Raw genomic sequence first — 115,343 nt, 5'->3', positions numbered from 1 at the left:
AAGCGCGTGATTGGTCTTCCCGGCGACAAGGTCGTCAGCAAGAACGGCTACATTTACGTGAATAACCGCAAGATCAACCAATCGTTCATCAGTCCCACGGAACGCACTGCGGGCACTGGGAACTGGACTCTTAGTGAACTCGCCCAGGAACATCACTGGAAATACACCGGTAATGCGGTGCCTAAGGGCCACTACTTCGTCTTAGGCGACCACCGTAGCGTCTCCGAAGACAGTCGGGCCTGGGGCTACGTCGACGCCAATAAGGTCATGGGCGTGGTCAAGATCCCGTTCTGGCAAACCACGGCCACGTATCGCCATAACGTGAATCAACTTGCCCAATAAAACACCAGAAAAGCACATCTCTACGACCGTTTCCATAGATCGTAGACATGTGCTTTTTGGTTAAACAAGTTAACAGAGTTCCGAACCGACCGTCGCCTAAAGGCAACCCAGCTTTGATGCATCGGCCCGGAACCGCTGAACTTCACAGATTAACTAAACATCTTCTTGGTGGCCCGCAATAACGTCTTAGGGTCCTTGTCATACCGTGGTGTGTCGACCAGGTTATCCATCGAAACCCCGGCAAAGTGGTACGCCGCGATTTCACCGGAACGTACGGCACTCTGTTCGGTAAAGATCATCTGGTACGGTTGTTCGGCGAATTCACCCGTGAAGGCTAAGTTGGTCGAATGTTCCGGAATGACCTCTGGCCGATCGGTCTTGGCCCGGTTGTTGAACAACGCGGAAGCGTAAGGCATGTACACCGGAATGTTGTTGATGATGCTATCCATGATTTCGGCTTCCTTGTTCTTGATGTTGTTCGGTCCGGGATCGACCTTGGAGAGTTGCCCAATCAATTCTTGGGCCATTTCCTTCCCGGTCATCTTGATGTATGGTTTGTGGACGAACTCACCAGTCCGCCGTGGGTAGAGGAAGTACCCCCAAATCACCGATTCGTTCGGCTTCTGGGTAGTAAAGTGGGGTTGGTGGTGCACCACAATCGACATGTTGACGTCCTTGTGGCCCAACGGCGTGATTGGCGTGGTGGACAAGAAGGAGTTCAACGCGTTACCGGGAACCTGGGTGGTGATCCGGGTGATTTCGTTTAACAACAGGTGGTTCTTGGTGGTCAACGTAAAACTGACCCACTCGGAACTCTTGCGGTCGTTAAAGAACTTATCCGGCGTCCCTAAGTTGTAGAAACGCTCCGTGGCCTTCTTCCATAAGGCTGCGGAAATCCCGTATTCCATGTTTTCCGGTGCCGGGGTGTCGTAATCACCCATCGTAGCCGAGTCGGTGATGGACCCGTTGGTGAAGATCACGGCCGTGTCCTCGTCGATGGCGACCACTTCTTCTTCGCCACTGTCCACGTTTTTAACGTGAATGCCGGTGACCGTGATTTCGTCTTGGAGTTCGCTATCCGCGAAGTCCCAATCCGTCACGATGCGGTTATTAATAAAGGTAACCCCTTGATCTTTGAGGTACTTAATCAGCGGTAACATAATACTTTCGAATTGGTTGTAACGGGTTCGGTTAACCCCGACTAAGTGTTCAATTTGCGTAAATTCATAAATCATCTGGTGCATGTAGCGCCGGAGTTCTTGGGCGGAACTCTGGGTCCGAAAGGCAAACGTGGTCTCCCACATATACCAGAAGTTCGTCTGGAACATGTGCGGGTCGTCCTTGAAGTATTCGGCAATCGACACGTTGTCTAACTTGGTTTCGTCACCGTCGGGCATCATCACCAGCTTCGATAACAGAACCCGGTCCTTGTTGTTCAAGCCCAACTTACCGCCATCGATAATACCCTTGCCACCTTGCAGCAGGCGCGCCTTATCGTAGGTCCGGTGATGCGCATCGAAATCGTGCGTATCCTCGGCGGCAGTCATCCCCGGTTCCGTGGCTGACGGAATCCGGTCTAACAAGTCCATGAGATCAACATAGGTCCGATAATTAAGCATCCGACCACCCCGAGCGACGTAACCCGTCGTATTTTCCATGGGGTGGTTTTCGTTCCAATATTCACTGGTGAAATCCGTGGTGGGACCCCCGTCGTTGGCACCGTGCATATCGGCACCATAGAACGTGATCTGATCACCCCGCCAGTGACCTTCTTGAATCAGATAAACGGCCGCGGCCATATTTGCGAGCCCCGCACCGATCATTACTGCTTTTGTCTTAACCATCAAAAACACCTCCGTATAGATCGTAGCGCTTTCACACCTCCATTATGCGAGCCGAGTTTGGCTTTGTAAAGGCAAAACCCGATAACCTTAGCGCACCTTTAGAAATATTAGAATTCCATATACTTTAGGGCCTATCATATTTACAAAAAGTGTTCTGCATACCCGGTATATCAACGATTTAAGGGCACCCTATCGACGGATAATGGCCTGTCGGATTCTGAAAATTCAGCTTGAAAAATCCTGTTATGCGTTCCGAACTAGCGCCTCTTCCTCGACTCCTCCACAAAAAAATGGACTGCTAGGCAGTCCATTTTTCGGGTAAGCTTAAGATGAAATTAGTCAGCGGCCTTAAACGCCCCGGCAGTTAACTTGCTAGCTTGTACAAAGCCCTTAGTCTTACTGTTAGTGACGTAGAGGTACTTAACGTTCTTCTTATTCTGTTTTACCGTAATTTCTTTAGTCGCGTAGAACGTCTTGCTTGCAGGTAAAACGCCCTTCTTGGTTAACGTTACCTTAGCTTGGTCAGCCGCAAACTTCCCAGAGTAATAAGCGGGAGCAGCTGCCTTGTAGTGGTAAGCCTTCTTCTTCAGGTTCTTTGCCTTCAGCAACGTATAAGTCTTACCAGCTGCCTTGTCGGCCTTGACCGCTTTCTTAGTGGTGGTCTTCTTGGTAGCCTTCTTGACTACCGCTTTCTTCGTTGCCTTGCCGGCTGCTAAATCACCGAACGCAACCCAGCCCTTAACCTTGCCGTTGGCCGTCTTCACGTAAACGCAAGTCATGGTCTTGGCCTTAGCCTTCTTAGTGGCCTTGGTGGTCACCACAACCTTCTTAGTGGCGTAATACGTGGTGCCCGTCTTCAAGTTCCCCTTCTTAGCAAAGGTGACTTTCGCCCGGTCTGCCGCAAACGCCCCAGAGAATAACGTTGGTTTCCCCGCCTTAACGTGGTAAGCCGTCTTCTTCAAGGTTGTCGCAGATTTCAAATTATAGGTTGTCTTCTTGGCAGCCGTCTTGGTAGCCGCAAACGCGGTCGTGGTCCCCGCAGCCGGTGCAATCACACCTAAACCTAATGGTAAGACCATTGCCGCTGCAGCAGCAACCATTGCAACTTTTTTCATCATAACCATTACCCCCAATAAAAAATGAAATACTGAATTCATTACTGAATTCATGAGTCATTATAGCATCGCGCCAAGAAAACGGTTGCCTAAAGAACCGCTTTCGTCTAGCTTAGTTAAATTATCAGCAATTCTCATGGTTAAGCTGCCAAACTAACGGAAATTTGCTCACTAAAAAACCCGTCTCACCGAAGTTGCTCGGCGGGACGGGTTACTCGTTATTTGGTAAGTTGGTGACTAATGGTCTTGGCGATCAGGGACGTAAAGTACCGATTGCCGTGGTCGTTCGGGTGAACGTGATCACTCACAAACCAGGACGAATGGTCCTTCGCTGCGGCATACCAATCCACCACGTGCACGTTCGGATACTTCTTGGCTGTTTTGTGAATCATGCTGTTCACCTGATTCTGCCACTCACGCGTCGGAACGTGAGCGGTCACCCAGAAGATCTGGTGATCGCGGCCAATTCCTTGCACAATCTGGTCGGCCTGGTCCTGGCTAATGTTGCCGTTGGTTCCAACGTTGACCAGTACGTTTTTCGCCATCTGGCCGCGCTGGTTGATGCTGGCAATGACGCCCGGCATCGCGGCGGCCTGCCGCCCGACTTGACCATCGACCACGGCGCCCGGGAAGACCTTCTGAATGTCGCCCGCATCATCGAGCAACACCGAGTCTCCAATGGCCGTCAACGGCGTTTGCTTACTACTAGTCAGTTCGTCGGCCGTCAAGAAGTAGTACTTCGCCGTCTTCTGGTCAGCCTTAGACAGCTTGGAGAAGGCCACGGCCTTATCGTGCTTCTTCTTGGATTCCGCTTGGGCCTTAGCGAGGGCCTTTTGCTTCTTGGCCGCCGCGGCATTTTGCTTCTGCGCCTCGGCCTGGCGCTTGGTAATGGTCTTTTGCAAGGCCGTGGGTTTAGCGGCCGCGGGTTGTTGCACGAAGCCCACGGCGGTCAGGACGAAGCACAGGACTGCCACGCTACCCAGCACCGTGGTGACCCGGTGAGCGGCGGGCTGCTGAATCAGACGCCGAATATCGGTAAACATCTGCCCGTACTGGTAATGCCGTAAGGGACTTTCGATCAACCGGTAACTGGCCTCCGTGACCACCATAATCAACGTGACCTCAATCAACGCGTTCAATAGGGGATGATTCCCGATGTTTTGAACGCGGGATTCGTAAAAGATCATGACCGGAAACTGGTACAGGTAAATACCATAACTCCGCTGCCCCACATAGCTAAAGAGCTTGTTGGTCAAGAGTCGGTTCATGTCACTACCGGGATGGGCAACTGTCGCCACCAGCACCGCGGCTAACATGGTAAACCAGAACATCCCCCCACGATAGGTGCTGGCTGCTTGCCCGTTCATGGTGAAGAACAAGACCGCCGTTCCGACTAATGCCGCCACTCCCAGGCCATCCAGAATCAACCGATGGTTACGGGTAATGTTGCCGCTGAGTTTATATGCCGGCCAGATAAAGGCCATCGCGGCACCAATTAGAATGGCAAACATTCGCGTGTCGGTCCCATAATAGACCCGATTTAAGTTATTCGGATCATACAAGAGGGCCATGGCAATCGCCGAGGCAATCGCCGCAGCTAAGAGCACCACCGCGGCCTTAACCCGACTACGGAATAGCAGTAGCAGTCCTACCACCACTAAGGGCCAGACCAGGTAAAACTGGCCTTCGATCGACAAGGTCCAGAGGTGGGTGAACGGTGACTCACCACTAAACCGATCGAAGTAGGACTGCCCGTGGTGGATCTCAAACCAGTTGTAGACGTACACCAGATTGGTGAGGACCGTTCCCCGAATATTCACCAACAGGTTGCGTTGAAACAGGGTGATGTACGCCGTGGTCCCCAAAATCATGGTGACCAGTGCCGGGTACAAGCGCTTGACCCGGCGATTGTAGAAGCTTAGAAAGTTCACTTTCCCGTGAGTTTCCCATTCCTGAATCAACAGGTAGGTGACTAAATAACCCGAAATCAGGAAGAAGATGGGGACCCCCAGATACCCGCCCTGCATCGACGAAGGGGCCAGGTGATACACAATGACGCCAATCACCGCCAGGGTTCGTAACCCATCAAAGCCGGTGATATAGCGTTTCTTTCTGGTACGTTGACTGCGCCACAGCGACCGCGTCACCCGCGTATTCATTTGTTCCATAAATGTTCCCCCTCAACAGCAGCTAGACAAACTCCCCCATGAATCCATTGTTTAATCAGCATTCTAAATTAATCCTCTTAATATTATTGCCATATACTTAATTTTCAAAAAAGTGTGGCCAAATTACGCGTGCCACACCCCCGATAAAGCTAGTTCTTAGCGTCACTAAATAACACCTTTGATGACCACACTAATTCTATAATGTTTCGCGCCCCGAAACAACGGTTTTAACTTAAATTTTCAATTTGTAAAATTTGTCATCCCCGCTTAGTCGCCCAAGGGGTTTCCCCAGATTAATTCTCCTAAAAAACACTTATTGCGCAAAGCCGTTAACCTAACAAACCAATTTAACTTTACCCAATTAATCAACCGCCCCCCCTCAAGGAAAATGGTATACTAAAAGGAAGCGCTACCAATTCTTTAGAGACTGGCTAATTAAGCCTAATGATGGTTGGCCACCTCAGCGACCTAACGTCTACACCGCCTAAAGTTTTGGCCAGGATTAAGGAGGAATTCAGTATGTCTCAAGCTACGCCATTTACCGCAACTGCTGTTCGTCACTTTCCCAAGGTAGAACTTCATTGTCACCTTGACGGGTCGATCTCGTTGGCGGCTCTCCGCCAAATGACGGCCGTCACCGGCGCGTCGTTACCCGCAAGCGATGCGGAACTACGCGAACTCGTGACCGCGCCCATCGACACGGTGAGCCTGATTGATTATCTGAAACGGTTCCAGGTTGTGACCGATCTGATGCAGACACCCGAACAGCTTGAAATTGCGGGATACGATATGGTGCACACGGCGGCTAAGGACGGGCTGATCTACCTGGAAACTCGGTTTGCCCCCGCCATTTTCACGGAAAAGGGCCTTTCCATTAAAGAAGCGCTCAACCACGTCCTGATTGGTTTACATAAGGGAACCCAGAAATTCGGAATTCCCGTAAACGCCATCGTCTGTGCCATGCGCGATCGTCCGTTAGCCGAATGTATTGAGGTCTTCCAAACGGCCGCCGAATTCACCGATCAAGGCGTGGTGGGCTTAGACTTTGCCGGCGACGAATACCACCACCCGACCCACGACCTAACCGCTGCGATCACCGCCGGTCTAGCGACGGGCTTACCCTTCACTTTACATGCTGGGGAAGCTGGTCCCGCCAGTAACGTGGCCGAAGCACTAGACCTGGGAGCCAGTCGCATTGGCCACGGGGTTCACATGAGCGGTCACCCCAAGATCATCGCGCAGGCCAAAGCCGCCAACGCGCCGATCGAAATGTGCCTGACCAGTAACCTCCAAACCAAGGCGGTCACCGGCTATGCGGACTTCCCGCTGAGCGAATTTCTAAGCGCCGGACTGTGCGTCACCATTAACACCGACGATCGAACCGTTTCTAACGTCGATTTGACCGGGGAGTTCATGGCCTTACACGACCACTACGGGTTGGACTGGTCGCTAATGGAAAAGCTCACCCTGAACGCCATCGACGGGGCCTTCATCTCCGAGGAAGAAAAAACGACCCTGCGCAACCAAGTCCGGGCCGCGGAAAGCAGCCAAAATTAACTCGGCTCAGAATCGTCAGCTTTAAGCCGGTCCCGGTCCCCACATCTTCATCACTAACGTACCTGCTAAGCGGGACTTCACGAGAAATTCGTGAGGTGCCGCTTTTTAGCGCCAGTTCCCTTGGACTAGGACTTTGGGGGCGACTCGTGTTATCGTTAAAGTAATACTTGTCAGGAGGTCCTCTTATGAAAATTCGTTATCCGTATCAAGACGCGTTCGAGCGCAGTCTTGCCCAACGCGACATCGCTCAGGCGACCCGCGACGAGTACCTGACAACGCTTCAGGACTTCTTCCATTACCTGGAGAACTTTAACCCGACTTATCAAACCGAGCACCGCGTCAACCAATTACAAACCGCCGACGTGGAACAGTACCTGGCCATGTTGACCAATAACCGCCAAATTCAAAATCAAACCTACAATAAAGTGTTGTCCCACCTCAACGTCTATTTTAAGTTCCTCTTCTCCCACAACTGGACCCCCTACCTGCCCACGCTAGACCTCAAAAGCAAACCCAAGGAAGCTGCTCGACCGGTTAACTTTCGGTGGGTCGACGATCTGGACACCTGGCTAGCCGATGAACGCTTGCACGTCTACACCCGGACCGCGATGTTGCTAACCACTAAGGGTTACCCCGTGCAGGTCTACTTAAAACCCAACTTCACGGCCCAGCTGGTCACCACCACTTGGTCGGCTGCCGAACAACGCTTTTTGACCCAACTGCACGCCTTTCTCGCCCCACTCCAAACTCGGTTTCAGTGCGCCGACTGGTTTCTTAAACAACGCGCCGCGGCCGATCCGCACCTGACGCTCCCCGGGCTGCACAAGTATCTACGCCCCGATGAAGCCGTGACGAACTTTAAACTTAGCCCCACGGTACTCTATCAAGGTTATTTAGTGAACTATCTGCGCCGCCATCCCCAGTTGAACGATCGGGACGTCATCACGGCGTTACACCTCGATCCGGACTCGATCGACTACTACCGCCGATTGGCCCAACGCGCCGATTGAACTTTATTCTAGGTTAAACTGAACCCCCTGTACTATAATGAAACTAGGGCCGGTCCTGGCAGACATAGGCGCACATTGCGGCGCCAAGGCGGCGACTAGGCCCTAGTTAAGATTATTGGGGGAATCATCATGAAACGAAAAGGACTCCTTTGGGGGAGCTGTCTGTTATTGGTCGCGTTGATTTTCGGGGGCGTTGCTTGGGGGCAAAGCCGGTCGACGACCAAACCGACCACCGCACCGAAAGTGACGCGTCGCGCCCAGCAGAAAACGACGCCAAACAACCTAAGGCGCAGGCGGACGCCCAGCCTAAATGGCTCAAGCTCAAGCACCCATTACAGTTACCCATCCTGATGTACCACAGCATTTCCACGGGCAATCAGCTACGGGTGCCCCAGGCCCAGTTTGCCCAAGAGATGGCCTATCTCAAAGCCCATCATTACCGCACGCTGACCACGACCGAGGCCATTAAAGCTCTTAAGACCAATAGCGTCCCGCAGAAGAAGGTCGTCTGGATCACCCTAGACGATGCCTATAAAGACAACCTAACGCGGGCATTACCGGTGCTGCAAAAGTATAACCTACACGCCACCATCAACGTGATTACCGGCTTCACGCATAAGAGTAACCACCTTTCGTTAGCCCAGATGAAGACCATGCTAGCGACCGGCCACGTCGATTTCGCCAGCCACACGGTCCAGCACCTGAACCTCAACGAACTGACCGCGGCGCAACAAAAGACTGAACTGGTGGCTTCCAAGCACTGGTTGGATCAAAAACTCAACCAGAACACCCAAATGATCTGCTACCCGGCCGGGCGCGCCGACGCCACCACCCGTAAGTTAGCGCAGCAAGCCGGTTACCAGCTTGCGTTGACCACCCAAGAAGGCATCGCACAACTGAGTCAGGGCCGCTACAACCTCGCCCGACTGCGGGTGACCCCGGGCATGACCACGGCGACGTTCGCCACCATGCTGCAGGTCTCTAATTCTTAGATCAAAATCAACCAGCCAATAAAACTAGTGCCCCAACGGAAAGCGGCATCACGCCGTCCATTGGGGCACTAGTTTTATCTTCCGCTTCGCTTAATCGTCCTGCGGTACCGTAAAATGCGGTGAGATGATTTTTTGCTCGGCCGCTTGTAAGCCCTGCCGGGTAAACCAACCATCGCGGATCAGGTACCCAAACGCGCTGACGTTCGCCAACATCTGGGCCAATTCGCGATCGCTGATTTCCTGAATGGCCGCATCAATGTCGGCTAGACTGTCGATGGCGATCCCCAGGCCGTTGGTCACAATTAATTTGGCCACCGCGGCATCACGCCAAACAATCACCGGTAACCCGTGGGAAAGATACATTGACACCTTGTGGGGGTGGTTATAGCGCGTGTAATCATCATACCGGTAAATCGACGTATCACCGTCCCAGGCCAGACCAAAAGTTCGGGGCAAGCGTTGAATCAGCTCCCAGCGATAGAACTTGCCTTGGTAATCGACCTGGGGATTGGCTTCAAATTCTTCCTGAACCTCGGGACTAGCGTGACCAAACGCGGTAATGGGGGTTGCGTGATCCCAGTGAGCAATGTAACGGGACTTCATCAGATTCCCCGCCAACACCACCCCGCGCTTAAAGTTTTCCGGCGTTGCCACATAGCGGTCCGGCTTATGATTATCATCTAAGTAATCGAGTAGGTATTGATAAACCATGGGGGTGGTGACGCCCATTTCCCGGAGTTTTGCGGCCATCCGGTGATTATGCACAATCAAGACATCACACTTGTTGAAGTAAGCCACTTCGTCGATCCATTTAGGTGGGCGCTGGTCTCGCAAAGTTTCCACGTCGTGCACCAGGCACACGAACTTCACGTGGCGTTGGTGCATCCGCTCCACGAAGAAGTTTTCAAACCGGCCACTATTCAACGACGGATATTGATACACTAATAGATCCCCCGCCGTAATGGCCTCCGTGATGCCATCGATCCGTGAGCGAACCGCCTGATTAGACTCCTTAAGATCGCTATACCGAAAGAGGTTAACCACCTGATAGCCCATTGATTGGCCAATCGTCGCAATGTCAAACTTGGCCTGGCGCGTGGCATCGTAGGTCTGTTCCTGGACGATATCCGTAATCCATTTTTTCATCAGAAAACTCCCCCTACTTACTGAGTTAAGCGCAGTTGTACGCCGAACTACCATCCCCTGCGTAGCCGCGCTCAGATTGTCTTCACTATACCGACACCAATGTCACCTCACAACCAATCACCCTCGAAATTAGTCGGATGGATTAGTTACATATCATACCGAACTCGCGACTAAGTTTTATTTTTTGTAAGCGGTTCCTATTGCATTGTACCGGGAACGCGCTTAAACTAAAGGCAAAGCTAGTTATTATTTTCACGAGGAGGCCTTTCACATGGGAAGCACGTTGACCATCGTTTCTTGGACCGTCATGTTACTCCTGATTGGCGGGGAAATCGTCCGGGGAATCTTCATGTTTCGGCAGTAATTAGTCATTATGATGCATTGGGATCAAAACAGCGAACCCAAGCCCAACAGCAAGCTCAGGCCCCCAATCAGTGCCCCCAGGTACCCCAGTAACAGGCCGAGGAGAAAATTCACCCGCCGTTGCGCCAACCGGATCGCCCAATAATCGCCCACGAGGAGCATCCAAGCTCCCACGACACCGCTACTCAGCTCGGTACGCCGGCCTACCGCGAGCCCAATTCCAACAATCAACAGGCCAATTAGCAGGTAACGAACCCAGCGCATTTCGCGCTCATCCAGCTGCGTCGCAAATGCCCGTTGTCGTTCTCGCCACCACTTCATCTCATCATCCCCCACATTGCAAATGGAGCTTATTCTAACATGCACGCCAGCCGCCATCAATTGGCGGCGACCACCTTTAACCCAACAAAAAGGAGGACCGCGACAACGGTCCTCCTCTTCAACGCTATAACAGGTTTATCTCTATGTTGCTGTTAATTAGTGTACCAGGCGCACCCATCCGCGTCAAAGGCCGCTGGCAAAGACCGCCGTCTGGGCGGTCAACGCCTTTAGCAGCGTGGCCGGCTGACTCGTCGTCGTTTGGAAGGCCTGATGGCTGGTGAACAGCGTGGCGTTACTGCGCGCGTAGTAGGTCACGTGCTGGGTAATGCCCGTCTGCTGATCGGCCACGGTCAATTCCCCCACCGGTTCTCCCGTCTGAACCTGCCCGGTTTTCAACTGGGTAGCCGTCAGTTGGGGCTTAAAACTGGTGGTAATGGTATCGGTCTGATTCCCCTGGGTCCACGACCCGACCTGCGAGGTGTTCGGGGCCGCCATGACCTTAGCACCGTTGACCAGCGTAACGGTCCGACTATTCAGGGCCGTGGGCTGGAGCTGGTAGGTTTGTTTGACCTGCTTGATTAACTTGTTCATGGCGGAGAAGGTGGTATCACCACCCAAGATGGTCGCAATCATCCGTTCCCCGTTGACCCAAAAGGTCGCCGTATAACACAGTTTAGCGTTTTCCGTGTAGCCGGTCTTTAAGCCATCAATCTGGCTTTCTTTTTTATATTGGGACTTTCCCGGCAAGCAGCTATTCTCGTTATAGATCGTGGTCCCGTTGACCGTGGCTTCGGTCTTGCTGGCAATCTGCGTAATTGCCGGGTCGGCCGCTAACAGGTGCTGGGCCACAATGGAAATGGCCTTGGCCGAAACCAAGTTTTCCTCGGTGGCCCCGGTACCGGGAAGCCGGTACCCGTAACTCTTCAGGTCGGAATTATCCAACCCGGACGAGCTGATAAAGTGCGCGTTGATGCCCCAGTCCTGACATTGCTGGTTCATCGCTTCGATGAAGGCGGCGTTACTGCCCGCCACATAATCACCTAACGCCGAAGCCGCACTGTTGGACGAAGCCACCATGGCCGCCACCACCAATTCCTTGACCGTAAACTGGTCACTGTTCTTCATTCGGAGTGACGAAAATACGGAATTATGACTCAACCGAATCAGGTTATGATCCACGGGGACCTGATCCGTCCAATTAATCTTGCCACTATCAATGGCCTTGACCGTTAAATACACCGTTAAAAGCTTACTTAATGATGCAATGGGGTACCGTTTGTTGGCATTTTGTTGATACAGGACCTGCCCACTCTGGGCATCCATCACGTAAGCCGCCCGCGCTGGGACCTTCGAGACGCCACTGGCGGCGTGGGCCGGCAGCACAGGGGCTAATCCTGCCAAGACGGCTAGCCCGGCACTGACCCGAACTAACCAGCGTTTTAAACTTTTCACGCGTCAAACGCTCCTTTCGCTAAAAAACTCCTTCTCATTATACAGAGTGTACCTCAGGATAACGTAAATTCATTGAAACTTGCTGAAATTTTAACCTATTAGAAAAATATTTATCATTACTGTCATCGCCTAGCTTGACACCCCTGCCCAGGGGCTGTAAACTGTTGTCAGAAAGTAAGATTACATTTGTAGTCGATTAAAGGAGTGTGGGTTATGGCAACCACTGAAGTTACCGCTACGATTTCCGACGCCGAATGGCGGGTCATGCGGGTCGTTTGGACCTTAAAGCAGGCCGACAGTCGCACCATCATTTCACTATTGGAAAAACAACACGACTGGAAGGCCCCAACCATCAAAACGTTGATTGGTCGCCTGGTCAAGAAGGGCGCACTGGCCACTACCAAACAGGGGCGCCAGTATATTTATACGCCCCAGATTAAGGAGCAGGCCGCGATGGACGCCGCGTTGTTAACCGAACTGAATCAGATGTGCGCGATGCACCGCGGAACCGCCTTAGCCCACGTGATCGACCAACTCGACCTCAGTCGTGGTGACGTGGAAACGCTGATGGCCCATTTAGAACAAAAATTGCCAACCGCTCCGGCCAGTGTGCCGTGTGACTGCCTACCGGACGATTGTGAAGGGAGTTGTGATGTATGACGAAACACCAACATTCATCTAAACAAATGACCATGCCCGACCACGAGATGGCCGGCATGCCCATGGGTCAGACTCATTCGGACCACACCATGGGTGAGATGTCCATGGGCAACGGCCACATGATGCACATGGGTAACCTGAAGCGTAAGTTCTGGATCTCATTAATTCTGACCCTGCCGATCCTGGTGATGTCCCCGATGATGGGGATGCGGTTGCCCTTTCAGCTGACTTTTCCGGGCAGTGATTGGCTGGTCGCCGTCTTAGGGACGGTGCTCTTTCTCTATGGCGGGGGTCCGTTCTTCAGCGGGGCTCAAGGCGAACTAGCCACCCGTAAGCCAGCCATGATGACCCTGATTACCCTCGGAATCGGGGTCGCCTACCTCTACAGCATTTACGCGGTCGTGGCGAATAACCTCTTTCACGTGACGCCGGTGGTGACCGACTTCTTCTGGGAACTGGCCACGTTGATCGACATCATGTTACTGGGTCACTGGATTGAAATGAACACCGTCATGAATGCGGGCTCAGCCGTCGACGCGTTGGGGAAACTCTTACCCCAAGTTGCTCACGTCCAGGACGCCGCCGGGAACGTGACCGATGTTCGTTTGGTAAACGTCCAAACCGGACAAACGGTGGTTGTGCGCGCCGGAGAACAAATCCCGGCCGACGCGACCATTCTGACCGGGAGCAGCGCCGTTAACGAATCCCTGGTCACCGGGGAATCCGCCGCAGTCAAGAAGACCGTGGGTGATTCGGTCATCGGTGGCTCAGTCAACGGCACCGGAACCTTTACCGCTCAGGTGACCGGCACCGGAGAGACCGGCTACCTGGCTCAGGTCATGACCCTGATTCAAAACGCGCAAAACGCCAAGTCCGCCTCCGAAAATCTGGCGGACCGCGTCGCTGGCTACCTCTTTTACGCCGCCCTCTTCGTAGGGATTCTCGCCTTCATCGTTTGGCTCAACCTGACCAATCTGGCCGGCGCCCTCTCCGTCACCGTGGCGGTCTTCGTGATTGCCTGCCCTCACGCACTGGGACTCGCCGTTCCACTGGTGGTCGCCCGCAGTACCGCGTTAGCCGCTCAAAATGGGCTGTTAATCCGGAATCGCAACGCCGTCGAACAGGTTAAGGCGTTGAAGTTTGCCTTGATGGATAAGACCGGAACCCTGACGCAGGGTCAGTTCAAGGTCAACCATTTACTCAGCCTGACGCCCGCCCACGACGACCAGACCGTCTTACAACTCATGGCCGACCTGGAAGCCGGGTCGAGTCACCCCTTAGCGACTGGGATCCTGACCGCCGCTAAACACGCCGGGTTGACCGTTACCGCGGCGCAAGACCCGCATCAGGTCCCCGGGATGGGGCAATTCGGCACCATCGCCGGGACCACCTACGGGTTAGTCGCGGTGACCTACCTGGACCAACACCAATTAGCTTACGATCACGACCAGTTCAAGACCCTGGCCGCCGAGGGCAATTCCCTAAGTTACCTGATTGGCGACGATCAGGTCTTAGGCCTGGTAGCCCAGGGCGATCAGATCAAACCAACCGCCGCTAAGTTAATCACCTACCTGAAACAACACGACATCACCCCAGTCATGTTGACCGGCGATAACCAGGAAACGGCCACCAAAGTCGCCCAAGCCGTGGGGATCGACCAGGTGCAAGCGCGCCTATTGCCCGAAGATAAGGAACGCTTAGTCGGCCAGTACCAGAAACAAGGTCAGGTCCTCTTTATCGGTGACGGGGTCAACGACGCACCAAGCTTAGCCCGCGCCGACATCGGCATGGCGATTGGCTCCGGAACCGACGTGGCCCTGGAAGCCGCCGACATCATCCTGGTCGCCAGCGATCCCGCAGACGTGGTGGCCTTCTTGAAGCTGGCCCACGCCACCAACCGCAAGATGACCGAAAACCTCTGGTGGGGAGCCGGGTATAACCTGGTCGCCATCCCCCTGGCTGCCGGGATTCTGGCACCCTTGGGCTTCATGTTGGACCCCATGGTCGGGGCCATCGTGATGTCACTCAGTACCATCATCGTCGCCATCAACGCGATGACGCTGCGGTTGGAACGACCGCGTAACTAAATTTTCCCCTAACGAAAAGTGCCCATTATTCCTAACTCAGGAGTAATGGGCACTTTGCCGTTAATGCGCTGCCGGTTTGCGCCGCGCGTAGGTATCGTAATATTCGTTAAGAATCACCTGGCTGAACGCCCGGGTTGCCGGGGACATCGTCACGTTCGTAGCTACCAGTTGGGCCCGTAATTGGAGGGTCAAGCCCACCTTAAGGTAGGCCTCCCCCCGTTCCAGCGTCAGTTGGCCGGTCTGAACCGCCCGCAAGGTTCCCCGGACGGCCACTTGACTTTGAAACAATAAATAATCTGCCGGCACGTCGGCCACAACCAAGTGTTGGGCCTGGGCGGCCTGATAATACAGCAACAATTGCTGATGATAGGTGTCGGAGGCTTGCATAAAGAGCCGGTATTGTTGCGGATAGACCTCCTGCAATTCATGTTCAAATTGGGTCGTGGTCGAGCCCATCAACAATAGGGCATTGAGGATAGTCGGAATCAGGTTTGCGGCCGTGACCTGCGCCGGCACGGGATACTTTTCCAGAAAACGTAAGCGTCGTTCAACCACCGCCGCCACGATCTCGTCCTTATTCTTAAAGTAGATGTACAGTTTGGCCCGACTAACGCCGGCCTGTTTGGCCAGATCCACCATTGATAATTGGCGAAATCCTTGGCTTAAGATAATGTGATTCAACCGAACGGTTAAGGTTTCTTTGGGGTCCATAGGCCACCTCCTTAAAATTGATTATAACATTTCTTTTGACAGAATAGACAAAAAATAGTATAGTTTGTCTAAATTAAGAAATAGACAGATTTATATCTGATTTGTCTAATTAAATCGAATCGAGGAAATTAACCATGAAAAAAGTTGTTGTGACCGGGGGAACCGGTTTTGTTGCGGGGTGGGTCATCGTTGAATTCTTACAAGCGGGTTACCAAGTGGCCACCAGCGTGCGTTCATTAAACAAGGCTGCCGCGTTAACCGACGAGATTGCCGGGGCCGTCACTCCCGACCAGTTGGCCCAATTTAGTTGCTTTGAAGCCGACCTGACCAGCGACCGAAACTGGGTGGCCAACTTGACCGGTGCGGACGGCGTGATTCACGTGGCCTCCCCCATGGGTAACGGAACCGAGTCGGTCGACGAACTGGTCAACGTCGCTAAGAATGGTGCCCTCACCGTTTTGAAGGCCGCCAAGACCGCCGGCGTCACCCGGATCGTGATGACCAGTTCACAGGCCGTCTCCACGCCGTCTAGCGATAGCACCGCCACACTAGACGAAAGTTTCTGGACGGATATCAACAATCCCGAATTGGACCCGTACCGGATCTCCAAAGTCGCCGCCGAAACGGCCGCTTGGGATTACGCCAATGCCAACGACCTGCAACTGACCACGATTTTACCCGGCGCCATCTTTGGCCCAATTCTTTCCGCCAAGGCCGTCAGTTCCAACGGAATCCTCTTACAGTTGCTTAAGGGGCTCCCAATGGTCCCCCACGTGTCCTTAGAAGTCTCAGACGTTCGTGACTTAGCCCACCTCCACCGGCTGGCCTTCGAAAATTCTGTGGCTCAGGGAAAGCGCTACTTAGCCGCTTCACAATCCCTGACGATGCTCGCCGTGGAACGTCTCTTTCAGACCAACTTCCCCGAACACCGTATCAAGGTGCGCGCCCTGCCAAACTGGGGAACCCGCGTCGTGGCGCGCTTCGTTCCCAGTCTGCGGGCGTTAGTGCCAATGTTGAACCGTCAATACCACCACACCACGGCAGCGGCCGAACACGACCTGGGCTGGACCCAACATCGACCCCAAGACACCGTGGTCGATACCGCCAAAGCCCTGCAACGCTTCGGTCTCGACCAATAACTCTAAAATAAACGGGGAACCGGCAGAATTTGCCGGTTCCCCGTTTTCGGTTGTGCTTGACCAGCGCCAACCATCCCCGTTATGTAGTGATTACGCGTCTAACGCCAAAAACATGACGACCTGCACCACGGTGACCACCGCAGCTAACGATGCGGCTACCAATATAACCAACGATTCGTTGGGAATCGTGTCTAGGTGCCATCCCCGGCGGCCCCGTAAACGATGGTTAATCATGGTCCGCAAGGCCCGCAAATCGCGCGCCTTAGCGTGCCGATTGACGAACAATTGCGCCCCCCGTTTTGCATGGTCATAGTTGAGTTCGTGTGACTCCTCTGCCACGTCCATTCCCCCTCTCTCCTTAACATTACACCGAATTAACCATCGGCCGTCAATCCTAAATTTCACAAAGTCACTAATAATAAAAGGCCCCCGCATTGCCGCGAAGACCCGCTCAACCTTATGATCAAGGGAATCCCGAGCCTGATGGTAGCCGCTGAATTACCCGTATCATAAATTTGTTGATAATTAAAGATGGGAAAGAAAATCTCACATCTTGGCTACAGTTTACCCGCCAGCCGCCCAAATACCCCACCAGGTAGGTCAGTTACGTTAGTGACCAAATTTTGGGGATTAACGACTAAGACCACAAAAACAGGCAGAAAATTCTCAAAGAATTTTCTGCCTGTTTTTGTAGAATTGTATCATGTTCCCATACGCGATTCTGAAGTTAAAACGGCTAACTCCGGATTACAGGTTTTGCCCCTTCTCCCAGGCCGTCATGGACAGGTTCAACCCGTGCTTGACCAGCTGGTCGAACAGCGCGTGGGTCCGCTTGGAGATTTCCCCGGCGGTTTCGGCGTTGCTGCGGGTCAGAAAGTCGGTCACGTCCGTGGCATCGGCCACCGCGTTATCCGTAGCTTCTACCCGCCCGCGGGCGTAAGACTGGCACGCGTCACGGTAGGCGTTGATGGCCTCAACGTACTCGTGGAAGTGCGGTTCGATGATCACGGATAAGGTCTTTTCCAACCAGTAAACGTTGTCGGTCGAGACCGTGGTCGTGGTGTTCTTGTAGTCTTCCGGCGTGTCGTTGATGTTGGTGAAGAACGGCATGTACGGACTGTAGGCGAAGAACCCTAACGCCACCCACTGAATCGCGGCGTGCGCGTCGTCGACCCCATTACGAATCTGCAGGATGGATGAGGCTTGGTTGCGGTCCATGGCGATGGGCCGGTACTTGCGCTGTTGGTTTACCGTGCCCGAGGCGTAGGTGCCAAACGGGTCGTATTCGGTGCCGTTATAGTGCGACGACAGGAAGAATTGCACGTCTTCGATAGCAATCTTCTTGGCCGGCTTACGGGTAAACGGCATGTCTTGACTGGTTGGCACCTGATCAATTTCGGGATTGAACAGCTTCTGGCCGTACCAGGTCCGCGGCGTGTTGTAGTACGCGTCGGCTTCGCTGTGGGTCCCAAAGATTTCACGGAAGTTGAAGTGCCCCGGTTCGGGGTTCAAGTGGTGTTGCGCCACAAAGTCGGTCAAATCACTGGCCCCAAGGAAGTTGGCGCTATCGGTCAAATCGATCTCTTGCATCAGCGTCTGGTTCGGCGCGATGGCGTAGCAGTCATCCGGAATCCGCATGGCGGCCCAGTGGTGACCTCCGGCCGTTTCAAGGTACCAGATTTCGTTTTTATCGTTAAAGGAAATACTGTTGCTTTCGCCGGTACCGTATTTTTCCAGCAAGGCGCCCAAACGTTGGGCCCCTTCCTTGGCACTCTTGATGTACGGCAAGACCAGTGTGACCATGGCCTCTTCGTTGATGCCGTCATCGACAAGCGGGTCATACCCCAGGACACGAGCGTTGGTCGCCGTGGTTTCCGTGGCGCTCATGCCCACGTTAAATTCGTTAATCCCGGCTTCTTCGTACTGACCATCGCTCTGGTCGGCTTGCGGCGTGCCGGTATAACGGTACGCGTGATCCGGCAGCGGGACATGAACGCCCGTAGTGATCGACGTAAACGACGCATTCGGTTGGTCCGTCGCAGCGTGCACCACGACCTTAATCGGATTGATGGGACCGTAACCATCTTCGTTACGGGCAACAATCGTGGAACCGTCCATACTGGCGGCCTTACCTACTAAAATTTCGGTACAATCGGAACTCTTGTTATTCAAACTGTTCCGCCCCCTTTGGTTAATAGTATAGGAGTCGGAACCGGTCCTGACCAGCCACTTTCATCAAATTCGGCAAAAAGGTCGCTGGCCTATCAATAGTAACGAAAATCTCCCCGACGTTTATGGATGTGGTCCTCCACTACTAACGAGATCAACCAAATCAGGTTGAACCCCAAGCTGATTTCGACCACGATAGCTAACCAGCGCACGTTGGCAAAGACCATCACGATTAGTGACACCAGAAAAATCCACGAAACCGGTCGTTCCCACCAATCGAAAAAGCGAAACCACCGTGAGTAATGTTCACGGTTGACCCGACCCTTAGTTTGCACGTCCAAATCCTCCTTTAGCGGTACCGTAAGCCTCCCTTACGGTGGTGCCGCCAGTCTTCAATCATTAAACTCACGCCCCAAATCACATCGCCGCCAAATCCGATACCGATGATGACCACTAACCACCACGGATGGTAGATAGAGGCCACCAAAACGGCGATGAGTAACGGCCAGCTGGTGAGTCGTTCATACTGATTCCAAAAGTGAAACCACCGCGAATAGTGCGTGCGGTCCACGTGTGTGCGTAAATGCATGTTGTCCTTCCTCCCCGTCTCCCCAGACGTTTATTATCATTAACTAGTTTACCCACATCACAGCTTTGAGTGCAATCTAAAAACGACCGGTCCACCGAAAAAATGCGGTGAAGCGGTCGTTGCCATATACTCTCTTCGTAAACCCCTAAAGTCCCCTAAGAACCCCAAACATTCCCCATTACCCGTTGACCATCGGCGTGTTGGTACACCGTGATCTGTTCATTCTTGGCGGGGTTCCGGAATAGATAAACGTCTTTTTCGGCAGACGTCGCGAATAACTGCCATTTGCTAGCATCGCGGCCGCGACGCGTTAATTCTGTGGCAGTCCAAGTCTGGATATCTTCGATTTTAATGGGCGGTACTTCCTTTCAAGCGCGGGGTCAATCTGCATTGACCAGTTTTAAACTAAATAAGAATCGTTGATTGGACACAATTTATTTATTTAATAATAATTGGCATCCCAAATGATTGTAACCACATCATACTATACTTTTGTTTAAATTCAACTTAAAATTTAAAACTTATCAAATGATAAGAAGCCGTTTCGACTGCCGGAGTAGGCTAACCGGTGTTGAATTTTTTTACGAGAGTGGGACAAAAGGCGATTAGCTGGTGAGCATGACCGACGGTTCGTAAGGGGGATAATCCTGGATTGGGATTAGCTGACGATTTTACGGGGTTAGGCGGAATTAGCAACCTATTGGCACGCGTTTCGACACCATCTATTCGGACAGGACTTGCCCAACCATGCCGTACCTTCCTCATCTCAATTGCTCCTTAACCCGTTATCGCCGGCCACATTATCCAGAAACCTGTGACGACCATTTAGTGACGTGTTATACTCAAATTATTATTCCCATTAATTAACGATTCTCTCACAAATTAAATTAGTCAGTCACTAAGGAAGGGGTGCTACATGTCTCAACGCCACGTTACGTTACTTCTAGTTGGTTCTCTGTTCGTCGGGGGACTGCTAAGCACCACCACTGCGCACGCAAAAGCCTACTGGACCAAGCCCCGTTGGGTCACGCTGCGCCGCAGGGTCACCATCAAAAAGGTCCAACCGACCACCCACAAGGTACTCGCCAAAATCACCCTCAAGAAGGGCAGCAACGTTCAGCTCACCCGAGCAAGCCGTCATGCCCCGTGGGTGTTGCGTTCCGGTAAATACGCCCCGACGGCCAAGGTCCAATACACCATCACCCGTGCGAACAAACCACGCTGGTTCGATCTGGGCATCACCGTGCCGTTCGCGGTCGCGCCCAAGCACATCCAAAGTAGCGTCGGCAAGACGGTCTACCTGTCGTCCACGGTGGACGACCTAAGTCCCGCGGATTTCGCCAGCACCCAGACCAACCTACTTAAAGAACACTACAGCTTTCACCCGTACCCGTTTGGGGCCACCATGACCCTGACCCGCTACACGCATCACAAGGGCGGTTGGGGCGTCGGTCAGGTCCGCTACCACGGGAAAACCTACTTTGCTATTGCTGCAGACGATGAAGCCGATGTCGTCCCGTACAACACCTACACCATCGACGGTAATATGGTTGTCTCATCGGCCAATCCCAACAATGCCAAAAGCGTGGTGTTACGTCCTGATAGCCGGGTAACCACCAAGAGTTACTGGAGTCAAAGTCAATTTGGGGGCAAAGACGACCTCAACTACCGTTACAACGTCAAAACCAAACACTGGGACTTACAGCCACAAGACGACGAAGACTAACCTAATTCAATTGAAAAGCGCCCGACCAATTTCCCGTTTGGGAAAATCTTGGTCGAGCGCTTTTTGTGATTATTTTTTAAACGACCCCTGATTGACGACTAACTTAGTCCACCGTTCGGTCGGCCGTGACGCGTTGTTCCTTATCCTGAACCACGCGTTGCCAACGGTGCCGTAACGCCTTGGCAATTTCGGTGACTACCAGAACCACGATACCGGCCAGGATCGGAATCCCCCAGCCGTAAGTGAAGTTGGCACTGGTGGTGTGGAAGACGCCCTGCATGGCTGGCCAGTAGATGATCATGGCTTGGAGTGCCAACAGGATGCCCACAATCACGAAACTCATCTTATTTCTAAAGAAGTACTTCGAGAGTACCGGATGGTCGTTTTGCAGGTTGAACCGGTAGAAGATCTTCCCGAAGATGATCACGTTTAACGTCATGGTACTGCCGACCACGGCGCTAAGTCCCTGACTGGTCAACAGGTCGTAGGCAAACATCCCCAGCCCCGAAATCAGCAGCGACACGTAAACCACTTCGAAGATGTCGTACTTGCCCAGAATCCCCTTGGTCACGTCTCGCGGTCCACGCTTCATGATGCCGCTTTCGGCGGGCTCGAAGATGAAGGCAAACTGAATCGTCAGGGCCGAGACCATGTTGATCCACAGTAACTGCGTCGGGAACAACGGTAACGTCTGGTCCATCAGGATACTCAGCACCACGATTAGCCCTTCGGCAAAACTGGTCGGCAGCAGGAAGCGAATCGTCTTGCGAATGTTGTCGAAGACGTGTCGGCCTTCCCGCACGGCCCCCAGCAATGACGTGAAATCGTCGTCGGCTAAGACCATGTCGGCGGAGTCCTTGGCGACGTCGGTTCCCCGAATCCCCATGGCCACCCCGATATCGGCCTGTTTTAAGGCCGGCGCATCGTTCACGCCGTCCCCGGTCATCGAGACCACGTGGCCCCGCTTCTGTTGGGCCTGCACGATCCGCAGTTTATCGGCCGGCGTGGTTCGGGCAAACACCGTGTACTGGTCGATCTTATCGACCAATTCGGCGTCACTCAGCTGGTTCAATTCCGGTCCGGTAATCGCCTTAGGCTGTTCGGCCAGGGTCAGTTGCGCCGCAATCGCCGCGGCGGTCTCAGGGTCATCCCCGGTGATCATCTTGACCTTGATACCGGCGTAGCGCAGTTGCTTGACGTCGTCGGCCACCCCCGGACGCGGCGGGTCGATGATCCCGGTCATCCCGGCTAAATGCAGGTCCTTACCGATCGGCAAATCGTCGACCTCGTCCGCATCGGCGGGGACGGGTTGGTACCCTAAGGCCACCACCCGTTTACCTTGGCGGGTCAGTTGTGACAAGCGTTCCTGCCAGGCGGCCGCATCGACGGTCTGACCCTGTTCTTGCATCAGGCGCAGTAACGTTTGGGGCGCCCCTTTGACCAGTAACCAGCGCTGATTGCGGTGGTCGACTAGGCGGGCGGAGTAGCGAATCGCCGAGTCAAACGGCAACGAATCGATTTCTTGCGGCGCCGGGTCTTGACCGGTCAACTTGTGGTACAACGCGGTCAACGCCCCGTCGGTCGGTTCTCCGGTCAGGACCCATTGGCCGTCTTCCTCGTGGAATTCGGCGTCGGAGGTCTGCCCGGCGATTTGGACCAACCATTCCAAGTTGGCGTCATCTTGCCAAGCCACGGTCTGGCCCTGCTGGTCTTGAATCTGCCCGGCGGCATCGTAACCCACCCCGGTCACCGCATAGGAGGCCTGGGGGGTCAAGACGTCGGTCACGGTCATTTCGTTTTTGGTCAACGTCCCGGTCTTATCGGTGTTGATGATGTCCACGGCCCCCAACGTTTCGACGGCTGGCAAGGTCTTAACGATGACGTTTTGCTTAGTCATCTGTTGGGTCCCCATCGCTAGCACCACCGAGGTACTAGCGGGTAGGCCTTCGGGCATCGACCCGACCACCATGGTGATCACGGCGATCAGTAAGGTTGGCAGGCTGTAGACGTGGGTCACCATCCCTAAGATAAACAGCAAGACCGCCACCACTAAGATGGCCAGTGACAAGCCCAGGCCTAAGCGATTTAAGTTGCGCATCAACGGCGTGGGTTGGGTCTTCACCTTAGCGACGTGTTGCTGAATGGTCCCAATTTCGGTTTGTGCCCCGGTCACCGTCACGATCCCGCGGCCGGACCCGTTCGTCACGGCCGTCGAGGCAAACGCTTGGTTCGACCGGTCGGCCAACGCCAGATCACTCGCAGCTAACGGGTCTTCTCCCTTTAACACGGAGTCGGTCTCCCCGGTCAGCGCGGATTCCTGAATCTTCAGGTTATCGGCGGCAATCAGTCGCAGGTCGGCGGGAACGGTATCCCCAGCTTCCAGTTGGACGATATCGCCAACCACCACGTCGCGTGACGGCAGCGTGAGTTTCTGCCCGTCGCGGATTACCACGGCTTCGGACACCAGTAACGCCTTGATTCTCGCCAGCGCGTTATCGGCGGAACGTTCCTGGAAAAAACCGATGAAGGCGTTAGCGACAATCACTAACCCGATAACGGTCGAGTCGGAGTAGTGGTGCATAAAGAAGGTCATAATGGCCGCGGCCGCTAAGATGTAGATAATACTGTTGTTGAATTGTTTTAAAAACCGCAACAGGTTGGACTGGGGCTTAGCGGTCAGTTCGTTGGGCCCATTCTTGGCCAAGCGAGCTTGGGCCTCCGCCGCACTCAGACCGGTGGTGCCATCGGTGGCGTAATCGATCTGGAGCTGCGCGGTGCTACGTTGCCACAGCGGCGTGGCCGGTCCAGGGTCGGTCGTTTCGGCAACTGGGGTACTACTTTGATTCGGCTGTTCTGCCATAGAAAAAAATCATCCTTTCAAATTTAAAACGGTGCATTAGCGATCTGGTATGCGGAGAGTCTCGTAACCGTGGTACAAGACGGCCACCCCCTTACTTAGTTTGCGTAAGACTATTTTATCAGGTTTGTTTACTCTCTGCACAATCTGACCCTGAAAGTCTTGAAAACTTCACAATTACTTATGGGGTTTTCCATTGATGAAACTGGTCGCCTTCCGGTGATCAGGGGCTGGAACGCCTGCGGGCACGATTTGAAGCCCCGCAAAATCCGCGGGTCTTCAAACTCGGCCTTAGTCTAGGCCAGCAAAATACGCTGACCAAGACTAATTTCGCTGGCTGAGCCCCTGCTCACCTCCAGGCTGAACACTAGCGGTTCGAACTGACAATCGTTTTAATGGCAGTCCAATAATCATTCGTTCATAAGTTACAAAATCATCAATTCATACAATGTAATAAACACTTTTTAAACCTAACTAGGCCCTGACTTAAAACTCAATGACCGATTTAAATAATTATTTATTATCTTTTGTTAAAAAGAGTTCAGTTTAATTACTGTTATAACTCGTGTGACCCGGAGGCGCTGAATCCTCTAAGTTAGTCTTTTAAGACAAATTCTAGCTATGTCTAATCCATCAGAATAGTGCTGGCAACACAATTCATCTCAACCAAACAAGGTTACCTCCAGGTGCCTAGCGCACTTTAAAGTGCCGTCTTGTGAGCGACACGCCAGGCCCGTATACTAAGCAACATCAATTAGTTAATTAAAGGAGGTCACGCCATATGCAGCGTACCATTTCATCAGGTTGGATCCTATTTTCCTTAGCCATTAGTGCTTTTGCCATCGGGTCCACCGAATTCATCAGTGTTGGCTTATTGCCATTGTTAACTCAGAGTTTCAACATTTCCCTCGCCCAGGGTGGCGCGACCGTGTCGCTTTACGCCGCCGGCATTACGGTGGGGACACCGATTCTGGCGCTGGTCACCAACCGCTGGAACCGTAAGCACCTCTTAATCGCCATCATGGTGACCTTCTTATTAGGTAACCTCTTGGCGGCCGCCGCCCCGACCTTCGGCATCTTGTTAGCCGGCCGGGTCCTGGCCGCTCTGGCCCACGGCATCTTCATGGCGATTGCGTCGTTGATTGCCGCGGACGTCGTGGCCCCCGAGAAGCGGGCTTCCGCCATTGCCGTAATGTTTACCGGCCTGACGTTGGCAACGGTGACCGGCGTGCCACTGGGAACCTTTATCGGGCAAACGTTCGGTTGGCGTGCCTCGTTCGTCTTCCTGATTCTGCTGGGGCTGATCGGATTAGTCACCAACCTCTTGGTCGTGCCTAACGACTTACCGTTACCCAACCCCACCAGCATCAAGGGCATTTGGCGGATCTTAAAGCAACCCCAACTCCTGTTGATCCTCATCATCACGGCCTTGGGTTACGGGGCAACGTTCCCGGTCTACACTTACCTGACGCCCATTCTGAACCAGCAAATGGGCTGGTCGACTAGCGCCATTGTCGTGATTCTGATTTTCTACGGGGTCGCCGTTGCCATTGGTAACACCCTGGGCGGCCGGTTTGCCAACCGGCACCCACTACCGGCCATCATGAAGATGTTTGCGGGCCTAGCCATCGCACTGTTACTGGTACGGTTGACCGTCAACCTGCACTTCTGGGACTTACTGGCCGTGGTCATCATGGGGCTCTTCGCCTTCATGAACGTGCCGGGGCTACAGCTCTACATCGTTCAGTTAGCGGAAACCTACACGCCGAACGAGGTTTCACTGGCCTCCGCGCTGAACATCTCGGCCTTCAACATTGGCATCATGTTGGGATCCGGGTTGGGTGGCCAAGCCGTGGCCCAGGGACAACTGACCAACACCCCCTGGTTGGGAATTGGGATGTTAGTCCTAGGAATCGGGGTAGGCGTCATTCTCCAACGGTTAGAACAACGCCAAGGACAGCGGGATCTAACCACCAAACACGTTAAATAAACTGTCACCAGGGGCCAGTCGTACGCTCAACAGCCGCTAGCTTCGCTTAACGCCAAAAATGACCATTATTCCCAATTCAGGAATAATGGTCATTTTGTCGTTAATTCACATCATTTAAAACCACTTTAATTTAGGTCGCTTGTAAGGAAATCCGCGCGTACTTTTGGTTTATCCGCTGGATGCGTTGCCCATCCCACGACGCTTTCGCCGCGGCCTGGTGGGGTTCGCGTAATAACGTGGCCACTAACTGGTCGAAGTACCCCCGAATAATCATGGGTAATTGTGCCCGACTCTTGAACCGAAACTCCCGGGTCACCATCGCCGGTATTAATCTTTGATTCTGCAACAAGACTAAGTCGGGCAGGAGTTCCGCTCGAAAGACCCCTGCCGCCTGACCGGCCTGAATGTAGGCCCGTTCCTGTTGTTCTCGCGTTTGCAGGCGTTCATTCAGTGCTAAAAACAACTCCGGATATTCGGCCCGTAACCCGCTTAATAACTGCGGTGTGGTGGTTCCTAGGTAGGCCATGTCTTCGAAAAAGAAGTCGAAGAACCGCTGGCTGAACGCCGTCGGTGCCGCCCCCGTCGCGGGTAACTCTAGCTGATCGATAAAATCGGTGTAGTACGCCACCACGGCCTGAATGACCCCCGTTTTAGAACCAAAATACTGGTACAGCTTGGCCCGACTGACCCCCATGGCCTGCGCCAACACGTCGATCTTCAATCCCCGTAAGCCGTGAATGATGATGTATTCTTGCGCCGCCATGACCATGGCGATGCGCCGCTCGTCCTTATCTACCATTTCGCCACATCCTTAATGCCTAAATTGTACTGAAAAAGCGTCTCAATTGCAATTTTTAGACGTTTTATAACTTTTACGTCTTTTTTTATTGATTTATTTTATAAAATCAGTTACACTAATGCCGATATCAAAGTTCGACGCGTCTGACGATGGTCGCTCCGAGTGGGGGCCCGGCCATCTGGTTAATCGTTTTACAAACGCGAAAGAAGGTTATCTGATGTTTATCTTTTTTAATCTAGTTTTAATCTTAGGCATCCTCTGGCTGGTCGCCGGCATGGTGACTGCCCTGCATCTTTTCCACCCCGTTGCCGTGGCACCGACCACGACGACCGTTGACCCGGCGGCTCAGGCGTTTAGCCAGCTGCCGGCCGAAAAGTGGACCCTGCAAAATCAATTTAATCTCACCGAAACGGCCTGGTACGTTCCAGCCGCCACGGCCACACACAAAACCCTGATTCTCTTTCACGGTCGGCAAACCGACCACCGGTCACTCGCGACCTACGGGGTCCACTTTCACCAGTTGGGCTACAACGTGCTCTTGCCCGACAACCTAGCCACCGGCGCCAGTCAAGGCGGGTATACCAGCGCTGGTTACTTCGAACAACGGAGTGCTTGCGGTTGGATCGACCAGCTCATCGCAGCCGATAGCCAGGTCGCGATCGGCTTATTCGGCACCGACGTCGGGGCCGCCATCGTGGGATTAACCAGTGATGCGGCGTTACCAACCAACGTTAAGTTAGGCGTGTTAGCGAATGGCTATACTACGGCTTACGTCCAGGTACGGCAACGGCTGGCTCACCGGCACATCCCCGGTCTGACGACCGCCGTCTCGTTAGCCACCCAGTTCCTGTACGGCTTCGCGCTAGAACGCATCAACCCGCTGGCACACGTCAAGCGCAGCCGGTTACCTCTGTTATTCATCGAGGCACCCACCGGTGATGACACCATGACCGCTCAACTCTATGCGGCCAAACCGGGACACAAGGCCCGCTTAACCCTGCCGCACAACCAAGTCACGGCAGACGTTCGGCAATTTCTAGCCCACTACCAATTGTAACCGCAGAATAGACAGCAACCCACGTTTCAACACCAAATATTCGGAGACACAGACGAGTTTGAAACTTTTGTTCCAGGCTCTAACCTAAAGATGACCACCGTTCCCAAATTCAGGAATGGTGGTCGTTTTGTCGTTACGCAAACCCCACCGGTCGGTACTCGTTCCAACACCATAGTTGCAAAAGCCAGCTTACAATCTGGTCAAAGGCTTAACGCAGTGGCGCCTCTGACTCGCTGGTTGCGGGATATGGTATGCTAGACCTTAATTCAAGATTGTTAGAAAGGAAGTTCCCCCATGGCCCCCGCATCCCCGTTAGCGTCACAAGTACAACACGACGTGCACACCCAAGCCCCGTTACTCCACAGCATCTTCGGCCGGCGTTTTGCCCTTTACCGCGGCAGCGCTTACGGCTTGATTCTAATCATGTTGGGCGTGATTGGCTTCACCCTCGCCGATCTGGTTCGCCTAAGTGGCCTGCCACTGGTCCTCATCTTAGCCCAACCCCAAACGATCATCCTATTACTTACTTTTCTGGTCTTCGGCTTACTGGCCGGCGTGTTCGCCTGGCAGACCTCTTTGCGCGCCCTAGAACGCCGGTTTACTCGTCAACTAGTCGCTAGTCTGCAACCGGACGCCCCCGCCGGCACCGCGCGTAGCCAGGTCCTGGCGGCTAACCTGAACTTACTGACCCAAGGACCCCAAGCACTGCGCTTCAAGACCAGTGAGGTCCGCACCCGTCCCACCAACGTGCCGGGCAAAACGCTACTGGTCATTCCCCTGTACCGCCGACAAGGCGCGCTCGACCACGCCCACCAGCTGACCATGGTTTACGTAACAGCGGCCGAACTCGCCCAATTTAAAAGCCACTTGGCCCGTAACTAAAAGCCTGAGATAAAAGTCTCAGGCTCTTAGTGTCTCCGAATATTTGGTGTCGAAACGTGCGCCAAAAGGCAGCTGGTTCCGCTTAACCCCGTAAGCCAAACAATCCAAGTTCAGGATTGTCCGTCTTACGACGTTAATGCTCACCAGCTAACCGCCTTCTGTCCCACTCTCTTCGTGTTCGAAAATCCCTTTAGCCCTGCGTCCCGTTATGAAAGTGGTTCGCCGCGGTGTCGGCCATCCCGTTCAACGTCGCCATATCGGTGGCATTGATGGAAAAGTCCAACTGCGCGTTAGCTGCAATGTGGTCTTGGTGGGTCGCCTTCGGGAGTGGTAAGACCCCGTTTTCCAGACAGAACCGCAAGGCCAGTTGGGCCGGCGAAACGTGGTACTTGTTCGCCATTTCGCGGACCGCCGGATTGTTCAGCATGTCGCCGGTCGCTAGTGGGGAATAGGCTTCAACCAACAGATTGTGCGCCTGCGCAAACTGGGTGATTTTCGGTTCCGTGTAGCCGACGTAGTATTGAATCTGGTCAACCATCGGTGCCACTTCGGCGTGATTCAAGAGGTTCTGGAGATCGTGAACGTTAAAGTTCGACACACCAATGGCCTTGGCCTTGCCGGACGCGTAAATCTCCTCCATAGCCTGCCAAACTTCCAGGTTCTGGGCGTCATAATCCCGGCCAATCTCGTTCCACGGCCACGGTGCGTGAATCAGATAAAGGTCCACGTAATCGAGATTTAAGTTTTTAAGTGTGGTCTTAAAATCAGCTAGGGCGCCGCGATAGGATTTAGTCTCGGCCGGTAACTTGGTCGTCACGAAAACGTCACTCCGGTCAAGGCCGGAATCGCGCACCGCCTTACCCACACTGGACTCATTTGCGTAGGCCTTGGCGGTATCAATATGCCGGTAACCGGTCTTTAAGGCGTTGGTCACGGCATCGTAGGCGGTTTGGCCACCAGGAATCTGCCAGGTCCCAAAGCCGACCTGAGGAATGGTCGTGCCGTTCGCTAAACTAAATTGATCCGTTAAAACTGCCATTGATAACCCTCCAATTCATGTCTTGGGGTCAGTATACCCCCTTCGCCCCACTAGAAGGCAAGCGTTTTAATAACGGCTTCACAAATGTTTTTATTATCCGTCAAGGGTTATTTTTCCGTTGGGTAAAAATGTAATATTACAAATCGTCCAGAACGCCCAATTTTAGCCATTTCTCTGTTATGATAAATCTGTCGTAAAGATTGCTTAACAAACAGACGACAAACTAAAGCTTTTTGATGACCGACCCCGTGGTACCCGGAAACTACCACGACGTTCACCGGTGATCATGTCCATAACCCCATTGAATCAGACTAAATCCCAGTTTGATTCAATGGGGTTAATTGTCGCATAAGAACTATATTTTATGCATAAAATGCATACTATGCACTTTTTTAAACGTTAGTTGGCTGTTCAGCCACCGTCTCCAGTAACGCATAGGCTTCATTCGCATCCTTGACCTTGAGTAACCGAGCATAGCTGGCTTGATCCTGAAGCAACGCCAATAGCTGGCTTAACGCATGCACGTGTGAATCCCGGTCTACCGGGGCCAAGCCAAATACGACCCGTAATGGTCGGTCCTCCCCCTTCGCCCGCAGGTGGGTGGGGTGCTTTAAAATCAATAAGGACATCGATAAGGCGTTAACCCCACTCTGCGGCGTGGCGTGGGCCAACATCACCCCATCTTTTAGCATCATATAGGGCCCCTTACTCTGGGTAATGCTGATAATCTGGTCGACATACCGGTGCTGGACACTCTCTTCTCTGCGCAACGGTGCAAAGGAACGCTGAACCGCATCCTGCCAATCCGTTATTTTATCCGTTACCTGAATATGCTTCAGCGGCAAGAGTTCCAGTAGGGACGGTTTCACGGATTCGACTGTCTGCGGTTTATCCTCAAAGTAGTCTTCCAAGCTCGCCGTCAGGCCACTAAAATCGTCGACCCGGGCATAATCCGTAATAATGTCTAGAATGGCATGCACCGTTTTGGTCTCTTTTGACTTATCAAGTAAATTCAATTGACGGAACACCCGATCGAGCTGCTGAAAATTCGCTTCATCCGGAATAGCGTGAACGGCCAACATCGGCGTATCCGAATGACTCTTAATCTTCGCCGTGGTTAAGATGAGCTTCGGCTGATGCTGCTCCAAATCATACTGCTTAAACTCGTCTAAACTGATGGGCTGCGAAAACCGAATGCTCGGGTAGTGGGCCGTCAATTGTTGATACAGCAACAGGCTGGTCCCAATCCCACTCGTGCAGACCAACATCACGTCCGGTTCTTTTTCAACGCCCAACCACCCTGGCGATAGGCGCTTGACCTCACCGCCAAAATAAATCGCAATCAGGGCTAACTCATCGCTTGAAACCGGAGAGCCCAGAAATTTTTCGAAGGGTTTTAAAGCATACTTGGTGAGATTCATTAAATAACTATATTCCACTTTGACATTGGACAGGTTGGCATTGTGGTACTGGATATTAAACCCGATGCGAAAGTAAGTTGAATACAGATGGGTCGTTAAGTCCTTCAAAAAATTTTCGGAGGTTAAATCAATCCCCGAAACCGAGCTAAAGCGACGAGCGACCTTGGCCGTAATGGCGAATAACTGTTTGGCCAAATCATTATCCTGATTAACATGCTGCAGTTGTCCCGCCAGTAGGAACCGGCGAAGACTCCCTACCTCTGCCGCGGGAACCGGCCCCCGTTGCGACAAGAACTTTTGGACCCATTTTGCCATTTCGTCCATCGGAAAAGTTGCGTCATCGTGAATCACTTTATGTTGACCATTTAATCTATCTAAAACCCACGTCGTATACAGAATAAGGGTCTTAATCGCATCCCCACTGTAATAATTACCGATCTTACGCTGGAGGACCGTTAACCCCTCCGTCGCATACGTGAGATCGGGGAGCTGCTTAACCGCATCAACTAAAATCTGATTTCTCTCTTCTAATTGGTTATAGACCCAATTTCGTTGGGCGGCCTCACTCCCCGTTAAAATTTTCCCCTGATTCGTATTGACGACCTTGGTATCGGGAGGCAGCTGACCCGCTAATTGTTTAAAGTCTTTGATAATCGTATTTTTAGAGACGCCAAACCGTTCAGATAAATTAACCAGTGATAAATGTGATTTCTGCTGAATTAATAGCCAAATGAGGAGCTTTTGCCGGTTATCCGCATTCAACTCGGGTTGACTGTGCTCTACGACGTGTTTATTTAATTCATCAAGTGTCTCCTGTGTAAGAAAGTATCCCCCTTGTGGTAACCGTTGAACGTCATCCAGGTTCATCTGTTGTAGGGTCGCGTTTAATTGCTTGAGCCAATAAAACACACTTCGGCGGGAAATTTGCAATTTTACTTCTAGGTCGGCCACGGTTTTATACTTCTGCCCCTCAACCAGGGTCGTTGCTAATAAGTTCACTTTCCCTTTCTTACTAATATTTAACATTCGATTACCTCACAAACTTTCACCAATGCTAAAAAGCTAGCTTATTTTATGGCTTTTTATACTAAATACATGATCTTAACAATACGCTTTAAGATCATGTATTTATATTCATTAATTTAAATTTAAAGTCAAACGTTACTGATTAAGCCAAAGCCTTTTCAACCAAGGCTTTCACCTCAGCATTCGTGGTGCACTCGTTTAAAGCCGGTTCAATCAGGTTTTGGAGCTTCCGTGTATCGAGGTGCTTCATTTGGCTACGAACTCGTAGGATGGAGGTGGCGCTCATTGAATATTCATCCAAGCCCATCCCCATGAGCAGTGGAACCGCAATCGCATCTCCGGCCATTTCACCACACATCGCCGCGGTCTTGCCTTCCTTATGAGCGGCATCAATCACTCGCTTAATCATCCGCAACAAGGCTGGGTTGTACGGCTGGTATAAGTAAGAAACGTGATCGTTCCCCCGATCGGCAGCGAATGTGTATTGAATCAAGTCATTGGTGCCGATACTGAAGAAGTCAACTTCCTTGGCAAATTGGTCCGCAAAGGCTGCCGTCGCGGGAATTTCTACCATGATTCCTAATTGGATATCATCGGCTACCGGAATTCCGCTCTTGATCAGGTTGTCCTTCTCTTCCGTGACGACTTGTTTAGCCTTTCTAAACTCGTCCAACGTCGCAATCATCGGGAACATGATTCTCAGATTGCCATAATGCGAGGCCCGTAGCAGTGCTCGCAGTTGGGTTCTGAAGATCTCCTGGCGGTCTAGCGAAATCCGGATGGCCCGATAACCCAAGAATGGGTTCATTTCCTCAGGTAACGGTAAGTAAGGCAAGTGCTTATCGCCACCGATGTCCATGGTCCGGATAACGACCGGTTTCCCGTTCATCGCTTCGACAACTTGCTTATAGGCCTTAAACTGGGCGTCTTCCGAGGGGAGTTGTTGGCTATTCATATAGAGAAACTCCGTTCTAAATAGCCCAACCGCTTCGGCACCCGCCGAGTTAACCGCTGCAACATCATCGGGTGTCCCAATGTTCGCCGCAATTTCGAAGTGCTTGCCGTCTGCAGAAACACTGGGTTCTGCCTTCAGCTTGCGCCACTCACGACGTTCTGCTGCATACCGTTTGGCCTCGTTCTCATATTGCTCACGTTCGTGATCATCAGGACTAACTACCGCAAAGCCGTCCAATCCGTTCAAGATAACCGTATCGTTATCCTGAACCAGCTTTGTCGCATTTTCCGTTCCCACGACAGCCGGAATCTCTAAGGTTCGGGACATAATCGCCGAGTGACTGGTCCGGCCCCCTAAGTCCATTAAGAACCCTTTAACGTACTTTTTATTCATTTGCGCAGTATCGGATGGCGTTAAGTCGTGGGCAATCACGATAACGGGCTCATGAATCAGGGCTGGGTTCGGCAACGGCCGGTTGAGCAAATGGCTCAATACCCGCTTGGCAACATCTTGGACATCCGTTGCTCGCTCTTGCATATACGGATTGTCGTCCATCGCCTGTAAAGTCTTCGTAAATTGATCCGTAACTGCGGTCACCCCCGTTTCGGCGTTTACAGTCTTGCGCTGAATGACGTCTTTAATTTGAGAAAGCATCTCCGGGTCGGACAAGATGGCTAAATGCGCATCAAAGATTTCCGCTTCTTTTTCGCCCAGCGTTTTTAAAGCATTCTGGCGAATCGCTTTTAAATCATCTGACGCGGCAGCCACCGCTTGTGTTAACCGTTCAATTTCACTTTCTGAATCTTTGACTTGTTGCTTGTCGAAAGTTAAGTCCGGTTTGACTAACCGATAGGCCTTGGCAATGCCAATGCCGTCACTGGCAGCAATTCCCGTAATTTTTTCTGACATATAAACCCTTCACTCCAACCTAATCCTGTTTACTCAGTCTTTTCCCATAACTTTTCGTACGCTTGAACAACGCCTTCAACCGTAAATCCAAATTGTTGAACGACTTCAGGGCCCTTACCACTTTCACCAAAGCGATCAATTCCTAAATTAATCCCCTTTAATCCGGTGTATTTAGCCCAGCCAAAGGTACTTTCCATTTCCAGGGAAATTCGTTTATCCACTTGTGGTGGTAAAACGGTGTCTTTGTACTGCTGACTTTGCGCATCAAAAAGTTCAAAGCTAGGCATCGAAACGACCGAAACATCGTATTGCTTTTCCCGCAAAGCTTGTTGCACCTTCAAGGCCAACTGCAATTCAGAACCACTGGCGATTAAAATACCATCTGGCTCTTCACTCTTAGCTGGTGAAGCCACGTAGCCACCGCGGGAAACGTTTTGAGCACTCGTTTGTTCGAGTAGTGGTAATTTCTGTCTCGACAGCACTAGCACTGCTGGTTTATCCGTCGTCTTAGCGATCACTTGCCAAGCCCCTAAGGTTTCATGCGCATCCGCTGGTCGAATCACGTTTAAGTTCGGCAGTGCCCGTAACCCAGCTAATTGTTCCACCGGTTCGTGGGTGGGACCATCTTCACCTACGGCCACGGAATCGTGCGTGAAGATATAGGTGACGGGTAAGTGTTGCAACGCGGATAACCGAATAGCTGCCTTCATATAATCTGAGAAGGTAAAGAACGTACTCCCAAATACCCGAGAACCACCGTGTAGCGTAATTCCGTTTAGAGCTGCGGCCTCACCGAACTCACGGACCCCAAACCAGATGTTGTTATTCTCTGGGGTCTCTGGGCTGAAGCGACCTTCACCCTTTAACTGGGTCTTGTTACTTGAGGATAAGTCTGCCGCACCACCCCAAAAGTTAGGGTTGTGCTTTGAAATTTCCTGCAGTAACTCCGAGCTCGTCACCCGGGTAGCGACTTCCTTACCAATCGTTTCGTCGGCCAACTTCACCTGACTCATGTCCAGCTTAGGTCCCACTTCTTGAGAGAACTGCGCTGCTGCTTGAGGATCATTGCGTTGAAAGTCGTTGTACATCTCTAGCCAAGCATGGTAAGCGGCCTCACCATGTTGCTCAATGCCCTGCTTAAACTGCTGATAAGCGTCTTGCTGAACGGCAAAGGGCGTTGTGGTCCAGTGATAGAATTCTTTCGTCGCTTTCAGGTTCTCTGCGCCCAGAGCCGCACCATGAACGGCATTGGTTCCCGCTTCAGGAGAGCCATGGCCAATTTCAGTTTTAATTTCAATGATGGTTGGTTGGTTAGAGTGCTTAGCGGCATTAATGGCGGCGTTAATGGCTTCCAGATCTTCTCCAGAATCTACCCGCAGATAGTTCCAACCAGCCCCTTCAAACCGGTTCTTTTGGTTTTCAACCGAACCGTTGCTTAAAGGACCATCCAGCGTTACATCATTCGAATCGTACAGCACAATTAACTTGTTCAGACGTTCCTTACCGGCAATGTTAATGGCTTCTTGGCTAATTCCTTCCATTAAGTCACCATCGCCCACCAGTGCGTACGTCCAGTGATTAATCAGATTGTACTTAGCCGTATTATACTTAGCGGCCAAATGTTCTTCGGCCAAGGCCATCCCTACGGCCATGCCAATGCCTTGCCCGAGGGGACCCGTGGTGGCGTCAACGCCGGGGGTGTGACCATATTCTGGATGCCCAGGTGTTAACGAGCCTAATTGCCGAAATTGCTTCAAGTCGTCAAGACCCACCGCATAGCCGCTCATATGCAGCAAACTGTACAGCAAGGCTGACCCATGACCCACGGACAAGACAAAACGATCTCGGTTAATCCAGCTAGGGTGATGTGGACTCGTCTTCAAATGGTAATTCCAGAGGACGTACGCCATCGGTGCCGCATCCAAACATAACCCCGGATGACCAGATTTTGCCTTTTCGATCATATCGATGCTTAGCATTCTTAACGTATTTTCAGCTAAGTAATCTTTCTGATCAAAACTAACCTTGCCGTCGGTCGTTTCATAATTAATCATTAATAAATTCCCCCTGATGCACTTATTTCTAGTCCTTGGACGTTTCTGCTTCCTTGTGATCCTTTAAGAAGAATGACCAAATAATGACAATGACCACAAAGGCGATAATTCCACTGATCACGGCAACTTGCCCGAATGAGCCTAACTTTCCTAGTAAGATCCCTGGAATCAAGTAGTCCGTATCGGCAAACGTCGACGCAGCCAACTTCAAGCCCCCGAGAACTGGTAGGATGAATAATGGTAACCAGCTAATCAGTAAGCTATTCACAGCAGAACCAATAATGGCACCACGACGACCACCAGTAGCGTTCCCGTAAATCCCAGCGGCACCACCACAGAAGAAGTGACCGACAACACCGGGGATAATGACCGTCGTCTTCAGGCCAACCATGACGAACATACTTAACGTCCCCACGATAAAGCTGACAAAGAATCCGATTAACAACGCATTTTTCCCGTATGGGAAGATGATTGGGACATCCAGCGCTGGCTTGGCATTGGGAACCAACTTGGTCGCAATCCCTTGGAACGCCGGCACAATTTCACCTAAGATCATCCGAACACCTGCTAAGACCACGTAGAAGCCTGCGGCAAAGGTCCCGGCTTGCGTAATGGCATAGACTAAGAAGTTCGTCCCGCTACTGAGCTTGGTTTCAATAAAGTGTGGTCCCGTAATAATAGCTAAAATTAAGTAAACAATTGACATTACTAAAGTAATGGATACCGTTGAATCACGTAAGAAGCTTAAACCCTTAGGGAAGTTAATGTCTTCGGTCGAGTGCTTAGCATTCCCGAACCACTTACCCATTAACCCTGCGGTAGCATAACCGATGTTCCCAGTGTGCCCCATGGCAACCGAGTCCCCACCGGTAATCTTACGCATAAAGGGCTGGCAAAGCGCTGGCGTAATGGTTAACAGCGTTCCTTCGAACAACCCACCTAAGATAATCGTGACGAAGTTCGCCTTCATCCCCGTAGAAATCAGGATAACGGCCGTTAAGCAGGACACGTATAACATCGCTTGCCCCGTTAAGAAGATGTACTTAAACTTGGTAAACCGGGCTAACAGAATGTTGACGATCATCCCGACAAACATAATCAGCGCAGTAGTCGTCCCGTATTGTTGCAGCGCAATGGCAACCACCGCTTCGTTTGAAGGCACAACCCCTTGAACGTGTAAAGCAAACTTAAACATTGAGGCGAAGGGTGCTAAGGCACCTTGTAAGATTCCGGCCCCACCGGTTAAAACTAAGAACCCGACAAAGGTCTTAACGGTACCTTCCAGGGTTTTAGTCCCGGGCTTCTTTTGAAGTGCTAATCCTAAACATGCAATTAAACCAACTAATAATGCGGGTGTACTGACCACCGAAACAATAAAATTAATAACGGCTTGCATCATTTTTACCTTCTTTCGACCTAATCGTGCTTGATGTTTTCTTTATCTAGCAGCGTGTTAATCTTTGCTTGTAATTCCTTCTTATCAATAATGCTGTCCAAGATGTAGACCCGATCTTGGGGCAAGTCCGAAGCCTGATCGGCTAAATCGCTACCCAAGAAGAAGTAATCAGCAGCGCTTTCATTTAAGCCACCAGTATCAAAGTGAGTGACTTCGATATTATCGGTATCGACGTTTTCTTCCTTAAAGACGCTTTCGATGTTCATTTGAATCATGAAGCTTGATCCTAAACCGGATTGACATACAGCTGCAATTTTCATTATTCACGCACCCCTTTAAATTCTTTAACTAATTCATCAACACTAGTGGCCTGTTCCAATCGCTGACGACTACCCTCGTCTTCCAAAATCGTGGCTAGTTCCTTCAACGCTTCCAAGTGCTTAGTGTTATCACTAGCAGCTAACACAAAAAACAACGTAATGGGATGATCCTCACTGACTAAGTTGACCGCTGGTGCAACCTTCATCAGTGCCATGCCCATCTCATTAACCCCATTTTCCGGACGCGAATGAGCTAACGCAATGTGGGGTCCAATATTGATGAACGGCCCATTTTGGTCAACCACATCAATCATCGATTGAATATATGAATCCGTGATCTTCCCCGAATCCAACAGCGGACTCGCGGCTAATCGAATGGCCTCCTTCCAATCAAAATCAACATCTTTTTTGATTTGAACTGTCTTACTTGTTAAAAGGTTCTCCAGCATTTTTTGTAACCTCCTAATTGATAGTTTCACTTTAATGCATGCAGAAAGCGGTTACAAGCTCACTTCGTGCACTCCACTGACGTGCAAAAAGTTCACTAATTCACTTTATGATCATCTCGCTTGAAGACCCTCCTGGGCCGTCTTTGAGACACTAAAACAGGCAGGAAATTCCCGAAAGCGTCGAGAATTTCCTGCCTGTTGTTTTTTCTGTACATCTCCGAGTGAACGGTGGCGTAACGGGTGCTAAAGGGCGGCTAGCCCCTGCCCTTGACGCCCTACTCCAACCTATTCTGCGATCAACTTGCCGCCGCCCGTCAAGCTGTAGGTCTTGCCGTTGAGCCACTTGTTGGCGCTATTACTCTTAGAATAGTACACGTTATGCCCGTTAGAGTGGATGTTCTTCAAGGCACTCTTGGTACTGATCAGCGCGGTAATGTGCGAGTTCTTGGTGACGTTCCAGCGGTTGTTACCCTTCAACGTCACCGTCGATTTGCCGGCCGTGTGGGCACTGTTGATGGCCCCGGTCAGGGTACTTCCCGCCGTCAAGTTCAGCTTAAGACTACTGCCCTTGGCAATCAGGATGTTTCCCTTTAACGTCTGGTTCTTGGCATTAAAGGTCAACTTACCACCGTTACTGCCACTGGTTCCCCACCGGTCGCCGGACAGGCGAATCAACGTACTTGACGCGTTACTGAGTTTCACGTTGGTCAGGTTCATCTTGGCCGTGGTATTGGTGACGTAGAATAACGCTCCGGTATGGTTAGACGTCCCCTTGGAGCCACTCTTAACCTTCGACGTCAGGCGGCCATTGGTCATGGTGAAGACCGACGTCCCGACCTCGGAATCTCCGGACATACTCTGATACAGCATGACCCCGTTGTTCTTCTCACCGGTCAACGTCGAATTTTTAACCGTGATGCTGTTCGAGCCTTCAATATCGGCGGCTTCGGCGCCCGTGGCGGTCCCGGTGACGTTGGTAGCCGTGATGGTCCCCGTCGAGTACAGGACCGGCGAGCCATCCCCCGCGGTCTTCAGCGTCCCCTTATTCAGGCTAACGGTCCCGCCGCCCCGGTCGGTGGCTAAGGCCGCAGAATGACTCCCTTTGGTAGTGATGTTCATGTTACTAGCGGTGATTTTACCTTTATAGGTCGCGTCCAACCCACGCGATGAAGATTTACTGGTTTTAATCGTCGAATTTTTAACGGTGACCTTGGCGTGACTGCCCGTCGCAAAAATGGCGTTCGAGCCAATCGAATTCGTGGTTTCGGTCAATTTGTTCAGGGTCGCACTCCCACCTTTGGTGACCAAGATCCCGGCGTTTTGACCGAAGAAATTACTGTTATCGGTACTAGTGGTGTTGCCCCGCTTGGTGACCCGACTACCAGTCAGGGTCAGCTGACCGCCCTTTTTCACGTACAGCGCCGAGCGGTTTGCCGTACTGGACTTCACCGTGGTATTGCTGAGCCGCTTGGTCCCCGTGATGGTCTTGGTGCCGGAAAGCTTCGCACTACTGCTACTGGTCTGACCCGGCGCCGCAGTGCCACTCGGTTTACTCCCCGGTTTGCCGCTAGGTTTCGTCTTGGCTTGGGCCTGGGGTGGGTTCCCCGCACCGGCTGGTGACTTTAACAGTTGCGGTGCCGCCACGAGTCCCCCTAAAACAATGGTACTGGCTAAGGCAATGGTTAGGTTTCGTTTGGTTGCTGGCATACAAATTCCTCCCTTTCATTGAGCAGGCTATTAACTTGCTCTAGCCTAGTTGTACCGCCTGAACCTTAAAATTAGGCTGAGGTTAAGGAAATTTTAGAGTTTGCCTAGGCCGCTTTCCCAAAAGACCAACTCGCAATGACCGCAGATTACAATTCCAATAAAGCGTTAAACACACTTTGGGGGAGTTTGATTTGGCTTTGCGTGGCCCGGCGCTTATTTTGACTCTGTCGCCGTAAGAGGGCGGCCTTTTTCGACACGCTGTGGGCCTCCCCGTTGACCGCCGCGTTCTTGCGCAACGGTGGTACATCGACTCGCGCTAGGGCTTTTCCCTCTACAATCGCCTGGACCGGCGTCGGGTACAGTTGCCGGGGGACCGTCGCTTTCAGCTGCTTAACCAGCGCCTGTGTGATGGTGGGGGCATCGCTTCGGTGCACCACCATCGCTAAGGCATCGACGGGAGCGTAGTTCATGGCAACCTCAATTTTTACCAGGTCCGCCACTTCGTTATCTAAAAATTCGGTATTGAGGCTCGCGTAGCCGTGGGAGACCGACTTTAACTCGGAGAAGAAGTGCGCCGCCACCTCGGATAAGGGGAGTTTGGCGGTGACCACCACGAGATCGCCACTATTTCCCAGGTCCAGCAGCGTCCCCTTGTGTTGATCAACCAGCTTTAACACGGCATTTAGGCCGTTATCCGGCGTCGTGATCTCGGCCCGCACGAAGGGTTCCGCCACAGTCTCGATGAGACCAAACGCGGGAAACTGGACTGGATTAGTAATCACCATGTGTTGGCCGTTCTTCAACGTGACCTGATACGTCACGTTAGGCGCCGTTGCCAAGACCTCCAGACCGTACTCATCACGGAGACGTTCGCGAATGATCTGCAGGTGAAAAGCGCCCAAGAACCCACACCGAAAGCCCATGCCCAGAGCTTCGGACCGTTCTTCCGTAAAGGAAAACGACGTGTCGTTCAAGCCCAGTTTCAGCACGGCTTCCCGTAAAGCCGGATAGTCGTTATCTTTAGGATATAGCCCCGCAAAGACCATGGGTTGGGCCGGTCGGTAGCCCGGAAGCGCCACCGCAGCCGGTGCGGTTTTCCGGGTCAGCGTTTCCCCCACGCGCACCGCTCGGGGATCCTTAATTCCCGTCACCACGTAGCCGACCTCACCGGCATTGAGCGTCGCTTGCGGGTGCATGGTCGGACTAAAGACGCCCACGCCCTTGGCTTTAAAATCAAGGGTTGCCTGCATCAACGTCAATGGCTGGCTTAAATCGAGCTGACCGTCTAAAACTCGGACATAGGCGATCACGCCCTGGTAGGGATCATACAGGGAATCGAAGACTAACGCTTTTAGTGGCGCCGTTGGGTTACCACTCGGCGCAGGAATGCGTTCCTTAATGGCTTCTAACACCGCGGGCACCCCTTCACCCGTCTTGGCCGAGATCATCAACGTATGGGCCCGGTCAAAGGCTGGGTTTAAATCATGCAGTTGGGCTAAAGCGGCCGGGACGTCCGCCGCCGGCATATCAATCTTGTTCAGGACCGGAATGATAGTCAAACCGTCCTGCTGCGCGATTCGGTAATTGGCAATGGTCTGGGCCTGAACGCCCTGGGTGGCGTCGACCAACAGGATAGCGCCTTCCGTGGCGGCTAGACTTTTGGCAACCTCATAGTTGAAGTCCACGTGACCCGGAGTATCAATTAAATTGTATTCATAGTCTTGGCCGGTCTGGTCTCGGTAATAGTTCCGCACCGTCCGCGACTTAACGGTCACCCCGTGATCCCGTTCAACGGCCAGGTCATCGAGTAATTGGGCGTGACTGTCCCGCTCACTGACGGTTTTGGTCAAGGCCATAATGCGGTCCGCTAGGGTGGATTTACCGTGATCAATGTGCGCGATAATGGCAAAGTTACGAATGAATTGTTGTTGCATAGCTAAACTCCTTTAATTATTTTTCGAATTGGTTAGTCCTGCGCATAGTCCCGCAAGTACCCCATTAAGTAGTAGCGGAGTTGACGCTGCGCTTCTAAAACAACCTGGACGTCAAAATCCGGATAGGCAACGCTTAAGGTTTGATGGTTGAAGCGCGCCAGCGAGGCCATGTTCATCAACCCGCTGATCTGACCACTTTGAATCACAAATAAGTGGCTAAACTGCGATTGACTAAGTAAGTGATCGGTTTTACGTACCAGAGTGGCTCCCAACTGCTGACTAACGGCGTACAGCCGGTTACGCTGCGCGACGGTTTCTGCCATATTGGCCTTCCCCTCTAAAATAGGCCCCCGAATCGCGTTTAACCGGACCAGAGTTGCGTGATGCTCAATCAGGTTTTGCGATTGCTCCACTAGCCACTCGCTAAAGGTTGCCCGGGTAAGTTGCGGGCCGGCCGTTAACTCCGTGATGAGCTGTTGAAAGTACGCTTGGTAGTTTTCCAATAAAATGCTCATAAAGAGATCTTCTTTAGTCGCAAAATAGTGAAATACGGTTCCCTTAGAACTGCCCACCGCGGTGGCAATTTGTTGCATGGTAATCGCCGTGTAGCTCTGCTGGGTAAAAAGTCGAACGGCCGCCTGCATCATCGCTTGGCGCTTAGCATTCCTTTGATCTGGTGTGTAAATGTTGGCCATCCAGCGCATCTCCTTTTAAAATTGACCGTCAGTTAATTTTAACGTAGTTTACCTCAAAATTAACCATCAGTCAATTTTGAATCACCAAAAAAGAGTCCCCCATCGGCGACTCTTCAATCCTGCTTCGGCTCCCGTAGCGTCTGCGCCAACAACCGCAGCGATCGCAATAAATCCGCGCGTTGTTGCGGCGTGTAGGCTTGAATTCGTTGGCTAAATTCCGCTTCTCGGGCCACCTTCAGCTGCATCAACCCCCGTTGGCCCTTTTCCGTGAGCTGGACCCGGCGAATCCGCTGATCATCCCGTTCGGCTTCCGTCAGCCAACCGGTCTTGATCAAGCGGTCGACTTGCCGACTGATCGACGAGTGATTGCGGCCAATCCAGCCGGCCAGCTCTCCCACGCTGACGCCGGGCTGTTGACCGGCTCGTACAATGATCGGCATCGCGGCCGGTTCTAAGGTCGTGCCCGCACGATGCAACTGCTGACGTTCGTCTTGCGGTTGGTGGAAGAACGTCATGATTTCAAATAGGGCCTCAAAAATATCGTTGTCCATAGTTGTGATTATAGCAGAGGCGTGCTACCATGTGCACGTTGCACGAACTGTTTTCCCAAATAAGGAGCTGACTAAAGTTATGAGTGTCGCCAAAATTGCTATCATCATCGGCTCAACCCGGCCCAGTCGGATTGGTCCCAGCATTGCTACTTGGTTACAGCAGAACCTTCAAACGGCCGATCTAAACGTTGATATTCTCGACTTAGCGAAAATCGACCTGCCCTTTCTGGACGAAAGGCACATGCCCAGCGACGGTCATTATGAACTGAAGCACACCCAGGCCTGGAGCGATCTCATCCAAGGCTACCAGGGCTTTGTCTTACTGTTCCCGCAATACAACTGGGGCTACCCGGCCCCACTGAAAAACGCACTCGACTACCTCTACAGCGAATGGCGGGGTAAGCCGGTCAGCATGGTGTCTTACGGTGGCCGCGGCGGCTACCAGGCCGCACTGGCCCTCTCGCTGGTATTACGCGGGTTAAAGTTTAATCGGTTGAGCAACAACCTGGAAATTAGTCTTCCGGCCGCCGAACTCGACGACCAGGGCCACTTCAAGGATCCCGAAAAATCACTGGCGCCGTATAAATTCGACGTCCGTCAACTCAGTGCCGAATTTACCCACGTTTTAGGGTAAGGTAACGACCAGTCAACTCTTTGTGGCCAATGACTGGTCGTTTTTTCATCGCCAGAAAACCGGTTCACACCATTGCAGGGTGCTTCAAAAACGTTATAATTAAGGCATTAACTAGTTCAAGAAAGGTCTGCGGAATTTTATGGAAATGGATAAGCAAACACCACTACAACATCACCACTACCCCGCAACGGAATCCGAATACGAAGCCGAACTTACCGAAACGGAAAACGAATTTGCCGAACAGCTCGAGGCCGTCAAGGAGAAGGCCCACAAGGAAATCCAGCGCTACCTCCTGTGGGGTTCCCTCGGGGTGGTCGTCAACATCTCCGTCTTCTACCTATTCAACAACCTGTTGGGCGTCGAATACCAAATCTCTAACCTGATTGCCTGGGTCTTCAGCGTGCAGGCGTCGTTTTGGATCGATAAAAAGTTGGTCTTCAAACACGCCTCGGCCCACCCCTTCCGCGACATGGGGAAGTTCTACGGCACCCGGATCTTCACCTATGTGCTGGAGGCCTTAATCCTGTACGTCGGAATCTCGCTGCTGTCCTTCCACGCCACGATTACCAAGGTGATTGGCCACGGGCTAGCCATCTTCGGTAACTACTTCTTCTCCAAGTGGTTCATCTTCAACAAGAAGACGCAAAAGACAACGAACTAAATTTTGAACCAACAAATGCGACCCCCGTCAATTTCTGACGAGAGTCGCATTTTTAATTAGCCTTGGAGTTGTTGCTTCAACGCCATCATGGTTTCGAAGTCATCGGTGAAGATGCCCGCCACGTGGTCGTTGAACAACTTGGTTGCTTGCTTCACGCTGTCGACGGTCCAGATACGTTCAACCACCGGAATATCGTCCTGGTAATGACTCAGGTGCAGGCCCGCCAAGCCCTCCTTCTTCACAAAGGAAGCGGCGTTCTTGACCCGCTTGTCGGTCAACCAGCAGTAGATTTCGTCCGGCGCCAGGGCCTGACAGGTCTTCAGGGTCGGCAAGTGGAACGATGAATAAATCACCGGATGGACCAACGGTGTGGCGTGGATCATCCCCAGCACAATTTTTTCGATGTTGGGGTACTGAATCTTATCGGTCTTAAATTCCAGGTTCAACTGCACGTCCTGGTTGGCGACCACCCGTAAAAACGCCGCCAGGGTCGGCAAGCTATCGCCGTTGGCCAGCTTGAACCGTTGTAATTCCGCCAACGTGTAGTCGCGAATGTACCCTTTACCGTCGGTGGTCCGGTTGATTTTTTCGTCGTGCATGATGACCGGGACATTGTCCTTGGTCAGATGCACGTCAAATTCCAAGCCTTCAATCTGATGCTGCACGGCGTACGTGAAGCCGGCCAACGAGTTCTCCGGAAATTTCGCCGGATACCCGCGGTGCCCGAACACCATGGTTGTTTTTGTCATGACGCGTTCCCTCCTCACCGGCAATCGCCAGCTTGATTGTTATCCTCAGTGTAGCCCTTTTGGCACCGGAATGCCCACATTTTCCGGCTTGCTACCGGGTTACTGAACTATCCTGAGTCTAACAAAATCAGATCGCGCCCCGCTTAATTTGCGGTAAAAATTGGGTAAAGATTAGAGGTGCCAAACGTCGGTCGCAATCTGCTTGACCAGCTTCAGCTTGGCCCATTGTTGGTTTTCGGTCAGTTGGTTACCTTCTTCGGTCGAGGCGAACCCACACTGGGTGGACAAGCCCAGGTTTTCCAGGGGAACGTACTGCGTCGCTTGTTGGATGCGCGCCTTGATAGCGGCTGGATCTTCGAGTTCGGGGAACTTTGACGTGATCAGGCCCAAGATGATGCGCTTATGGCTGTCGTTGTGCCAGATTCGTTTGAGCGGCGTGAAGTCCCCGGCCCGGTCGCTATCGTATTCCAAGAATAACCCATCATAATTCAGTTGTCCCAGGTAGTCGGCCACGTCGTCGTAACTCCCCGAGAACAGGTAAGTCGACTTGAAGTTCCCCCGGCAAACGTGGGTGGTCACGGTCAGATCTTCTGGTAGGCCCGCCAGTAACTGGTTGATCACCCGCACGGCATCTTCGGCCAACTTCACGTACTTGGCGTGGGCTTGGGCATCATCGGCCGTTTCGTTGAGCTTACTGATTAAGAAGGCCCAGGTGGTATCGTCTAGTTGCAGGTAGCGGCACCCCAATGCGTAGAAGTGTTCGATGGTTTCGTGATAGGCTTGGGCCAGATCGTCTAGGTATTGATCCCAGCTATCGTAGAATTGGGACCAGTTGTCACTACGGTTGTCGCGGAATAGCATGGTCGGTGACGGGATGGTCTGCTTGACCAAGACATCATCCGGGACCAGCGTCTGTAAATAACTAAACGTCTTAAAGAACGGGTGATCCGGATTGAAAGCAATCTTGCCCACCAGGTCGGCGTTATCGGTCCGGGTCTTACTGCCGTGGAATTTGTAACTCTGCTTATAGTCGTAATGACCCACGCCGGTTAACCCCCACAGGAAGTCCAGGTGCCACCAACTCCGGTTAAATTCACCGTCGGTTACGGCCTTTAACCCTAAGTTCAGTTGTTCTTGGACCACGCGCTTGGTTTCGTCGTGTTGGATGGCGGCCAGTTCGTCGGCCCCAATCTTGCCGGCGGCGAATTTGCCCCGGGCATCTTTCAAAGCAGCGGGCCGCAAGAGGCTGCCCACAACGTCGTAGCGGTAAGGATAAACAGTTTGAGTTGTCGTTGTCATGATAAAATTCCTCCTAAAAATTAACTTTAACTGGTTTGATTGCGTGGCCAATCCCAAGTGGTGGTTGACCATTCACATTAAATCCATCCGGTGTCTTCACCCCAGATGCTCATCTTCTAACCCATTTGTCGGCCAACAAAAAACGCGCTCGTCCCCAGAACTAATCACTTAGTTCTAGGGACGAGCGCGTCGTTTTACCACCCTAATTCGCCTACCGCTCACGCGAATAGGCCTCAACGGTACTGCAGTGCAATACCCGGAAAGTTAACGGTTCCTACCGACCAAGCAGCGTTGACCACTTGATAGCTATTGGGAGCTCATCTTCATGGCGACCAGACCGACCCGCTTCCACCAACCCGGGTTCTCTGTGACGGTTAGTCCACCACTACTCTTCTCCTAGCTGTTTTATGACAAATGCGTTAGAAATTAATGGTAATCTTAGGCGCGTTTCACAGAATTGTCAAGGGCATCCGCCTACTTTTTCGTCAAAAGTCCCTGGCGTTGGAGGTACTCGCGGGCCACCGTAGCGGCCTTTTCGTGCTTGACCGTCACTAAATAATTTAGTTGTCGCATGTCACTAGTCGTCACCTTCCCCGCCAGCTTATTCAGCGACTCCCGCACTTCGGGATGGGCCGTGGCAAACTGCTCGGTCATCAACGGGGCGCCCTGGTACGGCGGGAAGAAGTGCCGGTCGTCTTTTAAGACCACCAGGTGATATTCACGGAGTTCTGGATCGGTGGTGTAGCCGTCGACCAGGTTGATCCGTTTGTGGGCAATGGCCTGGTAGCGAATCGACGGTTCCATGGTCTTGATGGTGCCAAACTTAAAGTTATACGCCTTGCGCAATCCCGGATAACCGGCGCTCTGCTGGTAAAAGTCCGGGTCGAAGCCGGCGTGGACCTTGGTCGCCACACGTTGCAGGTCGCTCACCTTTTTCAAATGATACTGCTTGGCAAACTGCGGTGTGACGGCGATGGCATAGCCATTCTGGTACTGCATCGGCTTCAAATAGGTCATCTGATACTGGCTTTTCAGCGCCTTGGCCGCCCGTTGGTAGGTCACCTGTGGGTCGTGGTCGGCACTCGACTGGCCCTTGACCAGCGACTCCAACACGGTCCCGGTGAACTCGGGATAGATGTCGATCGACCCGGACTGCAGGGCCTTGAACAGGAAGGTCGTGGCGCCGAAGTTGGGCTTAGTCTGAACCTTGATGTTGGGATGGTCCTGTTCAATCAAATCCTTATACATGTTGATCAGAATTTCGGGTTCGCCCCCCAGCTTACCGGCAATGGTAATCGTGGTTTGGGGTTGCACGATGCGGCGATAACCAGCGACCCCACTGATCAGAACTACGGCTACACCTAACACGATGCCGGCGCGCTTAAACGATAATTTGCCTAGCCAATCGATGGCCGCGCCAAAGAGCAGGGCCAAGGCTGCCGACAAAACCGCCCCGATGATCAATAGGGCGTTGTTATTGGTTTCAATCCCTAACAGGATGTAGGTCCCGAGTCCCCCGGCCCCAATCAAGGCGGCCAACGTAGCGGTCCCGATGATCATGACCATGGCGATCCGAATTCCGGAAATGATCATCGGCATGGCTAACGGGAGCTCCACGCGCACTAATTTCTTCCGGCGCGACAACCCGAAGGCTTCGGCGGCTTCCTCGAGGTCGGGATCGATGGTGGTCAGTCCCGAATAAGTATTTTGAAAAATCGGCATCACCGCGTAAATCACCAACGCGATGATCGACGGCACGGTCCCAATCCCCACGATGGGAATCAAGATCCCCAATAGTGCTAGACTCGGAATCGTCTGCAAGACACTGGTGATTTGGAGGGCCACGTTAGCCGCCCGTTGATGGGTCATGAGGACGATAGCTAGTGGAATGGCGATTAGCGCCGCAATGAGCAGTGAGATCAGCGACAAGCCAATGTGTTGCCCGATCGATTGAACGATTTCGCCCCCCTGCGTCTGCAGGATGTGGTTAATCTGTTGCACGACTGGTCGCCTCCTTTGCGGCTAAGTAACCGAGTAAGTCGGCGGTGGTCAGCGCCCGGTGGTCCCGCGCCGTAGCAACTACCACGGTCGTTTGGGTCTGGAGGGCCTGGGCCAACGCGCCCACCGTCGCGGTTGCCGTCAGGGTGGCCGGGGCGGTGGTCACCTCACCGTACCCCTGCGCCAATAAGCTTTGGACCGTGGCGGCTCGCGGCGTCTTCTGGTTCTCGAAAAAACCGCGCACGAAATCGTTGGCCGGGTGCCGCATGATTTCTTCGCCCGTCCCAATCTGTTGGATGTGCCCGTTACGCATGACCGCGATGGTCTGACCCAGGCGTAGGGCCTCGCCCATGTCGTGAGTCACGAACACAAAGGTCATCTGTAACTCTTGATGCAGCCGCAAGACTAGGTCCTGCAGTTGCTTGCGCGACAAAGGATCCAGCGCGCTAAAGGGCTCATCCATCAGCACCACGTTGGGTTTGGTGGCCAAGGCCCGCACGATGCCGACCCGTTGCTGTTCCCCACCGGATAGCTCGTGCGGCAGTTTCGTCGCGTACTGGTCGGGATCGAGGCCCACCTGCGCCAAGAGCGTTCGGGCCCGTTCTAACCGGCGTTTACGCGACCAGCCCAGAGATTCCGGTTGGATCGCGATATTTTCTTGAATGTTTAAGTTGGGAAACAGGGCAATGTTTTGCAACACGTACCCCATCCGCAACCGCATGGCCCGTAAGTCGTAGTCCTGTAAGGGGCGATCGTCGACCTTGATGGTTCCCGCAGTCGGCTCGATCAGTCGGTTGATCATCTTGAGCGTCGTGGTCTTGCCACTCCCGCTGGGCCCCACCAACACGAAAAACTCACCACTCGGGATGGTTAAATTGAGGTCGTCGAGGGCCAGTTTATCCGCATACTGTTTTTGGACGTGTTCGAACGTTATCATTGAGAGCCTCCTGACAAGTAACTTTATAAATTACAGGTAATACTCTAGCACAAACCCAGATGCGTGTAAAAGCATCTGATTACCGCTAGTGGCGGCGTACTCGCCAGCGTTTCTCCAGTTTACCACTACTTCCAGAACATTTGTTCGATTTGATTCCGTTTAGCTAAATAATCTGGTGGCTGACTTATCTCCCATTATACGATTTCACCAGCAATTCCCCACCAAAACGACTTCCCGGCTAGGCGATTTCACCATTCAACCAATGACAGTATGATTAACCCCCGTGCCGATTCTTGACCCCCCTGACAAAAAGTGCTGTAATCAAAGTAAGCGGTTCATCCGGGGTCAGCCCCGAACTGAGCTGACAAACCAAACGAGGTGGACAATTATGGATGAAGTTGTGCAAACACTTCAAGACGTGGTGAAGCTCAACACCGTTAACGGCGCCGAAAAGTTAGTCGCCGATTATTTAGTCAAACTCTTTAAACAACACGGCATTACTTGTAAACAATTGGCCTATCAGCCAGACAGAGTCAGTCTAGTCGCCGAAATTGGTGACGGTAACGGTCCCGTCGTCGGGTTCGATGGTCACGAAGACGTGGTAGCGTTAGGCGATACCAGCAAGTGGAAAACTGATCCCCTGGCCGGCACCATTGACGACGATAACATGTACGGCCGGGGCACTTCCGACATGAAGTCCGGTTTATTAGCGGGGGCCTGGGCCATGATTCGCCTGAAGGAATCTGGGGTTCCGCTACACGGAACGTTCCGGTTCATGGCGACCGTCGGGGAAGAATACGGCCAGTACGGCGCACGCCAATTGGCCGACGCCGGTTACGCGCAGGACCTGACTGCCCTGATTGTCGGCGAACCTAGTGGGGCCGACAAACGGCTCCTCCAAAAGCCCGAACTACAACACATGTTGGGGATTGACGGCACGGCCGCCAACCGACTGGCCGCGGCCAACCACACCCGCGAGCAACACTTTATCGAACTAGCACACAAGGGCTCACTGACCTTTACGATTCATTCCAAGGGGGTGGCCGCCCACAGTTCGATGCCTGAGATTGGTCAAAACGCCATCGATGCTCTGATGACCTTCTACCAACGCGAAAAGGCCTACTTCGAGTCCATTCAATCCTACCAAAACCCCGTCCTGGGTCCCGTTACCCCCGTTGTCACGATGGTCAAGGGCGGTGAACAGGTCAACACGGTACCGGCTAGTGCCGAGCTATCCGTGAAGATTCGGACCATCCCCGAACTACCCAACGCCCAGATCACGGCGGCCATCAAGGCCATCATCGCCGACCTCAACGCTCAGGGAGCCGACCTATCCTTCGAAATGATTAGCGACTTCCAGCCCATGCACACGGCCGACGACGCCCCGCTCATCCAAGCGGCCGACACAATTGGTAAGGCCGTCTTAGCTCAGGCGCTGCCCAAGATTGGTGTGCCCGGGGGAACCGACGCCTCGTCCTTCTTGGCGGCCAACCCCGACATTGACGTCGTGGTCTTTGGTCCCGGGAACATCACGGCTCACCAGGTCAACGAATACGTCGATCTCGAAATGTATCGGCGCTTCATTGCCATCTACGAACGAATGGTGACCCGCCTACTGTCGTAAAACGAACCATCGTCACAACTGGCAACTAATGCTAATATTGACGCAAAAAAGGGACTTCACGAAAAAATCGTGAAGTCCCTTTTGACAGTCATTATCGACGTTTAGCCACTCCTCCGCGTTAGCTGGGAGCGTTGGCCAACGTCCAGGTAATCGTGCCCTGATAGGTACCCGCGGTAGCCCCGCCGTCAACGTTCAGGAGTACCCCGCTACGGGCCCCCCAAGAGTTAGCGACGTTTACTTGGCCGTCGTCCACGCTATCATTCGTGGTGTGCGTCATGATTTGAACCGCTTGATCGGTCAGTGGTTGGGTTCCATAGCGTCCCACGTAGACCGGTCCCCCCGCTAAACGGTGACCCGTTTCATCGGTAAAGGCCGTACTCTGAGCGTTCAACGCCCAGTGTTGCCCGGTCCCCCGGGTGTCCTTAACGGCAATGGCCCAGTCATCGTTACGAGCCAGTAGCTGGTCATCACCCGTTAAGGTGCTGGTGACAAAGCTACTGGTCGCATCCACGTTGCCGAATGCCAAAGTGCCGACCACGGTAATTCGGACCGTCTTCACCAGTGACGTGTCCCCGTGCGGCGTAGCGGCGGTCAACCGCAACGTGTTGGTTCCCATCTGGAGTTGGTCGGCCGTTAGTGGCAGCGTAAAGGTCCCGTCGCTAGCAACCGCGGTATCCGGCAAGGCCTGGCCATTCAACGTGGCTTGGACGTTCACGCTAGGTTTCGTGGCGGCCGTGGTAATCACGTCGACTTTTCCGGTCACGGTCGTGTCTTCCTTGGTTTGGAGTGTCACGGGATTGGTCGAGGTGACCGTCAAATTCAAGTCCACGCTAGGATTAATCGCAAAGGCGGGCGTATCGGCGTTGGTCACCAACGCGTTAGACGAAAAGGTGTTGGGTTTTTCCCGGTTATACACCGTTTCGTTGACCTGGTTAGCCTGACCAATCAGCTTTACGGTCGCCGTATCGTTCTCCTGATCCAGTGACTGATCCAAGGTCATCGAAAGCTTAGAGTCCTTAATGTCGTCGAGGTTTAACGTTTGGGTTGGCCCCTTGGCGTAGTCGATTTCTGCCGATTGGTAGGTAATGCCCTCCGGTAGGTTCAACCGACTATTGATGTTGGACCACGCTTGCCGACCGCCGTTGTAGTGTAACTTATAATCCAGTTCGATCCGATCACCACTGATGACCTGGTCGTTTTGGGTAATCGCGTGATTGTGCGTCAAGTCTTGTAGGCTAGCTTCCGCAGTCCCGTCAACCAACCCCGGCGTGTTATCCAGCACGATCAGGTTGTTTTCGTAATCCTGTCCGGTCGTTCCGGTAAAGCCCCAGCGAGCGTGGCCCGTGTGATCGGGATCCACCTTATCGAGGTCGATGGGCACCGTCTGACTGGCCCCTTGCTGGGCGACGCCGGTCTTGGGATTACGGTCATTAAAGGTGTACGTCATGGTCTTGGCCGTGGCATCCCACTTCAGCGTCATGTGGTGCCACCGCCCGTTCGAGAGGAAGTTAGGTTGGTTATTATCCGCAATCACCCCGTTATGGTGCATGCTGTAATAATAATGGTCCTTGCCAAAGAGACCACCGGAAACCGTCCGTTTGTCGTAGGTATCCCCACTCCCCGGATAATTCGAGGCAATGTGTACGGCCGGTTCCCCGATATCAAATGCATTGGCGGTCCCCAAGGCGCTCTTGCCGGACAGCCCGTTATAGTGCGTGTCAAATTCCAACGCCCAACTGTTCTGAATCGCCGTTTTGGCAAATTCACTGACGTAAGCTTGGTCGGGATCCGTGTCAACGGCCCAGACCCCCAGCGTTTCACCGATCGGCCGGTCCGCATAGTCTGGCGTGGCGGCTAACCCCCGCGGATCATTTTGTAAGACGAAGGCCATTCCGTCACCGGCATCAATGCCTTGATTGCCAAAGTAAAACCAGAACCCAATGGATTGATTATGGGTAAGATCGATAGAGTTCTCGTCCGTCGACCAGGCCGTCCCGAACTGATAGGGCGCCGTATTGACCACGACGGCCTGGGTCCCCGGTGTATCCGGGTTAGTCGTATCCTCCACCGTCGCCTTACTCATCGGCGCAGTCCCCAAGGCAATGATCGAATTTGCCTTATTCAATGAAATTCCTTGCGGGGCCGTCGCTAGCGCCTGGTCAAAATCAGTATCGGCGTGCGCCTGCAGGCCGCCCGCTAGTCCGACCATACAGGCGACTAATACCCCAACGCAAAACCATCGTTTCAGCATCTCCAATTCCCCCTTCTGCTAGAACGGAAACATCCCGCAATTGGGTGGGCTGTCTCCCAAACCTCATGGCGTTGGCCTGAGTGCTACGAAACCAGCGCCAACCATTGACAGTGTAAATCAGTCACTAAGTTCGCTACCCTCTATAGTAGCGAACAATGGCCTTTAAATTGTACACAACGCAATTAAAAACTTAATTTTATGTCAATTTCGCGTGTAACCGTTTCATTCTGGCGCGTTGGTCAGCGTCCACGTCAACGTCCCATGGTAACGGCCAGCTGCCGTGCCTGGTTGCGCGTGTAATAGGACGCCCGTGTTAGCCGCCCAGTGCGCCATCACGTTGGTCTTACCGGCAGCCAGGGCATCGTTGGTGGTGTGCGTCATGATCGGCGTAGGCGTTCGGCCTAACGGCGTCATCGTGGTGCCGTTCACAAAGACCGGCGTCCCAGCCATTCGCCGCCCCGTGGCCGTATTGACGAACGTCCCGGCCTGAGCCAATAACGTCCACCGACTTCCGGTTCCCCGAGTATCCTGGACCTCAATCCGCCAGCCCGCTTGTCGGGGCACCAATTCACTTTTGGTCGGTAACTTCGTCGGCTGGAAGCCCGATGTCGTGGAAAGGGCCGCAAACGCCAACTGACCCGGAACCAGCTCAACCGTGACCCGTACGGGGGCCGTAAGCCGGTGAGTTCCGGCTTGGGCCCACAAGGTGACCCGGTTAGTCCCCGACTGCAGACGAGTCGTGGGTAGCGTCACGGTCACTGCCCCGTGCGCGTCCGGGCGCCCGGTGGCTACCAGACGTCCGTTAACTCGTGCGTGAACCGTGGTGGCTGCGGGGAATTGTCCCGTTAATTGGCTGGGTAGCGTCACCCGCTGAACGGCCGGTGTAATCTTCACCGGTTGGGACCCGCGCAACCGCAGCGTGGGTTGCGATGTATCGCGGTGCGCCAAGCCAGCTGGGCCGGCCACGGCCGCCCGCTTGGTCCCAGCCGCCTGCCGCGTCGTGGTCACTTGAGGCAACCGTGTCAACACAACCAGCGGGTTGGTCGTTGCGTGCGGTCCCGTGGTGGCCGTGATGCCCCACCGCGCATAACCAGTCTGACTAGGATCGACGCGCTTTAAGTTAACCGGAACCGTTCGCCGCTGACCAGTTTGTGGTGCGTCGGTGCGGGGATTGCGGTCACCAACCGAGGTAGTCATGGTGCGAGCCGCCGCATCCCACTGGAGGGTCACGTGTACCCACCGATTAGTGGTCAAATTCGGCGTCTGCAGTAGCCCCTGCCGCGCTAGGCGATAGGCGTATTGATTGGGCGTCAATAGTCCGCCCCAAGCCCCCGTAACCTTGTGCTGAACATAGGTCATCGGGGCTCCGGGATAGCCCGCCGCGACGTAGGGTCCCGTCGTTCCGACGTCAAATGAATTGGCCTGACCCGGTGCCTGCGCATTAGTCTGTGTGTGGGTCCCCGCGGATAATGCCAGGGCCCAACTGTTTTGAATCGCCGTTTGACTTACCGCCGTGGCCGATGCCTGGGTTGGCGTGGTATCAACCCCAAACACGCCTAACGTTTCCGCCACGGGCGTGGTGAATTGTGGCATGGCGTTGAGTAACCGCGGATCGTTTTGCAAGACGAAGGCTAAGCCCCCATCCGCCTGCGCTCCCAGGTAAACCCAGACCGCCAGGGTCTGATTACGACTCAGGCGAAACGCATGGTTGTTGGTGGACCACACGGCTCCAAATTGCTGCATTCCCCTGGTTAGCGCCACCACTTGGTCGTGACCCGTCGGCCCAATCTGAGCATGACTCAAGGCTTGTGGGGAAAGGACCAACGGCGCGTTACTTCCCGTTAACGTCACCCCGTTCGGTGCCGTAGCGAGGGCGCTGTCGTCACTGTCGGCGTGTGCAGTCACGCCACTAGCCACCCCCATGGCTATCAGGATTAAACCGACACTTAACCACCGTTTAAGCATATGACTGCCCCCCTTACATTCACGCGGCAACCACGCGAGTCGCCGTTGTTACGTTTACTTTTGTTGTGCTTGTAATTGTTGCTTGTTCTTGTGATTCTTGTAAATCAGATAACCGACCAAGGCTAAGAGCATGGCAATCACAATGGCTAACAAGATATATAACCAATAATTGGGTTTTGGTTGTTTAGCCAGGTTCGCCAAATGATTCAACTGCCGCTGGGTAACCGTAAAGTTCTTGGTAAAGTGCCAAGACCCCTTCGTGGCCTGCGCACTCAAATGCAGCGTGTACTTACCGGGCTTTAACGTGGTCGTCCCCCACGGAATCCGGTAATTAAAGTTACTATTGGGCGCCATCCCCATGCCCTTCTTGGTCTGATGGATCAAGACGGCCGTGGACCCTTGCTTGGTAATCGCCGCTTGGGTGTTCAGGCGTTCCATCACGGTTGGTTGGCTGTTTTGTAAGTTAGCCATGACCATATTTTGCCGATCGACCTGCCCGACACCCACGTGATGCAGCGCCATGACGGGCCGAATGGCCTTTAAACTTTCGCGCATTTCGATACTAATGGCGTAGGCGTAGAGGTTCTGTAGCGTAATCTTCCCCTTGCCGTACTTCTTGCCGGGTTTCGTCTGACTGACGTAGACCGCACCCAAAACGGTTCCGGTAAAGGGATCGGCGGGCGCTTCGTAGGTCAGACCAACCCGTTCCGTCCCGTTCGCCGGTAACGTGATCGTCCGTTGCGGCTCCTTGAAGATTTGTTTTAATTGGACCTTTAACGTGGGATCCGGCCTCAGGTTATACCGGTCATAGTCGATGACCCCGTCCGGATTGGTGTAGGCCTGATTGATCCCCAGCGTCAGCTTCTGCGGCTGAGCCTGCAAGTTATGAAGAATCACAACTAATCGCTGTTGCTCACCCGGCTGAACCTTCAGATTAAAATACCCGGATGTCGAATTAACCTGTCCTCGGGGCCGCACCATCTGAACCGTATAACCGGCCCCAGCGACCGCCGGATTAACCTTCGCGGCGTGTGCAATTGGGACACCCAGCAGACTCCCCAAGAGTAAGCCGACTAAAATGAAAACCCATTTCAAAAGCTTTCTCATGTGACTGTCTTCCTTTCAATGATCCCATCACTGACGGACTCCCGAATAAAAACGTTGCCGAATTGCCCACCGACTTGTCGACGGGTCCAGCGACCCCCGACAAATCGTGCCCAGACCCTCAAAGAGGGCTTCGTCACATCAGTTCATCATTAATGGGAATAATGATTTCTTGGTCCCAAAAGGCCGGTACCATGCGTCCATGGTACCGGCCTTTTGCATCGCCGGTTCATCTCATAACCTCGATGTCAGAACGCGATTTTATTGAACCGTGTCACCCAACGTCCAAGTCAACGTGGAAGTGTAGCTGCCTGGTTCTTGCCCAGCTGGTACGTTGAGTGTGACGTCACCAGGCGTATAGGTCGAATCCCAGACCCCTAAACCGCCATTAGCTGCGGTCGACAGAACCAATTGATCGGTCCCATCACCCGAAAGCTTAACTGAACTGGTCGTTGGCCCCTCAGAAGGGTTACCGTCGTTAGCAGCAGCGGCAAGTGGCGCATTCAGGTTCAAAACGGCACCGCCCAAGACGGTCCCATCACCAGCCGTTGCGGTTGTATCCGAATTCTTGAACTCGGTGTTGGCGACCTTAACGTTCCAGCCACTAGCCAAGCCAGGGTTAGAAACCTCGACTGGATTATCAACCGTGCTAGGATTGTAACTCCCATTGGTCTTGGTATCAGGAACCGTGGTTGCCGCGAAGGTAAAGTTTGGTGCTGAATCAAGATTCAAAGGTTCGTTAGTGGGGGTAAAGTCAGTGGCAGCATTCGTCGTGGCACTGGTAGTCCCGGCAGTTGCGGCAGAAGCAGGTACCGCAGCCCCTAAGCCTAACAGTAAAGCGGCGATGCCACTAAACAAAGAAACACGTAATGTGCGCTTCATAATCTCAACTCCTATATAAACTCTGAAGTTCAGACCTCGTGATTTGCGCGTTTGAACGTAAATGCTTAATCTGTCGTAAAGTATTCCAAATCATAACTTAAAACTAACTTGTTCCAAAAGTTTCTTCTGAACCGGTGATTCACTTTAGATAGTAGTCGGCCCAACAAAAAAAGACCAGCGATTAGCTGACCTTTCGTATCGAGGTGTTTAGTGATGAAAGTCGCTCACGGTTAACGTTCGTAAATCGTTGAGCCACTGATAAGTGTCACTGGATTTAGCGGCGGTATTTTGGAAGCCTAACGGGGTAAATAACGCCCCGACAGCCGCCCAATTCAACCGGTCGTTTTCTAACAGGCTATGAACCAATTGTTCTTGCTGAGTTGCCGTAATGGGTGTCGCGGTCACGGTCAATAAGTTGACCGCTAACTGTTGCGCGATCACCCGTTGAACGGCGGCTGGCTCCAGGAGATCGACGATCTGGCGCCGCGGGTTAATGGGGACCGCGGGGCCTTCACGACGAATGAACCGTTGCCACGCCCCGAACTGACCGGCGAGAACCGCGTAGAACTGCCACGGCACCTGGTTACCAATGCGGGCCAGCGTCGCGGTGGTCAAGTCACTGACCGACCACTGCAATTGCTGGGGTCCGGCGGCCTGAGCGGTGGCGAGCCACTCGCTGAAGAACCGCTGAACGGTCGCCGCCACGGTCGCCGGTAACTTGCGCCCCTGGGTCAATTGATAACGGCCCAACAGGAAGTCGGTCACCCGTTCCCAGGCAATCACGTCTCCCGCCTGCTGTTGCTTCCGTCGTTTGAACTGTCGGAGTTGCTTAACGCGACTAGACTTCGCAAATTTTCCTGGACGACTCACAACTTAGTCCTCCTCACTTCTCACGGCACGCGGCTGATACTTCTTGAAATAGATGATGGTCATCACAGCCAAGAAGATGACGCCCACGATGATGGAAATCCGCGTTTCGGGATTCATGAACATAAAGAATAACGTTACGGCTAGAAACGCCAACGTGATGTAATTTGACCACGGCGATAGCGGCATCTTAAACGGATGCTCCGCCATGTGCTGCTGATTTTGCTTGCGGAATTCAATTTGACTGACTAGAATCACGACCCACGGGACCATCCCCGGTAGGACACTAGAACTATAAACCATCACGAAGATCTGGCTGGCGTCCTTAAAGAACATTGGCAAGACCACGTTCAGGACAATCCCAATCGCAATCCCCAGAGAAATGGCGATCACGGAGTAAAACGGCACCCCGTGGCGGTTCAGCTTGGTCATTTTACGTGGTAATTGATGATTTTCGGCTAACGTGAAAGTCATTCGGCTGGCGCTGTAGATCCCGGAGTTCGATCCGGACAAGGCGGCAGTGATCACCACGAAGTTAATGATGGATGCCGCGGCGGTAATCCCAATTTTGGCGAAGGTCTGCACGAACGGTGAACCGATCTGATTCAATTGGTTCCACGGGTAGATGCTGACGATCACGAAGATCGCCCCCACGTAGAAGATCAAGATCCGCGCTACCGTGGATTGGATGGCAGCGACCAAGGTGTGTTGCGGGTTTTCTGCTTCCCCGGCCGTCACCCCAATCAATTCAATTCCCTGATAAGAAGCCAGCACGATGGCTAACGCATAGATGAAGCCCTTAGCACCCCCGGTGAAGAAGCCGCCATGCTGCCAAAGATTGGTAATGCCGACCGCTTGGCCACCATTACCAAACCCGAAGAGGATCACGCCCAACCCGGCGATGATCATCAACACGATGGTCACCACTTTAATCAGGGCGAACCAGAATTCCAGTTCCCCGAACATCTTAACGGAAATCAGGTTGGCGATACACAGGAAGGTGATGGCCACCAACCCGGGAATCCAGTCTGGCAGGTTCGGCCACCAGAAGCGGAAGTAGCCGCCCAACGCGATCATTTCACTCATCCCAACGACGATGAACTGAAACACGTTGCTCCAAGCGGTTAAGTATCCAAAAACGGGATGCATGTATTCAGAGGCAAACGTCGCAAACGACCCGGTTGTCGGGCGAACGTACAACATTTCCCCTAGAGCTCGCATGATTAAGTACAAAAATACGCCAGAAATAATGTACGCGATGAGAACGGAAGGTCCCGTCCACTTGATTGTGGAACCAGACCCCATAAATAATCCGACGCCAATGGTTCCGCCCAATGCAATCATCTGCATTTGGCGAGAGCTTAGTCTTCTCTGCAATCTAATTCCTTCTTTCTACTGACGCTTGTCAGCTATTCAATTGTCAATGGGAAGCGTGACGCTCGTTCGTCAATTCGGTAAAACTGGCGCGACACGCCGCCGATGGGTCGGGGCTCAAGGCCCCCACCGCCCAGCGAGCACGAGTGTCGTCATCCGACCACCCCCGCACCACGCGTAACGTCTTTTTGCCTCATCCAATTGGCGGTTGGACCAATCTGCTGCCAGGCTAGCGGTCCCTCTCGTTTAGTGACCGTTGAAATCCGCCGCGCACCAATTATGATAAAACAATAAGATTATGTCATAGGTTACCCGGTTATGCGCCTAAACGCAAGGGTTAATCACCCGTGACATAATCTATATTATGCCGCAAAGGTCGGTGGGGTTCAAACCCCACCGACCCAAAAACGGGCCGTCTCCCGCGATTTGGCGGTGACGACTCGTGCTCATTAAAAAATTTAAATGGGTTAAAAAAAGTGAGCTTTATTTTGAGAATTTGGTTAATTCTGGCCCAATGTCAGTTCCCTGGGAACCAACCATTGACCCTAGCTCCCTAAGCCACGTGCGGCGTTGGTACCGTACCGGAACCTTCTTGGTTGTTTTTAAGCAACTTTTCGTAAACGTAGCATTCGTCAGTCGGTTGGTAAACTCCCACGATCCGACCAACCTTCTGGAACCCAAACTTTTCGATCAGATGTTGCATCTTCGTGTTGTCCCGGTGCGTGTCAATCCGGATACTTTCGGCTTCTGGGTGATGTTCGGCAATGTACGTAAAGAGTTCCCGGAACAGCTTTGAGGCGTACCCCTTCCCTTGATGGTGCGAGAAGATGGCCACCCGGTGAACCGTGACGTACTTATCCGTATCCTTCAACCAGTCCCCAATGAGGGTGTCGTAAGAATCATCGGGGGCTTGGACCACCGCGGCCACCCCTAAGGTTTCGTGGTCGTCACTGTTAAAAATCGTTGCGCGTCCGAAGTCGATATCCGCTTGAATGGTGTCGCGGTTCGGATAATTATCTTGCCATTGATCAATCCCGGCATCGGCTAATTGTTGCTTGCCGTCTTCGATAATGTCACATACTAAGTCCAATTCGTCTGCTTTTGCTTTCCGTAAATACATGCTGACTTCACCTCATCTTTAATTTCCTAAGTCTAGAGTGGTTAATACTTGCGTGGCGAGTGCGTCTAATCGCTGACGGTCAGCCTCGTTGGGGTCCCCGTCAATCTTTAAGACCGGGGCTACGGCCACGCCATGTTGCGCGGTCAAACGCTGAGCCAGCCGGTCTACGGCCCGACCATAGTGCGCGTGTTGGGTCGAACTCGAGCCGCAAACCGCAAAGTGGGTCCCTTGCAGGTCGACCGCGGCTAAGTCGTCGTAAAAATCGAGCGCTTCGTCCGGCAACTCGCCATCGTGGTAAGTGTAACTGACCAAGATAACCGCATCCGCTTGGGGCACGGAAAAGGCGTCGGCCTGAGAAATCTCCGTAACCACGGTCTGGGCGTACGCCGCCAAGTGTGCTTGCAGGTGCATCGCAATGGCTTGGTTCCGGCCAGAGAGACTGGCAAAGATAATCTGAATCGTAGGCGTCATAAAGCTCCGTTCTCCTCAACATAAAGTGCGGTCCACCCAGTAACTGCGGGGCGACCGGCGAATTTCGATTCTGGGTCAGAAAAAAATACTTAGCTATCATACCTGAACTCAAATAATTTATCAATCCTATATTTTACAGCTTATTGATAAAAACCGCTTCCATGACGATAATCCCGGTTTATCACGGTTCGTTCAGTATTCAGTAACCGTGCAGGCGTGACCACAAACATTCCCGCCAATCTAATTTAACACTTTTGTCCCGGCGAGTTGTTAATTTTGCTTGTTACAAAAAATACACATGCTAACCACCCAAAAACGCCGATCGCAATGATCGACGTTCCGTCATGCTATTTAGTTAAGGGCGAATCCGCCAACAACTGGCGCACTTCGTCGGTATTGTGGGTTTCCATCATCGCATTCCGCAATTCTGCCGCGTGCGGTTGGTTGCGCACGTAGATCTTAAAGAAACGCTTGAGCGAAGCGAACCGCTGGGTTTCAAACCGCTCGGCAAAGTCGTCGTAGAGGTCCAATTGGTAGTTCAACAAGCTCAGCAGTTCCTTAACGCTATGCTCCTGGGGCGTATGTTCAAAGGCAAACGGGGTGGTAAAAATCCCGCGGCCAATCATGATGCCATCGACGCCGGGATGGGCGGCTGCTAAGGCGCACCCGTCCTGGTAGTTGTCGATGTCGCCGTTAAGCTGTAACAACGTATGCGGGGCCACTTCATCGCGGAGTTTCACGATGTCGTCGATCAGTTCGTAGTGGGCCCCAACCCGGCTCATTTCCTTCTTGGTCCGCAGGTGCACCGTCAACAACGGAATATCCTGTTCCAACAAGAACCGTAGCCAGTCCGGCCATTCGTCCAGCCGACTGTAGCCCAATCGCGTCTTGACACTAACCGGTAGTCCGGCCGTCTTGGTCGCCGCAATCACGGCCGCCGCGTCTTCGGGGTTGCGAATCAGGTCGCTGCCCCCGTGGTTTTTGATGACCGTGGAATCCGGGCACCCCATGTTCAGGTCGATGGCCTCATAGCCCCGGGTCTTCACGTCGGCCGCGGCCGCCTCAAAAGCTTCCGGCTGATTGCCCCAGAGTTGGACCACCGGCATGTGCGCCTCTTCCGGGGCCACGTAAAGCCGTCCCTGGACCGTGAATTTAGCCTTGGGATGGGTCACACTGATGGCGTTGGTAAATTCGGTAAAAAAGACATCGGGGGCAGCCGCTTTAGCGACGACCCGCCGAAAAATAGCGTTGGTAACGGCCTCCATGGGCGCCAACGAAAAGAACGGCCGGTTCTCCGCTTTAGCGTGTGCGGCAATGGTTTGCCAGTAGTTGGTTACATCAGACACGATAAAAATCTCCTTGTTCAATTATAAGATAGTCCGTGCCACGGTGCTGGCTACTGCGGCACAAGGGTTGTGTAGTCTAGAGGATTCAGCGCTTCCGGGCCAATCAGAAACGGGCGGAAACGGGTTGTGAGTGGGTACGGCTTCAAGCCCACAACCCGGGTCTTGAAGACCGACCTGTGTCTGAGATTCGAGCTGGCCCAAAACGCCAGCTAAGACAGGTTCATTTCCCTCCTGAGCCCATTTCTGACTGGCCCTTCAGCTTACATTGGTTGTAGAAGTAACTCAGATAGGCTCTTCCAATTTAGCAAAAACAAATTGTCATGCTAATTTATGACTGTATCCATAGGTGATCTAGTCACTCATCCCCTGAATACTGGAAAGCAATCAATCTCATCCCAACTAACACTACACAATAAGTCCCTTTATTCTACCATCACCGTCAAGTCCTTGCCGGGTTAACGCACGGTGATGTCGCCGTCGTCGGTGCTAAAGGCGTACTGGACCTTGGCGTTGGGGCGCAGGTGCGTGCCACTCTTGCGGCTCCGGCCCATTAATTGGATATCGCCGTCGTTGGTTTGCACGGACACTCCCGCCGTCTCGCTGACGATACCGTACACGTCGCCGTCGTCGGTGTGAGCCTTAACATGGCGGGTCACCTGATTGTGCCCGATGTGCAGGTCCCCGTCATTACTAGCCATGTCCGCACCACCTAACTGCGTGTTCTTCACGCTGACGTCCCCGTCGGCCGTGTGAAAGACGTTACTAGTTTGTTTGAAGTGGCTCCGCTTGACCACGATGTCGCCATCCCCGGTCTTGGCCGTGACCTTCGGCGTCGTGACGTTGGTTAGGAAGATATCGGCGTCCCCGCGACTCAAGTCTAACGGTCGGGTAAACGTCACATTTTTAGCTTGGAAACTCCCACCATGGGACCCCGTGACCGTTTTTACCGTCAGGTCCTCTAACCGCACGATCCAGTTGCGTTGCAGCGTCACCGTCTTGACCGTCGTGGCTTTCGGCACCACGATGGTGATCTTGCCGCTGGTATCGTAAGCGTCGTCGGACCACCCCATGGAAAAGCCGTGGATCCGGAAAATATTCTGGCGGTTGTCCCCACCCGCCACGGTCAGAGTATGATCAGCCACCTTGGCCGTGACCGGATGTTTCTGCTGATTGACACTGTGTTGCTGAATCGTGATTTGGTTCACGTTTCCCGGTTTGATGGTGACCGGTAACTTGGTGTTAACCACGACCTTGTCGAAGTCACCCGGATGTACCACGGTCTGCCGACGTTCGTCGACCTGAAACCCCCCATTGTTCCAAGTCAGGGCCTTGGCCCCGCGATGGCCGACGCCTAAAATCACTAAAATTAGCCCAACTACAATGGCCACTAAACTGATCATATTCCAGCGTTTCATGCTTGACCCCCCCGTTTAACTTTGCTGTCCGTGACCCAGCGCCGATAAGCCCACTTGGCGACTTCCGCGATCACCTGAATCAACCATTGGATGAGCCGGACCACCACGACCGTGGCCAGCCAACTGACCCCCAGCGCGATCAGCCCGAGACCCAGGTAAAATAGTCCGGTCCACGGTGCCGTCAACAGCGCCATCAAGCCCACGATAACGCCTACGATGCCGCCTACAAATCCCGCGACCAGCAGGGCCAAAACGGTCACAACTCCGGCGAACACCACGCTACCGGCGGCCACGACTAACGCGCCCACCACCAGAATCAATGGAATGGTCACGGGCGTGGACAACAGCGCTAAGACAACCAACCAGATCATCTTAACGTTGGCCTTGGTCCCGGCCAGTGCCGATTGTCGGCTAGCGGGTTGTTCCGTCATCTTAATCGAGTAGTCGGCTAAGACTTTGCGGGCCACCGTTTGCGGCGTGCCCAACTCGGCCACGGCCGCCTCGTAGGTGGTAATGTCTGCTTCCTGTAAGTATTCGCGGTAGTACTCCACCACGTCCTGCTGCTCGGCGGTCGTCAGCTGTAAGAGCAGCTTTTGGAGCGCCTGAATGTATTCAGTCATCTTGTTGATCCCCCTCTAACAAAGTCGTGACGGCCTGACTAAAGTCGCCCCACTCCGCGCGAATCACGGTCAGTTGCGCCTGACCCGTGCGCGTTAAGCGGTAATACCGGCGGTTCCGGCCCTGAAAGGGTTCGTCGTAGGTCGTTAACCAGCCGTTCTTTTTCAACCGGCGTAAGACCGGATATAAAGTTGATTCCGAAATCGGTAACCGTTGGCGAACCTCCTGGGTCAGCGCGTAGCCGTAGAAATCTTGTCGCGTCAACACGCCCAACACGCAACCATCTAAGAGCTCCGTGGGTACTTGTATCGCCATAATCCCGTTGCCCCCTATGCTATATGACGTATAATATCAATTTAGCCATAGTATAGCGTGTCAAATAGGTCCTTGTCAATCAGCGTTCATAAATTAATTGATACACGTAACTCTAATTAATTTTTCTGTTCAATTTTGTTAATCGAAAAATATACCATCAAACTATATTGGCTATCCAACTACAATCAACATCTCAAATTACAATGTACAGCCCATAGGCGAGCAGGGGCTCAGCCCAAACACTGCGACCTTATCCTTAGTCGACGTTCTTTGCCGGCTTAGGATAAGGTCGAACTTCAAGACTCGTGGGCCTTGCGAGGCTTGGAGTCGTGCCCGCAGGCGTTCCAGCCCCTGAGCGCCGGAGGGCGACCAGTTTGCACTATAAATAAATTGATGGACCGAACCGTTGACAGCTGTGGCCTCCGCCCCGCATACTAAACCCAACTGAGAAGGAGGTTTTTGCCAATGGCAACTGATCAAGCCTTACTGATTATCGATTACACCAACGATTTCGTGGCGGATAAGGGCGCCCTCACCTGTGGTCAACCGGGGCAAGTCCTGGCGCCAACCATCGTCCAACTAGCCGATACCATGGCGGCGCGCGGGGATTGGGTCTTACTACCGACCGACGTGCACACGCCCCACGACCCCTACCACCCCGAAAGCAAGCTCTTCCCGCCGCATAACGTGCGCGGGACCTGGGGCCGGGAGTTATACGGTCCCTTAAAGGACTGGTTCGACCAGCACCAAGCGGCGACCAATGTGTGGCAGTTCGACAAGACCCGCTACAGTAGTTTTGCCGGTACCGACCTCGACTTACGGTTGCGCGAACGCCACATCACCACGTTACATCTGGTCGGCGTTTGCACCGACATCTGTGTCCTGCATACCGCCGTGGACGCGTATAACCTAGGTTATCAATTGGTGATCCACCGCGCCGGTGTGGCCAGCTTTGACCAGGCCGGCCACGACTGGGCGCTCCGGCACTTTAAGAACGCGCTGGGCGCAAAGATCATGTCATAGAATTCCCAAGTAAGTCACAATCATTCAAAAATAAGGATGCTCGCTCATCGGCGACCATCCTTATTTTTGTTATCTTTTTTACAGATTACCAGAGACCCGTAGCTCTGGTCAACCGGTCACGATCAACGTCTCACTGGTGGTCAGCGTTAGCGTTTTGCGGTGCATTATTCCCCATAGCGTTCATTGTCGTTGTTATTTATTAGTCCTATAATGATATTGGTTTTAAAAATAATCATGTGCCTTGATTAAAATTATTCATTTAAGGAGCTTACATATGTCGAAACTCAAAACCGCTATCGGAGTGAGCCTGGTTGCCCTCACGATCGGTAGCCCGGTGAACCTAAGTACCGCTAGTGCCAAACGGCGAGCAGCTACCCTTAAAGTCGTTGATACCGCCGCCAGTGTCAGCAAGTACCGGATCAAAAAAGGAACGCTGTATCAGAATTACCGCTTGACCAAGCGAGCTAAAAGGGTTCAACAGAAGTACAAGAAGAAGCTCGTTTATTCTAACGAAACCATTACCGTACGCTTACCTAACGGGAAAAAGGCCGTTTACCAACACCTTGCGACCTTAACCGGAAAGAGTCTTGGTTATATCAACCGGCATAACGTTCAAAAAGTCGCCACGTTGGATTGGAACTTTGGTGACAGCGATGCGCCTTATAAACTCAAAAAAGCCGAACAGAAAGCCTTTAGCAAAGCCGACTTAGCGCAGATTAAAGCGTACCGCACCCAAGCCAAAAAGATCGGCAACTCCACCAAAAAGATGTACACCACGATGCCGCAGCTAACGGGGCACTTTAATGCCGGTAAACTCAGCGCGGCCTACATTCAAGCCGACGTGAACTGGATCAACTTTTACCGGGGACTGTACGGGTTGCCGGCAGTTAGCAGTAATCCGACCTGGAACGCGGACGCCCAGTATGGCGCGGCCACGCTAGCCGCCGTTGACCAAGGTCTGTCTCACGGCCTAGTCGCCTTTAGTAAACCTAGTTTTATTACCGCAGCAGACTGGCAACGGGGCGCGGCAGCAACTAATTCCAGCAATTTATACGGTGGTGGGAACCACCCGTTCGACGTCATTACCGCCTACATCAACGATGATGGTAACGCGGTCCCCGGTCACCGTGAATGGTTGCTCGGTGGCATCCAACAGGTCGGTATCGGCCAAGCCAAGGCCTATAACGATCTAAAGGTCTTTGGTACTGGTGCCACCACCACGACGCCCCGTAAACTGATTTTCCCCAAAGCCGGCCTCTTTCCTTACGAAGCCGCAGCCGATGGGGTCTGGTCCGTTTCCCTACCAGGTAGCACAATGAGTGGCACCCCACGGGTAACTGTGTACGACCAAACGGCCAAGAAGACCGTATCAGTGACCCACGTTCACGCCAACCGTTCCGGTTATGGTGGTTTTGGCACGTCCATCGACTACACGCCACACCAAGTCACGGTCAACCACACCTATCAGGTAAGTGTGACCCACCTGCCAGACGGTCAGGCCGATCTTCACTACACCACCAAGCTGTTCTCACTCACGAATAATAGTCGTCAGTAACGCGAACGCTGGCGGAAAAGCTGCCGTTCTCGCCGGTCCACTTAACCGTCAGCATTCATGCATTTAATAACCCTGAGGAGTGATTTCTTGTCTGCTTTAACCAAGTTTCTGTTAAGTAGTGCGGTCGCGTTAAGTTGTGGCCTCAGTCTCGCCACCACCGCCCACGCCAGTTACAATTCATTGTTTGCCCGCGAGGCGTACTATGCTAAACACGAAAAGTTAGACGCTACCCGTTCGTTCGAACGTCCCGTGGGACAGCATCAATCCGTCTACGCGACGCAAACCAAGAAGGGCACCCTTCGTAACGTCAGCCTGCTATTCTATTCAACCAAACAAACAACACATTTCACCCACTACGCCAAAAGCTGGGTCAACGTGCGAACCATGACCAACGGCCACGTCTACGCGTATACCCAACGGACCGTCTACGGTAACTACTTGGTTCACTACCACGAGCTAAAGCCGGGCCAGCACGTAACCCTCACGGCGGGCAAACATCGGGTCACAATCAGTTACGCCAAAACCCACCAGCTTAACTTCAAAACGCCTCAGTTAGCGGTACGCGCCCACCTCAAAACTGGTCAGATAACGTTTAACGGTCACCCCATTACCAGTCGGGTTAACCGGTCCTTTAAGGGCGCTGTTCCCACTAAGGGCAAGCGCACCACGCGGCTCATCAAGGACGCCAAGCGATATCGGGGGGTTCCCTACCGGTACGCGGGACGTGACGCGTTTGGCGGTCTCGACTGCGCCAGCTTCGTCAACCAGGTCTACCTGGACGTCGAACACCGCGACATTGGTGGGATGACCGGTGTCCAGCAAAAGTTAGGGAAACACGTCGCCGTGTCGAAGGCTAAGCCCGGCGATCTCCTCTTCTGGCAAATTAGCGGTCAGAAGTACACCTACCACGTGGCAATGGCCGTGGGCCACGGTCGGCTAATCGAGGAAGCCGGTCAATCCGTTCACACCGCAAAGATTGCTAATCGCCGGCCCCAATTCGCGATTCACATGCACTAGACTAAACCCTGCCAGCCATATTTTTGACTGGCAGCCTATATGGCATTATTCCATACAGGCTTCACTATTCTTTAGCCTACATTAGTTTTATAATGGTAACGTCTTCATAATTAACCCTAAATCTCATCTATAGAAAGAAGAATACCATCCATGTCTCTCAATAAACGTTTCTTGCTGCTATTGAGTTTGCCTTTAGCCCTCTTAGGGGTTTCGTCTGCAGCCCAAGCTAGCAGTTTCCCTGCTCAAACCAAGGCCAACCAAGTGAAGCATCCCTTTAAGGTGGCCGTAGTGAAAAAAGGCTACCACCTTTACCACGGCCAATGGCTCAAGGGAAGTACCTCAACCAAGCACTTCCACCAAAGCTTCATCGTAACCCAAAAGAAGCAGCTTAACCACAGATGGTACTACGCCCTAATGTCGACCAAGAAGCACATCAAGATGGGGTACATCAACCGCAATGCCGTAGCAACGCCGAACCAAACCAAGCTACTGAAGGTTCCTTACATTAGCCAATACAAGCCCGTCTTCGCCCCTTGGGGGTGTGCGGCAACGTCAATGGCCATGTTATTACGGTCCCGCGGCGTGAAGGTAAACTTGAAGGATGCCCAGAACCACTTACCCATGGTACCAACCGTGGGCGGGCAAAAGGGGAACCTCTACACCGGGGCCGGCTTCGGCCACGTCATTCACCCCGGGGCCCTGACCACCTACGCTCATCGGTGGAGCAAGAAGGTACATAACATTTCCGGGTCCACAGCTAACCAGATGAAGCTCTACGTTCAGGGGGGACAACCCGTGTTATTCTACGGTTACTCGTCCTACCAAAAGGCCGGGGATCATCACCGGAACCACTGTAAGGTCATCACCGGTTACAAGAACGGTAAGTTCCGCGTCAACGATCCGTTATACTACAGCAAGAACGCTGGTGCTGGTGCCGGCGGGAAGAACATGGCCTACGACCACGGGGCTATCTCATGGGAATCGCTGGCTAACTTGAAGAAGGAATACAACAAAGACGCCTTAACCATTGAATAGGCGCTAAATACTAAATAACCCGGGAAATCGTCAGCCGATTTCCCGGGTTATTTTAGTCATCTCTCTTCACCGCTCATTGCTGATTAATGCGTAATGGTCACCTGACCGGAGCTACTCGTCAACACCAGGGGGGCTTTTCCTGCTTGACGGTAATGGGTCTTTTGTGAGTGACCGTCAACCTTAATTTGACCGGTCTTAACCGTCACTGCTAACCCCGGAGTCGTCAATCCCGTCAACGTCGTTTGCCCGTTGTCCTTCACCAACCGGCTAGCCGCCTTTAAGGTCAGGCGGTTAGCCAATGTGGTCCCATTATGGTGCCGAATGGTTAGTTGACCGACAGTTAAATTAGTGAGCTTTAGCGTTCCATTCAATTGATCAATCCGTAACGCTCGTAACGTCTTCGGGGGAGCCGTGACCGTCAGTTGGGGCGAACGACCGATTTCTAACTGGTGCTGGTGGCTGCCGCGCTCGACCACGCGAACGTTCCCAGCGTGTTGACTGACCTGGTATTGTCCCCGACTAACGTTGACTAAGTGTAATCGAGGGGTGCTGCCCGTTTTGATTCGTACCACCGCCGTACGCACCGTCAGTTGCAGGCGCTGGGGCGTCCTTAAATTCACGTCTGTGGTCGTCAACGTCCGCACCTCGCCGCGATTAAGATTAAGCCGCTTCTGCGCACTGACCGCCCACCACGTGAGACCGCCCAATCCCACTCCAATCACGATTAACCCACCTAAAAACATCATCAACACTCTTTTCATAGTTCATTCCTCCAGCTATGAATGAATATATTTTAAATTCATTCATTTTTAGTGTTAAAAAGACGATGACCTATTTCAAGATCACCGCTAACATGCCCGTAATCAAATCGTCCAAGACCTGCGCATAGTCCGTTGTGGTGACCTCGCTCTGGTGAAAATCAACGACGATTAGGGCGTTGAACAGGTTTAACCCCCGTGCTTGAGTCATCCCCGGGGCTAACAAGCCGCGTGCTTGCCACCGGTCGAGCAACCGGACAAACGTGGTGTAGACCAGGCTATCTTCCACGGCGGACGGGGCCGTCTGCGCGATCAGGGCATTGAGCTTAGGGTTTTTGAACCATTCCTGCAAAATCAAATTATCCTGCGACTGAACCATAATTTCGTGGACCACCTGCCGGACTAACGGCAACGGGTCAGCGTCTAAATCGACGGCCGCAATGATGTTAGCCTTCACCCGCTCGTTTTCGGCCGTATAAATTTGTAAGAAAATGGCCGCCTTAGAATCGTAGAAGTTATAAAACGTGCCGACCGCGACCTGGGCCGCCGCGGCGATCTCCGCGATACTGGTGGCCTTGAATCCCTTGGTTTTAAACAAGTGATACGCCGCGGTCAGTAGCTGTTGTTGTTTCTCCATACTAAACGCTCCTTTGTTAATGAATGAATAATATATTTATTCATTCAGTTTGTCAACCCAAAATAACCCGGGAAATTTAACTACCATTTCCCGGGTTATTTTCATGTCGATTTAGTGTTCTGCTAAGTAGGTCAACATGGCCTTAGCCCCCGCCTGCGTCAACAGATCGGGCGTTTGGGCCATGGCGTCGGCAACGGTCAGGCCCTCCGGCGTCGAGACGATGACGTCGTGAACCCCGGTCGCCTGGATCTGAGCCAGGCTGCCCTGAACGCTGCCGGCGACCAAGGCGACGGGTAAGTGCCGCGCTTGGGCCAGGTTGGCGACCGCGATTGGCGCCTTACCGGTCAGCGATTGGCTGTCCACCCGTCCTTTACCGGTAATCACGAAATCGGCCGTGGCGAGTTGGTCGTCGAGCTTGATCAAGGCCTGCACCGTCTTGGCACCGGGTTTGAGTTGACCGCCTAGGGCCAAGAGCCCAAAGCCGGTCCCACCGGCGGCCCCGGCACCGGGTTGGCGACTCGCCGCCAACCCATCCGGCATTGGGACGAAGGTCCGTAACCGAGCTAAGCCTTGGTTCAACCGGGCAATCATTTCGTGCTGGGCGCCCTTCTGCGGCCCAAAGACCGCGGCGGCCCCTTCCGGACCAGTCAACGGATTGGTCACGTCGGCTAACCCAATCAAGGTGGTGTGCTTGAGGCGCTCATCCAGGCCGCGGAAACTGACGTGGCCTAAGCGCATCAGGCTCCCGCCACCCAGATCGAGCTTCTGCTGGTTATTATCGATGAGCCCCGCGCCCAAGGCCACCAGCATGCCGGCCCCACCGTCCGTGGAGGCACTGTCGCCCAAGCCCACGTAAATCGTGGTGGCGCCCTGGTCCATCGCGGCGCTGATCAATTCCCCAACGCCGTAGGTACTGGACGAGACCGGGACCGGCGTGTCACCAACTAGGGTCAAACCCACGGCCGCGGCCACTTCAATAATGGCCGTATGGTCGTCGAGTAGCCCCCACTGGGCATCTACGTTTTTACCCAAGGGCCCCAACACCGAAGTGGTCATCAGTTGACCGCCCACCGCGTCAATCACCGCCCTGACGGTGCCCGCACCGCCGTCGGCAATCGCCGCCGTTTGAACTTCGGCGTCCGGCGCCGCTCGTTTAACGCCCGCTGCCAAATACCGATTCACTTCCGTAGAAGTGGCACTACCTTTAAATGAATCCGCCGCAATTACTACTCGCGTCATGTCGTCACGATCCTTCAATCAGATTAGCCGACGCTCCGTTGGGCGGCTAATTGCCGCCGTAGTTGGGGCCGTACGACTTTCCCGGTGGCGTTGCGCGGATAATCGTGCACGAACAGCACGCGTTTCGGCCGTTCATACGGCGCCAAGTTCGCCTGAGCTTGCGCTAAAATTGCCCGCTGTTGGTCGGTTTGGTCCCCGGGTTGGCTGATCACCACCGCGGTCACCGCTTCGCCATAGAGGTCGTCCGGTGTCCCAATCACCGTGATCTCTTTGACAAACGGCAATTGGCTTAACACGTTTTCCACGTGAGCGGGGGCGACCTTTTCACCACCTACACTAATAATATCCTTTTTCCGACCATTAATAAATAAGTACCCGTCTTCATCGAAGTACCCCAAATCACCGGTTAAAAACCAGCCTTGATAGAAGGAATCCGGGTGCGGGTCCAGGTAACTGTGGATCACGTGGTCGCCGCGCACGGCGATCTCACCACTGGTCCGGCTGGCGTGGGTCAGGTGGCCGTCGACCAGGATGGCCACGTCGGTACCGACCGGCTTACCCACCGACCCCACCTTGGGCGCGTCAAACGGATTGAGCGTGCATTGACTGGCGGTCTCGGTCATCCCGTAGCCCTCCAAGATGCGGGTATGGTAGGTTTGTTCGAACTGGGTCAGTTTGTCGAGGGGGAGTGAAAACGACGAACACCGCACGAAACGTAGGCGGGTCTTGCCGGTGTAGCTTTCCCGAGCCGCCGCGTTGAGTAAGAGGATGTTTAGGATTGTCGGGACCGCGGAGACCCAGGTCACGTGGTTGTCTTGGACCTGTGGCCAGAAACGGTGCGCCGAAAACTTGGGGGTGATCACGATTTTCCCGCCGGACAACCGGGTAGACAGGACCGAGACCACCTGTGCGTTGATGTGAAACAGCGGCATCACGATCATGGTGGTGTCGTGGGCCGTCAGGCGGTGGCTAGCAATGTCGTGTTCGGCACCGTGCCGCAACAGATTGTGGGTCAACCCGACCCGCTTGGGTTTACCGGTGGTCCCCGACGTATTCAGGATCAACGCCAGATCCTCTTCGGTCGGCGTGGCGGCCGCGTGACCGGTCACATCGAGGTCGCGAATCAGACTCAGGGTCGGCGCGGTGTTGAGCTGTAACTGGGCCACCGTGGTCTGGCGCGTCGCCGTTACGGCATCGACCAGGTCGGCCGCTACCACGCTGGCAGCGTAGTCGTGTTCGGCTAAGGCGGCCTGCAACTCGGCGGCCGGGGTCTTAGCGGCGATTGGGTGCATCACCGCGCCAACCTCCCAGATAGCCTGGGTCAAGACCGGATAGACCGCCGTGTTGGGCAGGCAGACCAGCACCACGTCACCGTGCCCCACTTCGAGGCTGCGGAGGTGGTCGGTCAACTGATCGACGTCGGCAGCCAGGTCGCCACCGGTAAACCACCGTTCCAGAGTGGTGTCTTTAATGAGTTTCTGACTTGTCGCCCGCTGTAATTGTTGGGTGAGTTTTAACGTGATTTTGGACATAAGCATGTACTCCTTTCCACGGGTGCCACTGCGGTCGACCGATGAGGGCGCCAAACGGAGGGACCCGGTAACAGAACCAAGCAATCGCAAATGAACCGCCTAAGACCCAGGCGTAGCCCACCGGTAACAGGGCTAACAACGCCCAAGCTGGGAGGTGAATTTGCGTTAACGCGCCGTCGAGAACCAGTAACGGCAGCGTCTGAACCAGATATAAGCCAAAGGAAACCTCGGCTAAGGCCTTGATCGACTGATCGAGAAAGACCGGCAAGCCATGCTCACGGGCATGGGCGTATTGCCGACCGAGCCAGAAGACAAAGGCAATCATGAAGAGGTCGTAGACCATGATGTAGGGTTGATGGACCGATTGGGTCGCCCCTAAGCTGAGGTGTAAGACGTTTTGGTCGCCGAAATACAGACCAATCGTCCCCAGTGCTAACACCAACGTGGTCCAGCCTAACAAGCGGTGGTGGGCCTGAATCCAGGCATCCACGTCGTCGTAGTGGATGGCCACGAAGGCGCCCGCCACGAAGTACACCTGATAGACCAGCACGTTGTTGCCGTAGTAGCGAAAGAGGTACCACCAATTGCTGCGGTCAAGCTGGGGGAACCAGTACTTGAGCCAAATGAGGAGGAGGAACTGAATCACGACGCTAAAGCCTAGGATGGCCAGGTGCCGATCGGGAAATCGTTTGAAGAGGCCCACCAGCAGGGGGAAAATCAGGTAAAGCTGGAAGGTCACTAAGATGTAGTACATGTAGTATTCGTTCCCATACTGCACGGCGTTACCCAGGTGCGCCCAGTAGGCGGCCCAGTCGATCGCCTTGCCGGCCCCCAGCGTCACAACTAGCAGAATGATGGCGTTCCAGCCCACATAAGGAACGCCCACGCTCAGGTACCGTTTGCGCCAAAAGCGCCACCAGTGCGGGTCACGGTGATAGTAGTTTAAGACCAGGACCAAGCCGCTCATAAACATGAAGCCCATCCGGGTAAAATGGAGCATCAAGTGTATCATTTCGAGAACTAAATGGCTATTACTCGTGGCGACCAGCCGCGAAGCAAACGCGGTCGTGGTGTGGTTAAGCAACACCCCACCAATGAAGATGATCCGCATGAGATCAACCTCGTGCAGGTAGCGGCGGGGCTTTGCGGGATGATTTTGGGCCACGGTCTCACCTCTTTTGTCAAAGTTCAGCTGTTGGCTCAGCAACAGCGTATCCCCGTTATAGCACGGGCCTTACGGGACGGTCCTGATGATTTGCTAAGCGAAAAATATGATTTTCTTAGGAACCGCTTTCATCAAAATCAAGAAAAACGCCGCCGTTTGGCAGGATACCGACCGAACTTCACAACTTCATCACAATTTCTTCGGAAATTTATCAGAATTCTGTAACGTTATTGTTTTACAGCCATGATATATTGGAAGTGTTACATATCTTGGGGGATAGGTGGCTGATGCCACCGGTCCCCCATTTTGATTGCAACTTTATAAGGAGATGGCTCATTTGCAAACTACTCACCGGCGTTGGCGACGATTCGTCATCGCCTCACTCGCCCTAGTCACGGTCGGCCTGGCCGGCTGTTCCGCTAAGACCGAGGCGGCCAAGTCGTACGGCATCAAGAACAACAAGACCGCGTTAACCACGGCTCAAATCAAGAAAAATCTGGACGTCAAGGTGATCACCACCCGCCAAGACGCGCAAAAAAAATTGACGGCGACCTATAAGGCTGCCGCCGAAAACTCGAAATACACGTTGACCAACCCCTACGTGAAGGTCAACCCTTACGGCTCCTCCCCCCTGTCCGCGTTAGTCACGTTTACCACCAGTGACGCCGAAAAGGTCAGCTACACGGTCGTAGGCAAGACCGACCACACCTCGATCACCAACACGGTCAAGGGCGGTTACACCAAGTCTCACCAAGTTCCCGTGGTCGGCCTGTACGCCGATACCACCAACACGGTCAAGATCACCACGACCAACAAGAACGGGGAAACCCAGACCAAGACCCTGTCCATGAAGACCGGCGCGCTGCCTAAGTACATCAAGGACGCCACGCTGACCGTCACCAAAAACGACAAGTCCAAAATGAGTATTGGTAAGAATAAATTGACCATCCTCAACCGGACCACCAAGCAACCGCTGGCCATTGACGCCGACGGCAACGTTCGGTGGTACGACACCAACTATTCCCAACACACCATCGAACAGTGGTCCAACGGGCACATCATGTTGCTGTCCAAGAAGAACGTGGACTCCGACGTGTATAACGACCTGATTGAAACCGACTACCTGGGCCGCGTTTACAAGGAATACGGGTTTGCCAACAAGACCAGTAGTTCGGACTCCTCCAGCGTCAGCAAGAAGGAAGCCAAAGCCAACACCGAAACCACGGTCATTCACCACGACCTGGTCGAGTTACCCAACCACAACTTCTTAGCCACCGTGTCCGACGGGTCCAAGTACAAGGAAGACACCATGATCGAAGTCGACCACAACACGGGGAAGATCGTGAAGGTCATCGATATGAAGAAACTCCTGCCTAAGTCGATGTGGTCCACCTACAAAAAGGGTGGCGACAACAAGGTCGATTGGCTGCACCAAAACGCCGTCGACTACGACAAGAACGACAAGAGTATCGTGATTTCCAGTCGGAACCAAGACATGATCATGAAATTGGACTACAAGACCGACCACATCAAGTGGATCTACAGTGGTAAGAAGGCCAAGACCTGGCCAAAAGCCTACCGGCAATACCTGTTGAAGCCAACCAAGGGGACTACCATCACCGGGGGCCAACACGGACTCTACCTGTTGAACAACGGGAACGGCGCCAAGGCCTCCAGCGAAGACTTCCTGCTCTACGACAACAACATTGCTGTCACTAACGGGAACAAGAAGATCTCGGGCAAGTACTCGCAGGCCGTTCAGTACCACGTGGACACCAAGAACATGACCATCAAGCAAACCTGGGCCTACGGGAAGTCGTTGGGTAAGACCAACTTCACGCCGGTCATCGGGTACGCCGAAAAGCAAAGTAACGGCAACGTCTTGATCGACTTTGGGTTCAAGAATGGCGGTCAAGAAAGTAACGTCATTGAAGTCACCAAGTCCGGCCAACAAGTCTTCAACGTCACGCTGAAGAACGCCGGATCCAAGGCTTACGCCTACCGGGCTTACCGGGTACCGTTCTACAGCGGCAGTTACCAATTTGACGCGACAAAATAATCGTTAAGTTTAACCAACCAAAAAGCGCGCAACCGTAAGGGTTACGCGCTTTTTGGTTGGTTCGAAATTGACTAACTTTAAAAGGGCTCTCAAGTTTAAACTGATTCAGGCCCCAGTCCCTAACTAGAAGGTCTTCAACGAGTCCGCAATCAGTTGAATGAAGGCCTCACGGTTCAGGTTCAAGAGAACTTCCGTGTTCTTGGGCTGACCGGTCAGTTCGTAGTAATCACAAACCGTTTCACCTCGGGTCAACTCACCCGCGGTTTCCACGTCGACGGCCATTTTTTCGGTCTGGAACCATTCGGGATGAAGCAACCAGGCAATCGTACAGGGATCGTGCAACGGCGCGCCCTGAAAGCCCCACTTGGGATTTTCGTGATAAATTTCAAAGAAGTTCAGCAGCCCGGTAAAGGCATGGGCCACTGGATTGTCGATGTGGCCGATGGCTTCGATTTCGGGTTTCATAATTTGGGCCTTGTGGGTCACATTCAACGGTGCCATCACCAGCGGAATGCCGGCGTTGAGCACGATCTTCGCGGCTTCCGGGTCGACGTAGATGTTAAATTCGACCGACGGCGTCCAGTTCCCCAGCCCCATGGCCCCACCCATGAAGACGATTTGGGCAATCTTGGATTTCAGGTCGGGGTACACCCGCAAGAACAGCGCAATGTTAGTCATCGGGCCGGTCACCACCAGCGTGACCGGGTCGGTGCTGGCCCGCAGCGTTTGCGCAATCAATTCGATGGCGGTCAGGGGTTGGACGTTGAAGTCGGGTTCGGGCAATTCGGCACCGTCCAGCCCGCTCTTGCCGTGGACGTTTCCCGCGGTCTCCAGCGGCTTCAATAGTGGCGTGCGGTTGCCGCCCGCCACGGGAATCTCTTGGTGGTGCATCAACGTTAAGAGCCGCATGGCATTATGGAGTGTCTTTGCGGGCGTCTGATTCCCCGCCGAGGTGGTCACGGCCAACAGCTCAATTTCGGGGTTGGCCAGCGCCAGCATCATGGCCAACGCGTCATCGTGGCCGGGATCACAATCAAGAATAATTTTAGTAGACATCGGAAAACCTCCTAGCGTAATGGGTACGCTTTCATCGTACCATAGACTAAGAGGCCCGGGATACCCGCGCCTCACGATGATTCAGTTAAGTTTAGTGGCCCGCAACGTCAACGTCGGCATCCAGGGCCCGCCCCACCAGCCGTTAGGACCGTTGCCGCTCACGTGAATGTCCGTAAAGCCTAGCCGTTGGAGCGCTTCTTTGTATTCCTGGCAGGAGAAGCCCAGGTCGACCAAAACTACCCGGCCGCCCGGTTGCAAGACGCGGCTGATTTCCTGCAGGCTCTGCAGGCGGCCGGCCTTGGGTTTGACGTTATGGATCGCCAGGCTAGAGGCCACCAGGTTAAACGTCTGGTCGGCAAACGGCAGCTGACGCATATCGGCGGTCTGCACCGTAGCTTCCTGGGTCAGCTGTGAGGCCGCCAAACGACGCTCCACCGCCGCTTGGGAATTATGGGTTTGGTCCTGTTGCCGCCAGATATCGATGCCCGTCACGTGGCCGCCTAAGGGCAAGCGCTGAGCAATTTTAAACATCACCAGCCCATGACCACAGCCAACATCCAGTGCCCGGGTCTCTTTAGTCAGTGAAACGTCTTGCAAGACGCGATCCCAGATCAGTTCCTTGCCCACCAACGTCGTATGTAAAAAACAGCTGCCCATGACTAAGTAAATCACGGTGGCGATCAACCACCCCTGTTGAAACCGGGTGACGACCCACATCACCAGGCAGACTATACCTAGCCCATAAAACATGATGAGCCCCCAAACCCCATCAATGCCATTTTCGCGAATACGTTTCATCTCGTTCCTCCCCTAAAACTTTCTGTCCATTGAGTATACCCGAAGGAAGAGATGGTGAACAGGCTAAATAGTTAATTTAACGAAACTTATGATTAATTAATTAATATCCCGGAATCAGTAAGCGTAGTAGCCACTCCGGTGGATTGAGGGCTAGGCCCCCTAACCCCACACCCACGACGAGCAGGGTTCCATACCCCCACCGCAACCAGCGCTGGTCCTGCCGCGTTGAGCGAGTCCCGTAAACCAGTAGGCCACCTAAACTGATGATGGCCAAGCCCAAGCCCCCCAGGACCACCGCGGCATCCGGATGGAGCGGACTTTGGGCGATAATGCCCCGCAGACCGCTCCCCAAAATCACCAACGGTAAACTAATCACGCCCACGTTCAGGGCCCATTCTAAGTAAATTAACCATTTCTTCACGTCAACGTCCCCCTCGTTTGTGTCTTCAGAATACCAAAACCGAAGCCCCGAACGCCGCTGGGCACAATTTTTACCAAATCCCGTTTAAAAAATAGGCAGGACGATACCATTCACATGCCACAGCTACCCTTAATAGTAGAATCAAGGGGGAGCTGGCCAACAAAAGGTGATCGTCGCTGCACCGGCGCTTTTCCTTTCCTAATGTTGATAGCCAATGAAGCGTAACAACCAATCTGGAATATCACTCATCAACCACGTCAGCCCCACGCCCAGGACAAAATTAAGCCAATAAATCTGCCATAACCGCCGACGGGCCCGCGGTTGGACTTGTCGGGTTGCGCGTTTCCACATGGTTCGATAACTCAGGATCGCCACAATACTAAATAGCGCTAATGATAGACTCCCCAAGAGCACCACTACGTCTGGATGATTCGGGTCGCCGGTCAAGAACCCCGCAATGCCTTCCCCAATCACCCACCAAGGACCGCCCAGAATAAGGACGGCCACGACCCATTCCCAGGTTGCCATTCTTTCAGACTTCATCGTTGTTCGTCTCCCTTTCGTAGTCACACAAAAAAAGCCGCTGAAGCACCCGGCTTCAACGACTATCTCGATTGGGCTAGCTGGGTTCGAACCAGCGCATCACGGGATCAAAACCCGTTGCCTTACCACTTGGCTATAGCCCAATAATTGCGTCATTACTGACTCAACAGGATATAATTTTAGCATTTAACCCCCAACGAACGCAACCCTTTTTTACGATTTTTTTAGCTAACGGTGATGGGCACCCGGACCAGTACCACCCGCGCTGCTTGCACGAATTAGTTGACCGACTCGCCAATTTAACGCTAGGATAGATAGAGCACTACTTAGTTAAAACGAGCTTCGATAAATCATAATCTATTATTAATTATAATTAATAAGAAACAGGTGACCTAATTTGCCAAGAAAAATTACCATCAAAGACGTCGCCGCCAAAGCGGGGGTCTCGGAAGCCACCATTTCCCGTGCGCTCAACGATAGCCCCCAGGTCAAGCCAACCACGCGGCAACGAATTCAACAGCTTGCTCAAGAACTCGGCTACCACCCTAACGGCCTAGCTCGCAGCATTCGGGTGCAAAAGACCAACACGCTCGGGGTAATCATTCCCGACATCCTCAACAATTTCTTCACCCACATCGTTCGGGCCATCGAAGACGCCGCCACCCAAGCGGGTTACGACGTCCTCATCGTCAACACCGACGAACAGGATGACCGGGAAGTTAGCGCCCTCAACCTGATGCTGGAGAAGCAGGCGGCCGGCGTCATCATCACCAGTGCCGGCGGTCCAACCGACTACGCCGCTCAGCTAGGCAACACCCCCGCCGTTTTCGTCGACCGGATGCCACCTCGAGGCATCGCCACGCAATACGACCGTGTCCTGGTCGATAACGTGCGCGGAACCCGCGACCTGGTGACCCAGTTAATCGATCGCGGCGCCCAGCGCATTGGCATTATTAATAGTGCCGTGTCTAAAACCGCTACCGAACGCCTGCAGGGGTACCACCAGGCCCTAGCCAGTGCCGGCCAACCGCGCGATACCGCCATCGAGGCCATCGCCCGTACCGATAACAGTAACGTCGCTCAGATGACCCGTCAACTCCTGGTCAATCAGCGCTGCGACGGCTTACTGGCGGCGGACAACACCATCATGGATGCCGTGTTGCATAAGTTGCCCGAGCTCGACCTGCCCCCGTTCCAACTGGGGAGCTTCGACGATCAGGACTGGTTCGACTTCTTACCGCAACCCGTCGTCACGGCTAAGCAACCCATCGCCCAGATTGGTAAAACGGCGGTGGATCGCCTGATTGCGCGCATCAACCAACCCGACCTGCCCGCCGAGGAATTCCGATTGGCGGCACAAATTATCACGCACTGAATTAAGGACCGTGGCATCTGCGGCCCTTTTTTACTACCTAAGAGAAGCAAGCGAACGTCCTTAGTGCCCCGTTTGAAGGCGTGTTCCACCCGACCCACCAGCCGTTCATGATACACTGACCACAACCCAATGAGGAGGTCCTAACCATGACGACGACCACCAAGCCTTATCCTGCGGAACTTCGCCCATTAAACGCCGCGTTAAGCTTACTTGATAGTCCTTGGAAGTCCCTAATTCTCTACCGCTTAACGGATCATGACTACCGTTTTACCGAATTACACCGGACCCTGGCGGCCTGTCCCCAAGCGACGTTAGCCAGTCAGCTCGCCCAGTTGGTGCAAGACCAACTAGTAGTCGCTGATCACAACTCCGCATCGGCAATCACCTACTCCCTTTCTCGCGCCGGCCGTTCCCTGGTACCATTGCTTCTGGCGCTGAACCGTTGGGGACGCGTTTATTTAAGAGAAAATCAACTGGTCACCCTCACCCACCACGATAGCTAGGTCGTGGTGGGTTTTTCAGCGAGCCAACTTTTTGTAATCGTTTTCTGTAAGCGTTTACATATACCCGATTTTGTGCTAGGTTAAAAGGGAAGATTGAAACGAGGGGTGTCAAATATGCAAGATAGTGATGTTCTAGTTATTGGTTCCAACATGATCGATTTAATCACCTACGTGGACCGGATGCCGGTCGAAGGCGAAACCATCGAAGCGCCCGACTTTGCCATGGGTTTCGGCGGTAAAGGGGCCAACCAGGCGGTCGCGGCGGCCCGGTTGGGGTCGCGCGTCAGCTTTATCTCCATGGTCGGCCACGACAACTTTGGGGAACAACAGCTCGCCAACTTCAAGGCCAACCACATCGACGTGACCGGCGTGGGCGTCGGCCAGAAGAATAGTGGCGCGGCGCCGATTTTCGTCGACCCGTCCTCGGATAACCGCATCCTGATTATTAAGGGGGCCAACAGCGAACTGACGCCCGCGGTCCTCGACCAACACGTCGACCTGATTCAACACACCAAGCTCATCGTGCTGCAGCAGGAAATTCCGCTGGCCACCAACTACCACGCCATTGACCTGGCCAACCAGTATCACGTGCCGGTCCTCTTGAACCCGGCACCGGCGAACCGCGACCTGGACTTAACGCACGTCAGTCGGGTCGACTTCTTCTCGCCGAACGAAACGGAACTGGCGACGCTGACCAGCATGCCGACCACGAATCTAACCGAAATCAAGGCCGCCGCCCACCACCTGATCGACCTGGGCGTCAAAAACCTGCTGGTCACGTTAGGCGCCAAGGGCGTGTTGTGGGTCTGCGCCAACGACTGCCAGCTAATCGACGCTATCAAGGTCCAGGCCGTCGACACCACCGGCGCCGGCGATTCGTTTATCGGGTCGTTCGCCCACTACTTTGCTCAGGGCGAGGACGTACCGACCGCACTGCACCACGCCAACGCTTACGCGGCTCTAACGGTCACCCGGCGTGGGACGCAAAAGTCCTACCCCACGGCCGAAGAGGTCGCGCAGGCATATCAACCGAGTTAACGTTTTAGACCAAACGAAAGTCCCGCACCGGTTTTGAAGTGCGGGACTTTTTGTCGTCACTATTTTAAATTAAACCACGTTACCCCTGTGTCCCCGCAATCACGAATTCAAAATCGTAATCTCGGTCGGCGGGCAGGTGGTACTTAGCTTCCACGTCGGCGCCCCAACTGTCGATCCCACCGACACCGCGGACGGCGCCGAAGACCGTGAGGACCGTCCGCCGCAACGGTGGCAGTTCTTCGATGTGGGTTGCGTTTTCCAGTTCCTCGGCCGTGTACGGTAAGCAGCTGAAATTAAACGGCTGGTCGGCCTGCGTAAACGTCAGGCTGAACGGTTCGGTGTCCGGGTCCGCGTTGTTCAACGTGATGGCCCGGGTCACCGTGACGTGTTCGGTCGCCATGTGCATCCCGCACTCCTGCGGGACCATGTACGGCGTGACCGGTAACCCGGTGACCTGATAGTCGCCTAGTTGGCCGCCCGCCATTCGGTCCGGGTAGGTCTCTCCGGACAAACCGTGGTAGGTGAACCCTTGTGCGGCCGTGGGCATTACGAACCGCAACCCCAGCGCGGGTAATTCCGGTAACCCCGGCTGGCCGGTGAAATGGGTGTGGACCCGAATAGCACCCGTGGCGTCCACGGTGTAGCTTACCACCACGGTGGTCGCCGGTACCGTGGTCGTGGTATAGGTGAAGCGGATCGTCACGGTCTCGGCGGTCTCATGGTCCGAATAGCGGTTGTTTTCCGTCGCAATCGGCAAGGTAATATCCTGACCATTTACGGCTACCTCGATGTGCGTGCAGGGACTGAACAGGTCGGCCCCCAGCCACATCGCCGACCGCTCGGAGAAGTGGTTGCCCCGGTCGTTATCGGTCGTCGCCCGCCAGAACGTGGGCTTGGGCACGCGGTAGAGCCACTCCTTGCCATTGCGTTTGAGCGACTCCAGGCCGCCCCGGTCGTAACTAAAGATGTATTGGAACCCCTCGCCGTGCAGGCCCAAGGTTCCGTCGCCGTAAACGACGTGTAGTTTAGCGGTCGTATTTGCCATAGTAGTAGCTCACCTCCTGAAGTGCGGGTTTCGGTGTCCGGTCCGCGAATAGCAGGCCGTCGCCAGAAAATTCATAGTCGGAATGCCGGTCGTCGAAGTCTCCGCCGTAGCGCAGGACCGGTTGACCGGTGACCTCGTCGTTGACCCACAAGGCCTGATCGATGTAGTCCCAGATGAACCCGCCTTGATACATCGGGTACTGGTCGATCAGATCCGTATAGCTGTTCATGCCGCCCAACGAATTACCCATGTCGTGCATGTATTCGCAGTTGACGAACGGCTTTTGCGGGTCGTGGTCCAGGTAATCGCGGATGGCCTTGGGCGGATCATACATCATACTTTCCATGTCGGAGATCTGATCTGCGTAGACCCGGTTGCGGCAAACACCTTCGTAGTGGGTCAACCGGCCCTCATCGTGGTCGTGATAGTACTGGTCCATGGCCGCGATATCGTCGCCGGCGTAGGATTCGTTACCCAGCGACCAGAAGAGGATGGCCGGGTGATTCTTAAACGTCTGGTAGTTACTGCGAGCGCGGTCCAGTACGGCCCCCTGCCATTGCGGCAGCGACCCGGGTACGTTATACGAGGGTTCCACGGCGCCCATCTTCTGCCAGGTGCCGTGGGTTTCCAGGTTATTTTCGGCCATCATGTAGATGCCGTTGCGGTCGCACAGATAATACCAGGCAATCTGATCGGGATAGTGACAGGTCCGCACCGCGTTGATGTGGTGCTGCTTGAAGACTTGCAGGTCGTATTGCATGTCGGCCAGCGTCACGCTGCGGCCGCGCTTGGCGTCCCATTCGTGGCGGTTAACCCCGTTTAAGATCAGCCGGTGACCGTTCAGTAACATCACCTTATCCTTAAGTTCGACCCGCCGGAAACCGACGTCGTAAGGGACGACTTCCAGCAATCGACCACTGGCGTCGAGGACTTCGATCTGAAGCCGATACAGGTACGGATCGTGGTGGTCCCAGAGGTGCACGTTGGGCACGGGAACGTGCTGAATTGCCGTCTCGGCTTGGGCCGGCACCGTTTGGTCGAGCACGACCTGTTCGCCGGCACACAGGGTCACCTTGAGCTGCGCCCCGGATTGCGCGGCGTCGTCGTTCAGACTCAACCCCAGGTTAAAGTCCCCGGTGGTCAGGTCGTCCAGCACGTTGGCCCGAATCGTCAGATCGTTGAGATGCACGGCCGGTTGGGCCACCAACCGCACACTGCGGAAAATCCCGGAGAACCGAAAGAAGTCTTGGTCCTCCAAGAAGGCCGCGGTACTGCGTTTGAAGACCTCGACCGCCAGCAGGTTTTCACCAGCCTGCAGGTAGGGTGTCAGGTCGAATTCCGACTGGCTGAAGCTGTCCTCGGCGTACCCCACGAAGTGCCCGTTGAGCCACAGGTACATGGCCTCTTCGACCCCGTCGAACTGGATCACGACGCGGTGATCGCGCAGTTCGGGGTTCAGGGTAAAGGTCTTCAGGTAGGCGCCGACCGTGTTGTCGGACCCTTCACTAAACATCCCCGGCATCCCGGTGGTGTCCCCCAGCGCGTAGGCCGGTCGCCGATACAGCTTACCTTCCCACGGATAAAGGGTGTTGGTGTAGTGGAGCTGGCCGTAACCGGCGAGTTCGATGTGGCCGGGTACCTGAATCTCTCCAAAGTTCTGGTGGTCGGCGTCCGGTTGTTCGAAGCCCACGGGCCGTTCCTGCGGCGTCTGGGCAAAGGCGAACTGCCAGGTCCCGTCTAGGCTTTGCACGAAACTACTCTGGTGCGCCTGCATCTCAGCAACCGTCCGGTAATACCGATGGTCGCTATGCGCGGGCAATTGGTTGACCCGAAACGTCTGCGGATCGTCCAGCCATTTTAAGTCTGCTTGCAACAGCAAGACCTCCTTTTCATGTTAGTTAAACCGCTTACATTCGTTCACAGGATCATTGTACTACAGGGTGTCCCCCGTTGATCATCTCTGGGCGCAATTTATCACGAAATTTTACCCGTAAATCTTGTTGACCATTGTAACCGGTTTCGTTCCCGCGACCATGGCTTCCCCACCCTTGCCGGTTTCTTTCAATAAGCTATTTAGGATGAAAATATTACTGAAAACTTATGTCGGTAAGCGTATGATGATAAGTGCTGCTGTTTCCACGAATACTCGTGGGTCAGCGGTCGAAAAAATACATATTTGAGGTAGAGTTTAATGCATTATACTTTGTTCATCCGGTGTCTCGCGGAATTTATCGGGACGGCCATCATGGTGGCCTTAGGGAACGGCTCCGTCGCTAACGTCGAATTAAAGGGAACCAAGGGGTACCACGGGGGCTGGGTCCTGATTGGGTTCGGATACGGTATCGGGGTCATGATCCCCGCGTTGATGTTCGCCACCATCTCCGGAGCGCAGATCAACCCGGCCATGACCATCGCCCAAGCCGTCGTCGGTAACTTCCCCTGGGCCGAAGTCCTGCCCTACGTCATCGCCCAAACCCTGGGCGCCATCGTGGGTCAATTAACCGTGGTCCTGGCCTACAAACCGTACTACGACAAGACCACAGACGCCGAAGCCATCTTGGGGACCTTCTCCACGATCGACGCGGCCGACAGCCAGTTGAACGGATTCTTGAACGAATTTATCGGGACCTTTCTCCTGGTCTTGGGTGCGGTCTTCATGACGGCCGACAAGTTAGACCCGCGGGCCGACTTCTTGGGTCTCGGGTTTCTGGTGATGTGTCTGGTCGTCTCCTTCGGGGGCCCCACCGGACCGGCCCTGAACCCCGCACGAGACCTTGGTCCACGGCTGTTGCACGCCCTCTGGCCGTTCAAGTACAAGGGAAGTTCGCAGTTTGAATACAGTTGGGTGCCGATCGTGGCCCCCATCGCCGGTGCTATCGCGGCCACGGTGTTGTACCAAGCGTTTCTTTAACCCATAACGATTGCATATAAAATGAGGATTGCCGTGACCCGGCAATCCTCATTTTTGGTTTTATACAGCAGCCAGTCGTCCCTAGTTAAACCGCTAATCACTTTTAGCCAGCAGATTTCTGACTGATCCGTAAGCGCCAACTCAATGCTTATCCCAGCGCCACCTGAACCTGGGTCACGGGTTGGGTACTCGTGGCAACCACGCTCCCAGCAGGCTGATAGACTTTGCGGTCCAGTGTTGGGGCCTTGACCGGCGTGTTTGCGGCGGCCATGTCCTTGAAGTATTGTACGAAGACGTCGGTATCCGACCCAATGGACGCCTTGATTGGCGTGTCCTTGAAGGCGTAGAAGTTATCCCCGGCTCCGTGGAGGAAGTCGTTGATCACCACGCGATAGGTCGCCGTCATGCTGACCGGTGTGCCGTCGTCCTTCTTGATGTCGACCACCTTGTACGGCTGCTTAGCATCGTTATTGTCCGTGTAAGTGTATTTCAGCCCGGAAATTTGCAGGTAGAAGGCTTGGTTTTCGTCATACTGTTGGTTCAGCGCATCCTTGATCTGCTGCCCGGTCATTTCGACCACCTGGAGGATGTTCCCGAATGGCTGAACGGCCACGGCCGCACCCCAGGTGATATCGCCGTTATTGGCCACGGCTAAGTCCGACCGAATCCCCCCGTTGTTGGTCATGGCAAAGTCAGGATTAGTGCCGGCCTTTTGAGCTTCGTAACGTTGCGCATCCACTACCAATTCACCCGCGGCGTTTTCCATAGTTTTACTATTATTATTCCGCCCGGTAATTGGTTCGTTGGTGGCGGCCTTACCAATCACGGCGTTCACCTTGGGAGCCACACGTTTGTCGGCGTCCTTCACGATGGCGGCCACCTTGGCGTTGGTCTTAGCCTTAGGGTTGGTCTTGGCCGGTAAGACGGGGTACACGTGAGATTCGAGGTGCATGAATTTCCCGGTCTTCGGGTTGATGTACCCCTGTGTGTCGTTGTAAGCCTTCCCAGTATAGACGGCTTGAACCACGTGGGTCTTGCCGACCGTGGCGTTGGCGTACTGGTGCGAGTGTCCGGCTACGTATAAGCCGACGTTGTTCTTCTTGTCGAGCTTATTCACCTTGTTCAAAATATCAACCGCGCTGCCGGCCGTCTTGCCATCCTGCGAGGCAATCCCGGTGTGGGCCATGACGACCACGGCCTTAACGCCCTTCTTGTTCAAGATCTTGTCGTACTTGGCGATGGTCTTGGCTTCGTCTAAAATCTTGTAGTTTTGGTAGTTCTTCAGCAAGGTCAAGTGGGGGAGATCAGTAGTTTCAATCCCGATAAACCCAACTTTAGCGGTCTTGCCGTGGGCCTTGACCGTTTTGATGGTGTAAGGCTTGTAGCCGTAAGGAATCTTGTTGTTGAACTTCTTCACCACGTTCGCCACAACCAAGTTAATCTTGGAGGATTGGTGCGGGTAAGCCTTGACCAGTGAATCGGCACTGGCAGCGGGCTTTTTCCCCTTCAAGATCCGGTTGTATTCGCCCAAGCCGTGGTCAAATTCGTGGTTCCCCAGCGTCCCAATCTGAAACTTCATGGCCCGCAAGGTGTGCATGGTCGATTCATGGGCCAACAGGGTTGAATTAGCCGGCGAGGCCCCGACCATGTCCCCCGCCTCTACCCGAAAGGTGTTGGCGGCCTTGGCATGTTGGCTCTTCTTAAACTGGTTTTGAGCCTGATCTAACGAGCCCCCTAACCGCGCGACAGTCCCGACGTCGCTGTAAGTCTTACCGCCGATGGTGACGGTACCCGTGGTTTCCAGACCCCCGTGCAGGTCGTTAATGCCTAAAACCTGAATCGGAATAGCGGTCTTATACTTCTTAGCCAGCTTCTTAAATCCCGGTTGGCTGGTCGGGGTACTGTACTTATCGGTCTGCGTGGTCACCTTTTGCGCCGCGTGAACCGCGTGATCCCCTAATCCCGGTAACGCTGTCGCACTGCCGGCAACTAGTAAGGGCACTAATAAACTATAAAGTAATTTATGATGATGAGCCATGGTCATGATGACAAGTCCTCCTCAAGAATATGTAATCCAATACGTCCCTAGCATACCAATGAAAGCGTTTGCCGTCACGAAGTAAATCTAAGCTAAGTTTGCAATCCGCGAGATCAGGATTGAAAGGTTCCCGCCTTACAATCCCCCCACAGAAATCGATAAAAATCAACGCCAAAAGCGGGCGCCACCAGCCATAAAGACTGATGACGCCCGCTTTTTTAAACCAATTTAGCTTAATTTTAGGTTTAGTAAGTGAATGGTTCTTCGCCCAAGGCGTGTTGTGCGGCCAGGTTCAACAGGCTCCATTGCCGGTCAAAGCCGGGCTGGAAGAAGAAGTCGGCTTCGGCTAAGTCTTCAAGCCGCAACCCATGTTGGATCGCCAGAGCTAACACGTTGCCCTGCGCCGTCACGTCGTAGGTCGACAAGACCGCGCCACCCAATAAGACATGGGTCGTCGGGTTAAAGAACAACTGAACGTACACGTCCGGGTTGCCCTTGTCGCTGGGCACGTACTTCGGCCGCAAGGTGGTGTGGTAGAAGTCCTTAGCCACCGTGACGCCAGCGCGTTTAGCAGTAAAGGAGTTCAAGCCACTCTGCGCAAAGTGTTCGTCAAAAACACTCAGAGCTGAAGACCCGACCAAGCCCTGGAACGGTTCGGCTGGGTGGGTTTCAAAGAGGTGCTTAACCACGTAACGGGCTTCGCGCCGGGCAACCGTCGCTAAGGCGATTGGCACCTTAGTCTGGGCCGGAATGGAGTAGGCCAACGTGGCATCCCCAATGGCGTAAACGTCGGGCAGGTTGGTCCGCAGGTAGTTGTCGACCTTGATCCAGCCCCGGTCGTCCAAGTCCACGGTCCCCTTCAACCAGTCGGTGTTCGGTTGAACGCCAGCGGCCTGAATGACCACGTCACTCGGATATTCGGCGTCAGTGGTCTTAACGGCCTTGACGGCTTGATCGCCGGTATAGGCGGTGATCTTGGCGTTCATTTGAACGTTGATGCCTTCAGCCGTCAACTTCTTTGCCAGGATATCGGTCAATTCGCTATCCAGGTACGTGCCTAATGGCCGGTCGATCACGTCGAGCAGGGTGACCTCCTTGCCGGCTTTGCGACTGGCTTCGGCCGCTTCGATTCCGATGTAGCCGGCCCCGATAATGGTCATGTGCTTAACGGCCGGGTCGGCGAGCTTTTCCTTAATCTTCAACGCCCAATCCTTGCCCCGCATCAGGAACACGTTGTCCAGATCGGCGCCGGGCACGGGTAAGGACTTCGGCGTCACGCCAGAACTCAGAATCAACTTATCGTACGGTTGGTCCGTCGTTTGGTTAGTGGCGTGATCCACCACCGTCACGGTCTTGGCATCGGCATTAATCTTGGTGACCTCGTGGCGATCCAGGATGTGGACGTTGGGTTGTGGAAAATCATCAGCGCTGAAATTGCGCACGTCGTTGACATCGGTGACGCTGTTTTCCAGGTATAATTCCATCCCACAAGACATGAAGGAAATGAAATCCCCCGCTTCAAACAACGTAATATCAACATCGTTGTAGCGACTCAATAATTCTAAAATTGATTGGTGACCCCCATGTGAAGCCCCAACAATTACGATTCGTTCTTTTGACATCGAACAAAAGCCTCCTCTAGTTTAGAATGATTCTTAACTGACAAATTAAGAATAACGCATTCGCCGTTAAATTGCAAGCCGTTTCATGACGGTCTAGGGGAACAAGGTCCGCACCATGGGTTGCCGCCGGTGCCAATCCACTTGACGGGACAGGTCATAGGTCTGACGGGTCAAGTAGGCCAGTAGCTTGGCGCGCTGGGGCTGATCCAAAAAGGTGTAGGTCTGTGGAATCGCCACTTGCGGGGTCACCGCCCGTAAATCGGCCAACGTGACGGTATTGGTCAGCCGGTAAGTCGCCTGAATGGGCACGGCCACCCCGGTCGCGTTAGGCGTCAAGTAGGCCATGGTGGCCGCAAAATCACTGTGTTGCACCAGGGTGCCTAACTTGGCAATGGTCGACGATGGGCCTTGATAGGCCGCGCCACAGCGCATGAAGAACTGAATCCCCCGCCCCGTGGTGTAGACGAAGGCCTGGAACGGCTGGGTAAAGAATCGTTTGCGGAATTCTAAAATCTTGTGGCCGGACAACACCGCCGTGGTCGCATCGGGATGCAATGCCAATAGCAGGGTTGGTCGCTGGTCATCGTAAATGGTGGTGATGGTTTGCGTCACAAAAAGACTCCCTTATTCGTTCAACTCTTAACGTGGGCTAAGTCATTGGCTTAATTATCCCGGATCAAACCGCGATGCCCCCGCCAAGTTCCCTTCCACGATATCATAGTGTCAACTAAAAGCCAGTGTGTCGTCTCTCGATAAATTAAAGGAGGAACTTAACCATGACGATTCGTGGAAAAGTCGTCGTCATTACCGGCGCATCTGCGGGCATCGGTGCCGCTACCGCTAAAACCTTAGCCGCTAAGGGGGCACACCTCTTCGTGGGGGCCCGGCGAGAAGCCCCCTTACAGGAGCTTGTCCACACTATCCGAGCCGCGGGCGGCACGGCCGCCTACCAGATCGTCGACGTGACCGACCAAGCGGCCGTAACCCGGTTCATCACGGCCGCCCGGACCCGCTACGGACGCATCGACGTGTTGTACAACAACGCCGGTATCATGCCCAACGCCCCCTTTAGGGACTTGCGGGTTGCCGATTGGGAAGCCGCCTTTCAGGTCAACGTCCTCGGTGTCCTTTACGGCATTGCCGCCGCCCTGCCCCTCATGCAAGAACAAGGATTCGGTCAATTTATCGCTACTGATTCGAACGCCGGCCACGTGGTCAATCCCAACGCAGGGGTCTACGCCGGAACCAAGTTTGCCTTACGCGCCATCATGGATGCCCTGCGGCAAGAGGAAGGGCCTCACGGAATCCGTTCAACCATGATCTCACCCGGTAACGTCAAGACCAACCTGTGGCAATCGGCTGGAACCGCCGAGCTAAAAGCCCAAATCCATCAGCGCGAACAGGCGATTGGGTTACGCCCGGTAGATATTGCCAACGCCGTCTGTTACGCCATTGACCAACCCGAAGACGTGGGAATCGACGAGATTCTAATTCGGCCCACGGTGCAACAGAATTAACTTAGACGACGCCAATCAAACACAGCCACCCGGATCGCTAACCGGTTCGGGTGGTTTTTACTATTCTGCCGATCATCGCCATCCCCGTTCTCGCTAGGCGTCTCTTCGGATGAACCATTACCCCAACTTATTTTCTAAAACTTTTTTCGATTTTCCCTTGACCTGGAGTATACTCTAACTCCTATACTTCTGGTTGTTAGGTCATGACCCACCAACCACGAAGGGAGTAGTTATACTGATGAAACAACTTAAATGGGGTAGTACCCAAATCCGTACATCCGCCGTCGCTTTAGGCATCATGCGGATGTTAAATCTCACTAGCGACCAAGCCGCCAACGTCTTAAACGAGGTGCAGGCCATGGGCGTCACCCACATCGACTCCGCCGACATCTACGGGGTGGGTCAATCCGAAACCATCTTCGGTGAGGCCTTAAAGAAGTCCACGATTCGCCGCGAAGACCTCTTCATCCAATCCAAGGGCGGTATCGTTCCTGATCCCGAGAAGAGCTCTGGTGACGTGGTTTTAGGCCAACGTTACGATTTCTCGAAACAACATCTGTTAGACTCAGTCGACGGCATCTTACAACGAATGCAACTCGACTACCTGGACGCCTTCCTGCTCCACCGGCCCGACGCCTTGATGGAACCCGAAGAAATCGCCGCTGCGTTTGATGAACTGCATCGAAGCGGTAAGGTTCGCTACTTCGGCGTTTCCAACTTCAACCCCCAACAGGTTGAGTTGGTTCAGGCCGCCACATCGCAAAAACTAATGGCCAACCAATTGCAATTTGGCGTCATGCATACCGGTCCCATTCAATTCGGCCTGCACACCAACATGACCGACGCCGCCAGCGTCAATCACGACGGGGGCATCATCGATTATTCCCGGTTGCATCAGATGACCATTCAAGCTTGGTCACCTTACCAATACGGTTTGTTCGCCGGCACCTTTATCGACAACCCCAAGTTCCCGCAACTCAACCAACAGCTGCAGAAGCTGGCGGATCAATACGGGGTCACCAAGAACGCCATCGCGACGGCTTGGATCCTGCGTCACCCAGCCAATATGCAGGTTATCTTGGGTTCGATGAACCCGCAACACCTCCAGGAAAGCATTGCCGGCAGTGACCTGACCCTGACCAGACAAGAATGGTACGACGTTTATCTGGCCGCAGGAAACGATCTTCCTTAATTCTAAACACCACCAGACCGCTGTCGGCCCACTCCCGACACCGCGTCTATCGGGTCCGTTCCCCAATCAGGCGGACCCACCCCAACTGCGGTCACCCCACATTTTGACCGCACTAAAAGGCCGTGACCAACGTCACGACCTTTTTCGCCTCTGCGAATAGACGGTGCTCAGTGGTCGGCTAACGGTAGCTGACGAGCAACGCCAGCCAAGTTAGACTTTCCCAATCACCCGCATCCCCGAACTAGTTCCTAATCGGGAGGCACCAGCCGCGATCATGGCTTCGGCTTCTTCCTTAGTGTGCACCCCACCGGACGCCTTGACCTTGATACGATCCCCTACGGCCCGCTTCATCAACACGACATCGTTAACCTGAGCGCCGCGCGTCGAAAAACCGGTTGACGTCTTGACGAATTCAGCGCCTGCAGCGGCCACCAATTCGGAGGCCCGCATGATTTCTGGGTCCGTTAATAAGGCCGTTTCAATAATGACCTTGACCAGTTTATGGTGTTGGTGGCCCACGTTAATGACGGCCACTAGGTCTTGGCGAACTTGATCGTCGTGTCCTGCCTTGAATTCACCGATGTTCATGACCACATCCAGCTCATCCACTCCATCGGCAATGGCCTGCGTCGCCTCGGCAACCTTGATGGCCGTGGTATTGGCCCCCAGTGGGAAACCAATCACCGTGTCGGTGTTAACGCCGGTATCCCGTAATTGTTCGTGAGCGTAGCGGACCCAGTACGGGTTCAACATAACGGAGCAGAAGTGATTTTCTCGGGCCTCGCGGATGATCTGATCCACATCAGCTTGCGTGGCTTCGGGTGCTAATAAAGTATGATCGATGTATTGGTTTAAAGACATTGGTAAGTCCCCTTTTCGTTAGGTTGTGTTTGTCGACAGCCTTAATTTAACACGTATTTTAACAAATGCAAATATATAAAAATAGCAAATGTAAAAATGCGATTTTGTGTTAAACTTATGACAACTCACAAACGGAGGAACCACGCGATGCTCTCTCAAAAACAAACGGAACGACTACTGACGGTTAGTCGCTACTACTATCAAGACAATCTCAGCCAAGTCGAAATTGCTAAGAAAATGAATCTCTCCCGCCCCACGGTGGCTAAATCCCTGCAACTCGCCAGAGAAACCGGCATCGTGACGGTTCAGATTAACGATCCCTTTACCGACGGCGCCCAACTGCAACAAGCCTTACGGGAGCGTTACCAGCTCAAGGACGTGGTGGTGGCCCAACAAGTGAACCATGACGAGGCTAGCATCCGCGATCACCTGGGAGCCGCAGCGGCAACCTACCTTGACACCATCGTAACCGACGGCATGACGATTGGCCTGAACTGGGGCCACACTATGCTCGCCGTTGCGCAACACCTGCACGCCAGTCAGGCACAAAACGTCCAACTGGTTCAGCTCAAGGGCAACCTCACTAACTCGGCCGAAACCAACTATTCCGCCGAGATTACCCAACAATTCAACCAAGCCTTCCACACTCAGGCCAGCCTCTTACCCCTGCCGCTGGTCTTCGACGACGTTCAGGTTAAGGACGCCGCCCTGCAAGATCCCTTTATTCGCCGGGTCACTCAAATCGGCCGTAACGCCGACGTGGCGCTATTTACCGTCGGGACGACCCGCGCCGACGCGCTGCTTTTTCGCTCCGGGTACCTCGCAACCGACCAGATTGCCCACCTGCGGCAAACAGCGGTCGGTGACGTTCTGTCGCACTTCATTACGCCCACCGGTGCCGTCGCGGATCCTCAGCTGGACCAACGGACCGTGGCGCTCCCCCTCAGTGACCTCGGACAACAAAAATACGCGGTGCTAATTGCCGGGGGTGAACCGAAATTACGAGCCATCCACGCTGCGTTGCTCGGTGGTTACGCCAACGTTCTCATTGTCGATCAGGTCGTTGCCAAACAATTATTAAAGTTATAATTGATAGTATTATTAATAATAAAAAGGAGCTGCGTTTTAAGCAGCTCCTTTTTCCATTTAACTGGCGGATTGCTGATGGGCGGGTTTGACGCGCAACTCACCATTGATTTTTACGGTTTCGGGAAGGTCACAAACGCCCGTAACGGCCGCTTCCGTTCCGGCCTCACACGCGGCCTCAAAGTACCGCACCTTGTAATTTAACTTTTGGGCGGTACGCCTGTAACTGGGCAATCTGGCGATCGACGCTGGCTCGTTGTTGGCGGTAGACCTGCAGCCGTTCGGCTAACGAAGCGTCACCTTCCATCGATAGTTCAACGAAGTGCCGGATCTCTTTTAGCGCCATCCCCGTGCCCTTCAAACACGTGATCAAATCGACGAGGTCCAGATCACCTTCGGAAAACTCCCGGCGTCCCGCCGCATTGCGGTGGACAAACGGCATTAACCCTTCGCGATCATAATACCGCAACGTGTAACAACTCAGTCCCGTCTTCTCCGCAACCTGTCCAATTAAGTGAACTACCCGGCCGTAAACGACCGAGCTTCTGGGAACATTGAGGAGTGTTTGGGCTGTTATGTCGGTATTCCGAGTACCTAACTCACAGAACTCAATTCTCTTACCAAGGCAAGTCCCTAGCCTCATGGTTCTTATTGGACCGTTTTTAGTCCTCTATGTAGGATATTAACGGCTGCATTAATATCACGATCATGATGCGTCCCACAGTGGGGACAAATCCATTCGCGAATCTCAAGCGGTTTCTGACCACTTTGAAACCCACAGCTAGAACATTGCTGACTAGTATAGTTGGGGTTCACCACAATGAGTTTTTTGCCGTACCACTTACACTTATAATCTAGCATGGTTCGAAACTGGTACCAACTGGCATTGGCAATTGACTTGGCCAGGTGATGATTGTGCATTAGATTCTTGATTTTTAAATCCTCAATCACGATCACATCGTAGACTTTGACCAACTGGGTTGTCAGCTTGCTCAAGTAGTCTTTGCGTCGATTAGCGAGTTTACGCTGGTAGCGCGCCTTGATTTGTTTAGCTCGCTGCCAATTCTGGTAGTCGTTGAGTTCCAACTTAATCAAGTGATTTTTATCATGGTTCCACTGAGCCACGTTAACCTTGGCTTGATGTTTACGACGGTCAAACTTTCGTTGCCACGTAATTCCTTGTTGTTCCTCCCAGGGCGCCTGGAATTTAGGATATTTTCGACCGTTAGAGGTAATCGCTAAGTCAGCTACACCTAGGTCAATACCTATTTGGGCACCGGTTTTAGGAAGTGGCTTAGGCTCCGGAAATTCAACTTGTAAACTCAAATAGTAACGTCCCGTAGCGTCGTGACTGACGGTGTAGCGCTTAATTTGACCATCAACCAGCTGACCCGTTTTACTAGTCTTGATACTACCAAGTTTCGGTAATTTGACGCGACGTTTAGCCACCACTAGCTGTGCACTGGCAGGAAAACGACCGGTGTAAGCTTGTTTAGATGACCGGCGCGATTTAAAATGTGGTTGACCACCGCGATGCTTGAACAACATTGAAAAGGCTTGCGCCAAATGATGGTTCACTACTTGCAAGCTTGTCGAATCACTCAATTTAAGAAAGGGGTATTCTATTTTAAGCGCTTTAAGTAAGTTATTCATACCATATTCGTTGATGAATCGACTACCCGGGTTGTTTTTATACCGGGCCTTGGCCATCGCTAACATTTGATTCCAGACAAAGCGATTATTGCCAAACAATTGCCATAGCTGGCCTTCTTGAGTTCGAGTCGGGTACAAACGAAGCTTGATGCCTTTCAGCATCGGATCACCACCTTTCGTGGAACCTATCTCAGAGTTGTTCAAGTAACTATTCCAATGTCAGTATACAGCCGCTTTACTAGTAATACGGTTTACAAATACACGAAAAGGTTAAGGTGATTCATCACGTCCTTAAAAGAACGTGTCTTCTCGCCCAAATATCAATAGACCATGTGCCACCTCTCCTTTATGACTTAAATAGTTTATCTATCATAACATTAATTAACTAACTCTGCCGAAGTAACATCTTTTGTGATGGTGAACCGGTCCCGCTAAACTAGACTTATTAAAGCACCGATTTCTGGGGGGAGGAATTTACGATGCAGCATCAACCCGTTATTTTAATTACCAACGGCACTCGCGGAATAGGGAGCGTGTGTGCCGCCGACTTTTGTGCTCAGGGCGCCACGGTGATCATTGCCGATCTAGAAGTCAGTCGGGGCCCCGCCATTGCCCAGGCGTTAGGCGAAAACGTTCATTACCTTGAGCTCGATGTGACCCGCCAAGCCGATTGGCGGCGCGTTATCCGCCAGATTATGGCAACGTATGGCCACCTCGACGTCCTCATTAACATTCCCAACGTTACCGATCAACCGCAAGATTGGCACCACCGCTCGGCCGAGTATCTCGCCTACTTCGAACGAACCCAGCAGCGCGTCATCTGGGGATCTACCGCGGCGGCAGCCATCATGCGTCACCAATATCACGGTAGCATTGTCAACGTGTTAACGGCCCAGCCAACCGCGCCAAACCAGCAGCTCGTTACCTTACTGCATAATTGGACGCAGACCCTTGCGCGCGATCTCGCCGGCAACGACGTTCGCATCAACACGATTCAAGCCCATCTGAGTCCGCGCTCCGCAACCCAAGATTCCACGATTGCCCGGACCAAACCTTTACAGCAAACCATTCGTTACCTGGCCACCAACCATCCAATGAGTCCAACGGGAAGTGCCTTTGTGATTCCCACGGATTAACCCGCAGCGTGTCTAGTCTTCACGGACTGACACGCTTTTTGATTATTAATTATGTTTTGCAAGCGATTGTTTTTAAGTTCGGTTTTACGTTTTACATATGTCTATATCGGAAATTAACTAATTATAATTAAATAAATACCGAAATTTATAAGTTTTAATCATTGTAAAAGTTCGTCTTTTTGCTAGAATGAACGAGAATCAAGTTTCATCACATTACATATTCTGAGGAGTGAATGTTATGCATTTTCAAGGTACGGCCAAGCGCCTAGTCCTGGGACTCGCGCTACTCGCCTTACCCCTAACCCTAATCGGGTGTGGTAAAGCGACGAGTTCAACCAGTTCTTCCAGTTCTGCCGGGTACGCCCCTAAACAACTCACGGTGCAATTTGTCCCGTCCACCAACGCGGGAACGATTGAAGCCAAAGCTAAGCCGTTAGCCGGATTGCTGCAAAAGCAGTTAGGCATCCCGGTCAAGGTTAACGTGTCCACCGATGGTAACACCATCGTGGAGGCCCTGGGCGCTAAGCGCATCGACGTTGGTTTTCTGCCGCCTGCAGCTTACATTTTAGCGCACAAGGAATACCATTCTAAGGTCATTCTGCAAGCGCAGCGTTACGGGTTAAAGGAACCCAACGACCAATTCACCCACCAGTTAGTCGATTTCTTCCGCGCCCAAATTTTGGTCCGCAAGGATAGCGGCATCAAATCCATCCAAGACCTGAAAGGTAAGAAGATCGCCGTCCAAGACACCATTTCCACGGCGGGTTGGATCTACCCGGCCGTCGAGCTGATGGAACACGGCATCAACGTGAACAAAGATGGCATTAAGACCATCCAAGTTAAGGGCCACGACCAAGGGGTCTTATCCGTTTACAACAAGGATACCGACGCCGCCTTTGTCTTCCAAGGTGCCCGCAACATCGTGAAGAAAGACGAGAAGGATATCATGCAAAAGGTGGTCCCAATTTACACCACTAAGGGTAAGATTCCTAACGATACCATTACGGTACGGGGAGACATGAGTGCCAAATGGCAAAAAAAGATTGCTACGGCCTTTAAGACCATCGCCAAGTCCAAGGAAGGTCACGCCATCATCTCAACCATGTACACCCACGAAGGTTACGCTGATTCGAAAGACAGTAACTTCGACGGTGCCCGGGATTACAACAAGAAAGTCGCCGCTTTAAACAAGTAGCGTTTACGCATAAAAAAGTAGCGAAGGCTGAGTTCCGTTCCTTGGCTACTTTTTTACGAGGAGCCACCTTTTAAAGGAGAAAATAACTTATGGAAGCAACTACCGATCCCATCATTTCATTTCGCAACGTTAATAAAGTTTACGAGGACGGTACCGTGGGTCTCAAAGACATCACGTTCGAGATTCCTCGTGGTCAATTTTTAGTCGTCGTGGGGTTATCTGGCGCGGGTAAGAGCACCCTGCTGCGGACAATCAACCGGATGCACGAAATTTCGTCCGGTGAAATTAAGATCGACCAAGAACCCATCCAGGCCTACAAAGGAAAAGCTCTACGCCAATTACGCTGTCACATCGGCATGATTTTCCAAAACTTTAACCTGGTGAACCGGTCGAGCGTGGAAAAAAACGTGCTCTCTGGTCTGGCAGGCGTCTATCCCACTTGGCGGTGCATCCTCGGTTTATTCAGCACGCCGGACAAACAACGCGCCATTCAAGCCCTGAAACGGGTGAGCCTGACCCAAAAGCTTTACGCCCGGGCCGACCAACTCTCTGGTGGACAACAACAGCGAGTCGCCATTGCCCGGACCTTAATGCAGGACCCCAAGATTATCCTGGCCGATGAACCGGTGGCCTCGCTGGATCCCCGGACGACCCAAGACGTGATGGACACCTTACAACAATTGAACCGTGAGGATGGCATCACGGTTATCGTAAATCTACATTCGGTCGCTCTGGCCCAGAAATACGCCGATCGGATTATCGGGTTACGCGCCGGTCAACTCGTTTACGATGAACCCATTAGTCGCGTGACGCCAACAGCGCTCAACCAGATTTACCAAACCAACTAGGAGGTTATCATGTCCGATTCTGAGATGCCCCACCGCACTTGGTGGCAACGATACCACGTCGCCGCCATCGGGTGGACGGGCTTACTATTTGTGTTATTAATCGTGTCCGCCAACATGACCAACGTTGACCCCGGAATGTTTCTAAGTAATTTCGACCAGTTCCTCTCACTCCTATTACAGATGTCTCATCCTAACTGGGGCTACCTGCATTTGATTCTGCAGCCCCTTTACGAAACCATTCAGATGGCCATCCTCGGAACAACTATTGGGACCCTTTTAGCCGTCCCCTTCTCCCTGCTGGCGGCCAGTAACCTGGTTACGAACGCGCTTTTACACAATTTAATTCGTTTCTTCTTGGACCTAGTGAGAACCTTACCCGACCTGCTCTTAGCCGCCATGCTGGTGGCTATCTTCGGGATTGGCTCCACCGCCGGGGTCATTACTTTGAGCATTTTCTCCTTTGGGGTGGTGTCCAAGCTGTTTTACGAAGTCATCGAAACCATCGACATGGGACCCTTAGAGGCCATGAAATCGGTGGGAGCTAGCAAGATTACCATCATTTGGTACGCCGTCTTACCCCAGATTCTCAACCAGTTCGTCAGTTACTTCCTCTACACCCTCGAAATCAACGTCCGGGCTTCAACCGTCCTGGGGTACCTAGGGGCCGGGGGAATCGGGGTCTTTCTACAACGCTCACTGGGCGAACTAAATTATGACAACACTGCCATTATCGTGTTGGCCATGTTAGTCGTCGTCCTACTCATCGATGGGATCAGTAATCACCTAAGGAGGGTCCTACTCTAATGCAAACGACATTATCGAAGCAACTCGTCCCCCATCCCTTTTGGCGGCGCTGGCAATGGCTCGTCTGGCTCATCTTGGTAGCCGGCGTCTATAGCTGGGCCGTGGGGGGCCTGCAATTCGCGGGCATCAAAGACTCCGCGGCCGACGTCTCTCGTTCCATCATTAATGGCTTATTGCATCCCGATTGGGCCTACGTCTATAACGGCAGTGGCGAAGACCTGTCCTCATTAATCTTGCAGACCCTGGCAATTGCCTTTTTAGGCACCTTCGTCTCGGCCTTTATCAGCGTGCCGTTTGCCTTCTGGGCGGCACGCACGACCCAAGAACACTACCATCTTCGGTCCGGTAGTGGGAAAGTCGTGTTGACGTTGATCCGGACATTTCCCGAAATCGTCCTGGCCATCATGTTTATCAAAGCCGTAGGTCCCGGCTCCTACGCGGGGGTTTTAGCCGTCAGCATCCATTCGGTTGGGATGTTAGGCAAGCTATTTAGTGAGTCGCTAGAGAACATGGACCGGGGCGCGGAAGAGGCCATTTTAAGTGTCGGCGGTACGCGTCCCGAAATCTTTATGTTAGCAACGATTCCCACGATTATGCCCGAGTTTATTTCATACACCCTTTACTGTTTCGAAATTACGGTGCGTTCCGCGTCGATCTTAGGGATGGTCGGTGCCGGCGGGATTGGGGCCCCCATGATTTTCGCCATTCAGACGCGTAACTGGCCCCGCGTCGGGATCATTCTCTTAGGCATCGTGTTAATGGTGCTGCTCATCGATTCGTTATCGGAACAACTACGAAAGAAGTTGGTTTAATGCAACATCTCAAAATCGTCTCGACCAGCGATGTCCACGGCTACCTCTATCCCACCAATTACAGTCACCGCCATGATCTGCGCGACTACGGGTGGTTGCGCGCCGCCACGCTCTTACGCCAATTACAGCGGGCGGACGCTAACGACATCACCCTCACCATCGACAACGGGGACTGGATTCAGGGTTCGGCTTTAGCCAGTTACTTAGCGACGCAAGCTCCCCAACAAGCCCCCCTCTTTTCCCAACTGCTCAACGCCGCTCATTACGACGTGGGCGTTCTCGGTAATCACGAATTCAATTACGGGTTGGACTACCTGCGGACCGCCCAAGCCGCAAGGCACTACCCGTTACTGAGCGCCAACATCGAAGGGGCACAGGCCCAGGCCATCAGCGATGCGCCCTACCAGATTATCGAGAAACAGGGCGTCAAAATTGCCGTTTTGGGGTTAACCACCGCCCACGTTCCCAGTTGGGAAGCTGCCCGGCACATTACCGGTCTCACGTTCCGTTCGGCCTTGGCCACGGCCCAGGAGTGGGTCCCGAAATTGCACCAGCTGGCCGATGTCGTGGTGGTCGCCTACCACGGTGGCTTTGAAGCCGACTTGACCACGGGATACCCTACCGAACCACTTACCAACGAAAACGAAGGTTACCGGTTACTCTCCCAGGTTCCGGGAATCGATGCGCTGGTTACGGGACACCAACACCGGCAGATTGCGGGGATTTATCAACAAGTCCCTGTCACCCAACCCGGGGATAAGGCGGTGGCCGTCGGACTCATCGACCTCACCTTAGACACCCAGCATCAAGTGGTTGATCACGCCGCCACGCTGTTACCCACGGCCAACGTCGCGTTAGACCCGACGTTAGTCGCCCAGACCCAGTCCCTGGAGACCCAAGTGCAACGCTGGCTTGATCACCCAGTCGGTCAACTAACCGGTGCCAGTATGGCCATTACCGATCCCTTTGCCGCGCGCCAGCACCACCATCCCTATCTGGCCTTCATTAACCAGGTGGAGATGGCCGCGGGACAAACCGACATTGCCGCCACGGCCCTGTTTAACGACGACGTGTTAGGCCTGCAACCAACCGTCACCCGGCGCCAAGTCTTGAACAGTTACGCCTACCCCAACACTTTGGTGGTTGAGGAAATCACCGGCGTGGATCTCAGGGCCGCCCTCGAACAATGTGCCAGCTTTTTTACGGTCACGGCTACTGGTCAAATCGGCCCGGCGCCGACCAAAACCCAACTCTTCAACTACGACGTTTACAGCGGCATCGACTACACCTTTGATCTCAGCCAACCGGTAGGCCAGCGCCTAGTCCGCTTGCTCTACCACGATGCCCCCGTACGTCCCGATCAAAAATTGCAAGTGGCCATGAACCAATACCGGGGAAACGGTGGCGGCGAATACCCGATGTTTCGCCCCAGCAAGATTATCCGGGAGGTCAATCAGGACATGGCATCCCTGATTCAAGACTATTTACAGACCCATCCCGTCGTCACCGGAATGACACCCACCAACCTCACCATTCATGCGTAACGTGACGCTTGCCCCGCCGGCCCGCTTGGGACTGATGGCGGGGCTTTTTACGTGTTTCATGACTGACCGTGACTACTTTAATCCGCTATGCTCAAATCATCCCACCATTGAAGCCGTTACCCATAAACCTAACGCTAAAAAAATCACCAACCGGTTCCACGACAAAAACGGCCACTATTTCCAATTCAGAAACAGTGGCCGTTTAATCATTAAGTCTCGCTTAATCGTTGTGCTCTAGCGCCCGTTGCTGCAGGTGAGAAACTTCCTTGAGTCCCGCATTCATCAACACAAACACGACCACCCAAGCCGCAATGATTAATAACAGCAATTTAAAGTACGGCCCGATGATGCCAATGTCCCAGTCCCAAGCGGCGTGCAACAGGATTGCTATCCCGAAGAACACTAAAAAGCGGGTATCAAACAAATGTGTCAGGCGTAACGGCTTGGCACGCTTGACCACCATCACGGCACCGCCCGCGATGGCGGCCCAGACCAGGTGGCCCCCAATCGCCGACCAGCCCCGTAAGATGGCCACTTCGACCAGCAAGTTACCGGCACGGTAAATGTACCCTGCCGTTTCAAAAGCGGCAAAACCCGCGCCCACTGCGGCTCCAATCAACATGCCACCCAAGATGTGCTTAATGTGTAATTGGTTAATGAAGTAGCAGGTAATCAGCAACTTCCCCACTTCTTCAACTACCCCGATCGACAACGAATCGCCCAGGGTCAGCATTCCCGTCATCTGACTGGTCTGACTAAAGCTAATGAACTGGTACAAAAACAGCGTCGCAATCAGCGCAAAGATGCCCCCAATGAAGAAAACGCGCATGACCTCGTACAGACTGATGTCTTGAAAGGCGTTCGCTTCGAAGAAAAAGACCAGCCCAGAAACGGGCACCGCGAACGCCCCCACCAGAATCAGGCCCGGAATGGCGTTAGGATTTTGGAACTCCACTGCCATGAATAAAAGCGCCATGAAGGCCAGTAAAAAGCCCACCAAAATGCGGGAGAACAACCAGGGCTTGACCCACGCATCGGACAACGAATCCAGCGCGGGGGTGGTGTCCTCCGTTCCGGCGATGAACACCGACTCGGCCTCCGCCTTAGTGTGGTGCTGAAACACCGCCGAAAAGAGATCCTTAAGATTAACCTTAACAGCCCCCTCTTCACCGGTATAGCGGTTTAACCGAGCCGTGGCGTCATCGTATAACGACTGCCGTCGCCGTGGCTTAGCCTTGGCATCAGAAGCGGTCGTTTGGGTGGTGACCGGTAACGGCCGACCACAAACCGGACAAATCTTGGCGGTCGTCGGAACCGAGTGGCCGCAGTGTGGACAAACTTGCATACTTTCACCCTTCTTCTTAACCGGCAATTCGTCGGTTATTACTCACGTTTTCATTATAGCAAGAACGCCGGCCAACAAGCATTTGAATGCTCGTGACCGGCGTTTCATTTCTACTTTTTCTGCTTCGCCTGTTGTAGAATCTGGCGAACCCAACGCTGCGAATAACCGTACTTGCGCGTGAGCTCCGGTAAATTATGACCGTTATATTCTTCAACAATTTGAGCCGCGACCTTTTTGTGATCGTAAAGACGCATAGGAAAAGAAATTTGGCGGCCCCGATAAAGGTCGTAGACTTGCTTGGTGAGATCTTCACCTAATAATTCATACAATTGTGCGTAAGATTCCTGTAATAGATTTACCCACATTCGGGTAACCCCCTTTCTAATTGATTACCCTTATAAAGTATCAGAAACTGCAGGAGCATAAAAATGCGGATTTCCTTGCAGTCTGCCTTACTTTTTACCCTTTACCCCGATAGCGAGCTAAGATACGCCGAATATTTCGTTCCGAATAATCGTGTTGGCGGGCCAATTGCACCAGCGTGCACCCGGCCTGATGCCCTTGATAGATTAAAGCGGCTTCTTTAGCGGGCGCCAACAAGCGCCGCGGAAAACTGACCTGCATCCCCCCTAAATACGCTTGTAATTTTTGCGTCGCGGTCGGTCCAATTACCCCGGCGAGCTCCCGATAAATGGCCTGCCAATTTTGACTGTCGTTCATGGTCTATCCCATCCCTTGCTGATTGATTGCCTTCAGTATATGCTTGGGGGGAGTCAAATATTGTCTACCCCGGCCAAATTGGAGGAATTTGTCATGGCAACTACCGCGTACCGTCAGCTGTACCTTTTGCAGAAATTACTGCACCAACCCGTGGTCACCAAGGCCGAACTGGTCGATCATTTTCAGGTCTCCGCGCGAGCCGTGCAGCGCGACTTCAGCGACCTGCGTCAATTTCTAAGTGACGAAGACGTCCTGTACCAACTGACCTATCAGCCTCAACTGGGCGGCTACACGCTACACCTCGATCAGAGTCGTCTCTCCCAAACGGCGGTCTTGGTCCTCATCAAGATCCTCTTAAGCAGCCGCGCGCTGAATCCCACCGAACTGACGCAATCCGTTGACAGCTTGCTCGACCTGATGCCCTCGGCCGACGCTCAAAAAATCAAGCGGCTGATTAATAACGAAAAGCGTGACTACGTGCCCGTAGCTCACCGTAAGCCCCTCCTGGGTCGCCTGTGGCAACTGAGCAACGCCATTACCCAGCATGCGACCCTGCGCCTGCATTATCAACGCGCCGATCACACCTACCGCGACCAAACAATTCTGCCGGCAGCCCTGATCTTTTCGGAATACTACTTTTACGTGATTGCATTCGGCAATACGTTTACCGGCGCGCGCTTCTTTCGCGTGGACCGCATCGCCACCTGCCAACGCGCCCCACAGGCCCTGCCTAACCCCCGCCGGAGTGTTGCTGACGGCCAACTGCGCCGAGTCTTACACTACATGCAACCGGGTCAGCTGACCACCATCACCTTCGAATTTTGGGGCGTCGTCGAAGCCGCGCTAGACCGTTTTCCCCGGCACACAGTAAAAGCGCCCCGTACGCAAACGCACGGGACGCTAATTGAAATTCAGGCTTACGATGTCGGGGCCAAGATGTGGCTGTTAAGTCAGGGGACCCTGGTCAAGGTCCTCAGCCCCGCTAGTTTCGTGACGGCCTTTCGGGCCGAGTTGGCCCAGATGATGGCCCACTACTAACCCACAATCCGCCGAACGTTGCCGTTAAAGCGGGTCTGCCAGTGAGGATCCTTGAGACTTGAAATTCCCACACCCCCGGTATCGGCACTCGGAGAATCGTGCAAGAAGAGGTGGTTGCCTAAGTAAATTGCCACGTGACAGTTACGCCCCTCATCCTTGTCGTTAAAGAAGAAGATGTCCCCACGCTTCATGTGACTAGCCTTGACCTTGCGCCCCATGTTAATCAGCGTATAGGTCGTACACGTCGAGGCCGGGCCTAAACGCACGCCGGACTTGGCGTAGATGTAATGGATAAACGATGAACAGTCGAACCGGTGGGCCCGGATGCTGGCCGGCGTGCGGCCACCACCCCAATCATACTTGGACTTACCCACGTACTTGGACCCCGTCTTGATGGCCTTTTCGACCCGTTTGATGTTCCCCACCAACGCCTTGGTGTTAAACGCTAAGTATTGTCCCTTAATCCAGTAGTGTTTCCCCTGAACGTTCAGGCGGTAATAACCACTGTGACTAGTATTTAATTCGGCGCGCCGATCAACCGGATACCAGTGATGGGTCAGGTGCTTGGTACTGGTACTCCCCGTCACCTTAGCCCCCTTGAGGCCCCAGGGCTTATTGTAGAGCAGGACATGGGCCTTGTTGACTTTCATGGTGTACTTCAAACCGCCCTGGTAACGAATCCACTTGTAGAAGGCGTCCCGGTTAATCCACCCCCGCTGGGTCTTCCAGAAAATTCCGTGACCGTTTTGAGCCACTCGCGTCACCTTGAAGGGCTTTTCGTAGCTGCCGCGCGCAGAACTCAACCGTTTCATCCCCGTCCGGTACGGTTGCTTGTAAAAATTATACTTGGGATGGTACAGGCGCCGGGTGACCCGATAACTGCGATTATACTGCAGCTGGTTCGCCTGAGTAGCGGCCCTCGCCTGTGCCGGCACATTCCCCCCCAAGAGCAGCACACCGACCAAACTAACCATCGCGATCAACCATTTTTGTGGTCGCATACCAACAGCCTCCTAACGACTAAATAAGTTAATTAATAATCAATTAACCCAAGCCTACTAAATCGGCTGAACCATTGGTAATGCTGGATTCCTTGCAGAATTCACTAATTATTCGCCATCGTAAGTTCTCGAACACAAACCAGTAATTATGATTCGTTAACTAGTTGTTCAGACGTTCGACTGCCAGTCGCCATTCACTCGATCTAGTTATCGACCAGCACCACCGACCACAAAAAAATTTTTAAATTGGTTTCTTTCTATATAGTCCCCCTTTCCTTCTCATCCCTTTTTAATTTTATTGGTTGACATCCCCCGTAACCGGACGTACACTAGTCTCAATTCAAGAATCGTCCGAAACAAACCATTGAAGTGGAGATCAAGCTTATCGTGCCCGTCAAGAGAGCCGTCGTTGCTGAGAGTACGGCCGAACGCAGGTAAGTAAATGGACCACCGAGGGCTTTCCCGAAAGTTAGCGAGTACGGAAAGACGTGCGACATACGTCAGTTGTCAGGGAGATGTTGGTCTCCTGTGAGGGGGGCGCCGTGACTTCTTTTGAGGTCCGCGTCCAATTAAGGTGGTACCGCGGTTAATTTGACCGTCCTTAACGCATTGGCTGTTAAGGACGGTTTTTGTTTGCAATTAACCGAGGAGGAATTTCATGATGTTGATTCGATGGCAAAGCTCAGACATGTTGACAACCCCAACGACTAATCACCTATTTGGAGGAATTCATGATGAGCATTTTAAACAAGAAAACCACGTTATTACTATGCGGCATTGTCGTCGTACTCGGCGGTGTCTTCGCCGTTAAGGCCCACTCAAAGACCACTACGGCCGCCGTCGCCCAAAACCTTAATTTAGCCGAGACCTCACCCATCACCAGCATGGACGTCGCCAAGATTACCGACAGTGTTTCCAGTAGCCAACTGAGTCAGGTCGGCGAAGGTCTGTTCCGGCTCAACGCCAAGAGCGAAGCCGTCAACGCCCTGGCCCAGAAGACCACCGTTTCCAAGGACGGGTCCGTCTACACAATCGATTTACATCACGACGGTAAATGGAGCAACGGCGATCCGGTGACCGCCCAAGACTTTGTATATTCCTGGGAACGGACGTTAAACCCTAAGTCCAAGTCCGAATTCACCTACCAATTTGCTAAAATCAAGAACGCTAACGCGGTCGCGGCCGGCAAGCTCGCCCCCAGCAAGTTAGGGGTCAAGGCCACGGGCAAGTATCAATTACAGATTAAGTTGGCTCAACCGACCTCGTACTTCAAGGTCGTTCTCGCCAGCCCGACCTTCTTCCCACTGAACCAAAAAGCCGTCCAAAAGTACGGCAGCAAGTACGGTTCCTCGGCCAGCACCACGGTCTACAACGGGCCTTACACCCTGACCAAGTGGAACGGGACCAGTGATAGCTGGACGTTAAAGAAGAACCCAACCTACCGCGATCACCAAGCCATCAAGCTTCAACACATCAACTACCGGGTCGTCAAGTCCACCGCCACGTCCTACAACTTGTATCAATCCAAGAAGCTCGACGCGGTAACCCTAGACGGCGAACAGACCCAGCAGAACAAGAACAACGCTAATTTGAAGACCTTAGCTTCCGGGCGCATCGGCTTCATCCAATACAACGAAAAGGACGCCACGACCGCCAACCGCGATTTACGGACCGCCTTATCGCTGGCCATCAACCGGGAACAGTTAACTAAGAAAGTGTTGAAGAACGGGTCACTCCCCGCAACGACCTTCGCCGTTCGGCACATGAAGAAGAACCCACAGACTAAGGCCGACTTCACTAAGGACACCACGGTCGCCGACACCGCCAACTACGACCCGGCTAAGGCCAAGAAGTTGTTCCAGTCCGCACTGAAGCAGCTGCATCAATCAAAGCTAAACATCACCATGATTTGTGCCGACGATGACACCACCAAGCAATTGGCCGAATACATCCAAAGCACGTTGAACAGTCAGCTCAAGGGCCTAAACATCAACGTTAAGGCCGTACCATTCCCATCCATGTTAAGTGCCGTCTCGAAGGGCAACTTCCAGATGAACCTGACCGGCTGGAGTATGGATTACGCCGACCCGATTGAATCCTTACAGATTCTGGGATCGACCAACAACTCCAACATGGGCCACTACGCCAGTAAGACCTACGATAACGCCTTAGCTGCTGCGGAAGGCAAGGATGCCTTGAAACCCGCTCAACGCTACCAAGACCTGGTCAAGGCCGCCCAAACGGCCATGACCGACCAAGCCGTCACGCCACTCTACGATGCTCGGACCAACATCTTGGTTAACCCCAAGATCAAAGGTGTCGTTTACAACCAATTTGACGGGGCTGCCGATTACCGGACGGCTTACGTGAAATAGGAATCGCCATTCAATTTAAAACTCAGCCGATCCTCGTCCATTTCGGGGATCGGCTTTTTTCTGATTCACCCCATCACGACTTTAGTATAATGGAGGTAACCGCACCACCTCGCCAGTGAAGGGAGCCTTGCTCATGCGTTGGAAAAACCTGCTACTCGTCATCGGAACCATCCTTATCAGCAGTCTCGGGCTATCGTTGACCGCCCACGCGTCGCCCTACATCCACGACCAACTGGGGATTCTCTCGGCCCAACAGCGCCAACAAATCATTCAGACTAACCAGCAATGGCAACGCACGCGCAACCGGCCGCAGCTGTGGGTGTACACCTACGCCAAACTGCCAGATTCCGCGCTTTTGGGTTTCGATTACAGTAACCCCTTCGGTACGCCGGGCAACGACCTCATGGACCAACGCTTCCAGCAACTGGGCCAACAAGCGGTGGACCCGACCGCCTCGACGGGAGACCAGGAATACGCCGCGGCTCAGGCGACCAAACGGCTTCACGATAAGGTTTCGGTCATCGTCGTCTATCCCGACAACGGCTGGCACACCGTGATCGCCCCGTCCGATAACCTGACCAGCGGAATCTCCGACTTTCAGAAATGGACGTTGACGCGCCGCCTCCCCACTAAGCAGGGGACGGCCCAGTCCGCCATGACCTTCTTCAATCGTTACCAAAAATTCATCACCAAGCACATCGCCAAACCCGCCAAAATAAAACCCGGGTTAAGTTGGGCCTGGGTCAGTTTCTGGATCTGCTCCCCGTTCCTTCTGTGGATCCTAATCAAGGTGCTCAAGGCCTTACGTCACCCCACGTTTGTGGACGATCCTCACGCCGGTGCCGACATGCTCAGTGGTTACCTGTGGGGGCGCTGGATGGGCGGCGACCACGACCCGTGGGACCACTTCTAGAGCGGGCTTGTTCATTCAATTTAATCGTCAAAAAAAGCCACCGATTTAATTAAATCGGTGGCTTTTTGTTATTAATAATCATTGATAATTAATGTTGAGTCCCCTGCCAATGCCACGGATCCTGCCGCCACGCCTGCAAGGACGCCTTTTCGGCGGGGGTCACGTCACCGGCCGCCTCAGCCGCCGTAATCAGCGCGCTGTAGGTAGTCAGGGTGTGTAACGTCAAGCCGGCCGCCGCAAAGTTAGCCGTACTATCGGGCAACTCGTACGAGAAGATGGCCACGATGCCCAGGACCGTGGCCCCGGCCGCCTGCACGGCCTTGGCGGCACTCAACACGCTACCCCCGGTCGAAATCAGGTCGTCGATCAGAACCACCCGGTCGTTAGTCGCCAGTTCCCCTTCGATTTGTTTGCCTGTGCCGTGGTCCTTGGGTTTGGAACGTACGTAGTTCATCGGCAGGTCCAGCCGGTCGGCCACCAGTGCCGCGTGGGGAATTCCCGCGGTCGCCACGCCGCCAACCACCGTCGCGTCGGGGTACAAGTCCCGAATCAACGCCGTTAAGCCGTCCGCGATGTGGGTCCGCACGGTCGGAAAGGCAATGGTCCGCCGGTTATCCGTGTAAATGGGTGCCTGCATTCCGCTGGCCCACAAGAAAGGCTGGCTGGGCCGTAACGTCACCGCCTGAATCTGCAATAAGTCCGTTGCAATCTGTGCTGCTCGCGTCGTCATATTTTATTCTCCCCATTCCTTTAAAATCCGTTGATAAGCCGCCAGTGGGTCCGCCGCGCGGGTGATCGATCGCCCGACGACCAGACCATTACTGCCCAGTGCGGCGGCCCGACTGGGCGTCACCACCCGTTGTTGGTCGTCAGTCGCGTCTTCGGCCAGGCGAATGCCCGGGTTGATGCACAGAAAATCCGGGGCCGTAGCCGCGTGAATCACCGGGTCTTCCGGCGCCGCGGCAATCACCCCGTCCGCCCCATTTTGCCACGCCAGACGCGCTAGGTGACGGACCGTCGTAGGTAAGTCCGCGCTGACCAGTTGTTCGGCCTGCATCTGGGATTCCGTGGTGGAGGTCAACTGGGTGACCGCCAACAATTTCGCTGGGGCCACCCCTGCCGCGTGGGCGCCCGCCACCAAACCGCGTTTCGCCGCGGCAATCATGGCCGCGCCGCCCGCCGCGTGAATCGTGACCAACGCCACGCCTTGCCGCCCCAGCTGGACCATGGTCTGCTCGACCGTGTGGGGAATGTCGTAACACTTCAGATCCAAGAACACCTGGATGCCGCGCGCCCGTAACGCCGTTAGAATCTGGGGCCCCGCCGTGTAAAATAACTCCATCCCCACCTTAACGAATAGGTTGGGGGTCTGGGCAAACGGCGTCAAAAAATCCAGTGCCGTAGCCTGACTGGGAAAATCGAGTGCGATGATAACTGGTCGCATGGTGCGCCCCTTTCTGGTCCAAAAAAAGACCGCCCAGCCCCGTGGCTAAGCGGTCTTCGCCCGTCAAAAAACGGGTCACCGATCCCCTTATTAGCCTCACAGGACTAGTTTAAAGTTTGATTGCCGTTGAGTTTACGCGGAAAACTGGCGGGCGTCAACCCGTAAATTTTCCCCTTGCGTCCCTGCAAGATTCGTGGCAGAATAATGAGCAATGCAACAAAATAACCGGTGCCCGTGAGCACCAATTTTGGAGGAATTCGCAATGGAAACTAGCACTACCCCTGCGCGCCACGCGCTAACAACACCCCAGAAATGGACGATTGCCTCAACCTCGGCCGGCTTCGCCTTGGAGAACATGGACGTCATGTTCCTCTCCTTCGCGTTGTCGTCGATCACCGCCGATTTACACCTCAGCGGGACCCAAGCCGGCTTGATTGCTTCCGTCACCAACCTGGGCATGTTAGCGGGTGGCCTTTTGTTTGGCCTGTTAGCCGACCGGTTCGGCCGCGTCAAGGTCTTCTCGCACACCGTCTTCATCTTCGCACTGGCCACGGCGGCCATGGCGTTCGCCCACAGTCTCACGGCCGTCTACATCTTCCGCTTCCTAGCCGGCGTCGGTGCCGGGGGCGAGTATGGCGTGGGGATCACGCTGATTGCCGAAAGCTTTGACCACGACAAGATTGGGAAGATGACCTCGCTGGCCGCAATCGGTGGGCAGCTGGGCGCCGTCTTAGCCGCGATTGCCGCGGCGCTGATCATTCCGACGTTGGGTTGGCAGGCCCTGTTTGTCTTTGGGTTGGTACCCGTGGGTCTGACCTACTTTATCCGCCGGCACCTCCACGAAAGCGCCGAATTTCTCAGCGCCCGGCAGCGGCCCAACCGCCAGCCCATTCGCTTAGGCGCCCTGTTTCACACGCCACGCTTAGCCTACCAAACGGTGGCCCTCATGGTGATGGTGGTCGTGCAAATTGCCGGGTACTTCGGTCTGATGAACTGGTTGCCGTCGATCATGCAACAGAAACTGGGTCTCAGCGTGGCCGGATCGTCCGTCTGGATGATCGCCACGATTCTGGGCATGAGTCTGGGAATGATGACCTTCGGCAGTATTCTGGACTATTTCGGTCCCCGGCGGGCGTTCGGGCTTTTCCTGTTCGCCGCCGCTCTCGCCGTCTTCGGCATCACCCTGGCGGTCAACCAGGTCACCTTACTCCTAGCCGGGGCCGTACTAGGCTTCTTTTCTAACGGGATGTTCGGCGGATACGGCGCGGTCATCAGCCGCCTGTATCCCACTGAGATTCGCTCAACGGCCAACAACCTCATCGTCAACGTGGGCCGCGCCGTGGGGGGCTTCTCGTCGGTAGTTATCGGCTTCTTGATGGACCACTACAGCTTACTGGTGGTTATGGGCTTCCTGTCTCTGCTGTACCTCTTCAGCCTGACCGTCATGCTGACCATCCCCGCCCTGCGCCGTTTAGCGCCAACGCCTCGTTAATTAAACACTTGATCACGCCCGTTAATCGCAACGGGCGTTTTTGTTCCACGTGAAACAATCTGTGGCTCGGCCATACTCCCCTCACCCGATTTGACGTATAATAACGCTATTAGTGTTATCGAGGAGGCCAGTAACGGCATGCGAACAATTATCAAATGGGGCTTGGCCCTACTTCTGGGGACGATGCTCGGCGGAGGGGCCACGGCGAACGCCCAAACCGAGATCCCGGGGTCCTTGGTCAAGGTCGGCCACTACACGGCCAGCACCGACTACCTCAACCTCAGCGAGTATTACCAGACCACCCGCCAGACAAAAGTCACGGTCCAATACCGGCCGACTTACCACGGCGGACGAACTAAGCAGCGTCAATTGACGTTGCCGCGGGGCACCACGGTGGCCGGGTACCTGACCACCCAAAAGGTCGGCACTCACCTACAACAGGCGCTACTTATTTACAGTTCACGGTTAAGCTACGCGTTATTAAGTCAGGTCCAACCCAAGGGGTACACGGTCGATCCGATTGCCGACACGGACGCCACGCCTACGGTCATTAGTGGATCTCAGCTCACCGCCTTTAAACGAGTTCCCTGTCCCAAGTACATGGTGGCTTACAGTCACGGCGACCTGTACTCAGGTGGCGCTGCGGCGGCACTAAGTCCCGCCGAGCCCACCGAGACCAGCTTACGCATCACGCCGGATGGGGTTGTCGAACTGCTCAGTTACGACGCCAACGCCAACGCGAATCTCGGCTTCTACCAACGACCGGATACGCAGGCTAAGATCACCCGGACCAACTTTCACGACCCGTACCGCGATCTGTATTTCGCTCACGACCTCCGTGGCTTCAACCTCCAGCGGGTTAACCGGACCGGAAAACAGCAGTACAAATTAACCATCGAAAACCTACACCAACCACAGCATATCTTGGGTAACTCCCTCAAGGGCGTGGCCGGCACCTTCGACAGTCTCTACCTAGTTAGCGGCGTGCCGTACTACACCTTCATTGGGTTCGATGGGGCGAGCAATTAAACCCTAAGAACATTGTTTCAAACTATTCAGTATTCATACCAAAATGACACTCTCGACCACCAATCGAGAGTGTCATTTTTATTATTTATCTGGAATGGTCATTTCCAACAGAGCACTACTGTACGATTTACCATGACGATCAATGTTCAAGGAGTGCGTAACACCACCGCCTAAAGCATTTTCGATGACAAAGTTAAGTGCTGGAACCTTATGAAATTCGTATCGGGTGACGTTAATTGCCCCTAACTTCTGAAACCATTTAGTCACACTATCCTCAGTCACATATTTTTTAATTAACGCAAAATCTTCTGCCCGATACGGAATTAACGAAATCGTGGACGTGTTCCCCTTATCACCCGTTCTGGAATGTGCAATGTCATAAAGTTTCATTTCAGTTTACCTCCGTATAGTTAATTTGCGGCTGCGTTTCGTCTTCCGGAATTGTAATCGAAGCAATTGCCACGATTTTTTGCGTAATCGTACGGACGCCACCACCAGCTGATGGGCCATTTGTATAGAGGGACTTCCCCTCACGGACAATTTCGTGAGCTGCAGCAGCTGTACTGGTTCGGGCCGCAATTCTCGCTCGAACTTCGCTAATTTGCGCTGGTGCTGGTAGTACCCCATGATACAAACTATCGACGCCAATGTAATCCGCCTGAAAGGCATCGACGGGAATTTTTAATAATTCCAAACGCTTTTGGACAATTTCATTCGCTAATTTTGCCTTGTTAAAGGCATTGTGGCCACCGTAATTAATCCCACCTTCTGTGATATACCCATCTTCATAACCCACACTAACCTTTAGCTTTTTGGTCTTAGCCGTCCCGGTCGCTCCAGAAACATGAATACCACTTGTAACCGCGTGGACCTCAACGTTGGAAAAGTCAGCAACAACGTCTGGCG

At 53.5% G+C, this 115,343-nt stretch carries 102 protein-coding genes and 1 tRNA gene (2 of these 103 running past the window's edge); 37 read left to right on the top strand and 66 right to left on the bottom strand.

All coding sequences use genetic code 11. The features are described from left to right. Positions 1-342, top strand: the 3' portion of a protein-coding gene (gene lepB / locus RI501_RS02560; RefSeq protein WP_313820219.1) for a signal peptidase I. It extends 243 nt beyond the left edge of the window; the window shows 342 of its 585 coding nt (coding positions 244-585); its start codon lies beyond the left edge, outside the window; its stop codon occupies positions 340-342. A gap of 149 nt (positions 343-491) precedes the next feature. On the opposite strand, the gene RI501_RS02555 is transcribed toward lepB, so the two are convergent. The 3 genes from RI501_RS02555 to RI501_RS02545 all read right to left on the bottom strand — a co-directional run bounded on the left by RI501_RS02555 (position 492) and on the right by RI501_RS02545 (position 5,469). Then, positions 492-2,186: an oleate hydratase gene (locus RI501_RS02555; protein WP_313820218.1), complete on the bottom strand. Its 1,695-nt coding sequence runs from the start codon at positions 2,184-2,186 to the stop codon at positions 492-494. Positions 2,187-2,521: 335 nt separating this feature from the next. Next, the gene (locus RI501_RS02550) at positions 2,522-3,304 is read right to left on the bottom strand and encodes a hypothetical protein (protein ID WP_313820217.1); all 783 of its coding nucleotides are present in this window, start codon (positions 3,302-3,304) and stop codon (positions 2,522-2,524) included. Between the two features lie 215 nt (positions 3,305-3,519). Continuing rightward, a complete protein-coding gene (locus tag RI501_RS02545; RefSeq protein WP_313820216.1) occupies positions 3,520-5,469 on the bottom strand; it encodes an acyltransferase family protein in 1,950 nt (649 codons plus the stop codon). Positions 5,470-5,988: 519 nt separating this feature from the next. On the opposite strand from RI501_RS02545, the gene add reads away from it, so the two are divergent. From add to RI501_RS02530, 3 genes are all read left to right on the top strand, one after another. Further along, on the top strand, positions 5,989-7,026 hold the full coding sequence (gene add / locus RI501_RS02540) for an adenosine deaminase (RefSeq protein ID WP_313820215.1): 1,038 nt from the start codon (positions 5,989-5,991) through the stop codon (positions 7,024-7,026). 185 nt (positions 7,027-7,211) lie between these two features. Beyond that, positions 7,212-8,036, top strand: coding sequence for a phage integrase N-terminal SAM-like domain-containing protein (locus RI501_RS02535; protein ID WP_313820214.1), 825 nt, complete (start codon positions 7,212-7,214; stop codon positions 8,034-8,036). A 197-nt stretch (positions 8,037-8,233) separates the two neighbouring features. Beyond that, complete coding sequence (locus RI501_RS02530; RefSeq protein WP_313820213.1) at positions 8,234-9,028, top strand: polysaccharide deacetylase family protein; 795 nt, start codon at positions 8,234-8,236, stop codon at positions 9,026-9,028. 90 nt (positions 9,029-9,118) lie between these two features. On the opposite strand, the gene RI501_RS02525 is transcribed toward RI501_RS02530, so the two are convergent. From RI501_RS02525 to RI501_RS02515, 3 genes are all read right to left on the bottom strand, one after another. Further along, positions 9,119-10,174 carry a hypothetical protein gene (locus RI501_RS02525; RefSeq protein WP_313820212.1) on the bottom strand — a complete coding sequence of 352 codons (1,056 nt, stop codon included), beginning with the start codon at positions 10,172-10,174 and terminating at the stop codon, positions 9,119-9,121. 387 nt (positions 10,175-10,561) lie between these two features. After that, entirely contained in the window at positions 10,562-10,858 is a 297-nt protein-coding gene (locus RI501_RS02520) for a hypothetical protein (protein WP_313820211.1), read from the bottom strand. Positions 10,859-11,041: 183 nt separating this feature from the next. After that, a complete protein-coding gene (locus tag RI501_RS02515) occupies positions 11,042-12,310 on the bottom strand; it encodes a D-alanyl-D-alanine carboxypeptidase family protein (protein ID WP_313820210.1) in 1,269 nt (422 codons plus the stop codon). Between the two features lie 213 nt (positions 12,311-12,523). Here RI501_RS02515 and RI501_RS02510 point away from each other — a divergent pair, with 213 nt between their 5' ends. Together RI501_RS02510 and RI501_RS02505 are read left to right on the top strand one after the other, a co-directional pair. Beyond that, complete coding sequence (locus tag RI501_RS02510; RefSeq protein ID WP_313820209.1) at positions 12,524-12,970, top strand: CopY/TcrY family copper transport repressor; 447 nt, start codon at positions 12,524-12,526, stop codon at positions 12,968-12,970. A 32-nt stretch (positions 12,971-13,002) separates the two neighbouring features. Further along, positions 13,003-15,057, top strand: coding sequence for a copper-translocating P-type ATPase (locus RI501_RS02505; RefSeq protein ID WP_396442530.1), 2,055 nt, complete (start codon positions 13,003-13,005; stop codon positions 15,055-15,057). A 60-nt stretch (positions 15,058-15,117) separates the two neighbouring features. On the opposite strand, the gene RI501_RS02500 is transcribed toward RI501_RS02505, so the two are convergent. Then, on the bottom strand, positions 15,118-15,768 hold the full coding sequence (locus RI501_RS02500) for a helix-turn-helix domain-containing protein (protein WP_313820208.1): 651 nt from the start codon (positions 15,766-15,768) through the stop codon (positions 15,118-15,120). A 134-nt stretch (positions 15,769-15,902) separates the two neighbouring features. Between RI501_RS02500 and RI501_RS02495 the strand changes: the two genes are divergently transcribed. After that, the gene (locus RI501_RS02495; protein WP_313820207.1) at positions 15,903-16,907 is read left to right on the top strand and encodes an NAD-dependent epimerase/dehydratase family protein; all 1,005 of its coding nucleotides are present in this window, start codon (positions 15,903-15,905) and stop codon (positions 16,905-16,907) included. 90 nt (positions 16,908-16,997) lie between these two features. Here the strand turns inward: RI501_RS02495 and RI501_RS02490 are convergent, their stop codons facing one another. From RI501_RS02490 to RI501_RS02475, 4 genes are all read right to left on the bottom strand, one after another. Continuing rightward, positions 16,998-17,246: a hypothetical protein gene (locus RI501_RS02490; RefSeq protein WP_313820206.1), complete on the bottom strand. Its 249-nt coding sequence runs from the start codon at positions 17,244-17,246 to the stop codon at positions 16,998-17,000. A gap of 408 nt (positions 17,247-17,654) precedes the next feature. Beyond that, entirely contained in the window at positions 17,655-19,079 is a 1,425-nt protein-coding gene (locus RI501_RS02485) for a C69 family dipeptidase (RefSeq protein WP_313820205.1), read from the bottom strand. 92 nt (positions 19,080-19,171) lie between these two features. Continuing rightward, complete coding sequence (locus RI501_RS02480; RefSeq protein ID WP_313820204.1) at positions 19,172-19,411, bottom strand: hypothetical protein; 240 nt, start codon at positions 19,409-19,411, stop codon at positions 19,172-19,174. Between the two features lie 14 nt (positions 19,412-19,425). Then, positions 19,426-19,665, bottom strand: coding sequence for a hypothetical protein (locus RI501_RS02475; protein ID WP_313820203.1), 240 nt, complete (start codon positions 19,663-19,665; stop codon positions 19,426-19,428). A 916-nt stretch (positions 19,666-20,581) separates the two neighbouring features. Between RI501_RS02475 and RI501_RS02470 the strand changes: the two genes are divergently transcribed. Then, complete coding sequence (locus tag RI501_RS02470) at positions 20,582-21,391, top strand: hypothetical protein (RefSeq protein ID WP_313820202.1); 810 nt, start codon at positions 20,582-20,584, stop codon at positions 21,389-21,391. 103 nt (positions 21,392-21,494) lie between these two features. On the opposite strand, the gene RI501_RS02465 is transcribed toward RI501_RS02470, so the two are convergent. Beyond that, positions 21,495-24,251, bottom strand: a complete 2,757-nt coding sequence (locus RI501_RS02465; RefSeq protein ID WP_313820201.1) for an HAD-IC family P-type ATPase — start codon at positions 24,249-24,251, stop codon at positions 21,495-21,497. A 778-nt stretch (positions 24,252-25,029) separates the two neighbouring features. Here RI501_RS02465 and RI501_RS02460 point away from each other — a divergent pair. After that, the gene (locus RI501_RS02460; protein ID WP_313820200.1) at positions 25,030-26,238 is read left to right on the top strand and encodes an MFS transporter; all 1,209 of its coding nucleotides are present in this window, start codon (positions 25,030-25,032) and stop codon (positions 26,236-26,238) included. A 130-nt stretch (positions 26,239-26,368) separates the two neighbouring features. Here RI501_RS02460 and RI501_RS02455 read toward each other — a convergent pair whose 3' ends face one another. After that, positions 26,369-27,037, bottom strand: a complete 669-nt coding sequence (locus RI501_RS02455) for a TetR/AcrR family transcriptional regulator (protein ID WP_313820199.1) — start codon at positions 27,035-27,037, stop codon at positions 26,369-26,371. Positions 27,038-27,254: 217 nt separating this feature from the next. On the opposite strand from RI501_RS02455, the gene RI501_RS02450 reads away from it, so the two are divergent. Together RI501_RS02450 and RI501_RS02445 are read left to right on the top strand one after the other, a co-directional pair. Further along, entirely contained in the window at positions 27,255-28,094 is an 840-nt protein-coding gene (locus RI501_RS02450) for an alpha/beta hydrolase (RefSeq protein ID WP_313820198.1), read from the top strand. A gap of 294 nt (positions 28,095-28,388) precedes the next feature. Beyond that, entirely contained in the window at positions 28,389-28,976 is a 588-nt protein-coding gene (locus tag RI501_RS02445) for a hypothetical protein (RefSeq protein WP_313820197.1), read from the top strand. 190 nt (positions 28,977-29,166) lie between these two features. On the opposite strand, the gene RI501_RS02440 is transcribed toward RI501_RS02445, so the two are convergent. The 11 genes from RI501_RS02440 to RI501_RS02390 all read right to left on the bottom strand — a co-directional run bounded on the left by RI501_RS02440 (position 29,167) and on the right by RI501_RS02390 (position 43,432). Further along, positions 29,167-30,015 carry an aldo/keto reductase gene (locus tag RI501_RS02440; protein WP_313820196.1) on the bottom strand — a complete coding sequence of 283 codons (849 nt, stop codon included), beginning with the start codon at positions 30,013-30,015 and terminating at the stop codon, positions 29,167-29,169. Between the two features lie 392 nt (positions 30,016-30,407). Then, a complete protein-coding gene (locus tag RI501_RS02435) occupies positions 30,408-32,462 on the bottom strand; it encodes a BglG family transcription antiterminator (RefSeq protein ID WP_313820195.1) in 2,055 nt (684 codons plus the stop codon). Positions 32,463-32,604: 142 nt separating this feature from the next. Further along, entirely contained in the window at positions 32,605-34,326 is a 1,722-nt protein-coding gene (ptsP, locus tag RI501_RS02430; RefSeq protein WP_313820194.1) for a phosphoenolpyruvate--protein phosphotransferase, read from the bottom strand. A gap of 29 nt (positions 34,327-34,355) precedes the next feature. Further along, positions 34,356-36,380, bottom strand: coding sequence for a transketolase (tkt, locus tag RI501_RS02425; protein WP_313820193.1), 2,025 nt, complete (start codon positions 36,378-36,380; stop codon positions 34,356-34,358). 28 nt (positions 36,381-36,408) lie between these two features. After that, complete coding sequence (locus RI501_RS02420) at positions 36,409-37,776, bottom strand: PTS ascorbate transporter subunit IIC (RefSeq protein ID WP_313820192.1); 1,368 nt, start codon at positions 37,774-37,776, stop codon at positions 36,409-36,411. Positions 37,777-37,796: 20 nt separating this feature from the next. After that, positions 37,797-38,096 carry a PTS sugar transporter subunit IIB gene (locus RI501_RS02415; protein ID WP_313820191.1) on the bottom strand — a complete coding sequence of 100 codons (300 nt, stop codon included), beginning with the start codon at positions 38,094-38,096 and terminating at the stop codon, positions 37,797-37,799. Continuing rightward, a complete protein-coding gene (locus RI501_RS02410; protein WP_313820190.1) occupies positions 38,096-38,545 on the bottom strand; it encodes a PTS sugar transporter subunit IIA in 450 nt (149 codons plus the stop codon). Before RI501_RS02410 ends, RI501_RS02415 begins: the two co-directional genes overlap by 1 nt. Before the next feature lie 285 nt (positions 38,546-38,830). Beyond that, entirely contained in the window at positions 38,831-40,252 is a 1,422-nt protein-coding gene (locus tag RI501_RS02405) for an adhesin (protein ID WP_313820189.1), read from the bottom strand. A gap of 146 nt (positions 40,253-40,398) precedes the next feature. Further along, entirely contained in the window at positions 40,399-42,186 is a 1,788-nt protein-coding gene (gene lepA / locus RI501_RS02400) for a translation elongation factor 4 (RefSeq protein ID WP_313820188.1), read from the bottom strand. A gap of 32 nt (positions 42,187-42,218) precedes the next feature. Further along, positions 42,219-42,881 (bottom strand): TetR/AcrR family transcriptional regulator, encoded by a 663-nt coding sequence (locus tag RI501_RS02395; RefSeq protein WP_313820187.1) that lies wholly within the window; start codon positions 42,879-42,881, stop codon positions 42,219-42,221. Positions 42,882-42,994: 113 nt separating this feature from the next. Further along, positions 42,995-43,432, bottom strand: coding sequence for a MarR family winged helix-turn-helix transcriptional regulator (locus tag RI501_RS02390; protein WP_313820186.1), 438 nt, complete (start codon positions 43,430-43,432; stop codon positions 42,995-42,997). A 79-nt stretch (positions 43,433-43,511) separates the two neighbouring features. On the opposite strand from RI501_RS02390, the gene RI501_RS02385 reads away from it, so the two are divergent. Next, entirely contained in the window at positions 43,512-44,066 is a 555-nt protein-coding gene (locus RI501_RS02385) for an NADPH-dependent FMN reductase (protein WP_313820185.1), read from the top strand. 145 nt (positions 44,067-44,211) lie between these two features. Then, positions 44,212-44,727, top strand: coding sequence for a GtrA family protein (locus RI501_RS02380; RefSeq protein WP_313820184.1), 516 nt, complete (start codon positions 44,212-44,214; stop codon positions 44,725-44,727). 56 nt (positions 44,728-44,783) lie between these two features. Here RI501_RS02380 and RI501_RS02375 read toward each other — a convergent pair whose 3' ends face one another. The 4 genes from RI501_RS02375 to RI501_RS02360 form a co-directional block, all read right to left on the bottom strand. After that, the gene (locus RI501_RS02375) at positions 44,784-45,476 is read right to left on the bottom strand and encodes a glycerophosphodiester phosphodiesterase family protein (protein ID WP_313820183.1); all 693 of its coding nucleotides are present in this window, start codon (positions 45,474-45,476) and stop codon (positions 44,784-44,786) included. Positions 45,477-45,647: 171 nt separating this feature from the next. Then, positions 45,648-46,775, bottom strand: coding sequence for a vitamin B12 independent methionine synthase (locus RI501_RS02370; protein ID WP_313820182.1), 1,128 nt, complete (start codon positions 46,773-46,775; stop codon positions 45,648-45,650). A gap of 474 nt (positions 46,776-47,249) precedes the next feature. Continuing rightward, positions 47,250-48,776, bottom strand: coding sequence for an ABC transporter permease/substrate-binding protein (locus tag RI501_RS02365; RefSeq protein WP_313820181.1), 1,527 nt, complete (start codon positions 48,774-48,776; stop codon positions 47,250-47,252). Then, positions 48,763-49,710, bottom strand: a complete 948-nt coding sequence (locus RI501_RS02360; RefSeq protein WP_313820180.1) for an ABC transporter ATP-binding protein — start codon at positions 49,708-49,710, stop codon at positions 48,763-48,765. The genes RI501_RS02365 and RI501_RS02360 overlap by 14 nt, the downstream gene beginning before the upstream one ends. A gap of 388 nt (positions 49,711-50,098) precedes the next feature. Here RI501_RS02360 and RI501_RS02355 point away from each other — a divergent pair, with 388 nt between their 5' ends. After that, the gene (locus tag RI501_RS02355) at positions 50,099-51,334 is read left to right on the top strand and encodes an ArgE/DapE family deacylase (protein WP_313820179.1); all 1,236 of its coding nucleotides are present in this window, start codon (positions 50,099-50,101) and stop codon (positions 51,332-51,334) included. A 118-nt stretch (positions 51,335-51,452) separates the two neighbouring features. Here the strand turns inward: RI501_RS02355 and RI501_RS02350 are convergent, their stop codons facing one another. From RI501_RS02350 to RI501_RS02295, 12 genes are all read right to left on the bottom strand, one after another. Beyond that, entirely contained in the window at positions 51,453-53,585 is a 2,133-nt protein-coding gene (locus RI501_RS02350; protein ID WP_313820178.1) for a WxL domain-containing protein, read from the bottom strand. Positions 53,586-53,807: 222 nt separating this feature from the next. Next, positions 53,808-55,550 carry a WxL domain-containing protein gene (locus RI501_RS02345; protein ID WP_313820177.1) on the bottom strand — a complete coding sequence of 581 codons (1,743 nt, stop codon included), beginning with the start codon at positions 55,548-55,550 and terminating at the stop codon, positions 53,808-53,810. 54 nt (positions 55,551-55,604) lie between these two features. Then, entirely contained in the window at positions 55,605-56,657 is a 1,053-nt protein-coding gene (locus RI501_RS02340; RefSeq protein ID WP_313820176.1) for a DUF916 and DUF3324 domain-containing protein, read from the bottom strand. A gap of 258 nt (positions 56,658-56,915) precedes the next feature. Beyond that, positions 56,916-57,536, bottom strand: coding sequence for a WxL domain-containing protein (locus tag RI501_RS02335; RefSeq protein ID WP_313820175.1), 621 nt, complete (start codon positions 57,534-57,536; stop codon positions 56,916-56,918). A 207-nt stretch (positions 57,537-57,743) separates the two neighbouring features. Beyond that, positions 57,744-58,406: a hypothetical protein gene (locus tag RI501_RS02330; RefSeq protein ID WP_313820174.1), complete on the bottom strand. Its 663-nt coding sequence runs from the start codon at positions 58,404-58,406 to the stop codon at positions 57,744-57,746. A gap of 3 nt (positions 58,407-58,409) precedes the next feature. Then, positions 58,410-59,780, bottom strand: coding sequence for an amino acid permease (locus tag RI501_RS02325; RefSeq protein WP_313820173.1), 1,371 nt, complete (start codon positions 59,778-59,780; stop codon positions 58,410-58,412). A gap of 550 nt (positions 59,781-60,330) precedes the next feature. After that, positions 60,331-60,897, bottom strand: a complete 567-nt coding sequence (locus RI501_RS02320) for a GNAT family N-acetyltransferase (protein WP_313820172.1) — start codon at positions 60,895-60,897, stop codon at positions 60,331-60,333. Positions 60,898-60,915: 18 nt separating this feature from the next. Continuing rightward, positions 60,916-61,368 (bottom strand): flavodoxin domain-containing protein, encoded by a 453-nt coding sequence (locus tag RI501_RS02315; protein WP_313820171.1) that lies wholly within the window; start codon positions 61,366-61,368, stop codon positions 60,916-60,918. Positions 61,369-61,715: 347 nt separating this feature from the next. Further along, positions 61,716-62,714: a tRNA dihydrouridine synthase gene (locus RI501_RS02310; RefSeq protein WP_313820170.1), complete on the bottom strand. Its 999-nt coding sequence runs from the start codon at positions 62,712-62,714 to the stop codon at positions 61,716-61,718. A gap of 455 nt (positions 62,715-63,169) precedes the next feature. After that, positions 63,170-64,129, bottom strand: coding sequence for a DUF4097 family beta strand repeat-containing protein (locus RI501_RS02305; protein ID WP_313820169.1), 960 nt, complete (start codon positions 64,127-64,129; stop codon positions 63,170-63,172). After that, positions 64,126-64,749, bottom strand: a complete 624-nt coding sequence (locus RI501_RS02300) for a DUF1700 domain-containing protein (protein WP_313820168.1) — start codon at positions 64,747-64,749, stop codon at positions 64,126-64,128. The genes RI501_RS02305 and RI501_RS02300 overlap by 4 nt, the downstream gene beginning before the upstream one ends. Next, a complete protein-coding gene (locus RI501_RS02295) occupies positions 64,742-65,062 on the bottom strand; it encodes a PadR family transcriptional regulator (protein WP_313820167.1) in 321 nt (106 codons plus the stop codon). Before RI501_RS02295 ends, RI501_RS02300 begins: the two co-directional genes overlap by 8 nt. Before the next feature lie 465 nt (positions 65,063-65,527). On the opposite strand from RI501_RS02295, the gene RI501_RS02290 reads away from it, so the two are divergent. From RI501_RS02290 to RI501_RS02275, 4 genes are all read left to right on the top strand, one after another. Next, complete coding sequence (locus RI501_RS02290; RefSeq protein WP_313820166.1) at positions 65,528-66,085, top strand: cysteine hydrolase family protein; 558 nt, start codon at positions 65,528-65,530, stop codon at positions 66,083-66,085. Between the two features lie 274 nt (positions 66,086-66,359). After that, positions 66,360-67,640 (top strand): CAP domain-containing protein, encoded by a 1,281-nt coding sequence (locus RI501_RS02285; RefSeq protein ID WP_313820165.1) that lies wholly within the window; start codon positions 66,360-66,362, stop codon positions 67,638-67,640. Between the two features lie 87 nt (positions 67,641-67,727). Beyond that, positions 67,728-68,657 (top strand): C40 family peptidase, encoded by a 930-nt coding sequence (locus RI501_RS02280; RefSeq protein WP_313820164.1) that lies wholly within the window; start codon positions 67,728-67,730, stop codon positions 68,655-68,657. 150 nt (positions 68,658-68,807) lie between these two features. Next, positions 68,808-69,692 (top strand): C39 family peptidase, encoded by an 885-nt coding sequence (locus RI501_RS02275; protein WP_313820163.1) that lies wholly within the window; start codon positions 68,808-68,810, stop codon positions 69,690-69,692. 83 nt (positions 69,693-69,775) lie between these two features. On the opposite strand, the gene RI501_RS02270 is transcribed toward RI501_RS02275, so the two are convergent. The 5 genes from RI501_RS02270 to RI501_RS02250 form a co-directional block, all read right to left on the bottom strand. Next, entirely contained in the window at positions 69,776-70,453 is a 678-nt protein-coding gene (locus RI501_RS02270; protein WP_313820162.1) for a DUF4097 family beta strand repeat-containing protein, read from the bottom strand. 70 nt (positions 70,454-70,523) lie between these two features. Next, positions 70,524-71,087 (bottom strand): TetR/AcrR family transcriptional regulator, encoded by a 564-nt coding sequence (locus RI501_RS02265; RefSeq protein ID WP_313820161.1) that lies wholly within the window; start codon positions 71,085-71,087, stop codon positions 70,524-70,526. Positions 71,088-71,198: 111 nt separating this feature from the next. Then, complete coding sequence (locus tag RI501_RS02260; RefSeq protein ID WP_313820160.1) at positions 71,199-72,326, bottom strand: glycerate kinase family protein; 1,128 nt, start codon at positions 72,324-72,326, stop codon at positions 71,199-71,201. A 23-nt stretch (positions 72,327-72,349) separates the two neighbouring features. Further along, positions 72,350-73,858 carry an AMP-binding protein gene (locus RI501_RS02255; RefSeq protein ID WP_313820159.1) on the bottom strand — a complete coding sequence of 503 codons (1,509 nt, stop codon included), beginning with the start codon at positions 73,856-73,858 and terminating at the stop codon, positions 72,350-72,352. Beyond that, a complete protein-coding gene (locus RI501_RS02250) occupies positions 73,794-75,023 on the bottom strand; it encodes an acyltransferase (RefSeq protein WP_313820158.1) in 1,230 nt (409 codons plus the stop codon). Before RI501_RS02250 ends, RI501_RS02255 begins: the two co-directional genes overlap by 65 nt. A 328-nt stretch (positions 75,024-75,351) precedes the next feature. Here RI501_RS02250 and RI501_RS02245 point away from each other — a divergent pair, with 328 nt between their 5' ends. Then, on the top strand, positions 75,352-77,082 hold the full coding sequence (locus RI501_RS02245; RefSeq protein ID WP_313820157.1) for an aryl-sulfate sulfotransferase: 1,731 nt from the start codon (positions 75,352-75,354) through the stop codon (positions 77,080-77,082). Positions 77,083-77,205: 123 nt separating this feature from the next. Here the strand turns inward: RI501_RS02245 and rihA are convergent, their stop codons facing one another. The 5 genes from rihA to RI501_RS02220 all read right to left on the bottom strand — a co-directional run bounded on the left by rihA (position 77,206) and on the right by RI501_RS02220 (position 80,043). Further along, on the bottom strand, positions 77,206-78,138 hold the full coding sequence (rihA, locus tag RI501_RS02240) for a pyrimidine-specific ribonucleoside hydrolase RihA (RefSeq protein ID WP_313820156.1): 933 nt from the start codon (positions 78,136-78,138) through the stop codon (positions 77,206-77,208). An 81-nt stretch (positions 78,139-78,219) separates the two neighbouring features. After that, positions 78,220-78,936: a class I SAM-dependent methyltransferase gene (locus tag RI501_RS02235; protein WP_313820155.1), complete on the bottom strand. Its 717-nt coding sequence runs from the start codon at positions 78,934-78,936 to the stop codon at positions 78,220-78,222. A 100-nt stretch (positions 78,937-79,036) separates the two neighbouring features. Beyond that, positions 79,037-79,357 (bottom strand): hypothetical protein, encoded by a 321-nt coding sequence (locus RI501_RS02230; RefSeq protein ID WP_313820154.1) that lies wholly within the window; start codon positions 79,355-79,357, stop codon positions 79,037-79,039. A gap of 198 nt (positions 79,358-79,555) precedes the next feature. Next, on the bottom strand, positions 79,556-79,885 hold the full coding sequence (locus RI501_RS02225; protein ID WP_313820153.1) for a hypothetical protein: 330 nt from the start codon (positions 79,883-79,885) through the stop codon (positions 79,556-79,558). 86 nt (positions 79,886-79,971) lie between these two features. Beyond that, a tRNA-Gln gene (locus RI501_RS02220) sits at positions 79,972-80,043 on the bottom strand. A gap of 254 nt (positions 80,044-80,297) precedes the next feature. Here RI501_RS02220 and RI501_RS02215 point away from each other — a divergent pair. From RI501_RS02215 to rbsK, 3 genes are all read left to right on the top strand, one after another. Further along, on the top strand, positions 80,298-81,275 hold the full coding sequence (locus tag RI501_RS02215; protein ID WP_313820152.1) for a LacI family DNA-binding transcriptional regulator: 978 nt from the start codon (positions 80,298-80,300) through the stop codon (positions 81,273-81,275). A gap of 146 nt (positions 81,276-81,421) precedes the next feature. Continuing rightward, positions 81,422-81,778, top strand: coding sequence for a winged helix-turn-helix transcriptional regulator (locus tag RI501_RS02210; protein WP_313820151.1), 357 nt, complete (start codon positions 81,422-81,424; stop codon positions 81,776-81,778). A gap of 114 nt (positions 81,779-81,892) precedes the next feature. Next, positions 81,893-82,816, top strand: a complete 924-nt coding sequence (rbsK, locus tag RI501_RS02205) for a ribokinase (RefSeq protein WP_313820150.1) — start codon at positions 81,893-81,895, stop codon at positions 82,814-82,816. Between the two features lie 79 nt (positions 82,817-82,895). Here the strand turns inward: rbsK and RI501_RS02200 are convergent, their stop codons facing one another. Beyond that, complete coding sequence (locus tag RI501_RS02200) at positions 82,896-83,861, bottom strand: beta-galactosidase small subunit (RefSeq protein WP_313820149.1); 966 nt, start codon at positions 83,859-83,861, stop codon at positions 82,896-82,898. Then, a complete protein-coding gene (locus RI501_RS02195) occupies positions 83,842-85,734 on the bottom strand; it encodes a glycoside hydrolase family 2 TIM barrel-domain containing protein (protein ID WP_313820148.1) in 1,893 nt (630 codons plus the stop codon). Before RI501_RS02195 ends, RI501_RS02200 begins: the two co-directional genes overlap by 20 nt. A 318-nt stretch (positions 85,735-86,052) precedes the next feature. On the opposite strand from RI501_RS02195, the gene RI501_RS02190 reads away from it, so the two are divergent. Beyond that, on the top strand, positions 86,053-86,772 hold the full coding sequence (locus RI501_RS02190) for an MIP/aquaporin family protein (protein WP_313820147.1): 720 nt from the start codon (positions 86,053-86,055) through the stop codon (positions 86,770-86,772). Positions 86,773-86,920: 148 nt separating this feature from the next. Here the strand turns inward: RI501_RS02190 and RI501_RS02185 are convergent, their stop codons facing one another. From RI501_RS02185 to RI501_RS02175, 3 genes are all read right to left on the bottom strand, one after another. Beyond that, positions 86,921-88,816, bottom strand: a complete 1,896-nt coding sequence (locus tag RI501_RS02185) for a bifunctional metallophosphatase/5'-nucleotidase (RefSeq protein ID WP_313820146.1) — start codon at positions 88,814-88,816, stop codon at positions 86,921-86,923. Positions 88,817-89,055: 239 nt separating this feature from the next. Continuing rightward, positions 89,056-90,432 (bottom strand): FAD-dependent oxidoreductase, encoded by a 1,377-nt coding sequence (locus tag RI501_RS02180; protein ID WP_313820145.1) that lies wholly within the window; start codon positions 90,430-90,432, stop codon positions 89,056-89,058. Positions 90,433-90,525: 93 nt separating this feature from the next. Next, positions 90,526-91,044: a hypothetical protein gene (locus RI501_RS02175; protein WP_313820144.1), complete on the bottom strand. Its 519-nt coding sequence runs from the start codon at positions 91,042-91,044 to the stop codon at positions 90,526-90,528. A gap of 164 nt (positions 91,045-91,208) precedes the next feature. Here RI501_RS02175 and RI501_RS02170 point away from each other — a divergent pair, with 164 nt between their 5' ends. Together RI501_RS02170 and RI501_RS02165 are read left to right on the top strand one after the other, a co-directional pair. Continuing rightward, positions 91,209-91,949 (top strand): SDR family oxidoreductase, encoded by a 741-nt coding sequence (locus tag RI501_RS02170; protein WP_313820143.1) that lies wholly within the window; start codon positions 91,209-91,211, stop codon positions 91,947-91,949. 238 nt (positions 91,950-92,187) lie between these two features. After that, complete coding sequence (locus RI501_RS02165) at positions 92,188-93,141, top strand: aldo/keto reductase (protein WP_313820142.1); 954 nt, start codon at positions 92,188-92,190, stop codon at positions 93,139-93,141. A gap of 210 nt (positions 93,142-93,351) precedes the next feature. Here the strand turns inward: RI501_RS02165 and deoC are convergent, their stop codons facing one another. Next, on the bottom strand, positions 93,352-94,002 hold the full coding sequence (gene deoC / locus RI501_RS02160; protein WP_313820141.1) for a deoxyribose-phosphate aldolase: 651 nt from the start codon (positions 94,000-94,002) through the stop codon (positions 93,352-93,354). A 147-nt stretch (positions 94,003-94,149) separates the two neighbouring features. On the opposite strand from deoC, the gene RI501_RS02155 reads away from it, so the two are divergent. Next, entirely contained in the window at positions 94,150-95,091 is a 942-nt protein-coding gene (locus RI501_RS02155) for a sugar-binding transcriptional regulator (RefSeq protein ID WP_313820140.1), read from the top strand. 175 nt (positions 95,092-95,266) lie between these two features. Here RI501_RS02155 and RI501_RS02150 read toward each other — a convergent pair whose 3' ends face one another. Next, complete coding sequence (locus RI501_RS02150) at positions 95,267-95,557, bottom strand: MerR family transcriptional regulator (protein WP_313820139.1); 291 nt, start codon at positions 95,555-95,557, stop codon at positions 95,267-95,269. 179 nt (positions 95,558-95,736) lie between these two features. Further along, the gene (locus RI501_RS02145) at positions 95,737-96,903 is read right to left on the bottom strand and encodes an RNA-guided endonuclease TnpB family protein (protein ID WP_313823114.1); all 1,167 of its coding nucleotides are present in this window, start codon (positions 96,901-96,903) and stop codon (positions 95,737-95,739) included. 317 nt (positions 96,904-97,220) lie between these two features. On the opposite strand from RI501_RS02145, the gene RI501_RS02140 reads away from it, so the two are divergent. From RI501_RS02140 to RI501_RS02115, 6 genes are all read left to right on the top strand, one after another. After that, positions 97,221-97,877, top strand: a complete 657-nt coding sequence (locus RI501_RS02140; protein ID WP_313820138.1) for an SDR family NAD(P)-dependent oxidoreductase — start codon at positions 97,221-97,223, stop codon at positions 97,875-97,877. A gap of 238 nt (positions 97,878-98,115) precedes the next feature. Continuing rightward, complete coding sequence (locus RI501_RS02135; protein ID WP_313820137.1) at positions 98,116-99,072, top strand: phosphate/phosphite/phosphonate ABC transporter substrate-binding protein; 957 nt, start codon at positions 98,116-98,118, stop codon at positions 99,070-99,072. Between the two features lie 89 nt (positions 99,073-99,161). Beyond that, positions 99,162-99,920: a phosphonate ABC transporter ATP-binding protein gene (gene phnC, locus RI501_RS02130; protein WP_313820136.1), complete on the top strand. Its 759-nt coding sequence runs from the start codon at positions 99,162-99,164 to the stop codon at positions 99,918-99,920. Between the two features lie 9 nt (positions 99,921-99,929). Further along, complete coding sequence (gene phnE / locus RI501_RS02125; RefSeq protein ID WP_313820135.1) at positions 99,930-100,724, top strand: phosphonate ABC transporter, permease protein PhnE; 795 nt, start codon at positions 99,930-99,932, stop codon at positions 100,722-100,724. Next, entirely contained in the window at positions 100,724-101,536 is an 813-nt protein-coding gene (phnE, locus tag RI501_RS02120; protein WP_313820134.1) for a phosphonate ABC transporter, permease protein PhnE, read from the top strand. The genes phnE (RI501_RS02125) and phnE (RI501_RS02120) overlap by 1 nt, the downstream gene beginning before the upstream one ends. Then, positions 101,536-103,080, top strand: coding sequence for a bifunctional metallophosphatase/5'-nucleotidase (locus RI501_RS02115; protein WP_313820133.1), 1,545 nt, complete (start codon positions 101,536-101,538; stop codon positions 103,078-103,080). Before phnE (RI501_RS02120) ends, RI501_RS02115 begins: the two co-directional genes overlap by 1 nt. Before the next feature lie 220 nt (positions 103,081-103,300). On the opposite strand, the gene RI501_RS02110 is transcribed toward RI501_RS02115, so the two are convergent. The 3 genes from RI501_RS02110 to RI501_RS02100 all read right to left on the bottom strand — a co-directional run bounded on the left by RI501_RS02110 (position 103,301) and on the right by RI501_RS02100 (position 105,145). Beyond that, positions 103,301-104,425 carry a PrsW family glutamic-type intramembrane protease gene (locus tag RI501_RS02110; protein WP_313820132.1) on the bottom strand — a complete coding sequence of 375 codons (1,125 nt, stop codon included), beginning with the start codon at positions 104,423-104,425 and terminating at the stop codon, positions 103,301-103,303. Between the two features lie 110 nt (positions 104,426-104,535). Further along, positions 104,536-104,790, bottom strand: coding sequence for a Mor transcription activator family protein (locus tag RI501_RS02105; protein ID WP_313820131.1), 255 nt, complete (start codon positions 104,788-104,790; stop codon positions 104,536-104,538). A 94-nt stretch (positions 104,791-104,884) separates the two neighbouring features. Next, positions 104,885-105,145 (bottom strand): Mor transcription activator family protein, encoded by a 261-nt coding sequence (locus RI501_RS02100; RefSeq protein WP_313820130.1) that lies wholly within the window; start codon positions 105,143-105,145, stop codon positions 104,885-104,887. Between the two features lie 93 nt (positions 105,146-105,238). Between RI501_RS02100 and RI501_RS02095 the strand changes: the two genes are divergently transcribed. Then, complete coding sequence (locus tag RI501_RS02095; protein ID WP_313820129.1) at positions 105,239-106,183, top strand: helix-turn-helix transcriptional regulator; 945 nt, start codon at positions 105,239-105,241, stop codon at positions 106,181-106,183. On the opposite strand, the gene RI501_RS02090 is transcribed toward RI501_RS02095, so the two are convergent. Further along, on the bottom strand, positions 106,180-107,184 hold the full coding sequence (locus RI501_RS02090) for a C40 family peptidase (protein WP_313820128.1): 1,005 nt from the start codon (positions 107,182-107,184) through the stop codon (positions 106,180-106,182). The genes RI501_RS02095 and RI501_RS02090 overlap by 4 nt on opposite strands. A 734-nt stretch (positions 107,185-107,918) precedes the next feature. Between RI501_RS02090 and RI501_RS02085 the strand changes: the two genes are divergently transcribed. Together RI501_RS02085 and RI501_RS02080 are read left to right on the top strand one after the other, a co-directional pair. Continuing rightward, positions 107,919-109,559 carry a peptide ABC transporter substrate-binding protein gene (locus tag RI501_RS02085; RefSeq protein WP_313820127.1) on the top strand — a complete coding sequence of 547 codons (1,641 nt, stop codon included), beginning with the start codon at positions 107,919-107,921 and terminating at the stop codon, positions 109,557-109,559. A gap of 133 nt (positions 109,560-109,692) precedes the next feature. Beyond that, complete coding sequence (locus RI501_RS02080) at positions 109,693-110,472, top strand: hypothetical protein (protein WP_313820126.1); 780 nt, start codon at positions 109,693-109,695, stop codon at positions 110,470-110,472. Between the two features lie 88 nt (positions 110,473-110,560). On the opposite strand, the gene pyrE is transcribed toward RI501_RS02080, so the two are convergent. Together pyrE and pyrF are read right to left on the bottom strand one after the other, a co-directional pair. After that, complete coding sequence (pyrE, locus tag RI501_RS02075) at positions 110,561-111,202, bottom strand: orotate phosphoribosyltransferase (protein WP_313820125.1); 642 nt, start codon at positions 111,200-111,202, stop codon at positions 110,561-110,563. Between the two features lie 3 nt (positions 111,203-111,205). Beyond that, the gene (gene pyrF / locus RI501_RS02070; protein ID WP_313820124.1) at positions 111,206-111,916 is read right to left on the bottom strand and encodes an orotidine-5'-phosphate decarboxylase; all 711 of its coding nucleotides are present in this window, start codon (positions 111,914-111,916) and stop codon (positions 111,206-111,208) included. Between the two features lie 262 nt (positions 111,917-112,178). Between pyrF and RI501_RS02065 the strand changes: the two genes are divergently transcribed. Both RI501_RS02065 and RI501_RS02060 read left to right on the top strand, forming a co-directional pair. Continuing rightward, positions 112,179-113,408 carry an MFS transporter gene (locus RI501_RS02065; RefSeq protein WP_313820123.1) on the top strand — a complete coding sequence of 410 codons (1,230 nt, stop codon included), beginning with the start codon at positions 112,179-112,181 and terminating at the stop codon, positions 113,406-113,408. A gap of 138 nt (positions 113,409-113,546) precedes the next feature. Next, positions 113,547-114,437 (top strand): hypothetical protein, encoded by an 891-nt coding sequence (locus RI501_RS02060; protein WP_313820122.1) that lies wholly within the window; start codon positions 113,547-113,549, stop codon positions 114,435-114,437. Positions 114,438-114,518: 81 nt separating this feature from the next. Here RI501_RS02060 and RI501_RS02055 read toward each other — a convergent pair whose 3' ends face one another. Both RI501_RS02055 and RI501_RS02050 read right to left on the bottom strand, forming a co-directional pair. Beyond that, on the bottom strand, positions 114,519-114,827 hold the full coding sequence (locus RI501_RS02055) for an AtuA-related protein (protein ID WP_313820121.1): 309 nt from the start codon (positions 114,825-114,827) through the stop codon (positions 114,519-114,521). A 1-nt stretch (position 114,828) separates the two neighbouring features. Beyond that, positions 114,829-115,343, bottom strand: the final stretch of a protein-coding gene (locus RI501_RS02050; protein ID WP_313820120.1) for an acyclic terpene utilization AtuA family protein. 826 nt of this gene lie beyond the right edge of the window; 515 of the gene's 1,341 nt are visible here — the last part of the coding sequence; its start codon lies beyond the right edge, outside the window — the gene reads right to left on this strand; the stop codon is at positions 114,829-114,831.

The organism is Levilactobacillus zymae, assembly GCF_032190635.1.
In the GTDB taxonomy this organism is placed as follows: Bacteria; Bacillota; Bacilli; order Lactobacillales; family Lactobacillaceae; genus Levilactobacillus; species Levilactobacillus zymae_A.
The sequence above is the reverse complement of the archived record's forward strand: the minus strand, read 5'-3'. Positions and strand labels throughout refer to the sequence as shown.

What these genes read in the sequence shown, in the direction of transcription:
- RI501_RS02555 (WP_313820218.1), bottom strand. Translation starts at nt 2,186, where the DNA reads ATGGTTAAGACAAAAGCAGTAATGATCGGTGCGGGGCTCGCAAATATG.
- RI501_RS02550 (WP_313820217.1), bottom strand. Translation starts at nt 3,304, where the DNA reads ATGATGAAAAAAGTTGCAATGGTTGCTGCTGCAGCGGCAATGGTCTTA.
- RI501_RS02545 (WP_313820216.1), bottom strand. Translation starts at nt 5,469, where the DNA reads ATGGAACAAATGAATACGCGGGTGACGCGGTCGCTGTGGCGCAGTCAA.
- add (WP_313820215.1), top strand. Translation starts at nt 5,989, where the DNA reads ATGTCTCAAGCTACGCCATTTACCGCAACTGCTGTTCGTCACTTTCCC.
- RI501_RS02535 (WP_313820214.1), top strand. Translation starts at nt 7,212, where the DNA reads ATGAAAATTCGTTATCCGTATCAAGACGCGTTCGAGCGCAGTCTTGCC.
- RI501_RS02525 (WP_313820212.1), bottom strand. Translation starts at nt 10,174, where the DNA reads ATGAAAAAATGGATTACGGATATCGTCCAGGAACAGACCTACGATGCC.
- RI501_RS02520 (WP_313820211.1), bottom strand. Translation starts at nt 10,858, where the DNA reads ATGAAGTGGTGGCGAGAACGACAACGGGCATTTGCGACGCAGCTGGAT.
- RI501_RS02510 (WP_313820209.1), top strand. Translation starts at nt 12,524, where the DNA reads ATGGCAACCACTGAAGTTACCGCTACGATTTCCGACGCCGAATGGCGG.
- RI501_RS02505 (WP_396442530.1), top strand. Translation starts at nt 13,003, where the DNA reads ATGCCCGACCACGAGATGGCCGGCATGCCCATGGGTCAGACTCATTCG.
- RI501_RS02500 (WP_313820208.1), bottom strand. Translation starts at nt 15,768, where the DNA reads ATGGACCCCAAAGAAACCTTAACCGTTCGGTTGAATCACATTATCTTA.
- RI501_RS02495 (WP_313820207.1), top strand. Translation starts at nt 15,903, where the DNA reads ATGAAAAAAGTTGTTGTGACCGGGGGAACCGGTTTTGTTGCGGGGTGG.
- RI501_RS02475 (WP_313820203.1), bottom strand. Translation starts at nt 19,665, where the DNA reads ATGCATTTACGCACACACGTGGACCGCACGCACTATTCGCGGTGGTTT.
- RI501_RS02470 (WP_313820202.1), top strand. Translation starts at nt 20,582, where the DNA reads ATGTCTCAACGCCACGTTACGTTACTTCTAGTTGGTTCTCTGTTCGTC.
- RI501_RS02465 (WP_313820201.1), bottom strand. Translation starts at nt 24,251, where the DNA reads ATGGCAGAACAGCCGAATCAAAGTAGTACCCCAGTTGCCGAAACGACC.
- RI501_RS02460 (WP_313820200.1), top strand. Translation starts at nt 25,030, where the DNA reads ATGCAGCGTACCATTTCATCAGGTTGGATCCTATTTTCCTTAGCCATT.
- RI501_RS02455 (WP_313820199.1), bottom strand. Translation starts at nt 27,037, where the DNA reads ATGGTAGATAAGGACGAGCGGCGCATCGCCATGGTCATGGCGGCGCAA.
- RI501_RS02450 (WP_313820198.1), top strand. Translation starts at nt 27,255, where the DNA reads ATGTTTATCTTTTTTAATCTAGTTTTAATCTTAGGCATCCTCTGGCTG.
- RI501_RS02445 (WP_313820197.1), top strand. Translation starts at nt 28,389, where the DNA reads ATGGCCCCCGCATCCCCGTTAGCGTCACAAGTACAACACGACGTGCAC.
- RI501_RS02440 (WP_313820196.1), bottom strand. Translation starts at nt 30,015, where the DNA reads ATGGCAGTTTTAACGGATCAATTTAGTTTAGCGAACGGCACGACCATT.
- RI501_RS02435 (WP_313820195.1), bottom strand. Translation starts at nt 32,462, where the DNA reads ATGTTAAATATTAGTAAGAAAGGGAAAGTGAACTTATTAGCAACGACC.
- ptsP (WP_313820194.1), bottom strand. Translation starts at nt 34,326, where the DNA reads ATGTCAGAAAAAATTACGGGAATTGCTGCCAGTGACGGCATTGGCATT.
- tkt (WP_313820193.1), bottom strand. Translation starts at nt 36,380, where the DNA reads ATGATTAATTATGAAACGACCGACGGCAAGGTTAGTTTTGATCAGAAA.
- RI501_RS02420 (WP_313820192.1), bottom strand. Translation starts at nt 37,776, where the DNA reads ATGCAAGCCGTTATTAATTTTATTGTTTCGGTGGTCAGTACACCCGCA.
- RI501_RS02415 (WP_313820191.1), bottom strand. Translation starts at nt 38,096, where the DNA reads ATGAAAATTGCAGCTGTATGTCAATCCGGTTTAGGATCAAGCTTCATG.
- RI501_RS02410 (WP_313820190.1), bottom strand. Translation starts at nt 38,545, where the DNA reads ATGCTGGAGAACCTTTTAACAAGTAAGACAGTTCAAATCAAAAAAGAT.
- RI501_RS02405 (WP_313820189.1), bottom strand. Translation starts at nt 40,252, where the DNA reads ATGCCAGCAACCAAACGAAACCTAACCATTGCCTTAGCCAGTACCATT.
- lepA (WP_313820188.1), bottom strand. Translation starts at nt 42,186, where the DNA reads ATGCAACAACAATTCATTCGTAACTTTGCCATTATCGCGCACATTGAT.
- RI501_RS02395 (WP_313820187.1), bottom strand. Translation starts at nt 42,881, where the DNA reads ATGGCCAACATTTACACACCAGATCAAAGGAATGCTAAGCGCCAAGCG.
- RI501_RS02390 (WP_313820186.1), bottom strand. Translation starts at nt 43,432, where the DNA reads ATGGACAACGATATTTTTGAGGCCCTATTTGAAATCATGACGTTCTTC.
- RI501_RS02385 (WP_313820185.1), top strand. Translation starts at nt 43,512, where the DNA reads ATGAGTGTCGCCAAAATTGCTATCATCATCGGCTCAACCCGGCCCAGT.
- RI501_RS02380 (WP_313820184.1), top strand. Translation starts at nt 44,212, where the DNA reads ATGGATAAGCAAACACCACTACAACATCACCACTACCCCGCAACGGAA.
- RI501_RS02375 (WP_313820183.1), bottom strand. Translation starts at nt 45,476, where the DNA reads ATGACAAAAACAACCATGGTGTTCGGGCACCGCGGGTATCCGGCGAAA.
- RI501_RS02370 (WP_313820182.1), bottom strand. Translation starts at nt 46,775, where the DNA reads ATGACAACGACAACTCAAACTGTTTATCCTTACCGCTACGACGTTGTG.
- RI501_RS02360 (WP_313820180.1), bottom strand. Translation starts at nt 49,710, where the DNA reads ATGATAACGTTCGAACACGTCCAAAAACAGTATGCGGATAAACTGGCC.
- RI501_RS02355 (WP_313820179.1), top strand. Translation starts at nt 50,099, where the DNA reads ATGGATGAAGTTGTGCAAACACTTCAAGACGTGGTGAAGCTCAACACC.
- RI501_RS02350 (WP_313820178.1), bottom strand. Translation starts at nt 53,585, where the DNA reads ATGCTGAAACGATGGTTTTGCGTTGGGGTATTAGTCGCCTGTATGGTC.
- RI501_RS02345 (WP_313820177.1), bottom strand. Translation starts at nt 55,550, where the DNA reads ATGCTTAAACGGTGGTTAAGTGTCGGTTTAATCCTGATAGCCATGGGG.
- RI501_RS02340 (WP_313820176.1), bottom strand. Translation starts at nt 56,657, where the DNA reads ATGAGAAAGCTTTTGAAATGGGTTTTCATTTTAGTCGGCTTACTCTTG.
- RI501_RS02335 (WP_313820175.1), bottom strand. Translation starts at nt 57,536, where the DNA reads ATGAAGCGCACATTACGTGTTTCTTTGTTTAGTGGCATCGCCGCTTTA.
- RI501_RS02320 (WP_313820172.1), bottom strand. Translation starts at nt 60,897, where the DNA reads ATGTATTTACGGAAAGCAAAAGCAGACGAATTGGACTTAGTATGTGAC.
- RI501_RS02315 (WP_313820171.1), bottom strand. Translation starts at nt 61,368, where the DNA reads ATGACGCCTACGATTCAGATTATCTTTGCCAGTCTCTCTGGCCGGAAC.
- RI501_RS02305 (WP_313820169.1), bottom strand. Translation starts at nt 64,129, where the DNA reads ATGAAACGCTGGAATATGATCAGTTTAGTGGCCATTGTAGTTGGGCTA.
- RI501_RS02300 (WP_313820168.1), bottom strand. Translation starts at nt 64,749, where the DNA reads ATGACTGAATACATTCAGGCGCTCCAAAAGCTGCTCTTACAGCTGACG.
- RI501_RS02295 (WP_313820167.1), bottom strand. Translation starts at nt 65,062, where the DNA reads ATGGCGATACAAGTACCCACGGAGCTCTTAGATGGTTGCGTGTTGGGC.
- RI501_RS02290 (WP_313820166.1), top strand. Translation starts at nt 65,528, where the DNA reads ATGGCAACTGATCAAGCCTTACTGATTATCGATTACACCAACGATTTC.
- RI501_RS02285 (WP_313820165.1), top strand. Translation starts at nt 66,360, where the DNA reads ATGTCGAAACTCAAAACCGCTATCGGAGTGAGCCTGGTTGCCCTCACG.
- RI501_RS02275 (WP_313820163.1), top strand. Translation starts at nt 68,808, where the DNA reads ATGTCTCTCAATAAACGTTTCTTGCTGCTATTGAGTTTGCCTTTAGCC.
- RI501_RS02270 (WP_313820162.1), bottom strand. Translation starts at nt 70,453, where the DNA reads ATGAAAAGAGTGTTGATGATGTTTTTAGGTGGGTTAATCGTGATTGGA.
- RI501_RS02265 (WP_313820161.1), bottom strand. Translation starts at nt 71,087, where the DNA reads ATGGAGAAACAACAACAGCTACTGACCGCGGCGTATCACTTGTTTAAA.
- RI501_RS02260 (WP_313820160.1), bottom strand. Translation starts at nt 72,326, where the DNA reads ATGACGCGAGTAGTAATTGCGGCGGATTCATTTAAAGGTAGTGCCACT.
- RI501_RS02255 (WP_313820159.1), bottom strand. Translation starts at nt 73,858, where the DNA reads ATGTCCAAAATCACGTTAAAACTCACCCAACAATTACAGCGGGCGACA.
- RI501_RS02245 (WP_313820157.1), top strand. Translation starts at nt 75,352, where the DNA reads ATGGCTCATTTGCAAACTACTCACCGGCGTTGGCGACGATTCGTCATC.
- rihA (WP_313820156.1), bottom strand. Translation starts at nt 78,138, where the DNA reads ATGTCTACTAAAATTATTCTTGATTGTGATCCCGGCCACGATGACGCG.
- RI501_RS02235 (WP_313820155.1), bottom strand. Translation starts at nt 78,936, where the DNA reads ATGAAACGTATTCGCGAAAATGGCATTGATGGGGTTTGGGGGCTCATC.
- RI501_RS02225 (WP_313820153.1), bottom strand. Translation starts at nt 79,885, where the DNA reads ATGGCAACCTGGGAATGGGTCGTGGCCGTCCTTATTCTGGGCGGTCCT.
- RI501_RS02210 (WP_313820151.1), top strand. Translation starts at nt 81,422, where the DNA reads ATGACGACGACCACCAAGCCTTATCCTGCGGAACTTCGCCCATTAAAC.
- rbsK (WP_313820150.1), top strand. Translation starts at nt 81,893, where the DNA reads ATGCAAGATAGTGATGTTCTAGTTATTGGTTCCAACATGATCGATTTA.
- RI501_RS02200 (WP_313820149.1), bottom strand. Translation starts at nt 83,861, where the DNA reads ATGGCAAATACGACCGCTAAACTACACGTCGTTTACGGCGACGGAACC.
- RI501_RS02190 (WP_313820147.1), top strand. Translation starts at nt 86,053, where the DNA reads ATGCATTATACTTTGTTCATCCGGTGTCTCGCGGAATTTATCGGGACG.
- RI501_RS02185 (WP_313820146.1), bottom strand. Translation starts at nt 88,816, where the DNA reads ATGACCATGGCTCATCATCATAAATTACTTTATAGTTTATTAGTGCCC.
- RI501_RS02180 (WP_313820145.1), bottom strand. Translation starts at nt 90,432, where the DNA reads ATGTCAAAAGAACGAATCGTAATTGTTGGGGCTTCACATGGGGGTCAC.
- RI501_RS02170 (WP_313820143.1), top strand. Translation starts at nt 91,209, where the DNA reads ATGACGATTCGTGGAAAAGTCGTCGTCATTACCGGCGCATCTGCGGGC.
- RI501_RS02165 (WP_313820142.1), top strand. Translation starts at nt 92,188, where the DNA reads ATGAAACAACTTAAATGGGGTAGTACCCAAATCCGTACATCCGCCGTC.
- deoC (WP_313820141.1), bottom strand. Translation starts at nt 94,002, where the DNA reads ATGTCTTTAAACCAATACATCGATCATACTTTATTAGCACCCGAAGCC.
- RI501_RS02155 (WP_313820140.1), top strand. Translation starts at nt 94,150, where the DNA reads ATGCTCTCTCAAAAACAAACGGAACGACTACTGACGGTTAGTCGCTAC.
- RI501_RS02145 (WP_313823114.1), bottom strand. Translation starts at nt 96,903, where the DNA reads ATGCTGAAAGGCATCAAGCTTCGTTTGTACCCGACTCGAACTCAAGAA.
- RI501_RS02140 (WP_313820138.1), top strand. Translation starts at nt 97,221, where the DNA reads ATGCAGCATCAACCCGTTATTTTAATTACCAACGGCACTCGCGGAATA.
- RI501_RS02135 (WP_313820137.1), top strand. Translation starts at nt 98,116, where the DNA reads ATGCATTTTCAAGGTACGGCCAAGCGCCTAGTCCTGGGACTCGCGCTA.
- phnC (WP_313820136.1), top strand. Translation starts at nt 99,162, where the DNA reads ATGGAAGCAACTACCGATCCCATCATTTCATTTCGCAACGTTAATAAA.
- phnE (WP_313820135.1), top strand. Translation starts at nt 99,930, where the DNA reads ATGTCCGATTCTGAGATGCCCCACCGCACTTGGTGGCAACGATACCAC.
- phnE (WP_313820134.1), top strand. Translation starts at nt 100,724, where the DNA reads ATGCAAACGACATTATCGAAGCAACTCGTCCCCCATCCCTTTTGGCGG.
- RI501_RS02115 (WP_313820133.1), top strand. Translation starts at nt 101,536, where the DNA reads ATGCAACATCTCAAAATCGTCTCGACCAGCGATGTCCACGGCTACCTC.
- RI501_RS02110 (WP_313820132.1), bottom strand. Translation starts at nt 104,425, where the DNA reads ATGCAAGTTTGTCCACACTGCGGCCACTCGGTTCCGACGACCGCCAAG.
- RI501_RS02105 (WP_313820131.1), bottom strand. Translation starts at nt 104,790, where the DNA reads ATGTGGGTAAATCTATTACAGGAATCTTACGCACAATTGTATGAATTA.
- RI501_RS02100 (WP_313820130.1), bottom strand. Translation starts at nt 105,145, where the DNA reads ATGAACGACAGTCAAAATTGGCAGGCCATTTATCGGGAGCTCGCCGGG.
- RI501_RS02095 (WP_313820129.1), top strand. Translation starts at nt 105,239, where the DNA reads ATGGCAACTACCGCGTACCGTCAGCTGTACCTTTTGCAGAAATTACTG.
- RI501_RS02090 (WP_313820128.1), bottom strand. Translation starts at nt 107,184, where the DNA reads ATGCGACCACAAAAATGGTTGATCGCGATGGTTAGTTTGGTCGGTGTG.
- RI501_RS02085 (WP_313820127.1), top strand. Translation starts at nt 107,919, where the DNA reads ATGAGCATTTTAAACAAGAAAACCACGTTATTACTATGCGGCATTGTC.
- RI501_RS02080 (WP_313820126.1), top strand. Translation starts at nt 109,693, where the DNA reads ATGCGTTGGAAAAACCTGCTACTCGTCATCGGAACCATCCTTATCAGC.
- pyrE (WP_313820125.1), bottom strand. Translation starts at nt 111,202, where the DNA reads ATGACGACGCGAGCAGCACAGATTGCAACGGACTTATTGCAGATTCAG.
- pyrF (WP_313820124.1), bottom strand. Translation starts at nt 111,916, where the DNA reads ATGCGACCAGTTATCATCGCACTCGATTTTCCCAGTCAGGCTACGGCA.
- RI501_RS02065 (WP_313820123.1), top strand. Translation starts at nt 112,179, where the DNA reads ATGGAAACTAGCACTACCCCTGCGCGCCACGCGCTAACAACACCCCAG.
- RI501_RS02060 (WP_313820122.1), top strand. Translation starts at nt 113,547, where the DNA reads ATGCGAACAATTATCAAATGGGGCTTGGCCCTACTTCTGGGGACGATG.
- RI501_RS02055 (WP_313820121.1), bottom strand. Translation starts at nt 114,827, where the DNA reads ATGAAACTTTATGACATTGCACATTCCAGAACGGGTGATAAGGGGAAC.